Source organism: Candidatus Odyssella thessalonicensis L13, assembly GCF_000190415.1.
In the GTDB taxonomy this organism is placed as follows: domain Bacteria; phylum Pseudomonadota; class Alphaproteobacteria; order Paracaedibacterales; family Paracaedibacteraceae; genus Paracaedibacter; species Paracaedibacter thessalonicensis.
The window spans coordinates 230685-346027 of sequence record NZ_AEWF01000001.1 but is presented as its reverse complement, the minus strand read 5'-3'; the positions used below and the strand labels follow the sequence as shown (position 1 = coordinate 346027).

Sequence of the window (115343 nt, the reverse complement as noted above, 5' to 3'; positions counted from 1 at the left end):
ATTTGGAACGACATAAAACTATGAGAGATTATGTCTATGCGAAGAGCCAGATCTTCGCTTCTCCAACTGTGCCCCCGCAGTCAATAATCTGTGTTGATGATTCCTATTCTAAAGATCTTTATAATCGAATGAATGCGGCCCATCCTGGATATTTTACGCCTGTCAGTGTGGTTAATCCTTTACGCCGCGGGGTTTTTGTTTATGATGGTATGCTAATCGATGCGCTAGCCGAGGAGCGTATTAATCTTGGCGAGATTACCCAATTAAAGTACTTGAAGGGGCCTCACAACTATCAAAATATTGCTATAGCGTACGGGGTGAGCCGTAAGTTAGGATTAAATTCCGACGAAATAATGGCAGCCATTCAAACCTTTCCGGGGTTAGCGCATCGGCAAGAATATGTAGAAACGCGAAACGGTGTTATATTTATCAATGACTCTAAAGCCACCAATGCTGAAGCAGCCTCTCATGCGCTTAAGGCTTATGAAAACATTTATTGGATTCTAGGAGGAGTCGCGAAAAGTGATGGCATTGATGAGTTGTTGCCGCTGCTTGAGCGGGTAAAAAAAGCGTACCTTATTGGTGAAGCTTCAAACCGTTTTGCGCAAACTCTTGCGGGAAAGATTCCTTACCGGTTATGCTTAGAGTTAGAAAAAGCTGTAAGGGAGGCTTATACTGATGCCGCTGCTGAGGGCAATGGCGTGGTGTTGCTTTCTCCCGCTTGTGCAAGCTTTGATCAGTTCAAAGATTTTGAATGTCGTGGAAATGCTTTTAAAGAAATTGTTAACAAGCTCTTGGAATCTCCACAACCTTGATGGAGACCGCTAATCTATGACCCGCAACAGCAGTTGGCCAGTGACGCTTGAACATTTTTTCTATATCGGCTTCAATCAGTTTTCCTCTTCTAAAGACCGAGATGGACCGGAAATACATTATCTCCAACTTGATAATCAAGGAAAAGACAGATGAAAAAGCCTATTGTTCTTCAAGTCTTACCTCGACTGAATAGTGGAGGAGTAGAACGGGTAACAGTTGATACTGCAGGGTTTTTATCTCGGGTTGATCCTAAGCCTACTTATGTAGCCTCAGAAGGGGGAATTTTATTGGCCGACCTTGAGGAGCGAGGGGTACATCATATTAAGCTATCCTTGGCCACAAAAAACCCTTTAAAAATCATCTGGAATGCCTTTTGGCTCCTCCATTTTATAAAAAAGCATCACATAGAGCTGATTCATGCTCGCTCTCGAGCGCCAGCGTGGAGTTCGCTGATAGCGGCTTACTTAGCAGATATTCCTTTTATTGCCACCTATCATGGGGCTTATCGTTGCAGTAATTCCTTAAAAAGATGGTATAACTCTGTTATGGTACGAGGCAAATGCGTCATCAGTATCTCTAATTTTGTCACGGCCCATATCGAAGAAAATCATCATCACCTTAAACCAAAAATTGTTAAGATTTATCCAGGGATTGATACTAAAGAGATATTTAATCCTGAACGATATACTGCGAGCGACATCTTAGCGCAGCGCCAAAAATGGTCGATCCCAGCCGATGCATTTGTCATGGCTGCCGTCGGTCGAATTGCCAAGGCAAAGCGGTTTGATTTGGCGGTGCAAGCGTTAGGAGCATTAGCGGAAAACAAGAAATTATTTCTTATTATAGCAGGATCCGATCAGGGAAGAACAGAATTATCAGCCAATTTAAAAGAATTAGCCTATAGCTTAGGGGTTGCTGATCGCTTCCGACTTATTCATGACTTCAAAGATATCCCTTTAATTTATGCGCTATCAGATCTGATTTTATTTCCCACAGCTCTTAAAGAGACCTTTGGTCGCATTTCAGCTGAAGCAGGAGCAATGGGAAAAATTATTATTTCCACGCAGCAAGGAGCAAGTGCTGAACTAATCATAAATGGCGTTACGGGCTATTTGATTCCTGCCGACAATTTAGGCGCATTGGTTGAGTGCATTCAGACCGTTTTAAAGCTAGCGTCAGATCAAAGGGTGGCCATGGAAAAGAATGCTCACCACTATATCCTCGAGAACTTTAGTGCAGAGCGTATGTATAATGAAACATTAAACTTATATAACTCCCTCCTCAGTTTGCAAGAAAAATAATTTTTTATTAAATTGATCTGATTGCTTGGAGACGTGGTAATAGCAAAAATTTTGTAATGATAAATGATTGTTTTAACAATAATTTAAAATTAATTAACTGATAGGAAACTTTAACACAAAACTATTTTCCGCTTGCTCTCAATATAAAATTGATTTATTGATTTTACAATTTCTCAAAGTTAAAAGTGAATCGATAATAATAATGGAGGAGCCAAATGACACGTTCTGAATTAATTTCAAAGCTGTCTTACACGTATCGAGGTTTGACCCAAGCTGAAATTGAGGCTATAGTGGATCGTATTTTCGGTGATATCACCGATACATTAAAAAAAGGTGGGCGAGTTGAGTTGCGAGGTTTTGGAACGTTTTCTTTACGACATCGTAAACCAAGAACGGGTCGCAATCCACGTACAGGAGAGACCGTTCATGTTGAAGGAAAGTCGGTGCCTTTTTTCAAGTCCGGCAAGGAACTAAAACAGTTATTAAACGCAAATTAGAGTTGATTCATGAACTGGCTTACAAATTTCGTCCGCCCCAAAATTAAGGCATTAATGCGCAAAGAAGAAGTGCCCGATAATTTATGGACGAAATGTGCCTCATGTGAGCACATGCTTTTTCATCGGGATCTGGCTGACAATCTACATGTCTGCCATCACTGTGGTTATCATATCCGCATTAGCGTTAGTAAGCGGTTAGAATATCTTTTTGATGAAGGGGCTTTTACCAAAGTCGCTGTTCCGGATGTGGTTACTGATCCATTAAAATTCAAAGATACCAAGAAATATACAGATCGTTTAAAGGAATACCGCAGTAAAACTGGGAATCAAGATGCTGTTATTATTGCTTATGGTCAAATTGGTGGTAAATCTGCTGTAGTGTCTGCCTTTGATTTCTCTTTTATGGGGGGATCAATGGGAATGGCAGTCGGGGAAGCGATATTGGTCGCCTCAGAATTAGCCGTAAAATCAAGGTGCGCCTTAATCGTGATCCCTGCTTCCGGGGGAGCCCGCATGCAAGAGGGTATTTTATCACTCATGCAGATGCCGCGCACAATTATTGCGGTAGAAAAGGTTAAACGTGCTGGACTGCCTTACGTTACGTTACTGACTGACCCTACCACCGGAGGAGTTTCAGCGTCCTTTGCCATGTTAGGGGATGTAGCAATTGCTGAACCAGGTGCAATTATTGGTTTTGCGGGTGCACGAGTAATTGAGGAAACTATTCGTCAAAAGCTTCCAGAAGGTTTCCAAAAAGCGGAATACCTATTGGCCCATGGTATGATAGATATGGTGGTACCGCGCAAAGAGCTCAATTCAAAGATTGGTGTGCTGTTAAGCCATCTTAATGGTTAAGAGGTGGAAAATCCTTAAGTTAGCGTAAGCAGGCAATCCTAAAGACTTCTTTAGTTATAGGATATCTTAGGCGGATGATTATTAAGCATGTTTAATTCTTCCCAAATACCAACAGATATCCGTTTATCTCTTGATCGCATAGAAGCTGTCCTTCAGGCACTGGGAAATCCTCAGAAGCGCCTGCCACCGGTTGTCCATGTGGCGGGTACCAATGGTAAAGGTTCAACCTTAGCATTTTTAGAGGCAATACTAGTGGGAGAAGGTGCCAGCGTTCATCTATATACTTCTCCTCACCTCATCCGTATTAATGAACGCATTAAAATTCACGGTAAAGAGATTACAGACGAACAACTATCCGCCTACCTTGATAAATTACGTAAAGCAGCAGGCCCGCTCCAATTAAGCTATTTTGAAGAATTAACAGCAGCCTCATTTCTAGCATTTAGTGATTATAAAGCGGATTTTTGTCTAGTTGAAGTGGGATTAGGTGGGCGGCTTGATGCAACCAACCTAGTTAATCCGGCGGTGTGTGCCCTTACGTCCATTTCTTATGATCACCAAGAATATCTAGGCTCCACCATCCAGGAAATTGCCCATGAGAAAGCGGGGATAATAAAAAAGGGTGTATCAGTAGTATGTGCTCAACAGCGATTTTGGGAAGCTAAAGAGGTGATAGCAGCCCAAGCTATGCGACTGAATTGTGACCTCTTTACGCCTGCCCCTATCCCTCTGGAAGTGCCGCTGGGTTTAAAAGGAACTCATCAGTATGATAATGCAGCAACGGCTATCAGAATAGCAGAGTTGCTGTTAAACAAGCCAGCCCATCAACTGTACCGTCATCTGAAAAATGCGTACTGGCCGGGGCGGCTGCAAAAGCTTTTTACCAGTTTTGACATTTGGGTTGATGGAGCTCATAATGTTGATGGAATAATTGTTTTAGCTGAAGAAGTTAAGCAATGGAAGCTGCAAGGAAGACCATTAATTTTAGCAGTAAGCCAACTTTCCAATAGATCTGAAGAAATTTTGATGCCTCTTCTAAGGTTAGCAGATGAAGTCTACCATATTGAAATGGATCAAGGTAATAGGTTTAGAAGCAGGGCCCCTCATATGCAGGACTCTATCCCTGTAAAAGAGGCTCTTCCTTATTTTATGCAACCCAAGTACAATAATGCTAGAATCTTATTTACAGGATCCCTATATATGGTAGGAGAGGTTCTAAAACTGCGGGAGATGTTCAATGATAGTTTCAAATAAGTCATTCTGGATTGGGGTAGTATTATCACCAGTGTTATTAGGAGTCGTTTGGTTTGCAGCTAATAAGCCCAAAATAGACTCTACCCCTAAAGTACAATCACCGGTAGCTACCTTTGACTTTGTACCGACCACTGAGAAAAAAGAATTGTCGAAAAAAGCTTTTCAAAGGCTAAATTTAGAGGATGGCACAACCAGCCCAACAACATTTAATGAATTCTCGGGCAAGCCAATGATTGTGCACTACTGGGCAACGTGGTGTGGTGCCTGCGTTGAAGAGATGCCTGCAATAGCTAAGTTTGCAGAGCAAAACGGTGATAAGATTAACTTTATCATAATTGCCAGCGATTCAACCGGCGGCAGTGATGTATTGAATTATTGCAAAACAAATGGCATTAAAAATATCAATATTTTTATTGATCAAAAAGGGACCGTATTACGGGACCTAAAAGTGAATGCTTTGCCAACAACTATCTTTGCCAGCGAAGAAAGAGTCGAAGCTGGACGCGTTGTAGGGGCGATTGACTGGCTGGGTCAGTCGGGAACAGTTATCCAGTCCTACTTGACAAAGGGCAATGAGTAATTATTATAGAAAAGTTATTAACGCCGGTCATAAGATAGGGAGATGATAGTTTGGCAAAGTTATACTTTTATTATTCGGCAATGAATGCGGGTAAAAGCACAACCTTGCTTCAGTCAAGCTATAACTATCATGAACGCGGCATGAATACTCTACTATTTACTGCTGCTATAGATGACCGTTTTGGGCGTGGTAAGATTGCTTCTCGCATTGGCCTATCCGCAGATGCTCACCTGTTTGATAACAAATTTGATTTCTTAAGCTTTATTCGTCAACACCACCAAACTCTCCCTAATTTAAAATGTGTTCTGGTGGATGAGGCTCAGTTTCTGAATAAGGACCAAGTACGACAGCTATGCGATGTGGTTGATCTCTTGAAAGTTCCTGTATTGACATACGGCATTCGTACCGATTTTAAAGGTGAGCTGTTTCAGGGGAGCTATTATCTGCTGGCTTGGGCGGATGAATTAGTGGAACTGAAGACAATTTGTCATTGTGGCCGGAAAGCGACCATGAATGCTCGGGTCGGGCCTGATGGTGAGTTTGTTACAGAAGGGCAACAAATCGAAATTGCCGGTAATGAGCGTTATATCTCCTTGTGCCGGGAACATTTTCATAAGGCGCAGGCTCAGCCTGAAAATCATTGTGTCGTGGCGTTAAAAACTAGGAATGTTGCTTAAGCTTTCTTATTAAGCAGATAAAAAGCAGGCCTAAAAGAATAATATTATTACACTCATAGCTAGGGAGAGAAAAGCAACCCTTTTTCGACTCCCGGAGGAAATCAATTCTTTTACGGCTCCATTTAAAAAGTCTTAATCAGGAGAGTGAATTAATGTTATTATCTTACGCATCATTTATTAAGATCGCTTAAACAATATTTGGTGATCACAGCTGAGGTTTATAAAATATCCTCTTGAAGCTGCCTTTAAAAAGGTGATGCTATCTTAACAAAGATATATTGAGACCATGCTGACTTGATAGTATACCTTTTTTTTGTATAGAGAGGGGTACACTACCAGTAATTTCGATTAAGGTTGATAGTTATCCTATAATGCAGATAGTTTTACCTCTCTCTAATCATTATATTTAACTCTTAGCTTATGCACCTATTTCCTGCTTTCTATTCGTCATTCTCCTGCTTCCTTCTTAGGGTATCGCGATGATTACTGAAGGCTGAGCGACTACCTTGCAGTACCCGGTTGGGTTTAGCTTGAGCTGAGGCTGGACTTTTAGGAGGGCTGGTAGATTCTACTCTTCCAACAGCTTCTATTTCACTAACAGACTCTATTTTTCTAGGTATCTCTAATTTAAAACCAAGAAGAGGATTAGTGTGCCTTTCTTCTGCGGGGCTTATTTTTTCACCATTTTGGTACTGGGTAATCTCAGATTTAATATTGGTTAGGATATCATTAATCTTCCATAACAATCGTTTAAATGTTGATTCCGTGAAGCAAAGAGAATTTTCTTTAGAAAGAGCTTGCTTGGCCTCTAATTTGTGAATTTGATTCCTGTACAGCAATTGTAGAGTTGTTGCCCATCTGGCTAAATAGTTTTTTTGTTTTGTAAAAGTTACTTCCATCCCTTGGAGGGCTAAGATTTTAATACTGACATCATTATCATTTCTAGTTGCCTTAGCTTTGAATTTTAAAGCACAATCCTCAATATTTAGTAAGCAGTGATTCCAAATGTACTCTAGTTTTTCAATATTTTCTTGATAAATGCTTGCCTCTTTATATGCACCATTTGATTTTAAGTCCTCGATAACACCCTCAAAGAATTTGTTGTAAGCCCTATCGCCTGAAAATTTTTCGTTAGAACGATAAATAATTTGATCGAGCGTAGCTTGTTTGGTTTCTCTCAAGAATGTATTATATGCTTCTACAGTTTGTACAGCAACTGGAAGAGGGGAAAGACGAGGGGAGAGAATCTCGCCTGCCATAGCAGCATTAAAAGATAAAATAATAAGTAAATGTTTCATGTATTGCTCTATATTTTTATTTCTTTGTTAACAGTATTTATTATTTTATTGCTGCGTAATCTTGTCAAGAGAATAAAGTAATTGCTAGTATTAAATAGATTCATTTTACATTAACCAAAATCCGAAAATTGCTGATAACTCATTTCATATAAGGATAGCATTTTTGAGGCCAAAACCTTATCAAAAATATTTTTATATTAAGGGATTCATGTTAAAATAAGCACTTACTATAAATATTAAGAGGACTGCGATATGCAATTTCATGCCACCGTCGTGACATTATTTCCTGAAATGTTTCCAGGTGGACTTGGCTATTCGTTGACGGGTAAGGCCCTAGCAGAGGAGAAATGGCTTCTGGATACGGTACAGATTCGGGACTATGCTTTAGATAAACATCATACCGTTGACGATACGCCCTATGGGGGCGGTGCCGGCATGGTAATGAAGCCAGATGTGGTAAGCAGTGCCCTCGACGCTGCAGTGAAGCTTGGCACGGAAGGACGGAGAAAGATTTATTTGACGCCCCGTGGACAACCCTTTACCCAAAAAATGGCGCGTGATTATGCAGCAAATGCTGAAGGGCTCATCTTGCTATGTGGTCGTTATGAAGGTGTCGACCAACGGGTCATCGAAGATTGGCAAATGGAAGAAGTAAGTGTAGGCGACTTTATCTTGACAGGTGGTGAACTCCCTGCCCAAATAATTTTAGATGCGGTGGTCCGATTGTTGCCAAATGTCCTCGGCAATAGAGAATCTTTAGAAAATGAAAGTTTTGAGCTTGGAATTTTAGAGTATCCACAGTATACTAAACCACAAAACTGGAAAAATAAGATCGTGCCTGATGTGCTGCTCTCAGGCGATCATCAAAAAATTGCCAAATGGCGCCAGGAAGAAGCAGAAAGAATAACGCGAGAGCGTCGGCCAGATTTATGGCAAGCGTTTCTCAAAAGTCGTGATTAGGAGTTATTCATGAACTTGTTGCAAAAGCTAGAACAGGAACAATTACAGCGTTTGGCTGAAGGTAAAGTAATACCTCAATTCAAAGCTGGAGATACAGTGCGAGTTAACGTTAAGGTTGTGGAAGGTGAACGTACCCGTATTCAGCCTTATGAAGGTGTCGTAATTGGTCGCCGTAATGCAGGCGTCCGTTCAACATTTCGGGTTCGCAAACTATCCTCTGGTGAAGGTGTAGAGCGGGTATTCCATCTGTATTCCCCAAACATCACTGTTGAAGTTGTCCGTTGTGGCCGAGTTCGTCGAGCAAAGCTATATTACTTGCGTGGCCGTACCGGTAAAAGCGCTCGTATCGCTGAGCTAAAGAAATATAATGTTGCCCCAAAAACTGGTGCGGCACCAGCAGTTTCTGCTGAATAAACTTGTTTTTAGGAGCGCCATTTAGGCGTTCCACTTTCATCTATTTTCGTATAACGCATCTAATTAATTAAGAAAAAGAATAAAAAAATGAATATTTCACTAGATCTTCAATCCATAAATAATTAGCTGCTAAAATATATCTAATTTCTTGAAGGCTACTCTTTACTGGCTTATTACAAGCAGGCCAATAATCATGTCTTGTGATCTATTGCTGTCTTACCAAGGATTGCATCCTTCTCAATGAAATTAGTTAAAAGGCGAAGCTTCTCTATTAGGGGCCCCTTAATTAGCTTCCTAATTGGAGCCGTTAGGTCAGATGGCATATATCTGACCCGATGCTATATCGCCTTTTTAGGGGGCTAAATTAAAGCAAGAGCTTATGTTTGGTTGCTTACCTGCCAACCAGAGCAAAGAACATTGCATGCTCTAATTTTTTAGAATTAGCGGAAATGTTTAGCTATCCCTAAAGCCTTATCAAGAAATGAAGCAGAACAAAATAATAATAAGAATCGGAGAGAATAATGAAAAGAACAATAATCTCGTTATTAATGCTGTCAGTTTGCACTTCAGTATTCTGTCAAGATAATGCACCTAGAGCAGACACTGCCCCGGCCACGTGCCATATGGATGTTGTTCCCTTAAAAGAAGTAACGCAATCAAGATTTTTTAACCAAGAGTTGACGGAATGGACTTCTCATATGGAGGAAGCATGGCATCGTGGCCATCCTGTGGTTCGGAGTCATATGACAACAGATCAGGGTCAATTTTATTCACCTGCCAATTATAGAGAAGCACAAATACTTGACAGGAAAATTCAAGCAGATATAAAGGCTCAAATTTTAATAAGCAAGGAAATACCGCGCCGAGATACTCTTATCAGTAGACTTGATCACATCATGCAAGAGTTCGGAGAAGGTCATCACCAATTAATGAATGTTGGTCCTCAACAAGGTGAAGCTCTAGCTCAGATGCGAGTAAAATTCAATAATTTTTGTGCTCATGCAGAACAAAATGCCTTAGATGCGCAAATAGATCAATTGTGCCAGTACTTGACTGTATCTGCCCCTGGTGAGCAACCAAAAGAAGAAATTAATGCGTTGTTTTTAGCGAGCATAGAACAATTCAATCAATCCTTACAGCGACTCACAGAAATTGTAGCAGGCACTTCTGAAGGAATATTTAGCAACAAGCAAAGGATCATTCTTGACACTTTAAAAACGGAAATCATCCCGGAAATTAGTGCCCGCATCCAAGCGATGCACCGTCATTTGCCCGGCTCTGTCACTGCTCAAGATTATGACTCCTTGAGGAGGTATCTCACAGCAACATCAGAAACAGATCATGGCCTGGCTTTCAGGCCAAGAAGCCAGAATGGCCGGCCTGGCTTAACTTTTCTAGAGACCTTTATTGGCGGATTTATGGTTGGTTCAGATCATGTCATGTATTCGCAGTTTCCTAATTTATTCAATTTTATTATTCAGTTTCAGCTTACTGAAGATCTACTAAGGGAACTGATAAATATTAGGAAAGATTTCTGCAATACTTATCGATTAATAACCCCCGATCCCCAAGCAGTTCTTTCTAATGAGGCTGTTATAGCCATGATTATTGAAGGAAATAAGGGGCGTCTTCAGCTTTTACAGCAATTGCTTAACCAAATGCAAACAGTGAATAGTGGGCCAGGATATAAAGAAATTAAGGAAAATATTACCCTCTGGCAAGCGCATCAGCAATATGAGCAGCTCACCCGATATCAGTCAGCCCAAGACTTTTTAGTATTTAATCAAGCTCAAGAACAAAAAGCGAATGAAGTTGAGAACATCCGCCAGTTGCTATTACGCAAAGCGGAGAACTTCTTAAGTCGTGATCGGAAATTAATAAATGTGGTGGGTTTGATAAGAGAGATAAGCGGCATTAATAGTTCACTAGATCGTCTTATTGCCCTGGAATTTGAGCAATCCCTTGTTGCTGCCCTTAACGAGAGAACTTCTCACAGCCGCGAAGAAGACTTAATGAGAACTTTTACTCCCTATTTCCGCGATAACGCCGCAGCTGAAAGCTTTATTGAGACCATTATCCGCTATCATGCTTTGAGAGAAGAAATTGAGGCCATCCGCAACCAGTCAGAGTTAATCAAACGAATCAGCATTGCCCTTAAAAAACACTATGCCTTTGTAGATATCTTATCTGAGATAGTGTCTATAAAAGACACGCTTACCTTTAAGGATGAGAGCTCAAAAACAGGTAAACAAACCACAAGAGTATTCTTTGAGCAAATTATTAATAGTTATAAGACAGCCTCTTACTTAGTATTAGCCCCCTCCCAAAGAAGTGATCAATATCGCCATACATTAGCGGCCTTACAAGATTCTAATTTATGGGAGGAAGATCCCGAGCGAGCTTGCAACCTTTTTCAACGGGCACATGAGGCTTATATAGCAGCCAGAGATGCGATTAAAGCAATCAATTTACCCCGAAGCAATGGTCCTTCAAGGATACTGCCAGGGTTTGACATGAGGGAGCAGCATCAGGAAACTTCAGCTAGTGCTCATGAAGTTCCTTTTACGCCACCACCGCCACCGCCGAACAATCTGCATACCCGGGATCCATGGCCGAGTTTCAAAGAATCTGTAAGGCGCTATATAGCAACCAGCCCCCATCACCAAGGAGCGATTCTAGATTATCTGAGATCGGTTATAAATGATGCACAGTCATATATTGATTACAATCTCCCCACTGCTCAAGACTTGAGAAGTGAACTAAATCGTAGAAATATAAAAATTTGAGGTCAAATCATGAAAGGTAGATTAGCTTTACTCTTATTGTTAGCAGCTTCTGCGAATGCGCAGCCAGAATATTATATTGGTTTGCAAGCGGGCGGTTTGAACCATCGCGCTTACCAAAGAGATGGTATCAAATTATCTAGAGATTCTTATCTGTATAGTAAGCGGCATAACAGTTATAGCTCTATTCTTGGGCTTATTACAGGAATTGATTACAATAATTTTGGCATTGAATTAGAAGGGAATTTAGCTAATGCTAGACAAGCATTAAAGCAAACCCCAGTGGATACTAGTGGACCAGCACATCACCCCTATCAGCATGAATTTGCCCATGTTGGTAACCTTGGACTTGGCCTAAAATTTGCATATCCTTTAGGATTATCAGTAAAAGTTTATGCAAAGCCAATGCTTTCAGCAGGTTTCTTTAGATCAAAAATCCTATACACTGAAGACTTAGATAAACCAATAAACTATTATCGGAAAACAAAGAAAAGGTTAGGCGGCGGCTTAGCCATTGGTATTGAGAAGCGGATGGGGAGTTTCAAAGTTTCTACCGAAGCCCGCTATCTTAACTATCGTTCTTTCAAATATGGTCTCGATTTAAATGATATTGAATCAGCACGGACTAAGATAAAGCCGCACACAGTGTCAGCCACAATCAGGATCGCTTATTGCTTCTAGGGAACTCATGTAGAGAAGGAGAACTAATATACACGGGTTTCCCCTGGCCTTATTATTCTTTAATCTCTCTTAAAAGAGTGATGACAACGCGTCTATTCTCCGGAGCATAAGGATTGGTGGGATTGGCAAGTTCTCGATCTGCCCGACCATTGATTGACGTGATTCTTTCCTCGGCCACGCCGCCGCTCACTAAAACCCGGCGGCTGGCGTTTGCCCGCTCTGATGATAATTCCCAGTTGGTAAGCATTGAACGCTGGCTATATTGATTGGCATCGGTATGACCAGAGATTTTAATTTTGTTGGGAACACCTTGAATTGCTTTCGCTATCGACTTTAAGATATCTTCCATTTGTTTATACATACGGCTTGAGCCACTTGGGAACATAGCATTTTTAAGCTGATCAATAATTTCAATATTTAAGCCTTCATTAGTAAGTTCAATTTTAATATTATTACTTAACTCCTTAAGCTCTGGCATTTTATTCAAGTTCTGCTTAATTTCTTCAGAGATTTCATTGAGTTTAGCTTCTTCTTGCTGTTTGGATGCATATGCTTTAGTCTGCGGTGTCTTTTTTAGTCGCTCTTCAATTTCACGGCGAGCAGCTTCTTTTTGACGTTCTTCTTCAGTTTTTCCACCATTATCATCTGCTTGGGGATCGACATTTTCCGACACACCTGCAGCTTCGCCTCCAGGACCTTTTTCAGTCGGTGGGGTAGGCTTTACTGTAATCTTATTTTGTTGAGTTTCATCAAATGTGCCGACTGTTTCTTTGATGGAGGTACCGCCCATGACTCCCATATTTCCACCACCCTTAGGAGTAGAAGCGAATGGATCAAAATAATTAGCGATACCGCGCCGTTGTTCTTCAGAGGTAGCATTTAAAAGCCACATCAGCAAAAAGAAAGCCATCATTGCTGTCACAAAGTCAGCATAAGCAATCTTCCAAGCCCCCCCATGATGGCCATCACCAGAGACCTTTTTAATCTTCTTTATTATCGGCTGTGGTGGCTTTTCACTCATCTTTAACCTGCAGCAGCATTCTGAATTGCTTCTTCAAGCTCAGCAAAAGAAGGGCGAAAATCGCTTTCTATGCTTTTGCGAGCAAATTCAACAGCAATAGCGGGCGCATACCCATTCATACAAGCAATAATTCCTGCTTTCATACATAAGTAGTATTTGGTTTCATTATCGAATAAGGTTTTGACACAGTTTGCCAAGGGAGACATTACCCCGTAGGAAATCAAGACCCCAGCAAAGGTACCGACCAGAGCCGCACCAATTAAATGCCCGAGCACTTCAGGAGGCTGATTGATAGAGCCCATGGTATGAATAACACCCAAAACGGCGGCCACAATTCCTAACGCCGGGAATGATTCTCCATAGAGAGTCAAGGCATGGGAAACCGCATGGTTTTCAGAGTGATGGACGTCAAGCTGCTCATTCATCAAATCTTCAAGTTGATGAACGTTTTCAGCACCCATGGTTAACATCCGCAGGTAATCACAAAAGAATTCACAGGCATGGTGATCATTAACGAAAGTGGGGAAGCGTGTAAACAAGGCACTATCATGAGGATTGTCTAAATGAGTCTCAAGTTCGAGCATTCCTTTAGTCTTGATCAGTTTAAAGACCGTAAACTGCATTGTTAGAAGTTCAAGGTAATCAGCTTTGGAATAACGGTTACCTTTAAAGGCTAGCCCATAAGCAGCACCAGCACGCTTAAGAACATGGATCGGTACAGAGATAATAAATGCCCCCGTCGCGGCGCCAAAAATGATAACAAATTCTAACGGCTGCCATAAAACACCTAAATGCCCTCCGTGTGCGGCATAAGCGCCAAGTACACAGACAATAATAATTATGAAACCGACAATAAATAACATTTGCTACCTCTGATCCACAAAGTTAATTCATTATAGGAGATACAGAGTAAAGAAATTGTAAATCTTAGAAGTATTTATTTTACAAAAAGAAAATAAAATATTACCTAAATTATAAAAAAATCACAGATAAAATGATAACCTCAGATTTTGCTATTTTTAGAATTTGTTTACTTTTTGTTAAGGGGCTTTACAGTGACATGAAATATGTCAAACTGAATATGTTAGTATTAATATGGAGGATTCACTAATGCTAAAGTCTCTTTTTCTATCAACAGCACTAATTTCATTATCATTTGCTTCTGAAAAAGGCGCAGAGGCTCCAGCTGCCCCGGCTGCTCCAGCAGCTGCTCATGGTAAAGATCATCATGGTAAAGCTCACCACGATAAAGAAGCAAAAGGCGATCACAAGAAAGGTGAACACCACCAAGGTGAACATCACCACGGTGATAAAAAAGCTAAAGAAAGCAAATAAGCTAAGCTTAAACAGCAGCTCACTTTGCTATCAAAAAAACCTGCTTTATGGCAGGTTTTTTTATTATAGTGAGAGTTAATCTCATTTAAGTAAAGGAAGAGGAGGGAACGAATCTCTACCCTCTTTAACTCTCTTTCGCGATCTCATCAAACCGTTTTAATGTGTAAAGTAAGCTTTCGAGGTCCTGTAATTTGACCATGTTTGGCCCATCACTGGGGGCAGTATCAGGATCTTGGTGGACTTCCATAAAAACTGAGGCGACGCCCACGGAAACAGCAGCCTTTGCTAACACAGGCACAAAGCTGCGGTCTCCGCCAGAAGAAGCGCCCGCACCACCGGGTTGTTGCACAGAGTGGGTTGCATCAAAGACTACGGGATAATTATTTCGCGCCATAATTGCCAGTGAACGCATATCAGAGACGAGAGTATTGTAACCAAAAGAAACACCACGCTCACATTGCAAAATATTATGATTACCAAAAGACTCAACCTTCTTTACCACGTTAATCATGTCCCACGGTGCAAGAAATTGGCCCTTTTTAATGTTAAGGGTTTTACCGGTTTCTGCTGCTGCTTGTAAAAGATCTGTTTGACGACAGAGGAAAGCAGGAATTTGTAAGATATCGACGACAGAGGCCACCTCGGCGCACTGCTCAGGCGTGTGGACATCTGTAATCACGGGACAATTAAAACGCTGCTTAATTTCTTGAAAAATAGGAAGAGAGGCTTCCAGCCCAAGGCCGCGAATGCCATGAATACTTGTACGGTTTGCTTTATCAAAAGAAGTCTTATAAATGAAAGGAATATTTAATTTGTCTGTAATGTTTTTTAGAGCCTCTGCCATCATTAAAGCATGGTCGCGGCTTTCTAAAACGCACGGGCCTGCTATTAAAACGAAGGGTAAATCGTTGCCAAATGTTACGGGTCCGACAGAGATATGATGAGGTGTTGTCATTTATTGTTATCCTTTTCTAAAAATCTTTCTAAGGCAGCTTGAACGAAGGAGACGAATAGTGGATGAGGAGAAAAGGGGCGAGATTTAAACTCGGGATGAAACTGGACACCGATAAACCAAGGATGGTCGGCATGCTCCACTACCTCTGGTAGATCTCCTTCCGGAGACATACCCACGAATCTCAACCCTGTTGTTTCAATCTGCTTAAGATAAGCTGTGTTGACTTCATAGCGATGTCGATGTCGCTCAGAGATCAATGGGGCTCCATAAACCCTAGCTACTTTAGAATCGGGTAATAACTTGCAATCATAAGCCCCTAACCGCATTGTTCCTCCTAAGTCGCCATTTACTTGGCGTTTTTGAAGGGTATCACCATCCATCCATTCACTCATTAAACCGATAACGGGTTCTTTCGTTGTGGGATCAAGTTCGGTAGAGTTTGCCTCTTTAATCCCTAAAACGTTGCGAACTGTTTCTAAAACAGCTAGCTGCATGCCAAAGCAAATGCCAAAATAAGGGATACTGTTTTCGCGAGCAAACTTAATTGCCGCTAATTTTCCATTAACGCCGCGCCCGCCAAACCCTCCAGGAACTAAAATTCCTTGGACGCCCCTTAACTGCTCCTGTATGATGTCTGCTTGTTCAGCATCTATCCACTTTAGATTAACTTTTACATTGTTTGCAATGCCAGCGTGGCAGAATGCTTGAATGATGGACTTATAGGCATCTAACAGCTGAACATATTTTCCAACAATAGCAATGGTCACCATTCCTTCAGGCGAATGAATTCGCCGTACAATCTCTTGCCAAGTTGACAAATCAGGTGCGGGAGCATCAATTTTAAAATACTTGCAAACTTCTTTATCCAAACCATGCTCATGATACACAAGCGGCGCCTCATAAATTGAGGATAGATCGCTCGCCTCGATCACTCTTTCTGCTTTAACATTGCAGAACAATCCTAGTTTGCGTCGAGCTTCTTCAGGAATTGGGCGATCCGCACGACACAAAAGGATATCAGGCTGAATGCCAACACTTAATAATTCTTTGACCGAGTGCTGAGTTGGTTTGGTTTTAATCTCGCCAGCAGCAGCAATATAGGGCAATAAAGTGACATGAATATATAAAACATTATCACGATTTAGATCATTCCCCAGCTGACGGATCGCTTCTAGAAACGGCAGACTTTCAATATCGCCCACAGTGCCGCCAATTTCACAGATGACAAAATCTTCATCGGTGATATCATTGGTAATAAATGCTTTTATCTCATCAATAATATGAGGCACGACCTGGACTGTTGCTCCCAGATAATCACCTCGGCGTTCCTTGGTTAAAACTGAGGCATAAATTTTACCTGTGGTTACACTGTCAGTTTTCTTCGCACTGACACCTGTAAAACGTTCATAATGTCCTAAATCAAGATCAGCTTCAGCACCGTCATCCGTTACGAACACTTCACCATGCTGATAAGGGCTCATAGTTCCAGGGTCAACATTTAGATAAGGATCAAGCTTACGAAGGCGAACTTTAAAGCCGCGTGCTTGGAGAATGGCCGCAAGGGCTGATGCCGCCAATCCTTTACCCAACGAGGAAACCACCCCACCTGTTACAAAAATAAATTTGCTCATGATTAGCTCTTAATGAGTAAGATTTAGGGGGCTTCTGCCCCCTTTGTTATTAGTTCGAAGTATCTGTTGGTATCGTGGGCTGAGCAGGGGCTTCGCCTAGAATCTTGTCTACTGTTCCTGACTGACTACGGGAGATGGCAGCCATTAACAATGAATTCAAAAAGAATAATGTTGCTAAAATCGCGGTTGCACGAGACAATAAATTTGCTGCTCCACGCGCAGAAAACATATTGCTGGTCGGATTTCCCCCTAATCCCATACCACTACCATCACTTTTTTGCATTAATATTACCCCAATTAAAGCTAAGGTAATAATCACATGAATTGCTAACAAAATATTCATAACGATACCTAAAAAAAGAAACACTTACCAAACTTATAGCATAGCCTGTTCTGAGAAAGCAACGATATGATTCAGATCTTGAGATCTCAAGCTGGCACCCCCAACTAAGACGCCACTTACGGCAGGCAATGACAAAATGGTGTAAGCATTATCTTTATTAACTGAGCCGCCATACAGAATCGGTGTCGTTGGATTTGGTAAAGCTTTGTAAATGGCGTTATGCATTTCTATTATATCGTCTGAGGTTGCAGTCAAGCCAGTGCCAATAGCCCAAATTGGTTCATAGGCGACCAAGTAATTGGCGTGCTTATTGAGAGGTACTGACGCTGACAGCTGCTCGACCACATACTCTATTGCTTTATTTGAATGACGGATCTCTTGGGATTCCCCGATGCATATAATGGGAATTAGCCCAGAATTTATAGCTTGTTCAGCTTTTGCGCGCACAATTTCATTAGAGTCCTGGTAATACTGTCTTCGCTCTGAATGGCCAACGATTACATATCGGCACCCCACATCTACCAGCATGGAGGCGCTGATCTCACCGGTAAAGGCCCCGGAATTGTGAACAGAGCAGTCTTGGCCCCCAATTAAAGATACGTATTCCTTGACCGTATTAATATAAAGTGTCGGGGGGCAAAAAATAATTTGATTGGCAGTATTATTGTTAAAATTCTTAAAGAATTCCATAACAAACTCCCTAGAACCATTCATTTTCCAATTAGCCACAATAATCTTTTCCATACCCACGCCCCTTGATTGATGTTGATTTGTTAGGGCATTGCCCATAAACTAGCATTAGTTTATTTATAAGTTTAAGATCGGTCAATGTTACAAACATTTAGAAAACACTCAGGTGGAATTTTTGCGAAAATTTTATTTGGTTTACTGGTAGCAAGTTTTGCTTTCTGGGGAATAGGTGATATGCTCCACAGCTATACAGCAATGCAACCAGTTGCTAAAGTTGGTGGGATTAGCATCTCTCAAGAAGAATTTCTAGGTTCTTACCAAAAGATTGTTACACGTTTACAAACCATTGCTAAAGGGAAGCTTAAACCAGAGGATATCCATCAACTGGGGGTTGAAAAGCGTGTACTCGATGATCTGGTGGATAATGCTGTATTAGAAAACGAAATCCGCAGCTTAGGCCTGGTCGTCAGCAATACCGCTTTACAGGAATTTATTAGATCTGTACCTGCATTTAAGAATAAATATGGGGAATTTGACCGTAATCAGTTCCGTTATCTTTTGTCCCATAATGAACTTTCAGAAGCCGGTTTTATTCAGCAGAGTCGTGAGGGATTACTAAGACAGCAATTAATCGGCACACTTTCGTCAGGGCTTCGCTTACCAGCACAATATCAAGATCTAATTTTTAACTCCCAAGAACAACAAAAAGTATTTAATGTCGTCTATATACCTTTGAGTATTGCGCAAGCAAAAGAGACGCCTACAGACACTGATATTGAACAGCTTTATCAAACATCTCAGGAATTATTTGTGCAGCCAGAATACCGTGAAGTTTCTGTGCTTATCATTGATCCTAAAAAGATCCAAGATGCTATTGTCATTACTCCGGCTCAGTTACAAGAGGAGTATTTAAGTAATCAATCAGCTTTTATGACTCCTGAGCAAAGAGATGTTACCCAGTTAACATTCTCCTCCAAAGAAAATGCTATTAAAGCCCAGGAAGGGTTGGTGAAAGGAAAACCTTTAGCAACTGTAGCTAAAGACTTTAAGGGTGAAGTACGCACTTATCCTCAGGCTAGCAAAGATAAGTTTTCCGATGAGCATTCTAAGGAGATTTTTGCACAACAGCTTAATGGTGTGACAGGCGTACTCTCTTCTGCCTTTGGATGGACAATCTTCCAAGTAACCGGAATTAGCGAGCCTAAAGCTCTGACTCTTGACTCAGTAAAGGATAAACTTGAGGCAGATCTTAAGTCGCAACTTTACAATTCTAAAATAAATGAGCTTCAGAATAAGGTAGAAGATGGCTTAGCCGGCGGCACACCATTAAAAGAGATTGCGCAGCAGTATAATCTCGAAGTGATGGAAATTGGCCTCATTGATGCTACGGGTCAAAATAAAAAAGGTGAGTCTGTTATTCCAACTGGTCTGCGTGAAGTCGTCCTCGAGAATGCTTTTGAGGTTGACGAAGGCCTGACAAGTTCGCTCATTAACATGGCTGATGGCCGTAGCGCCGCTGTTGCGGTTACGAAGGTAATACCAAAGAATCTGCCTTCGTTGTCGGACATTCGGGAAGAAGTTGCTAAAGTATGGCGACAGAATAAGCAACGTGAAGCAGCCTATGATATCGCTCAAGCTATCGTAGCCAAGGTTAAATCAGCCCAAGACTTGGCTGAGCAGGCAAAACAGCACAATTTAATAGTTCGGACACTGCAACCGATCAGCAGAGTTGAATTAGAAGAAGGTAAGCTTCTTGATGAGAAAGTGACGCCTCAAGCACTCCGTTCTGGATTTGCTCTATCGATGGGCCATGCGGCAGCTACCCCTATTAAGGACGGCTTTATTATTGTTATGCCTATTAAAGCTCTACCACTAGATCACGACAAGAATAAGGATAAGCGGGCTAATTTCCAAAAAGCTTTCCAAGCTATGATTCAGCGCGATTTCCAAACCGCTTATATTACCGCCTTAAAGGAAAAGAATAAGCCCGATATCCGTCAAGACACAATCAATAATTTGCTTGCCAGATAAATATTTTAGGCGCATATATAAGCAGACATAGATCATTTTATCAATCTATGTCTGTTTTTTTATATCCATTATATCTTAAGAAATCACAATGACCGCAGCGACGCTTAACCTTGAAGACCTTTTGCTATACAGAGATGCAATGGTTCTCGTTCTCAATAAGCCTAAAGGGTATGCAGTACATAAAGGTAAAGGCCGAAAGCCAAACCTAGAAGATTATTTTTATCAGTTGCAATTTGGCCTACCTAACCTTCCAGGGTTAGGACACCGCCTAGATGCGTCGACTAGTGGCTGCTTAGTCCTAGGGCGCCATCCCAAGGCCTTGCGACGGCTAGGGATTTTATTCAGCGGCGGTCATATTAAAAAAACCTATTGGGCAGTGGTCACAGGCAAACTTCCTGAAGCCCAAGGTATTATTGATCTTCCATTAGCTAAGATGAATGATCGCAAGAGTAATTGGTGGATGAAAGTCGATGCAAATGGTCAAAAAGCAGTAACCCAATACAAAGTTTTAGGTGAAACAGCTCAATATTCATTTGTGGAGCTGACGCCGATTACGGGTAGAACGCATCAGCTGCGGGTGCATCTTGAAGCGCTGGGATGTCCTATCGTTGGTGATCCGGTTTATGGGCGAGAGGTACCTAACTTGGATGATGATAATCTTCATCTTTTGGCTCGATCGATTGAGATTCCTCTCTCCCTCAAAAAGGATCCGATAAAGGTTACCGCTCCGATCCCGGAGCATATGTATGAATTACTGCATCAATTTGATTGTGACGCATTAACAAGCTAAAGCATTAAATTAAGAGAATTAAGAAAGCTAACGCTTCTGCTTCCAATTTATCCTTCTCTAAGTCTTGGCGGGGTATATTGATAACATTAACCTGACCTTCAGTTAAAGAGATAAAAGATGCTTCATGGCTTTCGAATGCTAATTTTGTCCATGGTGATATTAATGAGCAATAATCATTCCTTAGCTGCAAGCTTAGTTATTGCCCTTAACGTTGAGGACAACAACTCACAATTAACGTCAGTCCTCCAAGGTACGATTTTAGCCAATTACAAGTATCCTTATCATCGCCATATTACGGTGATGTGGCTGGACGGATTAGATCCTCTAGGTGATCAGTATATAAAACATCAGCTCGAAGAAATTGCCCAAAACTATGTCCAAAATAAAGCGGCAGAATTTCAGAAATATGGCGGATGGAATTTTGTTTCGAATGTTGTTAAGCAATTTTCAGGCGGTGGCCTATATTTATCGCCCACGGATTTTTCAAAAGAGATGCTTGCTCACTTATATCAACAATTAAGAATAAAAGTTAAGCAGAGGGGATTAGAGGCAAATATTAATTATCACTTACAGAAATTTACTCCCCACGTCACCTTAGCTGAAGCATCTGCCGTTCTGCAAGCTTTCAAAAATCAGGAAGAGATCATGCTATTCCTTAATCAAGTAAACCAAAATATCTTCTCTCTCAAACAACCGTTAGCTAATCAAATTGTTCTTAAGATTCAGCGCGCCTCGGCTTGGTTTCAATAATCTTGGAAAATATATTTCTTTCCCTCTCCATTTAAAACTCTAAAGCCCATAATGCTGTCTCTATACTTACTAATTCGGTTGAGTGCTGGCAAAATTCTAACTTAGAGGTTAAGAAAGTAAAAGAGACAGATAGTAGGATAGCTTTTTTTTTACGCTGACCTAATCCCCTAAGAAGCATAATAATTACTAATAAAGTGTTGAATAGAGGGGGCGGAAATGAATACACAATTTCAATCAATTCTAATAGTGGGCTCAATTTTCCTTCAGCTTGGATATGCCATGGAATCGGCTGAAGAGGGAAGGAAAAGGCCTCTCTTTAATTCTCCTTCTTATCCTTGCAAAATAGTAAAGATTGCCGATGAGAGGCCAATTGAGATCGGGCAAGAATTGACTGCATGTCTGAGAACCCTGAGTTATTCGATCCACCAAGCCCATCAAGAGGCCGATGCGGCTACCATTGAAAGAGCCTATGCCGATTTTTTGAAGCTAAGCAAAGTTTATAAATCCGAAGATTGGTAGCGTGCAAAACTGACGATGACTCAATGGATTCATCCAAGCTATCTGGAGACTCGACTTTATCAATGGCCGGCCCAGAAAACAGACCAAGAGCTTATCTGGGGGCATCTGTTTTACCTGCCTCACTTGAATGATTTGTTGGACTGCCCTTATACTGAAGACCTAATCCAGCGCAAGGATTACGTCTTTGCTCTCGCTGCAGCGGCCCACCATCATCATTCCTTAGCCTACTATTATTTGATTCGTATCTTAGAAGATTTGTCTTTATTATCTCCCCCTGAGATGACTAAAGAGGACCGTACTTTCTTTCATGACCATTATAAGGGAGTACTTGAAGAATTGGAGGAGCATTGTCAAAGCCATCCGGATGCCTGTTATGTTTTAGGTAATAATTATAATTGTGCTCTCTTTGGTCGGATGAGTATCCTGAAATATGACTCGTTAAAAGCTTATGAATTCTTTACTAAGGGGGGGATAACCGGAACAAACTGGCAGCACTGGAATTAAGGCAGCATGATATTATTGACTTTCCTAATCCCCCACCCGCTCAAGAAAATATTGCGTTAGGCCGAAAAGGCCGGTATGGCCCCGCCTACATATCAGCCGTAGATTTAAGGGAAGGACTCGAAGAAGATGAGATGAAAAGGCTAAGTCTTCTCCAAGAAGCTCTTCAGCTACCTTACTATCCAGCCTTAATGGAACTGGCATATCTTTATCAAGAAAAAAGTGACAAAGAAAAGGCTCTCCATTATTTTGTTGAAGCCGGTAAACGCGGAATCTCCGAAGGGTATATTCAGGCTGGAATCCTAACAGGAGGGTACTTTCCGCCGCTTACACTGGGCTCGAAAAAAAAGTATAAAAAGCCCGCAGCCCTGCCCGACGATAAGATCACACAAGCTCAACAATATTATGAGGCAGCGGGCAAAGCTCATAACCCTCAAGGATGGGCTTATTTAGCAAAGTACTGTAAAACTCTTCTGGTATCCGATGCTTTACAGGGACATCAAGAGCGGGAACAAGAGTTTAGGGCACAAGCTCTCAGAGCTATTGAGCAAGGAATAAAACTAGGCTCCAATGAATGCTTTGGAATGGCTCGCGCTTTTCCTGAGCAGTATGACAGACTCATCACAACTTATGGTCCGGTAACCTATGGAACTTATTACCAATATATTAAATCCAAATTCTTAAAATAAAATCTTTCCCCCTTGAACTTAGAGAAGCTTTTCAAAAGGGAACGCCGCACTATTCTTGATAGCAAGGTGAAGGGGATAGGCAGTTAAGCACCAACATTTTCTTAAAGTTTTCATTACACCTGTCAAATAACAGCTAAAAGGATGGTTCTCTTTAGCTGGCTTCATACCTGTCGCCTTGTTGGGCATAGAAAAGAAAACTAACAGCCGGTCGCCCATTTCCTTGATTTTATTTCAAGATGCAGCCATACTGTGTAAGTAAATTTCAACGAGGTGCGTATCATTTCGAGTGCTATTATTATTAATTCCCTGACAAAGCAGTACCCTGGAGCGAAAGGCAAAGCTCTGGATGATATAACACTGGCTTTTAACAGCGGTAAAATTCACAGTATAATAGGGCGAAGTGGCGCAGGCAAGACAACGCTTATTCGATGTCTTAATCTGTTGGAAGAGTTTGATAGCGGGCAGATGACTGTTGCAGGGCAGCAGACTCATAATCTTACCTCTGTTCAACGCCGCACTATTCTTAAGAAAATGGGCTGTATCTTTCAGAAGTTTAATCTCTTAAGTCGCAAAACAGCGCTTGAGAATGTTATGGTCCCCCTAGAATGGCAAGGAGTTGATAAAAAGTCTGCCCAGTTGAAAGCTCGGGAGTTTCTGGCAAGAGTGGGGCTAGGAGGCTATGAAGATCGGTATCCCTCACAACTAAGTGGCGGACAATGCCAACGCGTAGCCATAGCGCGCGCCCTAGTGAATGAGTCAAAGATTCTTTTATGTGATGAATTTACCTCAGCATTGGATCCTGAAACCTCTTTAGAAATCTTAGCGTTACTACGCCAGTTAAATCAGGATCTTGCCATCACTATCATTTTAATCACCCACGATATGAATGTGGTCAGAGAAATTAGTGACTTTGTGTATGTGATGGATCAGGGAAAAATTGTTGAACAGAATAATGTTGAACAAATATTGCTTTATCCGCAACACCCTGTAACCAAAGCATTACTTACTGGACTTTTTATACGAGAATTGCCACATCACTTGCAGCATTCGTTAACACCAGTCCCCAGTGAGGGCGATGTCATTATGCGTTTGATTTTTTCAAGAGAATCTTCGCAAAGCCCAGTGATCGCTGATATAATTCGTCAGTATGATATACCTATCAATATTATTGCAGGCAGTATGGACCATTTGAGAGCAGCTGTCTTTGGCACACTCCTTATTTCGGCTCCTTATCAGGAAGCAACTCAAAAGCTTATAATGTCATATCTTACTCAGCATGGTATTTCTTGTGAAGTACTCGGCTATCTTCCAAGCGAGGTATGTCATGGTTAATCTTTTGATGACGAGTTTTTTTGAAACCCTGCAAATGGTAGGGATTTCTTCACTATTGTCGGTTCTTTTGGGGCTACCGTTGGCTGTGTGGTTAGCGATTACGACTAAGGGCGGGATAAAAGAGAATGCTTGTGCTTATGGCTTGTCGAGCCTATTAGTTAATGCAGCCCGTTCAATCCCTTATATTATCTTAATGATCCTGATGATGCCCTTAACGCGCCTCTTGGTGGGGTCAACAATTGGAGTAGGGGCTGCTACGGTCCCTTTAACCCTTGCGGGCATTCTTTTGTTCGCTCGATTAGCTGAAGACGCTTTAAAGCAAATAGATCAAGGCTTAATTGAAGTGGGGTTAGCCTCTGGCGCCACAACCTCGCAAATTATAAAATCCATTTTGCTCCCTGAAGCCCTGCCTTCCATAATGAGTAGTACCACAACAGTCATCATCAATCTTATCGGCTTCTCAGCTATGGCTGGTGCGGTCGGGGGAGGTGGCTTAGGTGATTTAGCTATACGTTATGGTTATCAACGATATGAGCTTGAGCTTTTGTTTTATATTGTTGTCATTCTTATTGCGTTAGTGCAGCTGGTGCAAATGCTTGGCAATTACCTTGTGAAAAAAGTTACGAAGTAGGATACAAATGAAGAAAGTCGCCCTTATAACCTTTTTATCCATATCCATGGCTAACGCTTTTAAATTAGGCGTGACTGCTGGCCCGCATGCCATGATTGCTGAAGAGGTTGCTAAAGTAGCCAAGAAAGAAGGGCTTGATATAGATATTATTGAGTTCAATGACTTTGTGCTGCCTAATATTGCGCTAAATCAGGGAGATTTAGATGCTAACAGCTTTCAGCACCAGCCTTTTTTAGAAAATCAGATCAAAAATCGGGGCTTTAAGTTAACTGCTGTTAATAAGACTGTATTAATGCCGTTAGGAATTTATTCGAAGAAACTCTCCAATCTAAAGGATATTAAGGAAGGTGCCATTGTTGCCATTCCAAATGATCCGACCAATGGGGCGCGGGCCTTGCTTTTATTAGAAAAAGCTGGATTTATAAAATTAAAAACCAAGGATATGCCAGGCATTTTTGATATCACAGAAAATCTTAAAAAATTAGTTATAAAAGAATTGGATGCTCCTCAGCTCCCGCGAGCTCTGGAGGATACGGATATTGCAGTCATCAACACCGATTGGGTTATTTTGGCTAAACTTGACCCGAAAACGGCATTAATGACTGAAGCTGTCGATTCCCCTTATGTTAATGTCTTAGTCATCCGTACAGGCGACCAGGATCGGGAAGATATTAGGAAACTTGTCCAAGCATATCATTCGCAAGAGGTAAAAGACTTTATTGATAAGAAGTTTGCAAAGGCAATACTAATACCTAATTAATTGAGAGTGATCTAGTATCATGAGATTCTGTTTTTTGTCATTCTTACCTTTCCTTTTAGTCGGCAACAGGAGTGTAGGGCTTGAAGAGCATGTTAATGCTTATAACGCGGATATGCTTGAAGGAAAATTGAGCACGATTATATCTTATAAGCCAGTAGATTTTGCTTCACCTTACGAGCTAATAGCTAGGTTGAAAAACGCCTACACAAGGCATAATAATTTACGCTCAACTCTTGCGAACGAAATACAGGAAGAGTTCCTAATTCAAATCAGAGAGACCGAAGTACATTCAGCTGCTGCGATAGAGCTCATTGGAATCTTAATAGAACAATCAATTTATAAACTAAACATTAGCTTAAGAAGGATAGAAAGGATATCCCATGAGCTGGATGATACTGTTCTTCCTCCGTCTATTAAAATCCCAAAGTGTGACATTTATCCTCTAGAAACTACGATTCCGCCTTCCTTCCATAAGTTCTTACTTAGCTATTATTTACAAGGTATCTATGGCCCAAATTCTTCTAAATTAATGCAGGAGATGGAACTGGTGCTGGGAACTAAATATATAAGTTGTATAAATGATTTTAAAGAAATTACTACTCAGGATGCTAATTTTATAGAATTTACTCGCTCTTACATTCACTATAATAATGCTCTTCCTCAAACTCCTGCTTTTGCCAAAGGTCCCCCGTTGCTGCAAAAATTAAGAAACAAATTTTTTAATGTTTATGGGCTAGAGTATACAGAGATGCTGACGCTCTACCGTAATCGCGATATTGAGCAGGAAATAGCGTAATAACGAGCAAGATACTCTTAAGATTAAATGGATATCCCTTGCGTACGGCAAGGGGAGAGCTCCTCTTCAGAAGCCATCTCCCATTCAGCCTCCTGAACAAAATGAGCTTTTGACTGCTCATGGTTTATGTTTTTTCAGAATAATAAAGAATTCCTTACTGATAACCCCTTTTAAGGGAAGAGTAAAATATATAAAGAATCAATATTGACAAATAGGGATAGTTTACGGAAAAGTGCAGGAATTAGGGGTTGGGTTTAGATTTGCGTACTTTTGAAATTGTGGACCGTGAACATCCAAGAAGATTCACAATATCGCTGGAGGGTATTATACCAGGATTTATGCGTAGATTTATCATAAGGATTTAAAAAAGTCTGGAAACACCTTATTTTCCGCGGCTCACAGAGGAAAAATGCACGTGATATACCGCCGCAATGAATAACTCTAATTTTTATCCACAAAGCAAAAAATCCGTATCTAAGCCTTATGCCGCCATACGTGTAAAAAACACACATAAGACCCGATTAAAACCCCTTGAGCCTTTTGAAAAGTCTAGCTTTTTGAGAACTTAATTCAGGTTAATCTGACCAGGAATTTTTGAACTTTCGTGCTGCTAGCTGGAGACCATCCGAAATGCGGGGGATTGAGGAGATATGAGACAATTTGACAATGTCCCTTAAGACCATTAATATAAAGGAAGGTCAAGAAATATCATAATAACAACCTTAGACTTGTTCCAATGATTGTCAGAACCTACATTCTGTTAGCAATTATTTTAGTAAGTCTTGCAACTTCCCATCCGCAAGACGAAGCACCTGTATCCTCATTAACTGCTCCCAAAAGTGCTGCGAAACTCATTAAAAGCATTGAAGGCGTTTATAAATTTCTACATGGGGTAGATTCGTCCGTTCGTTATCCTCCGGATGAAGATCTTGAGGATATCCTTGAGATTGTAAAAGTCTCAGAGCAGTCTATCTATTTTAGAACACATATTACGTCACTTTGGAGTAGGATAGGTGCGCAATGGGGGGTTGCTTCTTATACCTCAAATAATACTTTTATCTATACAGCGCCCGATGAAAACCAAGTTATGAATGAACCTAGGTGCCAATTCACCATCAAAGTAACAGAAGATAAGATTGAGTTGCGAGATAATGGAGGCTGTGGTCTGAATCATCTTGGAGGAGGAGCGGGATCTTACGCTTACAGCTTTGATCGCAAAAGAAAGAGAAAAATTAGATACATGAACCAGTTGCTGAACTCACAACAGTACAAACAAGCTTTAGCTGAAGTTTCCTTACATTAACCCAGTCCTGGGCTTTGTTGCTATTGACAAGGAGGGCCACCTCTCTTGTCCGCTAAGAGTTTAACGTGACTTTTTGAGTAAGTTCGAGGCGGAATAATTCTCGCTTGCTCATTATAATGTAACCCTTCATGTCCTCCCCTATAAAATAGACTGGTTCGACTCTTCCAAAAGAAGTATCTCGTTCCTCTTCTTAAAACTCACAAAAGCGTTTCTATCTCTCTCGACCCATCTTAGGTCATATTAAGGTAGGTCATTTTCTAGAACGGCGGTTTTTAAGCCACTTTTGAAACTCCTGGACTCCCTTTCACTGCCTAATTTCTCCTAGAGCTTCTCAACCGAAAATTCCCAAGATTTCTCATTTTTCCCAACATGCTTTCTTGCGGTTCTGTCGTGATACATTATACTTTATTGTATGAACTATTCACTTATTACCAATAGGCCCTTCCAAGCCCAAACCATCCATTTTTCTCAGGCAGTTAGAATTAGCTTAAATCAGGGTATTTTTCATCCAAGAGATTAGTAGATTCATAAGATTTCCTCATATCAATGTATTCTTTAAGGAAAGCATATTCTCCGTACTTAGTATTGTGCCAGGATTTGCATGTAGAATTATCATAAGGATTCTAAAGACTCTGGAAACACCTTATTCTCTGCGGCTCACAGAGGAATGGTGTACCAGACCCCTTAAGGGTTTTTAGCCCGCTACTGCGGCCATAGATATAAGTCCAGCAGGCCCTCTACTCAAGAACTTTTAAACTCTCCCAAAATCAATTTTTCCTTTCAACCTAAGGCATAGCAAGGCTTTCAGGGAGGTCTCAGGAAATTTCGCGGCGATGGGCGAAAAACACCTATAAGGAAAAAATGTTCTTTGTTAAGGGGATGCCCCCTTTCGGAAAGCAACGAACCCATCATATCCACATCGTTGAACATAAAAGTAACTATTGGCAAGGAAGAATCCTACTTAGAGATTACTTACGCACCCATCCTGAAGACGCAAACAGGTACGCTCAATTAAAACTTAAGCTTATGAAAGAGCATACTCTTGATAGAGAAGCTTATACGGATGTTAAATGTGATTTTGTCTCTTCGATACTGAAAAAGGCTGGGTTTAAAGAAAAGGTAAAACGATAGTAAGAGATTTTATGCCCCAAGCTTAAAGTGGCGGCAAATGACAGCTTCTCTAACACTCCCCCAAATAATCTGGATCTATAGATAGTTTAATCGAAATCTTTGAAGAGAAAGGTCAAGAAAATAGTCTCATCTTTCTGTAAATAAAATATTTTATTACTATTTCAAAGCAGTTTCTAAGGGGCCCATGATGCAAACTCAGCTATGTAAGTTAATGTTAGGTCTTACCCTTGTCTTTGGACAGTTTCTAGCCTTTTCAATGGAGGATAATCCTGATTATAGTACTCATCCCCCCAAAAGGGCAGCTAAAAATATAAAAGATGATTCTTCCGCTATTCCTAATTCTTCCCCTAGGAGGCCGATAACGGAGGAAAGCAACAATGGCTTGCGGTCTACCGTCCGATATTCATGTAACGGCGCTGCCTTTAATCCAGCTAACAAATCATAAACAACCCACTCACAAAAAAAACCGTCTCAAAGGAGACGGCATAGAGTTGCTTTTTGTGTTTTCTAAAATTACTTATACGGTTGGAACAACCGAAACATAGGAACGATTTTTGAGGCCTGAATGGAAAGTTACTGTTCCATCTACCAGGGCAAATAAGGTATGGTCTTTACCCATGCCCACGTTCTTGCCAGGATGGAACTTTGTCCCGCGTTGACGGACAAGAATGTTTCCAGCGACTGCAAGCTCGTTACCAAACTTTTTTACACCAAGGCGGCGACCAATCGAATCGCGCCCGTTACGAGAACTACCACCAGCTTTTTTTTGTGCCATTGAATTACTCCTTCAACTGTTGATTATTTACCAAGAGCAATCTTGGTAATCTTCAACACGGTCAGGTGTTGGCGATGACCATTCTTGCGTCGATAATTATGGCGACGCGTCTTCTTGAAAATAATCACTTTACGATCGCGCATCTGTTCAACTACAGTTGCGGTTATTGTGGCGCCAGCGACGGCTGATCCACCAATATGATCTTTCTTGCCATCATTGACAAGGATAACATCGGTTAATTCAACTGTGCTGCCGGCTTGGGCTTCGAGCTTTTCGATGCGAACGACATCTCCCTCAGCGACCCTATATTGCTTACCACCGGTCTTAATTATTGCAAACATATTTTCTAACTCTCTGGTTAAAAAGAAAACACAAAAAGGACACGGATTAATCCGTGTTAATTATCTTTCTATATCTATCGCTTTTCTCCCAGATATGTCAAGATTTTAATGTTAACTGAACAGCAGTAGGTAGACCCTATGACGCCAGAACTTGTGCTTGAAATTCTCAACCATACAATGATCGCAATTGTTAAGATCTCATTTCCCTTACTTCTTGCCAGCCTTGTGGTCGGTATTATTGTCTCTGTCTTCCAAGCCCTAACTCAAATTCAAGAAACCACATTAACATTTGTGCCCAAAATGATTGTTTTATTTATTGTTCTGGCTTTCTGTATGCCGTTTATTGGTGCCACTTTATCGACCTTATCCATGGAACTTTATGGACATATAGTTGACAGGCAATGATCCATACCTTTTATTTTGATGATATTTATGATTATTTCTTTGTCTTCCTGCGCTTAAGCGCCTTGTTCATGCTTTTTCCTGGCATTGGCGAGGCATTTGTTCCCGTACGAGTGCGCCTTATTTTATCCTTTGTGCTGACTTTAGTAATTACGCCCGTCATTGATGCGGGGTTGCCCAGCACAGAATTAATGGCTTCTGAAACTTTAATGTATATATTAAAGGAGATCCTTTTTGGGACTTTCTTAGGGCTGCTGGCAAGAATTTTGCTAAGTTCTTTACAGATTGCAGGAACAATAATTGGACTGCAAACTTCCCTTTCGGGAGCCGCGATTTTAAATCCCACTTTAGGAATGCAAGATACAGCGATAGGTACATTATTAATGTTTGCCGTTATTACGATGATGTTTGCAACTGATTGCCATTATTTATTAATTGCTGCCTTGATTAGCTCTTATGAAATTTTCCCGCCCACAGGTCCAGTCTTGATCGGAGATTTTAGCCAAGCAATCACCGAGATAATTGCTCAAAGTTTCTGGTTAGGCATAAAACTCTCCCTGCCTGTGATTATTGTGGGATTATTATTGAGCATTTGTATTGGTTTAGTTAATCGCCTCATGCCACAGATGCAGGTCTATTTCATGTTTGCCCCTGTTCAAATGTTTCTGGGCTTTATGTTGTTGGCAATCATAATCAGCTCTATTGTAAACGTGTTTATTGATTCCTTTCGAGATTTCTTAACGGGAGTAGCTAATGGCTGACAATAACGAGCAGGATCAAGAATCTAAGACCGAAGAACCTACCCAACATCGTCTTGAAGAAGCCTTTAAGAGCGGACAAATTGCCTACTCGAAAGAAGTCCTTCATTGGATAATGTTGGGGGCAGGCGGGCTCACTATAATGATGTTTTCTTGGTATGTTGGACATAATTTTAGAAAAAAATTTTCCATATATCTAAGTCAACCTGAACAGTTCTACATCGACTCTCACACAACGTCTGCCTTATTATGGCGGGTTATTCTTGACTTCTTTTTACTTACCTTGCCACTACTTTGCTTTTATATGGCAGCTGCTTTAGCAGGAGGCTTTGTTCAAACCCGTTTTGCTATTTCTTTTGAAGCGTTACAGCTTAAAATTGAACGCTTATCAATCACCCAAGGATTTAAAAGGATTTTTTCTAAAAAGTCATTGGTAGAGTTTGTGAAGGGGCTATTTAAAATCTGTGTTGTGGGCCTTGCTCTTTATATCTTTTTCCGCTCTAAGCTCAATCAGATTGAAGGAATGATGTTTGTGCCTGCTGATCGCATTTTCTCAGTGTTAAAGGGCTATGTAATTAACGCTATTGTGATTGTAATCTCAGCTATGGCCATCATTTCTATCGTCGACTATTTGTTCCAAAAATTTGAATTATTCAAGGCTTTACGGATGACCAAGGACGAAGTAAAGCGTGAACATAAGAATTTGGATGGTGATCCGCAAATTAAGCAAAAACGCCGCCAACTCGCGCAAGAGCGTATCAAAAGGAATTTAAAGGAATCCGTTAGTAAAGCAACAGCTATTATTACTAACCCCACTCACTATGCGGTAGCCATTCATTATGAGCAAGATACCATGAATGCCCCTATCGTGGTGGCAAAGGGTATCGATAATATAGCTCTAAAAATTCGCGAGCTTGCGAATGAACAAAACGTTCCCATATATGAAAATCCGCCTCTTGCGCGCGCCTTATATGCCAGTGTGGACTTGGAACAAGAAATTCCACCAGAACATTATCAAGCAGTCGCCGAGGTGATTAAATTCGTCATGAATTTGAAAAAACAATACTTCTAGAGAAAATACGCATAAGCTGAATAACGCTTTTCGGTATGCCTCTTAACAAAGCTTCTCCTGCACGGTGCACCATGCTAGCTTAGATACTATTTCTTAAAATGTTCCTTAGTGGAGAGGATATGGATGCCATCCTCTATTAAAGAGTAGGCTAAACGATCACCTTTATCAATGCGCCGCGTAATAATTTTATCTTCACCTTTAAGCATCTCAGGACGGCCCCGATGCATTTCACCTTCTCTAATTAACTGAATTAGATGGAGGACCTTTTTGGCTTCATAATAAGGCAACTTACGAAATTGTTTTACTGCATTCTTAGACCAAGCAATATTGAACTGGGTAGGAGTAGTTTGCAGCTGATTATCCACCATATCTTTCACCTCATTTGTTGAGAGCTGCTTCCTTAAGAGTTTTTTATATTGAGCTCTATGATTTTTTAGCTTTTTAGCGATCTCTTTCATTTCCTTATGGGCTTCTGGCGTCATCTCTGCTTCCATAGTTCCAACCGTAGGCTCTTCAAAGAGAGTAAGATTTTCCGCTGAAACCTCATTAACTTGCTCTGGCAAAGCTTCTAGTTCAGGTGCTACCCGGTTAAATTCTTTTTCTAAAAGGGGCCCTTCTTTATCTATCTCTTTTTTAATTTGGAGATATAGATCAATAGCACTCTCATGTCCTAGGGCTATAGCTTGAATCGCATAATTGAGAGCTCTTTGCCGATAGTCCGAAAGATGATGATATTTATGCAGTGTAATCAAAGCCAAGTTATAGTGAGCAAAGGAGTAATGAGAGCTATATCTCTCAGCGATTTGAAAGCGCTCTTCTTCGCTATTAATCTTATTTCCCTGCGCATCTAGATCGGTTAATTGATGCAGAATTAAACCTGCAAGGTTGGCCAAGGCAAGCCTAGACCCTGCTTCTCTGTAATATTGTGCCGCAATTTCAGCGCGTTGTGCATGCGACTTTAACCTTTTTCCCAGCGCATCGTAATAGAGAATCCCCCCATTAATGTAAGATCCAAAATTTGTCAAAAATAATTGGCGCTCCCTTGGTCTTGAGAAATCTTCTAGTCTAAGGCTTTCACAAATTCTTACTATTGCTTGGCGGCGTTCACGGGCAGTCGTTATTTTTCGTCCCTTCTCATCGGTATCAATTTTAGATACTGAAATTAACTCCGCTAAAGACAAGCGCGCAAAAGGCGTATTAGCTTTTCGTAAATAGTAAGCTGCAGTCTCATAATAAAAGCTTTCAGGAACTTGGCTATCAATAAATTGACCTTGGGTATCACATTTAACTTTCTTTTCTCTGATCTGTTCAGCTAGGAGTTCATAAGCAATGGGCAACGCAGCCTTTAATAGGCATCGCGCCTCGACTTTATTGCGGTCCTTCTCTATAAAGGGTTGGTTATTTTCATCTTGATGAATTTGTTTGTCATGAATTCTTATCGCTAATTTAAAAAAAGATTCACGAAGTCCAGCTCTTCGGTAGCAGTCAGCAGCAAGCATAACTCTTTGTAACCCAAGAATAGGTTCACCAGCATCAGTGTAGTGAATCTTGTGCTCATTAATTAGATTGCCTAGCTCATGCCATGCTTCAGGAGTTTTGGCATTCCAGAAACAATTGGCAGCTCTTTGATAACGCTCCTCATCCGTCAATCTATCTCCTAAGCTTTTTTCTTCATAGAACCTCCCCAATTTATCCCAAATAGGAGGCTGTCCGGCAAGGTGGGCCAACCCCTTAAGAAAGCTTTCATTTATCTCAGGAGACGGGTAAAAAATTTTCTGTGTTAAAAAGGGAGTGAGTATAAAGAATGCTCTCACAGAAATAGGAACAGAAAGAGGAGAATTAGAAAAGTTATATTTTTGGAAAGCCATCATTAAATTTAAGTAAGATATATTTGATAAGGAATCGTCATGGCTAACTGCCTCAAACCCTCCTATTGCAGCAGGACCTTCAGACCAAATTCCTCTCTTGAGGAAGGCGGTGTACTGAGCAAGATTATACCAATGGAATGCTTGACTATAATCTTCTCGGGCAACAGCCATATGACCCAGCTGAACCATAGCTATTTCAGATCCAAGAGTGCTCGCGTCAAGAAAATCACGTTGAGCTTGGAGTAAGTTACCACCAATCTTTGCAGCGATCCCCGCTTGGGTTTTAGGCTTTGCTCTGCCGTCTAGGTATTCTAATTTAGGGTCAAGTTCTGATACAGAGCACTCGCTTAAGCCTTTTAAAAAAGGAAACTGGAATAGTTCTGGAGCAGGGAAGGGAGTAACCTGCCTACAAGTTTGAACCTGAAGATGTTCTGGGCTACTATCCATGGCTAACCCTGTAAGGGACAGCAAGAAAAGAGAGCAGGGTCTGAGCAGCGAGCAAAAAAGACTCTTCATTCTAGTTTCCTTATGTAGATTAAAATCCTTTATAAATAGGTTAGGGTCTCAAAGCGTAATATAGTTAAACACATATAAGCGTGGATTATTTACAAGCGTATATTGATAAAAGTACGTATTTTTTCTCGAAAAGTAAAAGTTATATTTTTTAAATAAATGCCGGGCATTTTAAATTGTAGAAAATTGCTCTCATATTCTAGCTGCTTTTAGCAAAGAAACATGGAATATGTGAGGGGAATAACCCAAACACGCTCATATCAGTGAAAAACAATCAGAATAGCGCGTGTTCTCCTCTGGTTAACCCTATAAACCTATCTTTCAAAAAGGAAAGAATCATGCAAGAAAGATTTATTATCTCCCCTTATAAGAAAGTTTACTACTTTATAATGCTTTTAGTTATTGCAATTCCTCTTATGATTTTTTGTTTTTGCCCAGCCATTTCTCAACCCCTTGATTACCATAACTTTGCTGATCAAAGAACCTATTACAATATTCCTTATTTTTATAATGTTCTCTCGAATTTAGGATTTCTTATTGTAGGCGTTATGGGACTTATTTTTCTGAATGTGTCCTCAATGCATGGCTTTAAGGATGCTAAAGAAAAAAGGATGCATAAGCTGTTTTTCTTAGCGCTTATTCTGGGGGCATATGGTTCCGCCTATTACCATTGGAATCCTAATAATCTTACTTTATTCTGGGACAGACTGCCGGTAGCGATAGCATTAATGATATTTCAAGCCGCAATTATTGGTGATCATGTTACCACGCAGCTCGGCCACAGAATGCTGGTGCCTTTGATGCTTCTGGGGGCAGCAAGCGTTATCTATTGGCAATATACGGAGATGAATCAGCACGGCGATTTACGGTTTTATGGATTAGTACAACTGTTGCCATCTTTAATTATTCCCATAATGCTGTGGAAGTTGCCCAGTCGCTATACTCATACCTGTTACCTGTGGGGGGCTGTTGCTTATATGAGCTTAGGCCGGGCTGCAGAATTTCTGGATCACCAGATTTATGCTCTATCCGGCAATCTCATTAGTGGTCACACCGTTAAACATCTAAGTCTGGCAGCAGCATCATATGCAATACTACAGCACTTAAGGAAGAGGGAACCTATTCGCTATACCTCAAGCCTCTAAATTAAAGTTCTGAATCAGAATAGGAGCAGATTTATTAGCAAGATACCGCTGTCTAGGTTCTTTATATCACAAAGGCTGAAAGCTTTAGCTACGCCGGGGATCCTTAACAAGTAATTCTTACAAACTAACTCAGAAGTTTATCAAAAGAGGATGAATTAAAATATTAGATATTTTCCCCCTAACAATAAATATAAAATCCATTATATTTATTAATTAATATAACTAGAAATAAAGGTATATTGAGATGATAGATAATGCAATCAATATTGGCATTCCTCCAACTAAAGAGGACAGAGAACAATTATCCTCACAGTACAAAGTGATCATTGATTCTATTAGTCAGTTGAATACCATTCGGGAGTTATCTAATCCCTTCTGGCTAACCGCAAATGGTATCACAATTTCAGGTATATCTTACGTTAATACTGTTGAGGAAGTTGCGGCTGTGAACAAGGTTGCTTTACTAATTTCATTATTCTTAGTGGGGTATCTATTTTGTCTAGCATGGATAACCTTTTTAAATAATATTCGCCGCAGTTTAGCAATCCGCTATGAGCTTCTTTTAGAAGTAGAGAAATATTTACCGGTCAAGTTTATTCAGCGGGTTTATGGTGATCTGAACAAACGGGAAGGGAAGTGGACTTTAACCGTTTCCGAGTTATCGGTCCCCAGTATCTTCTTAGTAGCGTATACTCTGCTTCTATCGCAGCTTATATTTAAACATTTTATTATTGCCTAATAGGCTAAGTTTATTAGATAAGCAAGAAGAGCGTGCTAGAAATATCAGCACGCTTTTTTTATGGCAAAATCTTCTGGCTATAATCGAGAATATATTATTTGTTTTCAAACCTGTAATAAGAGCGAAGAGGGCCCAATTATCTATTTATCTATGTTTCCATTTTATAAGTTTTTAACCACCTTAACAAAACTCTATCCCCTAAAAAAGATACCCCAACTATTGTTCTGACCTCGACCTTCGTAACATACGGAGCAGAGACATAATAGGAAGAAGTTTTAATAAGTGGAGAGAGAAACGTGAAAAATAAGCTTGAAATAGTCGGACCGGGTAGTTAAATGACCTATAGCTACCAAAGAATAAGTGTTTACAATAAATGAAAAGGGCTCAAATTATGAGGATAATGAATACAATAAAATCCATATGCTTAATAGGTTGCGCACTGCAAACCACCGGGGCGATGGAATGGCCACATAAGAGTGAGGAGCTAATCCCCGGAACTTATCTATCTAGTTCCACTGCCTCTTCACAAGTGCAGCAAGAGGAAAAAAGAGGGCGAGAGAAAATTGATTTATCCTCCTCTTCCTCAACAGAAACGGAAAAAAACGGCCTCGCGATAAGACTGAAGATGCGGAAAATAATTCTGCTCCAATGAAGTTAGATGAAAGTGAACAAAAGCAGGTGATGAATCCAACTGGTTTAGTTGCCTCCACTCAAGGGGAAAAATTATCTGGGTTCGAGTTTTATGATGGCCTTCCCAAAGAAGTACAGCTAAATATTCTGGAAGTATCGAATTTTGATTCAAGCACCTTATGGAACTTCCTACGCACAGGACGTGCTCAACGCAGTCTTGTAGAAGAATATATTAAGAAGAAAATGTATCATGAAGAGCCTTTATTTGCTTCTGATATCAAGCCTTTATTTGCTGTTAATACTACGCCATGGTTTACAACTTATATTTCTCGGCATACGTGGATAAATGTTTTATCACAGCTTGCAGCTATGAGTCGTAAACCATTTAATACATATAGGTGTACATCAAAGTGTACTTATGATGATTATAGTGAATCACAAAAACAGAGCTTGCAACAATTAGAGCAATTAAGCAAATATTATTACCGCACTAACGCCACTGCCTTTGCTAACCTTTGTGCTTATTTTGAGACAGCATATCCTAGTAAAAACAGAGAAGTTAGACTATATCTTGAAAAAACTCTTGAAATATCTCTTGGCACTTTTGGCAATAATTCAAATGTTATCATCACTATGGATGAATTTTTAAGAAATTTTATGAATGAATATCAGTTGCACATTCATCATAAGAATTCTTGGGCCCGAGAGTTTGCTATCATGCTTAAAGTCTTATTTATAGACCAACTTGAAGTTAGCGAAGAAAACTGTCCGCCATCACTAAATACATTCGGTACTCGTTTCCAAAAACTGATTTACCACAGCTCTTTTTTTAATGAAGCAATATCTGATCATATTTTTACTTTATTTATAGAAGGCAAGAACTATTTATATCAACAGTTAGAAGGTGAGCTCTCATATAAGTTGTTAAAAGCATTAGCATGCACCTTTCATAATCGCGGAATATTCTACCATAAAAACAAAAGTAGCCTCGAACTTAAAAGTCAAATGATTCTAAGGATGCTTAATAAAAGCCAAGAAATTATTGAGAAGGCTATTACTGCAGGTTGGAACGAATTAGAAGCGTATGAAATGGCTGCCAATATCAGTGTAGGACAGTTAACTGAAATAGAAGAAGCTGATAAGACTATTACTGAGAAAGAAGAATTAATAAAACAGTATGCTTTAATAGCACAAGCTAAACTTGAGGAAGCTTTACAAAAATGTGAGGCTTTAAAAAGAAATTATTCGTATCCTCAATATAATTTCTTAAAAAGCCAAGAAGAAATCTGTATAAAGCTGGGTAGGTTGAATGAGAGAAATTTGAACTCCCTTAAAAAGGCGATTCTGTACTATATTAAAGCTAATACTATACAGAAAGAAATTGTTAATCTCATAAATACTAATCGTATATCAGCCCAATCTCCGGCAGAAGTAATATATGATACGGCACAAAAAATACTAACTGTTGCTAAAGAAATGGTTGAAAGAAAAGAAGATTTTTCTGCTGAAGTGATCACTTGGCTTAATAAGTATTTAAATGATGGAGAAGAGCACGGAACGGACCCTGCTGAAATTCTCGGTAAAATTTATTATTATGGCCTAGGTGTAGAGCAAGATCTTCCAAAAGCGATGAAATTTTTTGCCGATATGGACTACTACGATAATAAATGGATCACTGAGGTAGAGTCAATTATAAGACCTTATAATACTCCGGAGCAGCAGTTAACTGATACAGATGGACTTATACTCGCCCGAATCTTTAAGGAAAACTTATTATCAGTGCCACAGCCAAACTATGATAAATGTATAAAAGAGAGATATGCTCCCTATATTAAAATGGCAATCGAATGGCTACAAGCCAAAGCTGAGACAACCTCTTCTTCCGAAATAAAGTACTTACTTGGCTATTATTATATTATGGGCGTCGAAGGTGAACAAAATATTGAGGTAGGTGAACAACTTATATTCCAACAAGCAGAGCAAGAAGATAATGACAAAAAAAATTATTTTGCAATTAACTATAAAATTGCTCGCAGTAAAGGAAAATCTGTCCAGGAAGCTATAATTTTAGCAGAGTTGGCTCATGAGCGTATAATTAAAGATGTTGCTGCCGGTATTGTCTATCTAAACAATGATCCTGAGGAAAAAGAGGAAAGCCAGACTCAATAAACGGGTAATACTATCAGACACTCTAAGTTCTAAAATGATGCTTCCTAAGCATAAAAAAGCCTAGCTTTTACATATAAGCCGCTAAAGTAAATTTAGCGGCTTTATTTTTACCCATTAATGACTTCTAAATATAAGAACAATCAGAACAAGCAATTTTGACTATCGGCTAACCCTAGGATAGCTGCTTAGCGAATCTTACCACCGACTGTCTTTCCCACGTGTGCGATAATCTTATCCGAAAGCTCATGAATTTCCGCATCGGTCAAAGTAGCCTTTGTTGGCTCTAGACGCACTTCAATAGCTATGGACTTTTTACCAGCTTCTATGTTAGCCCCTGCATACACATCAAAGATATTGACAGATTTAATCAAGATCTTATCAACCTTTTGAATAGCCGTTACTAGCTTTTCCGCAGGCGTTTCTTGATCAATCACAAACGCAAAATCGCGAGTTACAGGCTGTAAATTAGAAAAGTTAGCCATTGTCTTCTTCAGTTTGATCTCTGGTAACATTTCTAAGAAGACTTCAAATCCCACTACTGGGAAGTCTGCCTCAAGGGCTTTCAAGATGCGTGGATGCACTTCTCCAAAGTACCCTAAAACACGATTGCCTTGTCGAATGGTACCGCAACGTCCGGGATGATAATAACTAGGACCACCTTGCTCCACTTGATAAGAGGTAGCGGACAACCCAGTAGCAGCTAAAACAGCCAGAGCATCGGCTTTAGCATCGAAAACATTGACTGAGCGCGGACTTGATTGCCAATCGCGTTCATGAAGATGGTGGGTTCGCAGACCCGAAGCCATTAACTGCTCACCCTTTCCAGAGTACTGAGCAGCAATTTCATAGAAACGGCAATTTTCAAGACCCCGATTATGATTACGAACCGCAGCATCAATCAGGTTTGGAAGAATGCTTGGGCGCATAACTTTCAGTTCAACACTAATCGGATTTTCTACACTTAAATGTGGTGCTTGGCCGCCAAATAGCTGAGCCTTTGCCTCCGATAAGAATGACCAAGTATAACATTCTTGCAGGCCACGACTAGCGAGCAATTGCCGGACAACTTCCGCTTTGCGCGGCAACTTTGGCTGGATCTTTATCTGCGGTAAAGAGACAGGTGGCACATTATCGTAGCCAGCTATTCGCAAAATTTCTTCTACGAGGTCTGCAGGTCCTTCAATATCAAAGCGGAACGAGGGAGGCGTAACAGTTAGCTCAGTGCTAGCAGTTACCACCTCAAAGCCCAACCGTGACAAAATATCTCCCGCTTCCTCTAAACTGATACTCAAACCGCCCAATGAAGTCAGCTTGGCATGTGTCAAAGTAATGGGTGCTTTGAGAGTATAATTAGCTGGAGCAACATTTTTATGAGTAGCCGTTACCACATGGCTCGGTTGGCCGCCACAACACTGTAAGATTAACTGCACGCCGGCATTTATTCCCAGATCAACACTATGCGGATCAACCCCGCGTTCGAAACGGGTGCGGGCCTCACTTAAGAGTTGTAACTTCTGACCGGCCAGTGCAGTTTTAATGGGATCCCAGTGGGCGCATTCAAGCAAGACATCGGTGGTCTCTAGGGTGGCGCCCGTGGTTGATCCCCCCATAATTCCCCCCAATGAGATCACTTCATCATTTGCTGTAATCTTGGCTGCTCCGGCCGGCAAGGAATAAGGTTTACCATTCAATGCTTCAAAAGCTTCACCACCTTGGGCTTCCCCAACAGTCAACAGAGCGGGTAATTTCTGAGCATCAAAGACATGCAGAGGACGACCCAAATCAATGGCAATATAATTGGTGATATCCACTAAAGCATTGATGATATTCTGGCCGACAGCTTCTAGACGATGCTTGATAAAGTCAGGGGCAGTTCCATTCTTAACATTGCGGATATAGACCCCTTTGAATTCTGGGCAGATATCAGAGGCCTCAATAGCAACAGTGATGGGCGAATCGAAAGTCCCGACAAAGGGGCGATAATCAAGCGTCTTTAAAGTTCCCAGACCAGCAGCCGCAAGATCACGGGCAATGCCACGAACGCCAAAGCAATCAGCACGGTTAGGCGTAATTGACAGCTCAATGACAGGATCATCCAGCTTTAATGCTGTGGCCAAGTCTTGACCCGGTACTAAAGCAGAATCTAACTCCATAATACCATCGTGATTTTCGCCAATCATCAGTTCGCGCGCTGAGCAGATCATTCCTTGGCTTTCAACATCGCGGATAACGCCCTTCTTCAAAGCTTGACCGGTAATAGGAATCACTGTTCCTTCACGGGCAAAGGCAATTTTTAGGCCTTGGCGAACATTGGGGGCACCGCAGACAACTTGTAGCTGTTGACCAGAGCCATCATCAATGACACACAGACTCAAACGGTCAGCATTTGGATGCTGTTCCCGTTTAACCACGTGGGCCACCACAAATCCTTTAAGCTTTTCAGCGGGATTCTCAATGTTTTCGACTTCTAACCCTAAATTGACCAGTTTATCACAGATTTCATTAAGGCTCGCTGAGGTATCAAGATGGTCTTTTAACCAGGATAATGTGAATTTCATAGGTTACTTTCCTCCGAAAGGTGAGAAGCCATAATGGCTTAGCCAACGAGCATCGGCTTCAAACATGGCGCGTAGATCGGGAATACCGTACTTTAGCATCGCAAAACGATCAACGCCAAAGCCAAAGGCAAAACCTTGGTATTCTTCGGGATCAATACCGCAATTCTTCAGAACATTTGGATGGACCATGCCACAGCCAAAGACCTCTAACCAATCGTTGCCTTGGCCGAATTTAATGCCGCCGCTGCTGCGATCACACCCGATATCCATTTCGGCTGAGGGTTCAGTAAATGGGAAAAAGCTGGGACGGAAACGGATTATTAAGTCGTCTCTTTCAAAGAAGTGTTTGCAGAAATCAATGACGGTTGCTTTTAAGTGGCCAAAGTTAATCCCTTTGTCCACCACTAACCCTTCCATTTGATGGAACATGGGGGTATGGGTGGCATCATAATCGCAGCGATAGACACGCCCCGGTGCTAAAATCCTGAGCGGTGGCTGCTGGCGCCGCATGGTGCGAATTTGAACGGTTGAGGTATGGGTCCTTAAAAGCTTACGGATGCCTGCTTCATCAGGCATCATATAAAAGGTATCATGGGATTGGCGAGCAGGGTGATGATCTGGCATATTAAGAGCAGAGAAATTATGCTCCTCATCTTCGATTTCTGGACCGGTCGCAATTTCAAAGCCAAAATTCGAGAAGTAGCTTATAATTTCATTAAACACCTGAGAAATAGGGTGAATAGAGCCTACAGCTTCAGGAGTTACGGATAATGTTACGTCTATTTTTTCTTTTATTAACCGTTCTGCCAGCTCTGACTCTTCAATCTGATAGCGGCGACTGTCAATAGTCTCAGCAACAACTGTTTTAAGATGATTGATTTCGGCACCTTTTTCTTTACGCTCTTCAGGGGGCAATGCCCCTAATGTCTTTAAAAGGGCGGTAATCTCGCCTGATTTCCCCAAAAGTCGTACCCGAATCTCATCCAGATCGCGTAAAGACTGACAAGATTGAATCTCTGCCTGCCATAAACTCAGTTGCTCTGTCATAACTATTCTCTTTTATCCTAGAATTTGCTTGATTTTAGCACACAGCAATAAAAGGTGGAAGAGAAGATAGTATTCAGGTCAACCAATTCAATGATTGACATCGCAATAGAAATCTAAAGCGCTTTAGCCCTCGCTTCTGATAGATAGCTGTACCTCTACTACATAATCGTCAACATCAGCATCAGAACCTTTTAGGTTGCTAATAGCTTCGGTAAAGTTACTAATTCGCGCTTCTCAAATTGTTAGGCATTCATTCCATTTATAAAGGTATACATAACTATCTTACCGCAGATTGTATTTCTTGTGAGTTTAAGGGAGGGTAGCTATCCTTCATCTCAATTAATAAAAATTTTTTAAATAAATATAGAAGCTATCCGAAAAAGTAATATTTGAATTTAATTTAGGAAAAATGTGTGGCAATAGTATTTTTGAATAAAACCTAACCACTACACAAGACAATAATAAAGATAACAGATGAAAATTAAAAGCACCTTGAAGTATTTTTTTGTCCTGTTCCCAAAAGGGGGCACCCCCTTAAGTGGTCAAACCGGCTGATACTGGAGGCTATCTTGTATGTATTGTCCAACGGTTTGAAATGGAAAGATATGCCGCCCCATTATCCGCCTCGTTCGACCGTCTATAGCCGCTTTCGCCACTGGGCCGATCATGGCTTATTTATAGGAATGCGAGATACGCTGTTAGAGATTTTTTATGAGCATAAACACACGCTACAAGCTTGTTTTATTGATGGAACATTTGTTCGTGCTGTGTGTGGGGGAGATCATATTGGTCTGACTAAGATTGGTAAAGGGAGCAAAGTTATGGTTATTAGGGAGCAAAGTTATGGTTATTGTCGATGATAAATCGATCCCTATTGCCACTATTGCCACCTCAGCTCAGCCTCATGAAATCTCTCTTGTAGAAGAAACCTCACAAGATTGTCCTATTGCCGATAGAATCACACATTTGGAGGAGATAGAGCTTATGATAGCGATCCTCATGATAAGGCTCTCAAAGACAAAGGCATTACCTTGATTGCTCCGCATAAGAGGAACAGAAAGAACAAAACTCAAGATGGACGAGCTTTAAGAAGATATAGCAAGCGTTGGGTTGTCGAGGGCTTCTTTGCTTGGATGAAACCAGCTCGTCGATTGTTGATCAGATTTGATAAAAAGATCAGTGTTTTTCAAGCTTTCCTTGATCTCTTTTCGGCTATCACCATTTATAGAAAAATCACTTCATGATTTTTCGGATAGATTGTAGTAAGATGTAACTGTCAACAAATCAAATTTTGTTTTATTTTTCACCTAATATAATACCGTAAGATTTGTTTTAATATATGATTGTCCCAACTAATAAATACTTTAATTAACTAAGAATTATGATGATAACGAAAATGAATTTAACTAAATTATTTAGCTTGTCGCTTTTATTAGCCACTTTTAAAATCTCTGTAGCGCAAAGCATGGAGCAGCAAGAAAGCCAACCAACAGCCACGACCCATCAACAAGAAAGCGATACGGTTTTCAGTAAATTAAATGATGACGTAATATTGGTGATTCTTAGTAAACTAGACTATGACAACCTTAAAACTGTACGACTGGTTTCAAAGAAATTAAATGAGATCAGCTGTCATAAATATTTATGGCAAAACTTATCTCAGAAAGAAGATAAATTTTGCCCTATTTCATGGCCAGAGATCGACCATCCGCAACTAAATTATGAACTAAAACAGTTTGGTGGGCGCATAGACACTGATCATTATAAAAAATTAGTCACAACTTATCCTTCTTATCTGCTTATCCCTCTTGATCTCGCTTATGGAGTTATCTTCAATGCTGAAAATTATTTAGATGCAATAAGAAAGGGGGAAGACTACGTTGAGAGGGTGTATCCCTATCCTCCATATTCTAATGAACTTAGATTAGATAAACCCAATATTGCTAATTTGCAAAGTGTAGAGATTAAGTTAGAAACCGCCAAAGGTCGAGTTTACGAATTTATAACAGAGTCAGAAATTATTGAATTTATGACTTTATTATATTCTGTTACTCCCTTGGATGAGGAAAAGGAGCTTTGCTACTTTGACACGAGAAAGCGTAAGAGGGAAGAGGAGACAAAGCAGCAATCTATTCTTCCTTCTTGTTGGCTATCAATGGAAGATCTGCCAGTAACTGTTACATGGGTAGCTAATGTTAATTGTCATGATACTCTTTCGACACCAGAAGACTGTAATTACGACGTGGTCTATTGGGTAGATGACACTCGGACGGGCTGGCGACCTATGTTTATGAAAAAAGATACCATTTATAAACCTAAGCAGACCATTACCTTTGAGAGTTTATTTCCTGAAGGACAAGAATGTATTAAAACAATAATAGCAGTTAATGAGCAATTCTCAGCACCTGAAGATAGTAACCTTAAAGCTTTACCTTATCGTTTAAGGGATATTGATTGTGTTATTGAAACTAAAGATGAGGATGTAGCTTGTGACTTCTCTAAACGCAGACGAACGATTGATGCTAAGGAGAATGAAGAAAATCCTGCGGCAATAGTTGAGGAAAATGTACTTCACTAAAACGACTTGCTAAAAGGGGAGCTGTTGCTTTTCGTATTAACACGGAAGAACTGGGCAACTGCTCTAAAGCTAAGCTTTGAGGTAAAAACTGCCAAAGCAACCTTAGGTCTAAAGAGAATAGTATTTTCGAAAAGAGAGCCAGATAGCATCAAAGCTTTCATTTCTGATTTAATCCCTAACTTGCTTGCAGGACCTTTTCCTTCTGTAGCTTTTTATCTTGAAGCATAGCACGCAAGATAATAGACCGCTGATCGATAAGTTTTGCAATTTTCAAGGTTATAGGTGACTTCAAAGCTGGAAATGTTTCAAAGATATCTTTCGCAATTTTAGGAATACTATGGGAAAGTTCCAGGATCACTGAGCATAAATATTTATCATTAACCCGAATCTTCTGCGCAAAGTCACATATATGTGATTTCTTCAAATGGGCAAAATGCTGTATGCCAAATAAGTAATCCAGGAATCTTTTGGCTGTATTAGGATAAAGATCTGTGGTGATGAATCCAGAGAAGGGAGCCAAGCGGCAACTGGTATTGGGTAATATCTCAATTAATTGATTCTCAATTGCGAAATCATCACAACCAGCAATCAAGCATAAAGATATTGCTCTTATTAAAGAGCGACAATCTACTGCCGGTACGATAGCGTATTGCCGCAACAGATCAAATTGCCCATCCATGGAAATATGATGCTTTTTACCACTCCCAAAGATCTGATTGCTCAGAGCACTTATAAAGGATTCATGGTGGATCTTTTGCCCGAGCTGCGCTGCCCCTACCGGCGCTAAACGGTCAGGTCTATCCATAACCAAAGCAGGCGTATTATTGAGATGAACTCTGGAGATCATAGGGACAGCAATATTAAGATTATAGGCGATCAGGGATACAAAAATTTCATTGCCGACTAGGTCTTCAAACTCTGGCAGGTCACTTTTCAAGATATGAGTATTATCATTTGGCTCAACAGCTTGGAAGATCTCTCCATCAATTATGCTTATTCCTAAATGCGGTTGCACATCAGCAATGGCAATTAATCGATTATTGGGGATGGGGACCAGTTGGCGATTAAGCAACTCTTCACACTCGGCAATCTCGATCTCATTATAAGGCTGTATGGACAGATTATGCTTATAAAAAGATAGAGATCCAGAACAAGGAAAATGATGTTCAGCATTACTGTCCCATAGATCAGGCGAAATTGAATCGAAGAATGGTTTAGCCATCTTCTCTGGATAGGGGGCAGGGTCTAACGGTAACGACAGACTGATAGCCACCGCATTTGGCTGGTGCAGATAGCTACTAATATAAGAGAATTCACGGCCGTCTTCAGTTGTTTCAATCTTGCCGATGGGTTGATTGTTTAAATAAATAATCATTGGTCAACCTCATCCTTGGCTTGGGGTAGTAAATATATACCTAGCATGCGTAAGACTTGTAAAGCTTTACCTATCTCAATGGTCGGTTTACCTTGTTCAAGCTCAACCATAAAACGACTTCCTACATCCGAAAGACCAGCTAATTCAACCTGAGTCATCTCCAAACTTTTCCTTTTCTGGCGGATCAATCTACCTACATCTTTAGAAGTTTTGATTATCATATTTTTCTTCCCGTATGCGATCACTTTACTCAATAGTTACAAGAATATTGTTGGCGGTCAATGCAACAAGAAAATATTAATAAATAATTTTTTAAATATTTTCCCCTATGTTTTTAGATGCTAATAGGGGAGGCGATCATGAGCATAGATCGATTGTTGGATGGGATGGAATTAACAACAGCTGAAATTCTGTACCATTTACCGGATTATTATGATGTGTTACAGCTATTTCTTTGGCAAGATTACGACCGTCCCCCTCACTTTCCTCGCATTAAGCAATTCTTACGCTTCTGGGAGAGTGAGTTAGACGGCAAGCTTCATTCAATAAAAATAGTATCCGCAGGTAATTTAATTATTCCTCAAACGCGCATCGTCTTATGGATGGAAAAGGTTTAAACAGATCCTTCCTAAAGCCAAGATTTGCCGCCAGTTTATACTGTCTGTAACCCTAATTTCTCAAACATTAAAGTGTCATCTGATAGTCTTTGATTTTCCACAGTTAATAATTGTTCACCAGAAAATGTTGAGTTTGCACCGGCAAAGAAACACAGGGCCTGTAGCTCCTTTGACATCTCACTGCGTCCCGCAGAAAGCCGAACATAGGAGGCAGGCATTAAAATCCTGGCCACCGCAATTGTGCGCACAAAATCTAAAGCATCTACAGCAGCCGTTCCATGCAAAGGTGTCCCGGGAACTTGGACAAGCATATTGATGGGGACACTTTTAGGAGGCGTGTCCATATTTGCAAGCGTCATCAGCATCTCCGCCCGATCCCGAGTAGTCTCACCCATTCCTAAAATGCCACCGCAGCAAACATTTATACCCGCCTCAGATACTGACTGAATGGTCTCAAGGCGATCAGCAAAGGTGCGGGTGGTAATAATCTTATCATAATGGCTTTCGGAGGTATCAATATTATGGTTGTAATAGTCTAAGCCCGCTTCTTTAAGCTTTACCGCTTGTTCGGGCTTTAAAAGCCCTAAAGTCACACAGGTTTCCAGACCTAAGCTTTTCACTTCCTTGACCATTTCAATGACTTTATCAAGGTCGCTCTCCCGAGGCCCCCGCCAAGCGGCTCCCATACAAAAACGGCTGGCACCATTTTGTTTGGCTGCTCGTGCTTTTTCAAGAACATCCTCTAATTCTTTTAACGGTTCCTTCTTCAGGCCAGTATTGAAATGGGCAGATTGTGAGCAGTAAGAGCAGTTTTCCGGACAGCTGCCGGTCTTAATATTATACAAGGTAGATAATTGGATCTCGTTGGGATTAAAATTTTGACGGTGAATGGTATGTGCCTTAAAAAGCAGGTCATTAAAAGGCATATTAAACAATTCTAAAACGTCATCAAGCAACCATTTTTTCATTTATAAACTTAAAATTTATTAGTGAGTCTATAGTTGTTTCTAGCATTTATCCTGACGCCGCACAATATGCCATAAAGCGGAGAAGATCATAAACCATATAACATTGAGGTAGGTTGCTGACATGCCTAAAATAAACCAGTTCGCCTGATCGCAGCGTGCCATGGGTTTAGCGCGGAGAAGGGCTCTTAATTCTTCAATATTTTTAGCTTGCTGAGTAACACCATGACAAGCGGCCGTGCCTTGCCACCAATGCAGCTCGACGCCTAGATGATAGATACTCAAAAGGCAGCCAAAGGCAAGAACACCCCCCAGTATGTTAAAGGCTAAACGATAATAACTGATTGATAGACTACCCATTCCTAAGAGTACAACCGCCCCGTATAAATAGCGTTCATATAAGCACAGAACACACGGATTAACATTTAAAAAATATTGGGCATAAAAAGCAAAAGCGAGGCATAAGAATGCCACCGCTCCTGAAAAACCTAGAAACCCTCTTTGAGTAACTAAAAATCTTATATTCATAACAAAAATTTGACCAACAGCAATCCAACCAATAAAGCAATGATAGTGCCAATAGTAAATAACTTAAAGTTCTTTTCGAACAACTGCTTGGCGTCTTCACCAAAATACCAAATCACGCCCGCTAACATCATAAATCGTCCGGTTCTACTAATAAGGGATGCCAACACAAACATTCCTAAATCTAACTGAGACGCCCCACTTGCAATCGTGACCAGTTTATAAGGGATGGGCGTTAATCCTTTTAAGGCAATAATCCAGAAACCATATTCGTGAAAATTGGCCTGGAATTTAGTAAAGGCTTGTTCCAATCCATAGGTATCAATAACCCATTGGCCCAACGTATTCATAAAATAATAGCCGATAGCATATCCCAATACCCCGCCCAGCACTGATGAAAGAGAACAAATGATTGCCAAAACAAACGCTTTAGCACGGTCCGCAATAATCATTGGAATAAGCATAAAATCCGGGGGCAAGGGAAAAAATGAGCTTTCAGCAAAGGAAACAGCTGCTAGAATATAGCGTGCTGACGGGCTGGTAGCATGGCGCATCAACCATTGGTAGAGTCTTGATTTATTTTGTGTATCCGTTACTGCTGTCATTTAAGCACCAAAAGAAAATAAAAAAATTTATAGTTTTCTATTGACTTATAACACAAAAATTCTCTATACCGTTAGATATATCTTATTGGTGCGCCCTTGTGGCGGAATTGGTAGACGCGGCAGACTCAAAATCTGTTGTATGTAGATACGTGGGAGTTCGAGTCTCCCCGAGGGCACCACATCCTCTCAGGTTTTATGAATTTTAAGCTTCTTAATCCAGACGAAATTCGTCAATATTGTGACTATTTTAGCCAATCAGGAACTTTGGCCATTGATACAGAGTTCTGTCGAACAAATAGCTATTGGCCCAAGCTCGCACTAATACAACTATCTGATGGTCAAGAAACCGTGCTCATTGACCCTTTAGAGGAAGGGGTAAATTTAGAACCTGTTCGCAATCTTTTAGCTCAAAAAGATATTGTTAAAATCTTTCATTCCTGTCGGCAAGACCTTGAAATCCTTTTAAAAGTTTTTGGCGAGATTCCTGAGAACATTTTTGACACTCAGCTCGCTTACAATTTCCTATATCCCACTGAAGAAATTAGTTTAGCAAGAATGTTAGAGGAGCAATTAAAGGTCAACCTAAATAAATCGAAACAGAACACCAATTGGATCCGGCGTCCGCTATCTGTTGCTCAATTAACTTATGCGGCCAATGATGTTATTTACCTTCCTGAAATGCATCAAAAGTTACTTACAAGCCTTGAAAGTTGCGGGCGTTACGAATGGCTTAGGGAAGAACAGCTTAACAATTTTGCAGCGCACAAACTTGCGCCGACCACAGATTATTGGCTACGGCTGGCAAAGCGCGGCAACCATCGATCACGCCAGCTTTATATTCTAAAAAAGATATGCGACTGGCGAGAAAAAGTTGCCCAAGAGCTCAATTACAATAGGAAACGTGTTTGCGCTGATGAAACAATACTGAAAATTGTTGAAACCAAATCGTTAGATCCTTCCATCATGCAAGAAATACCTCTTACCCATAGGAATAACTTTGATGGTCTGTGGGAGGAAATAATAGCTGCAACTGAGGAAGAGTGGCCGGCACGGTTAAAACGCAAGCCTCTCAATATAAAAGAGCAAGAATTATTAGAGCAGTTGCGAACATTGCTAGACAATGTCGCCTCTAACTTAAACGTTTCTCCTAAACTGATCGCGACTACTGAGGAATTGAAATCCTATGTTCGAGGGAATGGAGAGGTTCCCTTGCTCAAAGGATGGCGCTATGAAGTATTTGGCCGTCTTGCAGAAAACCTTTCTTAACTTTCCTCAAAGATCCCCACCTCTAGAAAAGTATTTTAGCAGAGCAAGGATAACCTTAACCACGCTTTGAGATCATTAAATCTTAAGGTGTCGTCACTTAAACTGACAAATTGCTTTCCGGAAGTGATATGCGCTTATTACTGAAAATTGTTGGCAAAGCAGACAAAAAACTATAACAGCACAAGATTACTGAAAGGCAAGGATTTTAACCATCCCAGAACCCCTACATGCGTTATCTTTAAAAACTTGTTCCGGCTTAAGATTACAGCCCTGCATTAGAGTGGGGGATGGATTAAATAAAGCCGCGTTAGAGGAATAATCTTCAAAATTGCTTTACTATTTCAAAAATTGTCTTGAAATAGGATCTCAAAGTGTGTAATTAATATTCTATCAAATCAGTCGGGAAGTAGCGCAGCCTGGTAGCGCGCCTGCTTTGGGAGCAGGATGTCGGAGGTTCAAATCCTCTCTTCCCGACCATTTGCTTTAAACGGCGAGGAGAGGGTCCATGCCATACGCACGTATATTTTCCCCATCAAAAACATCGATGCAACAAGGAAAATCTAAAACTGGATACTGGGTTTTAGAATACAATAATTGTGATGCTAAGTTTTATGATCCTATTATGGGGTGGACTGGCAGCAATTCAACGGAGCATCAAATCTCATTAAAATTTGAAACCCTGGAAGCAGCTCAAGAGTTTGCCCATAGTTTAAGTTTGAATGCGATTATTGAGTCGCAGCATACACGCAAAATTCAAAAACGTTCTTATGCTGATAATTTTAGGCATGATAAGCCTCGAGCATAAAGACTTTATAATAACCTATTAGCTCATTAATTTTCACAAGTGGATAGCTCTAATAAGGCTACTCGATAACCCCTTAACTAATTTATTAACGACGACCAACTGCGCCTCTACCGCGTCAGCCTGTTTTCTTTTATTGTCGATTTGAGGGTCTCCTTGCGTAATTGCTAAAAATTTAGGATGTATAGCACGGACAAGCAATAAGTAATCTTCATAGGTTCTAAGAGGAGGAAGCAGGACAACTTTTGCAACACAGGTGAGCGCGGCGAGAATTTCTGCCCTTTGAAGTTGAGTATGAATTGGAGGTGTCCCTTTATTTTGGGAAATGGCATTGTCACTTTCTAAAGCAACAATTACTTGCCCCAATTCAGCAGAGGACTTTAAAAAATCTAGATGACCGTAATGCAGAAGATCAAAGCACCCCCCAATTAAGACGCAATTTTCTAAAGGAAACGTTTTATCGAATGGGTAAGTAAGAATTTTAGGTTGCATTTTTGTACTGATCTTCGTAAGCATTAAAAAGACTATAACATTTTGAACTTAAGAGGAGAAGATTCGTTGCGCTTTGCAACTTTATGTATGTTATTAACTGTGGCGCATGCAGCCGTCGAAGGACAAGCGCCAAAATTCGAAAATATATCTATGGAAAAGGAGAAGAAAATGGTTACTCATTTAGTTATAACCGATGAAAAAGTGGGCGAGGGTGCAGAAGCAAAATCTGGCCAATTGGTAACCGTCCATTATACAGGCCGCTTAACAAATGGAGTAAAATTTGATTCTTCAGTTGATCGCGGCATTCCGTTTCAGTTCATGTTGGGTGTTGGTCAGGTCATTAAAGGATGGGATCAAGGAGTTTCTGGAATGAAAGTAGGCGGCAAGCGCAAATTAGTCATCCCTTCCGAAATGGCATATGGTAAACGGGGTGCTGGTTCTGTTATTCCGCCGGATGCAACATTAGAATTTGATGTAGAACTTCTCTCGGTAGAAGGTTAATCAATAAGAAGTGCTTTATTGCCAGTTTTAATTTGTAAGGAATAAAACTGGCAGTAATGTCGCTTGCTATCGTACAACCAGCTCACTAATTCCACTTGCAACCCTTCTTTGTATGCACCTCAAGTCAGCTTACTTTTTTCAAAGTGCCCCTTTTCAAAGTTAGGCTTAATTCAGATTAAAGCCTATTAAGCTCTCCTAAATAAAAATACGCTTAGCATGAATATGCCTCAATAGACCAGCAAGCATAAATTTTACATTTGGAAAAGCAAAACATAGAGTATTATTGTGGGGTTATTTGATTAACTCCACTCTGTTGTCCATTCTAATGTTCTGATTTCTAATTAAAGCAGCTCTCTTGCTTAGCTTTCAGTGTGATTCAGAAACTGCTAAAAATCATATGAGAACACTTACCCTTGCTCTCTTACAGCATTTACAGCTCAATAGAAAACCATTTAGTCGTAAAAAGTTCAATTTTCTTCTATATAATCTATAACAAAGGGCTCTAAATACAATTTACCGGAAATCCTCTTAAAATACTCCTACAATAAAAAATATTTATATTTACGGCTAACTTTTTTATTATAAAAATACACCAAAAATTATAATGTTATTTCTTACTAATGGAAAGAGGAGTATTAAATGAGATCCCCTTTATACTTAAGCTTATTGATATATCTCTGCAGCTTTAGTCTTGCCCAAGAGATGCTAGAATATAAATTTGAGCAAATGCTGCCGGAACAAGCAGAAGCGCTTAAGCATTATATCGACAGTAAACCCTTTGTTCCTTCGATTAATCTTGACGCGTTACGTGATAAAGCGGTAACGGCGCTATACAGTCAAGAAACCAGAAATTCTTCCCTTAATTTCTTGATTGCATTATCAATAATTACCCAGGATGGTCAAGCGATTATTGCCGCTGCTGACTTTCTTTATCATCAAGAGATGGAAGTAGAAAAATCTATATCGCTTTACAAATACGCTTTAATCTTAAAAGATAATCGGTCAATTTATCCATTAGCAAGGTTATACGGCGATCCTAGTTATTCGGGACAAGATCTAAGTTTATCCCACAAGTATTTCAAGCTGGGAGCTGAGCTAAATCTTAATAACTGTTTGTGCGCCTTAGCACAACATTATCTGGCTGGCACATATTCAAAGCCAGATCCACAAGCAGCGTTCCTATTACTGCAACAAAGTGCTCTTACTGGTTTTGCCCTCGCTGCAACTGAATTAGCAACACTATTAAATGATAAGACTCTCAATGGCCAACCTGATCCTGTGCATGCTTATGAAATTGTAGAAATGCATCGTACCAATGATAATAGAGCTGAACAAATAGCGAGAAATTTAGAGAGAAATTCTTTAGTGCAAGCATATAAAAACAAAGATTATCTTATAATTGCCAACGCTTACCGAGACGGTAAGAAACTGCCGTTAAATAAAGATAGAGCACAATACTTTTACCATAAAGCAGCCTCGCAGCAGAACCGACGTCCAAAAGGTCAACAAGCTCATGATTCTCATCTAATTAACAGCAGCAATCGAGGTCCATTTTCAGCAAAAGTAGCAACCATAAACAACATAATAAAGAACTTATTTTAATAATAATTTAACGTAATTGTTATAATCTGTAATTGTACTTTAGGCGAGGAAGCATGTCACGCTATACAATTGCAGATGTCTATGAGGTTTATCTTGATCAACCTCTCAAAGAATTCGAGACGGAGACTGTCCGCGCCTTTGCATGTAAAGATTTAAGACAGCCTGAACTTTCCTTGGTCTGTTTAAAAACCTCAGTATTCCCGCCCCCCAGAATCCAATTATTTGATAAATTTTTATCCCTTTCTAAAGCATTTCCGACAGCTTCCTTTATGACCTTGCAACATTATGGCAATGAGTATCTATCTTCGACGCGAGACTCAAAGTCAATGGTGCTGATTTATCAACGCCCTAATGGAAATCGGGTTATCTCTGACCTGCATCAACACTTTACGCCTTGGACTGAAGAAGAAATTATTGAAAGGCTGGTAAAGCCAGTTAATGATGGTTTAACGCTGCTAGGTCAGTATGGACTGGCGCATCAGTGCGTATTGCCAACTAATATGTATTTACCAGCCGGAGATAAATTACCCCGCATAAAACTTGGTGACTGTTTAGCTTCGCCGCCGGGGTTATATCAGCATCCTTTTTTCGAACCCATCGAATATGCAATGACGGAACCTATTGCTAAAGGCGAAGCGGCGCCAACAAATGATTTATTTGCGCTTGGGGCTACGGTTGCTTATCTTGCAAACGGAGGCTTTCCGACTGATATCGATTTTTCTAAGCTTGCGGCACAGCGTATTGAATTAGGCACATTAGCGGCATACGCCCCTAAAACCCAGCAAAGTGGACGCATTTATGAACTTTTAAGGGGCTTGCTGCAAGATAATAAAGAACATCGTTGGGGCCCAGCAGAAATAGGGCAATGGCTAACAGCAGGACGTCCTACAGCCGCAATATCGCCTCCTCCTCGACGAGCAAGTCGCCCTCTATCTTTCAATGGTAAAGAGGATGTTTACACTATCAATACTTTATTTGTTGAAATGGTTAATGCTCCTCTCAGTGCTTTAGAATTGATGAACAAGAATGTCTTACCGATGTGGTTAAAAAATGGCTTAAATGATAATCATCGCATGCACCAACTTGATGACCTTAATGCGTTACTTGTCCGTGACTCTACAGCAAATGAACGCTTAATGGGTGTTCTACAAATCTTATATCCAGGAAGCCCTTTATTTTGGCAAGGCAAGTTTTATGCCTTTAATGGGTTAGGTATGGTATTTTGTGATACGGTGCTGCGCAATGACAATTATGATTCTCTTACAGCATTATTATCTTCATCAATTCTTCCTTATTATATGAATACGGATAATGCTAAGGACCTTCTGAATAATGAGGAGTCTACAACTTTTAATTATGGTAAAGCTCTTTTATCCGCTAAAACATTCCTCAATTATGCAGGGGTTGGAGGCGGGGTAGAAAGAGCAATCTACCATATGTCACCATTTTTACCTTGCCTTAGTCCCATTGTAAGACAACAAAATGTATACTCTGTCCCTGAATTACTCCACGCTCTTGATGATATTGGTCACCGTACCAATAAGCCAGAATTACCAGTTGATAGGCATATTATCGCTTTCATATTTAGCAAAGAGACCGCTTTAAAGCAGTCAACATTAAATAATTTGTCATCGTCCTCACAACAAAAAAATGTGCGAGGGATTTTAAGGTTGCTAGCTGAGCTTCAGAACCGCACGCGAATAAAGCAATTAACAGGACTGTGTAAATGGTTTGGTGAGATTTCTGAACCGGTGGTAGAAAGCTTCAAAAATCAAAAATATAAATCCTTGCTACGGAGGAAATTGCAAACTGCTATTGAGAGCGGCAATCTGTCAGGGTTGATTAAATTACTAGATAACCATAAAGCCATAGAAAGTGATATTCAGGGCTTAAGAGCCGCTAATTTAGAGGTCAGTTTTATTGATAAAACTGTACAAACAATTTTAAAAACTGCAGCAACTCCTAAGCATTATTCCGAAACGATAGGACAGAACAACGCAATGATTATGGCAGCAGCTCTGTCATTTGCTGCATCGGGAATCTATATTTTTATAAAGGCAGCGCTATGAGTATTGATGCAGATAAGACCCCAGCCACCAAGAAGCCAGCTAACTTTAAAACGGGAATCTTTTTTCTTATAGTTAGCCTAATCTTTCTAATCTTCTTGCCTGGCTTATCTTTAGTGCTATTTATTGGATTATTACCGACACTAGGGGCCATCATCTCTGACCCTACAGAAACAAGAGCGCAAGCATTTTGTGTGGGCGTTTGCAATATAGCGGGATTGGCTCCTTCTGTTCATGAACTCTATAGCAGCAAATTTAGCATGAAGGCTGCTTACACTCTTATCCATAATGAAATTAATCTTTTAATTATTCTGTGTGCTGCTGCAATTGGTTGGGTAATCTTTTTTACTGTGCCGGTCATAACCACCGTCTTCTATAAATCGCGTGACCGCTCAACCTTGCAAAAGTTAGTCCGTCGATATGATGAACTAAAAGAGACATGGGGAGATGCGGTTGCGTCCTCCTCAGCAATTGAGAATCTTAGAAGTAAATCCAGTAAGTAAGAATATCTAGACCGTTTTATTGGCAGTTTAAAGTTCTTCTCTGTCAGGCTCATTTAAAGGTAAACAGATTCTTTACCTTACGCTTTAGCTTCTTCATCTTCTTAAGCATAAAGTTAGCAAATGTTATATTTTGGTTAATTCCAGCAATGTTCTATTAACCAATCGATCTAATGAGAATTTTTCTTTGCAATAAGCAACTTGCCTTATATTAGGTATATCATGAGAGGTGCCAATGATTTCTTGAATAGCCAAAGCTAATGCATCAGCATTCGCAGGAGCAACGACCACGCCAAAATCTTCAACGATTTGGCGGCAATCACCGACATCAGTTGTAATACAGGGGATTCCATGAGACATTGCTTCACATAAAGTATTACTATAACCTTCCCCGATTGAGCTTAAGCAATAAATATCAAAGGCACTATAACATGGATGGGACCTCTCAGAATGCCAGATAATATTGACTCTTTGCGACTTTGCATAATCTTTTAAGCTTTGCAAATAAGTGGGATCCCCATGGCCCCAGCATAGAAAGTAACAATTTGGATAGTGAGCCAGAACGCGGACTGCTGCTTCAATAAATGTTTTATGGTCTTTCATAGGATCATAGCGACCAACATGCCCAACAAGTATATCCTTATCATTTAAGCCTAGGGCAGATCGAAATTCTTGACGTTTGCTTGCCGAAAATTCATTCTCTTTGAGATCAAGCCCATTCGTAATAACAGCAACTTTGTTAAGTGTATAAGGGGCGTTTTTTAATAAGAGCTCCCGACCCGCATGCGAATTAGCAATAATCTTGACATTGAGGCGATATAGCTGCGTCTCAAGTTTGTGCAAAACTCTATCAAGTACACTATATTGAGTAAAATCCATAAAAGAAACCCGCAGACCACAGACGACCTTAAGAGGGGTAAACAGGGAGGTCAATGCAGCAATAATATTCTGTACAGTTAAAAAGCTGTAGAGAACATCTGCCTTAAAGGACTTAATAAAACGAACATAGGATAAAATAAAACCAATGAGGTCCCAGCGCGATTTCTTAGATAAATTTATAACAGTTAAACCACTAACATCGTACCAGGATGGAGTAGGGGGATACAGGGTCAATATAACAATTTGATGCCCCGCCTTTTGAAGTCCGCGAGCCAGATAAATAATTTGCCGTTCAGCCCCGCCGCGGCCTAAGGAGCGGCAAAATAAAATAATCTTCAATGGTTTAGCGGCCAATATGCTTTTGTCCTCTGGCCTGAGCTAATTTAACTTGAAAATGTCGTGCCTGAGCTCTTCGCTTCTTTTCTTCGGTGATGATATCATAACAATGGGGACAGCTAACACCTTCTTCATACTTTGGAGATAGCTTATCTTGTGGCGATACCGGAAATCGGCAAGAGCGACAGGAGTCGTATTCTCCAATTGCTAACCCATGTTTTACGCCAACTCTTTCATCAAAAACAAAACATTCTCCCTCCCATAAAGATTGCTCTTCCGGAATGTCCTCGAGATACTTTAAGATGCCACCTTTAAGATGATAAACTTCTGAAAATCCTTGTTCTAACATATAAGAGCTTGCTTTTTCACAGCGGATCCCTCCTGTGCAGAACATGGCGACTTTCTTGTGACGCGTGACATCACAATTTTCCTGCACAAACTTAGGAAATTGAGTAAAAGTCTGGGTATTAGGATTCATCGCCCCTTTAAATGACCCCATGGTGTATTCATAATCATTGCGGGTATCAATAACAATTACATCAGGATCTTGAATTAGATCATTCCACTCTTTAGCATCCACATAAGTTCCCACCTGTTTTGTAGGGCTAACCCCCGGCACACCCAGAGTTACAATTTCCTTCTTCAAGCGGACTTTCATACGATGGAAAGGCATTGTCTCCGCAAAGGATTCTTTATACTCAAGATTGTTAAGAAGAGGATGAGAGCGGATAAATGCCACTACTATATCAATTGCCTCACGAGAACCAGCAATGGTTCCATTAATCCCTTCGTCAGCGAGCAAGAGTGTGCCTTTAACACCATGCTGATCACAAAGCTCCTGCAGGGGCTTTTGTAAGTCCCTATAATCTGTTAACGCAGCAAATTGGTACAAAGCAGCAACAGTTAGCATCGATGTCTCTTTAATTATATAATTTTACTTATCAACAATTTAATCAATCATCCTTCGATTTGCAATCATCAATTCTTGCATTTAGCAGACGATTTGCCACAATTTCTTGAGGCTTTAGACCTGTTGCCTTCTTAAGAAGGGCAGTCTGCAGTTCCACCTCTTTACTTTGGGAAGTAAGATCCGTCTGTTGTAAGCAAATCTCAAGAGACTGAGCTAAATTTTCGGGAGTGCAGAGATCTTGAAGAAATTCAGGAATTAGCTCCTTGTTGGCCATAATATTAAGAACGGTGATATATTTAACTTTTGCAAAACACTTAGCTAAGAAATAGGTGACCGCTGAAGTTTTATATCCAATAACGCAGGGGATTTTATTAAGGGCTAACTCTAAAGCCACCGTTCCGCTGGCTGCTAACGCTACTCTGGCTTGGCTGAAACAAGCAAATCGATCTTGGCAATCTGTAATAAGAGTCACATGAGCATTAAGTCGTTGATTGATCGCCTCAATGGTAGTAACGAGATGAGGAAGCGTCGGCACCACAATTTGTAAGTCAGGGTAGGTCTGACGGGCGATTTCAGATGCTTTGATAAAAACCTCATACAGTTTATCAATTTCCTGAAGGCGGCTGCCGGGTAATATCATTAAGATTGGCGCATCATTTAAGCGATAACGGTGACGAAAACTAGGATCGGGAGCAGGCAGACGAAAAGCTGCAGGATGACCGACAAACTCTGCCCTTATATTATAAGGTTCAAAGTAGGCTGGCTCGAAAGGAAAAATGCAATAAACCTCATCATAAAAACAAGCTAATTCTTTAGCCCGACCCTTTTTCCATGCCCATACTGATGGAGAAACATAATGGCAGAGCCGTCCTTTAAAGCCGCGTTGCCGCAACTGCTCTGCTAGACGCACATGAAAACTATAAGCATCCACTGTTAGCACCACAGAAGGATTTTCTTTCAGAATTTTGTCTACGGTCTCAAAAAGACGCTTTCTAATATTCAAATAACGCGGCACAACCTCTAAGAATCCCATAACACTAAGTTCTTCCATGGGAAAAAGACTTTTAAGGCCTCTTTTTTGCATCTCCACCCCACCAATCCCTAAATAAACAGTGTTGGAGGGAAGATAGTCCATCACTTCTCCTGCGATAATATCGCCCGATGGTTCAGCCGCTGAAATGAAGATTTTCACAATGCACCCGAATTTCTTTGTTTTCTTGCCATCATAACGGTATTTTCATTTTATAAAAAGCCTTTGTCTGCATTTATATCTATTTGTTTGCATTTTTCTCTTTCATCTTTTTGATATTTGCTTGATAATCGTCAAGAAATAACAAAGTATTTGATGACGCCAAAATGTAACTTTAACAAAGGTTCTTGCATTAGCGATTATTTTAATGAGTTTACTGTATGAGTTTTTCTGAAATCGGGCTAACATCTGAGTTAGCTGAAACTGTAGCAAAGCTAGGATATGATTGTCCTACCCCAATCCAAAATACGGCTATTCCCTTAGCACTACAAGGTAAAGATATTTTAGCCTGCGCCCAGACGGGAACAGGAAAAACAGCTGCTTTTCTTTTACCGACCATCGAAATTATAAAGCATTCACGATCACGACATCGTCTGCCTTCTGCGGTGATCTTAGCTCCCACGCGTGAGCTGGCCACCCAAGTCTATGACAACTTCTTAAGCTATACTGCTGGAACAAATCTTAAAGCGATTTCAGTTGTTGGTGGTGAAATTATATCAATTCAGGAGCGGATCCTAAAAAAGGGTGTAGATATTTTAATCGCCACTCCCGGGCGTTTAATTGATTTATTTGAAAGAGGAAAGTTGATTCTCACCAATGTTAAAGTTGTGGTTATTGATGAAGCAGACCGCATGCTGGACATGGGCTTTATGCCTGAGGTAGATAAAATCTTCTCCTTTCTGCCAAGATTACGCCAAACATTAATGTTTAGTGCGACCATCTCGCCGGAAATTAAGAGGATCTCCCAGTCTTATCAAATATTGCCTTGCGAGATCAAAATATCTCGTTCTGCTAAAACTGCTGAAACCATAGAACAATCGGTTTTCTATGTGGAAGAGATGCAAAAACGGGTTGCCTTACGCAAGGTCTTAAGAAGTCATCCATCCGTAGAGCCAACAGTTATCTTCTGTAATAAAAAGAAAGATGTGGATATTCTGGCTAAGTCTTTGCAACGGCATGGCTTTTCCGCCCAAGCTCTGCATGGCGATATGGATCAGCGCTCACGCAATGAAACCTTAGAAAATTTCCGTAAAGGAAATTATCGCATCCTCGTCACCACTGATGTGGCCGCCCGCGGTATAGATGTTTCGGGTATTACCCTCGTGATAAATTTTGATGTCCCAGTGCATGAAGAAGATTACGTCCATCGTATTGGACGCACGGGCCGAGCAGGCAAAAATGGCGTAGCCATTATGTTTGTTACCAAGGGTGAAACTAAAAAGCTTAAACGTATTGAAAGTTTAATTAAGCAGGATATTAAGGAAATTCAGATCGATTTGAATGAGATTATGGAAGAAGAGGAGCCTACCGAGAAAGTTGTCGGTTTTGGTAAAATTATTCCACCATTTATGCTGATTGATCCTTTAAAATTTCTAGCACAAAGATCACTGATAAAAGCTTAATTATCGTGGCTAGTTAAGTCTTGTCTAAGCTGCACAATAGAATGCAGCTTAGGAGACGAGGGTTTATTGCAAGCTGAAACAGCATGTGGAAACGCCATGCTTTTTAACCAATCTTTCTTTACCTAACTTGCAGTCGATAAGAGGGATAAATTCTTGCTGAGAAAAATCGCGCGGAATATAATTGGCATCCAGACGGTCATTAGCGAGATATTTGAACTCCATTAAAATATGGGCCGCTTCTTCCGAACAGAAAACGGAACTAAGTTTCTCTTCTTTATTTTCTCTAAAAACAGCTAAAACCAAGTCTTCCAGATCCTTTTCATAGGGGGTCCCCAATCGTTTATACACAAACTGCTGAATGGCATGGGCATCATTGCGACTGGAATCGCTAAATCTGAATTTGCGTGTAGCAATCTGTCCGGGATACCTGCTTACCACATCTTTCCACTTATGGATCTGCACTTGGGGAGGAATCTTCTTCAATAGTTGCGAAAGTGAGCCGTTGGATTCATAGCAATACCGTTGCTTGTTTTCGTCAATCAGGACTACGGCAACATGTGACCACTTACTAGCTGTTCCTAACTTAATACCATAAGCAAAGGGATCTGTACCAGAAAAGAGGCCTATTCCCCACAATTTTAAGCCTTTTCCCTCAATCATCTCTTTCTGTTTTTGTACAAATTCAGCTTGTGCTTTGCTGGGTTCGGCGAGATTTTCTATCTGAAATCTGACATGCTTATTAATGATATCCTTTTCCCGCAGCACATCAAATGCCCATAAGTTATTTATCAGCAGAATAGTAACCAATGCTATGATTTTCATGAGTATTCTCCTCTTGTTACAAGAGAATAATAAAGGTTTTATTATTAAATTAATGTGAATCTGTAATGTATATTTTTAAATAAAAACTTTAAGGCCTATTGTTATTGAAGCTGTCTGGCTTAGCATTAAGCTTTAATTTTTTTATATACTCTTACAGATAGAACATGGCTTGATTTATTTGCCAGCCATCCCTATACTGTAAGATGCAAGTAATTGCATAAACTAAAATAGAAAGGGGTTGATTTTAGTGGAAGTTACAGTCCGTGATAATAACGTGGATCAAGCTTTGCGGGTTCTTAAAAAGAAGCTGCAACGTGAAGGTATTTATCGTGAGATGAAGATGCGCCGTCACAATGAAAAGCCATCCATCAAAAGAGCACGCGAAAAGGCTGAAGCTGTCCGTCGTTTCCGCAAATTAATGCGTAAGCGCCTGGAACGCGAAGGCTATTAATTCTTAAGCTTTCAGTAGAATTAACAAACAGGGAACCGTAAAGGTACCCTGTTTAATTTTAATCTTCATAATAATAGTAAGGGCGTGCAGGACGATTGTCGTAATAACGGTAATCCTGACGCGGTGGTGCATAATAGGCAGGCGCATAATAGTCCGCATTGCGGGGCACTGCCTGCTGCTGATCACTTTGATCCATAGACCTCCCAATCTCTGAGCCAGCAAGCGCTCCAACAACGCCTCCAACTCCTGCGCCTACAAGACGGCCAGAGCCCTTACCAAACTGAGATCCTAGTAAAGCTCCTGTCGCTCCGCCTAAAAGTGTTCCAGCTTGTTGCTTGTTGAAACCTCCGCCCTGATTAGTAGCACATCCTGAAAGCAGGACAATTGCTAGAAGCGAAGTTGTTGCAATTTTTGACATATATTCCTCCCTACAGCAGTCATAAGAGAAAATAGGCCAAAAAAGTTAAATAACAATTAGCGCTCACTTAAAAAAAGAAAAGACGTTACCTTGCAAGGAACCAGGAGGGGAAGAATCTAAAAGCAAGACAATAAAAGATCCTTGGGGTGATATACCTTCCTACCGCTTTTAAACCTTAAAGAAGTAGGCTGGGAGATAATGTGAAGGGAATCTTATTTTAGAGAAATGAACAAATGGATGAGTTAAAGGCCTAAAGGAGAGTCGGAAAGAAATGAAACACTCTAACAGCATATCCTTCCCCCCCTATGAAGCCGCTCATGATCTAACTGACATCCCTTTACTGCTGAGGACAGTTCACTGGTTTTATAGCAACTTCTTCCACTCTACCTGTACCATTAATTTGCTCTATAGCTTGCTCAGCCTGAATCAACACATCTTTAACAGTATTATTCTCTATGCTTTTAATCAGATTTAGCGCTTCTGGAACGCTATAAACACGTTTTCCATGATGGAACGCTATGTATTTAAACCGAGCTTCTATTAAATCCGTCTGTGCTTTGTTTAATTTGTTAATAAGTTCACTATAAACAACAATAGAAAATTCACTGCAACTTTTAAGGTAAGCGTTTAATTCTAGGTTAGCCCCCATAACGGCTAAGGAAGCCTGGTCGGTAGTATGAATATAGTCTAACCCTTCCTCTGTAATTGTAGCCAGTGGGCTTTCTAGATGTTTTACTGTTTGAGGTGTTTTGGAGGAATTGTCAGGATTTTTAGTATCTTCGAGGTCGGAAGCCGCCACAAAGCTTGACCCCACAGTTAATGCTGCCACCCCCAGTTTAATTTTCAATAAAAGTTCCATAAACCTATTATTCCTTTCCATTAAATATTCTAGTGTAGACGCGTCGATTTTCACTGAAGCAGAGAAGGCGGGTCAATGGAGAAAGCTTTCTAATTTTTTGCTAGAATTAACAGTTTGCGAGGGTATTAAAAGCTTAGAATAGAAACCTCACCTTACTCTAAGGGAACAGAATTCGAAGAATAGGGCCATTAATCATCTCCCAATAAGAGACATAACGAACCTTTGACTTTACGAATGAGGAAGTTTTTTTAGAAGTGGCTGCTTTCATTTGGTAAAAAGCAGCCATACTCTTTCTGATTTTATTCCTAAGATAATTCTGAGGGGCGCTAACCTTTTGATGATTCTGCTTCAACACGAATTATTACCGGAGCAACTTTAGATTCAATTATATTCCGATAAATCCTTTTAATTTCAGCTACTTCGCAAATCTTACGGTTAGTCTTATGCGCTAATAACAGTGTTCTTTTATACTCAATTCCTAAAACTTGCATTTTCGCTTGGTGCTGAACATTTACCAGTTCACAGTAAGTACCAAACGAAAAAGGATTTGTCTTGGAGTAGGCCGCTAAATCTGCAGAGGCATTGAAAAGAGCTTGTTTAGCTTCATCAGCATGTTGGGCAAGTTTTAATACTTCCTCCTGATCTGCTTTTGAAAGAGGAGGGGGGCATAGTTGTTTGCGGCAAGCCTCTGTCTGTTCCAGGCCTCCTATCATCTTGCTCATAACCTTGGCTAGGAATACTCACTACCCCATCCATGACCAGGCAGATAATACAGCGTCTTAATTTTACGTCCATAAATAATACCATAACATCACCCTCTTTTATAAGTGTTATAAATTACTCAAAATCATTCTCAGTTTAAGAAATCTTGAGTACGGGAAAACTGCGCAATTTTTAGCAATAAATAAAAGGCACACTTTTAAATTTGTACATTTCTTTAATGCCCTAAAAACTATCACGGATTAATAGTTAAGATGGTTATGATTTAAATTAGGAAATGAGTTACATAATTCATTTAAATGTTTATTGTAGCACGATGAAGAACAGAAAACTTAAGTGTTGATTTTATTAAGCCAGTCACTGGGTGACATAGCAAGAAGATCCTCAATCGTTTTCCCAATTCTTGCTAAAACATTACTGAGCCATTCTTCGTCGTCTTTATGAAAATTGCCCAAGACATAACCACTAACAGCATCTTTAAAGCCAGGATGGCCAATGCCCATGCGGATACGCCAATAATCTTGCCCCATACATTGATCAATACTCTTAAGACCGTTATGCCCACCGGCACCGCCACCGCGTTTAATTTTTAATCGGCCCGGCTGCAGATCAAGATCATCATGAAATACATAGATGTTAGCAAGGGGAATTTTGTAAAACTTAGCTGTTTCAGCAACCGATCGACCAGACAAATTCATGTAGGTTTGTGGTTTTAGAAGGATAACTTTTGATCCCGCGATCCGACCTTCACTGAGAAGCCCTGAAAACTTTGATTTGAAATTAGGAAATTGCTGCATATCAGCAATAATATCGATCGCCATAAAACCGATATTGTGTCTGTTTAGAGAATACTGAGCCCCAGGATTCCCTAAACCAACAAGTAGATAAGTTGCAGAGTCCACAGCTATATTTATTCTGCGGAACCTTCATCAGATTTTGTGCCAGCAGGGGCAACAATAGATACAAGCGTATTATCGCGCTCTGGATGAGCGGCAACAACACCAGCTGGAAGCTGAATATCGGTTAAATGAACGGCTTGACCTGCATCAATTTTAGCCAGATCAACAACTATTTCAGAGGGAATTGAGTCTGCTGGACAAATAACTTCTAATGTATGGTGAACGATATTAACCATACCGCCTTTTTTAACCCCAGGGGCTTTATCGTCATTAATGACGTGCACTGGAATGTTAACATGGATTTTTGAATCCTTTGAAACTCGCATAAAATCAATATGGAGGGGAGCATCACTAACTGGGTGAAGCTGAACATCCTTTACGAGAACGTGTTCTGTGTTACCGTTGACAGAAAGGGCGAATAAACGGCTAAAAAAACCAGGCTTATACAATTCTTTCGCAATTGAACGTGGATCAATTGAAATAAACTTATTTTCTTTATTGTGCCCATAAACAACACCCGGCACCAGGCCGTCGCGTCGAGTAGCACGTGCTCCGCCGGTTCCGAGGGCTTCGCGTGGTTGAGCTTCGATAGTTACAACAGAACTCATTGACATAGTCTCCATTATGGAATAAACAATAACCTTGCCCGATTTATACTATCTTTTAACATTAATTGCAATTGATAATATTCGGGACAAAGCGAATCTTTGATACTTTTAGATCAAGATACACTAATCCGAACCTAAGCTGCAAATATTTTTTAGGTTTAATAGAGATTTACACAAAGATTATATAAAACCTTTGGTATTGCCTAGGTGATATGTCATACTTAAAGAGATAATTTTATATGAAGGTGGCTATGGTTCTGTGGACGTCTAGAGAGATAGAGGAAATTTATAATTGTCGGCTGACACCGGGGCTTGAAATTACAGGAATTTCAATAGATTCGCGAACACTACAGCCTGGTGATCTATTTTTTGCTTTGCAAACGAATCAAGACGACGGGCATAAATATGTTCAGGATGCCGCCGCAAAAGGGGCGGCTGCAGTGGTGGTAAGCCAGCAAATTCCTGGCTGCTCGTGCCCTCAGATTATTACTGATTGCACTTTCAAAGCATTACAAGAACTGGGAAGATATGGCCGTTTACGGTCTAAAGCCAAGATTATTGCGATTACAGGAAGTGTGGGTAAGACTACTACAAAAGAAGTCCTGCGTCATACATTAGCTGCTTTCGGTGAAGTTTCTGCCTCAGTTGCCAGCTATAATAATCATTGGGGAGTTCCTTTAAGCCTGGCTCGCTTACCACGCCAAGCTAAATTTGGCATCTTTGAAATTGGCATGAATAATCCCGGTGAGATTACCCCTCTTTCTGAAATGGTTAAGCCACATCTGGCGATTGTAACAGCGATCGCCCCTGCACATATTGGTCAAATGGGATCATTGGAAAATATTGCTAAAGAAAAAGCCTGTATTTTTGATGGGTTATCTGCAGAAGGGGTGGCCATTCTCCCCGCAGATACTGAATTTATGCCTTATCTCAAAACTAAAGCGTGCCAATCTTATCCGGATCAGATCGTGACAGTGGGGGAGGCCGCAACAGCCGATATCCGTCTCATAGATTATCATACCGACGAATTTACTGCCACCATTACCTTTGCAATTGGCGGCCGAGAAAAGCAGTTTTTCCACTATCCATTGATTGGTCGCCATTTGGCTCATGCAGCCTTGATTGCAATCGCTACAGCCAAAGCGTTAAAATTGGATATTAAGAAAGTCCTAAAGCAGTTAGCGACTGTTCCTGCCATTCAAGGGCGCGGCAAGATCTACTCAGTAAACCTAAAAGGTCAGCCTATTAAACTGGTAGATGATTCATATAATGCAAATTTGCATTCCACTCTTGCAGCCATAAATACTTTAAATAGCCTTATCCCTCAAGGAGATGGCAGAAAAGTTGCAATTCTAGGAGAAATGTTAGAGTTGGGGAGCTATGCTATCGACCACCATCAACAAGTTGCCAAGGCTTGCGTTGATAAGAATATAGATAAAGTATATTTTTGTGGCGGCATGGCAATGAAGCAAGCATTTGACTCATTACCAGAGGCCCATAAAGGTAATTTTGTTGCGACTGCACACGAATTAATTGAGCCTATTATAAATGAGCTAAGAGCGAATGATATCGTTTTAGTCAAAGGTTCAAAGGGTAGTAAAGTAAGCCTAGTCGCAGAAGCATTAATAGCAGCTAACAAACATGAGGGGTAAATTATGCTTTTCCATTTACTACCTGGATTATCCACTCAGGTAGGATTTTTTAATGTTTTTAAATACTTAACCTTTCGAACAGGCGGGGCCATTTTAACTGCCCTCATCATCAGCTTTATTTTTGGATCCCCTTTCATTAGATGGCTAAAGTCCGTGCAAAAGAACGGACAGCCCATACGGGAAGATGGGCCTGAAACTCATCTGTTAACCAAGAAGGGAACGCCGACAATGGGAGGGGTACTCATCTTAATATCGATTACCCTGACAACTCTACTCTGGGGAAATCTTACCAATCTATATTTATGGGTAGTTTTATCAATTACCTTAGGATTTGGCTTAATCGGAGCCTATGATGATTATTTAAAATTAACCAAGCAAAGCTCCAAAGGATTATCAGGAAAAAATAAATTGTTGCTCCAAGGTCTGATGACATTGGCTGCCACATATTTAATTATTAACCAAAGTAAACCTGAATTTGCCACCAGCTTGGCTTTCCCTTTCTTTAAAGATTACCTTCTTGATTTAGGGCTGTTTTTCTATGTTTTCAGTTTCTTTGTAATTGTTGGCGCCTCTAATGCTGTTAATCTTACCGATGGACTGGATGGTTTAGCTATTGTCCCAGTGGTTCTAGTATGCTCATGCTTTGCTTTAATTTCCTATTTAGTAGGAAACTCTGTCTTTGCTAACTACCTGCAAATTCATCATGTTCCAGACGTGGGAGAACTTTCCATTTTCTGTGGTTCAGTAATTGGTGCAGGTTTAGGATTTCTCTGGTACAATGCTCCTCCAGCAAAAGTCTTTATGGGGGACACAGGTTCTCTTGCGGCAGGTGGAGCTTTGGGGACTATTTCGGTCATAACGAAACATGAAATTGTTCTCGCGATTATCGGTGGATTATTTGTTATAGAAGCTATATCAGTGATCCTACAGGTTGGCTATTACAAGCTTACCAAACGCCGTATATTTTTAATGGCTCCCATCCATCATCATTTTGAAAAAAAGGGATGGGCTGAGGCGACAATTGTGATCCGATTCTGGATTATTGCCACAATATTAGCTTTAATTGGGCTATCCACTTTAAAATTAAGATAATTTATTTTGGTAACTAACTCTTAACCTATTTTATCTAAGCTAAGATATGGAAAAAAATATGTTAAGAGGCTACCATGGTTGTAAAAATACTTCTACACGCCACCCTTTCAAGCATTCTTACGTTTGCAGTTGAGGAGAGCAGTTCGCTTCCGTCAGGAACCGGAGAAGGTAATGCTACCAATGTGACCGGCGAGTTTCTTTTTGGTCCGGACATAAAGCACGACGTGGTGGTGGCAAGGAGCGGAGAGAGTGTAAGCGCCCATTCAGGTGTTAACTTGGCCGAGAGTGGGTTAGGTAGCGGTGATAATGGCGCTAGTGCGGCAGAAGATAATGCCGAATTGTACGATAAGAAAAGGGTACCAAAGCTTATCAAATCAAAAGAGCAGAACGTTAATCCCTACCATTGGTGGACTCATGCGAATGCGCGTCAATCTCTTCATTTTATGTCAAGTTTTAATCCTTCTTAATTTATGCAATTAATTCGTGTACACTCTAGAAAACTAATTCAGGAAGAGTGTTCACGTGTTGCCTCAGAAAATCAATGATCCTTTTGCTCTCGATAATTTGAATCCTCCGCAACGTCGGGCCATTGAAACTACTGAAGGGCCTGTCCTTGTCCTGGCGGGCGCTGGAACGGGTAAAACCCGAGTCTTAACTACCCGATTAGCGCATATAATTGAGCAAGGGCTAGCGCATCCTAATCAAATCTTAGCTGTTACTTTTACCAACAAAGCAGCAGCAGAAATGCGAGAACGTGTGGCGGCCTTAGTTCAGCGCCCAACTGAAGGATTCTGGCTAGGAACATTCCATTCTTTAGCTGTGCGTATCCTGCGCCGTCATGCAGAAGCAGTAGGGCTAACCAGCGATTTTACAATTTTGGATACTGATGATCAGCAACGCTTGCTTAAGCAAATCTTGCAAGCTCAGGGAATTGATGACAAGAAAAACCCGCCTAAAATGGTAGCCGCTTTGATTAGTAAGTGGAAAGATAGAGGTCTTGTTCCAAATAAAGTTAGTTATTCTGAAGGTCGCAGTAGCAAGTTCTTGCTATCTGTATACCAGGAATATCAAGAGCGTCTACGCATTTTGAATGCTGTCGATTTCGGCGACCTCCTTCTTCATAATTTAACCATCTTCCATTCTCATCCCGATATCCTAGCCAATTACCAGCAGCAGTTTCGCTATATTCTGGTGGACGAGTATCAGGATACCAATATTTCACAATACTTATGGTTGCGGTTACTCGCTATGGGGCATGGAAATATTTGTTGTGTGGGAGATGACGATCAGTCAATTTACGCCTGGCGAGGAGCTGAGGTTGGCAACATTTTACGCTTTGAAGAGGATTTTCCCGGGGCGACCGTCATTCGTCTCGAACAAAATTATCGCTCTACTCCCCACATTTTAGGAGCTGCTTCAGGCTTAATTAGTAACAATTCTGGCCGTTTTGATAAAACACTGTGGACAGATATTGATCAAGGCGAAAGGGTGATAGTGCGCGGCACCTATGACAGCTTGCAAGAAGCTTATTTTATCGGTGATGAAATTGAAGATCGCCAGCGCCGAGGCCAAGCTCTTTCTCAGATGGCAATTCTGGTGCGCGCCGGTTATCAGACGCGTGAATTTGAAGACCGACTATTAGTTATGGGTATCCCTTACCGCGTTATTGGAGGCCAAAAATTCTATGAACGTATGGAAATCCGCGATGCCCTAGCTTACTTGCGGCTAATTGTCCAGCCAAATGATGGTCTTGCTTTTGAACGGATCATTAACACGCCACGCCGTGGCGTCGGGGCGAGCACCTTACAATTAATTCATCGCGAGTCCCGAGCCGCAGGGCTGCCCTTGTTGCAGACAACCAGAGGCTTGCTAGACGAAGAAATGATTAAAGGCACAGCTCGCAACGCGCTGCGTGATTTCTTAAAGCAGATTGATATCTGGCGCGATCGGCTCGCCGATCTTGATCCTGGAGAATTTACTCAAATGATTCTCGATGAATCCGGGTATACACAGATGTGGCGCTTGGATAAATCAGCAGACTCACCTGGACGTCTTGAAAACTTAAAAGAGTTGATTAATGCCATCAAAGAATTTGACACTATACAAGCATTCCTAGAACACGTAAGCTTAGTCATGGATACGACCTCTAGCCTTAATAGTGATATGGTTAATCTGATGACACTTCATGCCGCCAAAGGACTAGAATTTGAAACTGTTTTCCTGCCCGGCTGGGAGGAATCCATCTTTCCTAACACCCGTGCCATGGATGACAATGGTCTTGAAGGCTTAGAAGAAGAACGGCGCCTTGCTTATGTAGGCATAACGCGCGCCCGCCGCGAAGCAATTATTACTTATGCTCACAATAGAAAAACCTTCCAGGGATGGCAATATTCTACACCTTCGCGTTTCATCGCTGAGCTTCCTAAAGACCACGTCCGCATCATTCAAGCAAGTGGCGCTGAAGCTTTACATGGAACAAAGACGCTATCCGGCAATCGGCCACCTCATAGTTCCTATTCCAAAGCTGGCATCTTTGATGCTGAATTTTCTGTCGAACCGACCCATACCTTTAAAAAGGGAGGGCGCGTTTTCCATTTAAAGTTTGGTTATGGAATTGTCCAAGATATTGATATGGACAATATCAGAGTTAATTTTGAAACCGCTGGTGTTAAAACTGTTGTTGCTGATTATTTGGAGCATGCCTGATGACCCATCGTCTTTTTATTATAAAACTGCACTACATTGTTCCGATTGAACAAGTAGACTTATTTATTATTCCACACCGCGAACATTTAGATGCCTATTACCAATCTGGCCATTTTCTAGCTTCAGGTCCCCAGATTCCTCGAACAGGAGGTATTATTATAGCCAAAGCTAAAGACAGAGCTGAAATAGAGCAGATTATGAATCGCGATCCTTTTAGCATTGAAAAAATCGCAAAATATGAAATCATAGAATTTGAGGCTATCAAGTCCTCAAAGATTTTAGAGCAGTTTTGGGATCAATAAGAAGAGAGGAGATAACATGGCAATTTCAATCGGAGATAAGATACCAAATGTCCAGCTGAAGGCGCTAATTAATGGTGACGTCAAAGAGATTTCTACTCAAGAGCTATTGAAGGATGGTAAAACTGTAATCTTTGCTGTACCAGGCGCCTTTACCGCAACCTGTTCAAATGATCACTTACCTGGCTATGTTAAGCAACTGGATGCCATAAAATCCAAAGGAGTTAACCAGGTTATTTGTTTAGCAGTTAATGATATCGCCGTGTTAAAAGCCTGGGCTGAAAGTAACAATGCCACAGCTATCACCTTTCTAGCGGATGGCAATGCCGAACTAACTAAGTTAATGGGCCTGGATATTGATTTATCAGCCGTTGGCATGGGCGTTAGATCTAAACGCTATACCATGATGATTGAAAGGGGAAGTGTCGCTAAATTGCAAATTGAAGACTCGCCTGGGGTTTGCCAAGTCTCAAGTGCTCAAAGTTTACTGCAATTGTTATAAGGTATCTTTCTAATTCTAGGCCAGTAAAACTTATATAACTTATATTTTTTGCGCGCCTAGCAAGGAAAATTTCTCTGCATGGATACTCTTCAGGAATCTAAAAATAATTTCTTAACCAAGCGGCAATACCTTCAATCAGCTCCCCATCCATTAATGCTGGAGCACAAAGTATATAGAAAACTCATCCGAACATACATCTTCCCGCTCACACACTTCCTTAGACCTGCTGCGGCTTAGAAATCTTTCTTTAAGCGCTTATCTAACACGAACCAATCCGACAATAATTTCCCAGATAAACCATAAATCTTTTTGCTTGATCTTATAAATCTCGACACTTTTTTAAGATCATAGTTTAAGGAAAATATATCCACTGCATCTCATAATCCCTATAATTTGATCCGATAAGCCAACTGTGCTGTGATGCTCATACCGAAAGGAAATAATAGCTGGCGAAAGACATTATGAGTTTTTTTAAGGATTATAAACATATCTATACGACTTAAATATTGATTTATTCGGTTAAGCATGTGACTTCTTGTACTGGCCTTTGGGTATGCTTTGTAAAGGTGACAGATTTTTTAAATTATCGCTATTTTATTAAGACAGATGAGTTGTATGACCGTCAAAGGATACTGCCTTCATATGCTACCGATTAAGAAAGCCAAGAGGGTTACCCTCCCAAAAGATTTAATATTGCTTCTTTAGCCATTCAACAATTGTTCTAATTTGTTCTTCATCCATTAATGCTGGAGCATGGGCCACATCAGCAAACTCCACCGAACTCACATGTTCCCGTTCGCACATTTTCTCAAGTGTCTCGCGGCTTAGCACTTCAGAATCTGCGCCTCGGATAACTAAGATAGGGGCAGTAATAGTGTCCCAAATATACCATAAATCTGCTTCTTTGACCTCAAAACTATCAACAATTTTAGGATCATAACTTAAACAAAATTCACCTGTCGCATTTTCATGAAAACCATAATCGGTCAAATGATCCAACTGCTCTGCGGTGATTTTCCCGAACGGTAATAACAGTTGACGCAGGAAATTACGAGCCGTTGCCCGCGTTTTAAAGGTAGGCATAAGGCTTAAATATTGTTTTATTCGAGTAAGAGGAGGAGCAGGGATAAAGGGCCCCACATCATTGATGACAAGATTACGGATGGGTGATTTATCAAAACTAGCAAGCGCCATACCAATAATGCCACCCATGGAGGTGCCAATCCAATCCACGTGAGGAACATCCAACCGAGCAATAAGCTGAATAAGCTGCTGCATATGGTTCTGGATATTATAATCACCTGTGTTTGGCAGCCAGTCACTTATCCCACGGCCCGGTAAATCAGGACAAACCACTCGATAGCCCGCCCCCACTAAAGACTTAGCTAAGTAATCAAAGTCTCGCCCGTTACGCGAAAAACCGTGCACACACAGCGCAACTTTCTCGGATGTCTTATTTCCCCACTCAGCATAATGAATTTCATGGAAACCTGTACTTGCAAGACATTGCATTTTTTTCAGGTGGGGCAATAGACTACTCATAATAAATCCGCTTTTTTAGTAACAATTTATCAATAGAAACCATATTATAATTCTATGACATTAAACACATTTTGACTACTTAAGATGAATATTAACGAAATCCTAACAGCATCAAAAAAGATGCAGGGTATTCTCTATCGAACCCCCACGATTCCCGTACCCTGGTTAAGCGAAAAGATTAACGGCAAAGTATATTTTAAACTCGAAAACTTACAACATACCTCCTCATTTAAGCCGCGCGGTGCATTAATTAAAATGCTAAAGCTGACAGACCAGCAAAAAGCAAAAGGCGTGGTAGCCATGTCTGCTGGTAACCATGCCCAAGGGGTTGCTTTCCATGCGCAACGCATGAATATTCCAGCAATTATTGTCATGCCTGAAACCACTCCCGCTGCAAAAATTGAACGCACCAGAAAGTATGGAGCCACTGTTATTTTATCAGGACAAAATTTAGCAGAATCGGAAATAGCGGCGCGAGATCTGGTTAAACAGGGTCTAACTTTAATCCATCCTTATGATGACGAAGATATTATTACCGGGCAGGGGACAGTGGCATTGGAAATGTTAGAAGATGCTCCTGACATTGACACCCTGATTATTCCCGTGGGCGGAGGCGGACTGGCGGCAGGATGCTCGTTGACGGCAAAGGCTTTAAAGCCGCAAATTAAGATCTACGGTGTTCAATCAACGGCCTGCCCGGCGATGATTCAAGCCCTTTACCCTGAACGCTGGTTTATGCCGCCTGAGACCAATAGTTTACCTATGGCTGAAGGTATTGCCGTCAAAAACCCTGGCCGGCTGACAGCTGATATATTGAAGACCCATTTAAATGACATCCTAGCAGTGAATGACACAGAAATAGAAGATGCAATTGACGCCCTTGCCATGTCCGGAAAAATTGTGGCAGAAGGGGCCGGGGCTGCCGGCGTTGCAGCCTTAATGAAAAACGTTGAACACTTTTATGGAAAAAGCATCGGAATTATTATTTGTGGTGGCAATATTGATTCCCGGGTCTTGTCCTCTTTAATGATGCATAGTTTAGTGCGACAGGAAAAGCTCATCCGCTTAAAGATAAAAATTCCAGACACTTCAGGAACTTTAGCAAAGGTTACGGGCATCATTGGTCGTCTAGGCGGCAATATCTTTGAATTAATCCACCAGCGTCACTTTACCAGTTACTCTTCAAAGATGACAGTTTTGGAAGTTACAATTGAAACACGCGGACAAGAGCATTCACAACAAATAATGCAAGAACTTATTAATGCAGGCTATATCACGTCATTGTATCATTAATGCGAGCAAGGGATAAGAGTAGCTTTAGCCGCGGTTGCCTTGAGGCTCGTAAGTAAAAAACAGCGCTAGAGAAACTTGCTTTATTCCTAAGCAACAGTGAGGTGATCAGGGTTTTTTTTATAAAGTTCTGTTTTATGCTTGCCCTTTTAACTTAAATAAGATAAAAAATTGATAAGGTATTTTTTGTGCGAATTAATTTGAGGTCAATTTACTATGGCAGTTCCAAAGAAAAAAACATCCCAATCACGCCGCAACATGCGTCGTTCTCACCACGCTCTTACACCAGTTAATACGAATGAGTGCTCGAACTGCGGTTCCCGTAAGCTTCCTCATCATATTTGCCCATCTTGTGGTCATTATAATGGACGTCAAGTCATCAGCCAGGCAGCAACCGAAGAGAACGAATCCGCAGAATAAGTTCTTGTCTTCGGGAGTGATTTATGACCATTAAACTTTCCCTTGACGTTATGGGGGGCGACAAAGCCCCCTTAATAGTATTAGAGGGTGCTGAAAACGTCCTGTCTTTTTCTGAGGACATTAACTTTCTTCTATTTGGTGATCAAGATATCATCACAGATAAGCTAAAGCATTTTCCTCTGTTATCAAAGAAATCAGAAATTATTCATTGCTCAGAAGTCGTCACCAACGATACTAAGCCTGTGGCTGCAATCCGTGGTCTAAAAGATTCGAGCATGCGCAAAGCTATAGAGTCTGTTAGCAAGGGGCAGGCAAATGCTGTTGTATCGGCAGGTAATACTGGCGCCTATATGGCTTTAGCCAAGATAATGCTGAAAACATTAGAAGGCATTGACCGGCCTGCCATAGCAGCACCACTCCCCACTATTAATGGCATCTGTATTGGTCTAGATATGGGTGCTAATCTTGAATGTACAACCGAAAACTTAGTGCAGTTTGCAGTCATGGGCGAAGTGATGGCACGCCGAGTCTTAGGAATAAAAAACCCGAGAGTTAGCCTATTAAACGTCGGAACGGAAGAAGTTAAAGGACATGCCGTGGTGCAACAGGCCTCCTTAATTTTAAAAGAAATCCCGACAATGAATTACATCGGCTTCATTGAAGGGGATGACGTTAACCATGGGGTAGCAGATGTCATTGTAACCGATGGTTTTACAGGGAACATTGCTCTAAAAACCTTAGAAGGCGCAGCACATTTTATTTTTGATACAATTAGAGAAACTTTAAGCTCGACGATTTTAGGAAAGCTAAGTTATCTTGTAGGTCGTCCAGCTTTTAACTCTATTAAATCGAAGCTTGATCCGCGCAAATATAACGGAGCAGCATTTCTAGGACTGCGAGGCATTGCTATTAAAAGCCATGGGGGGGCGGATGCTGCTGCTTTCGCGAATGCCATAAAAGTCGCCTTTAACTTATCAAAAGATTCAGAAACTCTGGATCTTGGTCAAGAAATCGAAACAAAAATTAAAGAAATATAGGATATCTCATGCTATCCCATTCCCACATTATTAGCACTGGGGGCTATCTTCCTCAGCAGATAATTACCAATGCCCAATTAGCGGAGAAAATGGCTACGACTGATGAGTGGATTACCACTCGCGTGGGAATAAAGGAGCGCCGTTTTGCTGCCCCAGGAGAGATGGCATCCGATTTAGGCGCGGCCGCCTGTAAAGATGCTCTTCACAATGCAAATATGAAGGCATCCGAGGTTGACCTTATTGTCGTCGCCACAACAACGGCCGATCATACCTTTCCTTCAACTGCAACTATCATTCAAAGCAAGATTGGTGCTCATAAAGCTTTCGCTTTTGATGTTCAAGCTGTTTGCAGTGGATTTCTGTATGCTCTTTCTGTTGCTGATAGTATGATTAAAAGTGGTCAAGTAAAAACGGCACTTGTCGTGGGCACCGAAACGATGTCACGCATTGTTGACCCAGAGGATCGCAGTACAGCTGTTATCTTTGCAGATGGGGCAGGGGCCATACTTTTAAAAGCCTCAACAGATGCCAACGAGCGAAGCATTCTATCGACCCACTTATTCTCAGATGGTACCTTAAAGGACTTACTTTATGCAAAGGGTGGCCCTGGTCATGGAGAGTTTGGTTACATGTATATGGCAGGCAAAGAGATATTTAAGCTGGCAGTGGAGAAACTGGGAACAGCTATTAATGAGGCCTTAAAGCACAATAATTTGTCGAAAGAGGATATAGATTGGTTTATCCCTCACCAAGCTAACTATCGGATTATAAATGCTCTTGCAGAGCATTTCGCTTTACCCTCTGAAAAAGTCGTCGTAACTATTGACACCCACGGCAATACCTCAGCAGCCTCTATCCCCTTAGCCTTAGATGTTGCTGTTAAAGATGGCAGAGTTAAAAAAGGGGATCTTATCGTCTTTGAAGCTATGGGTGGGGGACTAACTTGGGGATCAGCTTTAGTCCGCTGGTAAGGTTAAGCGATACTCATTAAAATGGCCGCCAGCTTACCTCCCCAATCTTTGCCGGCTGCTCCCTGGGCACAGTAAATACTTATCACAAATAATAAGCCTCTGGGTGCTCGGAAGTTAATTATTTTAATAGGAATCAACAGCAGGGTTTTTAATTGGCATGAATGTAAGGTATAGTTCCTGTAAGTAATTATCTTATTATTTATGGAGAAATCTCCTCACCCTTATCCCATTTCAATAATGTAAACAGCAATTACTTTACCTGCAAGGTAAGACGATTACCTTCCACTGTAAACCCTTTCAATTTCTTCAAAAAGTTCATCCCTAACAGAGAATGCCCCTTAAGATTCTTGCTAACTGACGCCGAGATACCCATCAGAGTTAGGTCACCCACTTTAATGTCTGTAAGCTGGGTAGTGGCAACGAAATCCATGCCACTGGCGGTATGAATAGGCTCATTATATGAAAGATTCTCCACATCCACCCCGAGACGTTTAGCATCAGCAAGCGTTAGGGTTGTTCTCGTTGCCCCGGTATCGACCATAAATAGAACTGGCGTGTGATTTATTTCTGCCTCAATATAAAAGTGTCCATCTACAGCTTTAGTAAAGCTGATATGGGCATTTCCTGTTTGAACAGCTGCATAGGGAAAAAGATTACTTTTTATTCGATCACTTACTCCATGCAGGTCTTCTCGAAAACTGTATCCGATTAAGAAAACTATAAAAATGCTCCCCCAAATTGTTGCATATTTAGCTGCTTGAGAAGCACCCATTTGTGAAGCGAGAGAAGGAATGAGGGCACCTAAGATCACGACACACCATATAATGTCTGCAATAGAATCTGATGAGGTAAGGGCATGAGGGAATTGCCAATTAAGCCATCCGATGAAAAGGATTCCAATTATCCCCAGAACTATCATTAAGTTGCGCCTGTTTGTCATATCGATGTTAACTCCTTTTATCCTTGCTGTTCTTATCTGTCACTCTCTAGAAGGGAAGTATCCTTGATCTCTTAAGGCCTTCGAACAGGCCATCTCCCTCAACTTTTTAAAAAAGTGACGGGTAGGAGTTGCAAATTATTCGCTTCTTCAGAACAGTCCTCCCTTGAGCATCTGCTCCCTCTACCTGAAAACCATCCATCTTTTCCTAAATTAATTCTCAATACGCTAATTGTCGTCATAGATAGATTTTCCCTTAATTGAAAGGAGTTATCCTTCAATCTTAAACAATCAGATTTCTTAAGACCGGTCAATCCTCTTAAGGTATGGAGAAAGAGATTTAATTTTCTTACTAAGCCGCTGCCTTTACCCTTAGTATGCTCCAGTGTTTAGGCATCCTCATATCACCTAAACATATTTTCTTATCTGTGATGCGTTTATTTTAAAAGCACCCAAACTTCCGTCACAAGTTCGGTCTCAGCGACTTCGTGATCAAAATTATAGTAACAGAATATGCAAGGCAAATCCCCTAATTCTTCTCCTGAGCCTGGCAACCAACCTCTGTATAACCCGTAAATCGTATCACTAATATTCTTACGAGATCCTTTATGGATGGCGATAGCATATCTACCAGCTGGCAATTCTTTTTCAATTACCTGATCATCCATTTTAAAGTTCTCAGGCACAGTCAGGGCTAAATCAAAACGAAATTCTTCAGCAGGTACCACCTCAGGATCGTCATATGCAAAACCAAAAGCTTGCCCCGGTCTTGGCCGCAAATCAATTGGTTGCGATTTAGCCCAAGTGATTAATTTATTGACACTTTCTCCTACTCTCTGAGGGTCCCCTCGATGCTCGATAACTGCTAACCTTCTCATAGGGAATTCTTTAATGATTATCTTCATAATTTCCTCACGTGTTATGGGTAATGAATACGGTGGAGTTTCCCATGTACGCCAATTTGCTTTGACCCTAAACTCTGAGGGATTTTCACCGCACATTTGTCTAAAGGCTCTCGCGAACGATTCATGGGTCTCAAACCCCGCATTTAATGCGATGCTAATAATACTTTTATCCGTCTCAACAACAAGCTGATGCGCTGCTCTTTTGAGGCGTAGCCATCTAATATATTGATGTAAGGATAAGCCTGTATAAGCAGTAAATAAGCGGTGAAAGTGATATTTTGAAAAACAGGCAATCTCACTCAATTGATTTAAAGTGAAATCTGCATCTAGGTTTTTACCTATGAACTCAATAATTCGATTAATACGGTGATCATAACTCATGTTAAGTCTTTTTTCATTCCACGCCATTTATGTAGAAAATTATATTCCTGCTAAGTTACTATTTCTTGACCATTCTTGCTATGTTTAGAAATAGTTATATTTAAGGTAGTTTTATACCTCTCACTCTTTAAAAGGGGCTATTATGAAGCATTTCACGATAACCTTAGCAATAGGAGCTTTAAGCATAATAATGGCGAAAACTCATATCATCTCAGCTTTTGCAGAGAATAATGACAACGAAGTCAAGATTATTACTGTAGAAAGCTTTAGCGATCTAGAGGCCTACCTTAAGTGTGGCGATACAGACACTCTTTTTATTATGGATGTAGATTACCCCCTTCTGCAACCTCTTATCCCAGCCTTCCAATATGGCAATTTCCGAAACAATAAAGAATTTATTAAAAAGACGCCCAAGCAAGTAACAAAAGAACAGAGAGGTACGCTTTCCACAGCAATTGCCACCTCTGGTGAGACTCAATTAATTGATGAGCATGCTCCGCAAATCATTAAAAAACTTAAAGAGAAAGGGACGCATGTATTAGCCCTTTCAGCAATCTTATCGGGTACATGAAAGCAGATTCCCGATCTTATGGAGTGGCAGATCCATAACTTAGAGAAAGCTAACATAGCTTTAAGTGATTTTGACTGTAACCACGATTTTAATGAGCTCCCTTCTTATAACGGAAATTACCCTCAGGCAGAAGGAGGTGTTCTTCTTATCCATGGTGAAAGTATCTCAAAAGCTGAAGTATTAGATATTTTCTTGAGTAAGATAAATTGGCATCCAAAAAGAATTATTTTTATCGAGGATATGCGGAGAGTGGTAGAAAATATGGCCGATTATGCTCGTAGGAAAAATATATCCTTTATCGGATTGGAATATAAAGGGGCAAAAAAGGCTCCTTGGATATCTATTTCGAGAGAAGAATTTGAGGCCACATGGAAACAGTTTTTAAAAGAGAGCCAATCTGTTTCATAGGCGTCTAAACTTACGGATTATTTTATAAAGAATAGGTAAAGAGGACTTTTCTCCAGACTTGAGTATCTATGGAATAAGGCAAGCTTAAAGCATTTTATATAAGGGCAACAGCAAGCAGCATCAGTAAAGTTGCAAGCGGATGAATATTAATCAGCCTGCCGTTATCAGAACAGTAAGCCTCGGGGACTATTAGCTTTTTTATTTGCCTCTCTTAAGGAGTGCGTCTAGCTCGTTAAGGTGAAAGAGTATCTAAAGAAGGTGAAGTAATGACCATTGGTATTGAAAATATTCGTACAATTTGTGAAGAAGGTCAGCTTGAAGTCAAAGGAGAACTAAAAAGGGCATGTGCCCATTTTATTCCGCTCAGCTCTAAGGGTGCATTTTAGCCGCCACAAAAGTTGACAAGATCCATGTATAGTTGAATTATCATAAAAAAACAGCCACCCTTTGAGTTAATTTATACTACCATTAAGCTTAACAATTTAAGTATTAACGGCCCCCGATGATGAAAGTATCTATTTTAAAACACTATGTTAACTAAGGAGGTTATCCATCATCAGGTCGGCTTGCAAAAGGAAGGTGTTGAAATTCTTGAGAGCTAGATCGCTTAACCTAGCTCCCATAACAGATTATCACTTATCCATAAAGCAAATGGTTGTTCATTAAAGGGCTAATGTCTTAAAGCTTCCCACTTACCTTCGGCGGAAACATCAATAATGACATTTGCAAACATATCAATAAAGTGGCGATTGTGAGAAACAACGCAGCAGGTGCCTTTATACTCATCAAGCATCTTTGCTAGTATTTCACAAGACAACATATCAAGGTGGTTTGTGGGCTCATCAAATATAAGAAGGTTAGGCTTTTGCGCTATTAAACCAGCCATTACCAACCGTGATTTTTCTCCACCCGATAAAACCTTCACTTTCTTAAGAGGATCTTGTCCTTTGAACATAAAGCAGCCTAGGATACCTCGGTGATCTTGTTCGCTTAAGGCAGGGGCATATTTACGAATGGTTTCTAAAACAGACAAATTAGGATCAAGTAACTCCGCACTTTCTTGAGCATAATAACCAATTTTTATGCCCTCCCCAAGCTTATAGGTTCCCGATAAAGGAGAAATTTCATCACATATAGTTTTTAAAAATGTGCTCTTGCCAATACCATTGCGGCCAATAATGGCAATCTTTTCCCCTTTATTAAACTTAAGTTTAATCTTCTTTGATAAGGGTGACTGATATCCAATAATCATTTCCTCACAGACTAGGACATCTTTAGGAGAATTAGGAATCTCAATACGGGGAAAGTGAATCCGCTGTATACCTTGATCAATTGTTATTCCTGATAGCACCTCATCCAAACGTTCAATCATTTTCATACGAGATTGAGCTTGTTTTGCTTTTGAGGCTTTAGCTTTAAAACGATCCACAAAGCTTTGCATATGTGCCTTTTGCAATTCAATCTTCTTAGCGGCAGCCATTGCTGTCTGTTCCTGGGATTCTTTTTGCTTCAAGAAATCATTAAAATTCCCAGCAAAGGCTTTCAATATCCCTTTATTCAAGTAAAGTGTTATGGTGGCCACATTATTAAGGAACTCTTGATCATGGGATACAAAGACTATTGTTCCTTTATAGGATTGCAAGAACTCTTCTAGCCATTCAATACTTGGCAAATCTAAATGGTTTGTCGGCTCGTCCAGAATCATAAAGTCAGGCGCGCTTAAAAGAATCTTAGCTAATTCAACGCGCATCCGCCATCCGCCTGACAGCGTCAAAGGACTTACCTCAAGTTGTTCACGTTTAAACCCAAGGCCCAACAATATTTGTTCGGCTCGGCCTTCCAATTCATAACCGCCTAAGTTCTCAAACTGAGTTAATGCTGCCGTGTATTGTTCAAGATCAGATTCTTGGTAATTCTGCTCCATATTTTGAAGCAAGCGATCCATCTCTTGTTTTAGTTTATAAGCAGTCTCATGACCAGAAAGACATTCAACCAGCAAAGAGGAAGCAGGGGTAGGGTTCGGAGATTGAGGAAGATAAGCAACAATAGCTTCTTTGGGCTTTGAAATTTCTCCGCTATCTGCGTAGTCTCTGCCGGTCATGATATTGAGAAGTGTTGTTTTGCCTTGACCATTAGCACCCACAAGGGCTACTTTTTCCCCTTCTGGGAAATGATAACTAATTTCTTTAAATAAAACTTTGTCTCCATATGCCTTGGAAATATTTTGAATGCGTAACATTTTAGTTCCTTGAATGCGATTAGGGTGTATTGAAACGAGCTTGCGCCCTATAACCACACAATAGGGTAGGGAAAGGAATCCGATACCGAACGGCGGCGAGCTTTATGTGACCATGAGTCAAAGTCCGCCACAGCTATCTGCACATATGAAGTAATAGTGTAAGTTTTATAATCATCATAATTTATGAATAAGCCTTTTTAAGCTAAAAAGCAACAGTAACAATAAAACAGAAGCTGCTTTTGATTCTTAGCTATATATTCAAACAAATAAAATCAAATACACTCCCTACATAAAAATTGCTTTTAAATATCTAAGAAATCAATACCTAACTGTGAAAAATATATATTATTTTTTTACTATCCTGGAAGTCTTCTAATCTTATGAAATTCGAGCTTACGCCTGACTATAGAATATCTTAAAAATCTATGCCGTGCCTTATCTTCATTTGTATGCGAAAGAACGTTGATCTAGAGTCCTTGTGATATTTATCTGGATAAGTTTGATAATTATCACGATAAATTAGATCGCATTTACATATAAAAGATAGTTGCAGACTTTTAACGTTAAACGTATGGTGTAAAAAAGAAATTGAAAGGATAATATGGATGTATTTTATCCCTATTAATGGGATCATTTCTTTTAAAAGAGATCAAATTTAAATTATGCAGGACTGTTATGACAAACAAGCAAGATGACCTAATTTCTGATAAAGAGCAAGCTTATCAAGCTCAAGAAAAATTATCACAATTAAAAGCATTTTTTGAAGCGGGTGAAGTTCCAAAGCAGCAAAGCAAGACTTCTTGGGACGGGAAGCTCCAATCAGCTCCAAAGCAGAGATTTGCATCACAAGCACCAAAACCTCCTGCATTAACACCTCAGCAACAAGCCGCACAAGAAGCCCAGCAAGCCCAGTTCGTTAAAATTCAGTTAGCTTATGACTGGTTATGCAGCACCTATCCAGCCTGCTTTAGCAAAGAAGATCCCAAACCTTTAAAGCTACGCATTGAAAAAGACATACTGTCAGACTTCCCCGCTGATCTGCCCTTTGCACGCAATCATATTCGCAAAGCAATAGCCCGTTATGCAAGCTGGTATAAGTATTTGAACTCTTTTAGCAAGCATACGCATCGATATGACCTTGAAGGGAACCCTGCCGAAGCTATTCTCCCAGAGCACCAAGAGCGCGCTCAGCAAGAATACCAGAATCAATTGAAACGCCATCAAGCCCGCTTAAAGCAACCGAAGCGATCTTCCTTTAAAAAGCCGCGAAGAACGCCACAAGAAGTATCTTCTTAAGAATATCTTTGATTTTATGAATCAAAGGGCGGCACTCTAAGCAGTGCCGTCTTTACTCTATCTAATTACTTTTTTCAGTATATAAGTTTGAATTGGCAGTCCCCCTAAAGCTTAAGCAATAAAGAGCTATCCGTAAAATAACTAACCATAATACGGCAATAAAATTTAGTAATCTATATTCTTTAAAAGATAAGCATATAAAAGTTTTCAGAAACTAGTAGAAGTATATTTACGGTACCTCTGGTAGGTAGCAATATTATGATAGAGAAGGGCACCACCTGCCAGATTTAAGAATAGTGACTGTTTAATCGAAGTCTGTTTATTGTGTACCCTTTGAAAGGAAACCAACCACCATTTCAACTTTTACTAGGAAGAGGGAAGCGGCTTCTACTTACCCACCTATTGAGCCACCTGTTCTCCCTTCATGGCAGCCTCATAACTCGACCATGCTAGTAAGGTCGATAGAATCATTATCATGGCAAAGATAAATTGATTATCATTGGGCAGATAAGCAAGAATGCCCGCAATTAACGCTGCTCCCAATATCTTCATAAATCCGTAAAGTGCCGCGGCATAACCCACAATATGTCCAAAGGGAGTAAACGCGGGTGGCAAAGGCATTTGGCCAGATGAAAGTGGAAACGAAATAAAATAAAATGACGGGTATCATAATTGTTATGCAGGTCATCTCAGTAAAATAATCGCATAGGAGCAGCAGAGTTCCAGCTCCCAACATGACGCTCCAGCCAAACCTCATCATTTTAGGCATGCCCAGCCTAGATACAAGTTTGCCATTTAGATAGGCCGCTAAAGCGTAGGAAAAACCTCCGCCACCACAACTAAGCCAGCCGAACTGGATTGGACTCATTCCCAGGCTACCAATCAACAAGACCGGCCCGACAACGAACCAAGAGAAAAGGGCGCCATAGCTTAAAAACGTCGCACAGCTTACACCCATAAATATACGGCTCCTGGCAAGGATCACATAGTTAAGCATAATACTGAGCACATTGAACTCTGAACTATTATAGAGGGCCTTAGTCTCGCGAAACCCAAAAATTATCCCTAAAAGGGCAATGAGTGTATATATAAAAATAAAAATAAAGTTAGCGCGCCACCCATAGTACTCTTGTAGATATCCTCCGATTAGAGGAGCACTTGGCACAATAAACATAATAAAAATGACCAGGTAAGAACTATACTTGGCCAGGTCCTGGCCAGTAAATGAATCGCGGAAAACAGCACGCCATAGACTGGCACAAGCGCCCGCGCCCAGTCCTTGAACCAAGCGCCCTGCAATAAGCATATCCATATCCGTTGAGATCATACAGGCAATGCTTCCCGCAATCATCAAAGATAATCCCATGATTAAAGGCAGTTTTCTTCCAATACTCTCCGATAAGGGGCCATAAACCAACTGAGAAAGAGCTACTCCAACCATATAGATTGACATGCTCCATTGGGCTCTATCTATATTTACAGCTAAGCCTTGAGCAATCGCCGTAAGACTGGGGGCATAAATATCAGCAGCGAATTGGGTAACACATACAGCTAAAATTAAGACTGTGAAGATAGAAGCCTTTGCTTGCATAATTAATGCCGCCTCAAAGTAAAAGCAAATCAACTGAAGACATTATTAGCAAGTTAGCATATAAGCGGATTTGTAGTCCAATATCAATTTTTATAGCAAAAACAGAAGCTTCTTATATTTGTTATCATTAAATTCTGAAAAACTTTTCAACACTTAAATAAGCAACGAATTTCAACTTTCTATACTTATATCATGACTATTCAGAAGGGTTCGGCCAACACTTTTTTAAGAAAACAAGAGTCTATCTTTTGAGGGGCTCCTTTAGACGTATCTAAGTTATACAAGCCATCTGCTAAGGTCTGTTTATACTGATCTGGAAAAGCTTTCAACAATAGCTCCCAGAGAGATTCATAGCTTGCCTTTTTCTTATAATTTTTATACTGCGCAAAATTAGAAAGTTGAGTTAATTCGGAGGGAGTAAGATCTGTGAATTCCGAATTTATCGCCCTGAGTCCCGCATTAATTTTCTTGAGACTAGAGCGTTTAAAGCCTTTGGCTATATAGGCTAATAATATTGATAAATTTTCGCGACTATATTCTACCTTTATTTCACTTTTTACCGTAATAGTAGCAGAGCCAAAACTGAGCCGTCGAGCAACAGTTCCTTTTTGAGCGTCATAGGATATCTGTTTAACTGAGATGCTTGGCCCTGGAGAATCCACAAGCTTTGGTTCTTCTTGAGTGCATATCTCACTCTGTGTTTCTTGCTTATTTTCAGGTGCACAATTCAAAGCTCTGTAAACGACAGCAAGTTTTTCTGCATCGTTGTCAATTTTGTAATACTCAAACATAACTCTTAACATTTCTTCAGGAGAGGTAAACTTGGAAGCAATGGTGGCAATAAATGCTTTCTTATCTTTCTCTGGTGAAGCGACTCCTAATCTTTGCACTCTAAAATCTTTGATATTAAAGCTCTCTACACGCCATTGGGACGTTCCGGTAATTAAAATACGATGAGCCGCCTTAAAGACTTTATTAGGAGAGGAGTCGATAAAATTTAGAATACGCTCTTTATTTATATGATCTAGCCGCTCGATATTTTCATAAAGAACTTTTTCTTCGAGTTGAGTATCGAGGATCTTTTTTGGCGAAGCAGAAGCGTTTTTACATTTAGATTCGGTTAAAAATAAAGCCTGCCTCTCATCTTCTTTACCGTTTGATTGGAAGTAAACACCATCAATCCCTTGACCACTATTATCTTGGGAAGGGATTTTTTCAAAAAATCCGTAGCAAAAAAGTGTCATTCGTGTTGCAAGCTCGCCAATAATGCCTCTCTCAGCGTTATTTTCGCGTCTATCTGCCGCAATAGTGTCGAGATCAACACTGCTCAAGGTGCGGCTTGGTAAAGTGCAAACAGTAATGCTAAATGAGGTTTGCTTATAGGGGGCTTTACTAAAGTTTTTATTTAAGTGTTTCGCTAGATCAGGAGCGGGCAAAGGGTGTAAGGCATGGTAAGCAATAGTCCGTTCCTCATCATCAACAAAGCTTGTAAGATCTTTATGGTCAGCTTGAATTCTACCTTTTGTGCGGAGAACCTTGCCCTCTAAAGGAGCAGAAATCGTAATATCGCCACTATAAGTAACACTTAAACCATAAAAGTCATCTAACATTACCCCATCCAACTGACGACCTTTGGTCGCGGGTAGGTTATAATAGGTTATGGATTCATACTGTTGCTCTTTAAGATTAAAAACACAGATCCGCAAACCACTCCTTTGCGAAGTTGTGAACTTAAATTGGTCAATATCAACAAATTTTATCTCTTCGAACGCTTCAGTGGATAAAAGAAGGACACAGAGATAAAAACTAATATAGGACAAGAGTTTTTCTAGCGGTAGCTTAACCATACGTGTTGCTCCTTTTTTTTACAGGTAATTTTAAAGAGAAAAGATTAATTAAAAAAGGAGAAAGGATAAGCAGTTTTGGGGCTGTTGCTTCTCTTCATAACAGTTTAAACTAGAAAAATGAGAATAGGTGCGGCGCTAAACCATAATAAATAATGCTTGCCCTAATTAAGCAGTGACTAATAATATAAACGCTGACTCAGATAAGGTAGAGAATAGCTTTTATTCCTAAGGAATAATACGGCCTGGTTTTAAGATTCAGTATATCTTCTCAATCTGCAAAAGCCTGTATGAACATCTGTATGAACAATAGAATGCTAAATGTTAAAAATTGCTAGTATTTTTCCTATTCAGCTGCCCTTATCCATAAAATAATTAAGTGAATTTATAGAAGGAGAGTTAAGGATGCAGTTAAAAGATTTGGTACCTTTTGGACGTAAGAATAAAGATCTAGCTTCGTATCATGATATCTTTTCTAATTTCAGACGTGAATTGGATAATATTTTTAATAAAGCTTTTAGCAGTAACACTGACGCAACAGAGATCCGCTTAGATGTCAAGAATGAAGGCGATAAGATTATTATCCTCGCGGATGTCCCAGGCTTTAGTAAGAAAGACCTTTCATTAAGCCTAGATGGCAATCTCTTGACTATAAAAGCAGAAAAGCATGAAGAAAAGGAAGAAAAGAGCGAAGCCTTCTATTTAAAAGAAAGGTCATCTGGCACCTTAATAAGGTCACTACAATTACCTTTCCACGCTCAGCAAGACTCTGTTCAAGCGCAATTGGATCAAGGAACTCTGAAAATTACAGTTCCCAAATCCAATAAAACTGAGGACCAAGCTAAACAGATTCCTATTAAATAAATTATCGGCAGGAGGGGGATCCTGTATGAATTGACGGCCCTCTGGGTTTATTGTGCAGTTCATTATTTTATGGATGTCGGCAGGGTGAAGGTCAATTAACTATAAATCTTATTCCTTTTAGGAGTGTCAGCTGCTTTTTCAGAAAAAAGCTTATTTAACTTTTATGGTTATATTAGGATTAATTACTGCCTCCTTTGGGCAGGCAGTAAAGTGTTACCATTTAAGGTAGACACTTTGGCTGGCTCCCATATTTGCACTAATTCCCTTACGGTATTTTTTGGCTTGCCCATTGAGTCAAAACTAAATTTTTCTGATCCAATCACTTCTCCTGACGATGATGGGCCAATAGGCTCTGCAAGAGTTGGTTTAAAAGATACCGGTGTAAAATTATTAAATTTTTGGCTGTTATAAAGATTATCTGCCTCGTCAAATTCCTCCTCACTTAAGCGTCCTTTAGAGAGATCTGTATCCATTTCCGTCGAGTTTTCCTTCTTAATAGATTGATACCCAAGAGCGGCATGACGTGGAGGTAAGGAGATGCCTTCTTGACTATTGTAAAGGTTGTCGACTTCCTCAAATTCTTCCTCGCTCAGCCGCCCGTCAGAAAAGTCTACATCCATTTCCGCGGAATTCTTTTTCTGAACAGATGGATGACCCATAGCCGCACGGCGAGAAGGTAAGGGGATGCTTTCTTGGCTGTTATAAAGATTGTTTACATCTTCTAGCTCTTGATCACTCAGCCTTCCAGATATATCATCCCGATCGGTAAGCACCTCCATGTTGTTCTGATTTAAAGGGATATCCCGGTCTGAAGAGGGGTTTATCTCCTTTTGAAATACTTGACCTTTCTGCTTAACCAGAAAATTTCGCTTTTTCTCTGTTTCAGGATGGTTCGGCTTAATATCTACATTATCTATTGCAGAACAATTGAATGAGGAGACAACCAGGGCACCTAGAATATATTTCAGCATCTTTCATTTCCCTCCGTGGATTAAATACATCAAAGATAATGAAGAAATGAAGTTAATATTTAATTGATAACTGTATTTTTATTTTTTCATTTTTATAAGTAATGTCTCTTTAAAGGAAATAAAAAATCTCTCAATTTTAACATTTAATACCTCTTAAAAGCTTGCTAGTTTTTGACTACTAAAGAGGAAGGAATCCTTTCAAGGGCTAGTATTAATCGTTGTAGACCTTCAAAGAAGCATTAGAGTTTGAGGCGGTCTCTAGACTCCTACAGCGATAATTGCTTTAACATTTTAGTCTCAGAGTACCGGAGGAAATGAATGCTTACCAAAGGGGAAAGTTCCCAAAAACCATCCTACCGGCCATCTTCTAAACAAAAAAAAGATGCGCTGTGGGAGAAAAGCAAGCCCACTTATGCATGGAAACCCTCAATCGATTACCGAATTCATCCCGAATGGTATCAAGTGGGCAAGGGGGAACAAGGGGTTTTAATTTGTCAGCCTTATAAATCAGAGATCTTACCGCATTGGCGATTCAGAACGCCTAAAATTGCTAAGATCAGTGCAGAGAGCATATTCGCTCTGTTTAAGACTTATCTTGAAAAAGATGACTTTGTAGGCGCTGACATGGCGAGAAAATATTTACAGATGGGATATACCCGAGCTCGGCGCTATGCTAATCATAAAGGCGGCCGAAAATATGATCCTGCATCCGGAGAAGAGTTACCTCTTAACGGTGAAGATCAAAATAAGGTTGAAAGCGCTCAAATTTTTTATCAAGTGTGGCGTAAAGCCGAGGCAGATCCGCGCTATGCGGAGAGAAAAAAAGCTTGGAAAGCTAAATATGGCTGAAACTAGGAGTCTTCATTCATACAGATTGTTACAATTGAGAATATAGGCAAAAGATATGGTAAGTTCTTATTAGTGAATTAACCAAGCTACAAGCTGCTCTGCAAAAGAGGCGTGTGGTCTGGATTATCTTTATGGCATCTCTCAAGAGCAGAGGCTAATTCTTGAAAAATAAAACTAAAATCCTGCTCGTCCATACCAATCCAGAACGGTAGCCCCACTGTATGATTAGCCAAGTAATCAGTATTCGAAAGATTACTCTTTGGATAATTAAGGTAGGCCGGTTGCTTATGGCATCCTTCATCCCACCATGCCAGAGTTTGAATCCTTTTAGACTTTAAATGCTCAGCGATGATAGAAGTCTGAGCATAGGTCGGCAGTTCAATAATTCCATAAGATGAGACCCATTTATCATCAAAGAACGGTGGCAATTTAATATCGTTAATTTCTGTAACCTTACGCACAAATATATCCGTTATAAACTGCCAACTATTTCGCTTTTCTTGCCATTCCTCGAAAGCAGCCAGCCCCATAGCTGCAGCATATTCACTTAATTTTGAATTGATTCCCGGAATTAGGGATTGGCGATTAGTATCAAAGCCAAACGTCCCCCAAAGTCGGTTATTCTTAGCTTCTTCAGAGGTTCCTGCAATAATTACAGCACCTTCACCAATGCCAAAGACTTTGGTGGCATGCAGACTGACCATAAATGGTAATGAGGTTTGTACTTGAGTGAAGGCATCAAAGCTTGCCGCCGCGTCAATAATGACAGGAATCCCAGTTTCTTGGCAAAAACCTTCCCACTGACTAAGATCTAAAGGAGCACCAAAGGGGGCAACTACTATTATGGCCGCAATTTCATCCTTATTTAGCTGAGAGGGCAATCCCTCTGGTAAAAGCGACCAAGTGTTTATATCTACATCTACAAAATAGGGTATCAGCCCTGCCGTTACAGCCGCCGCAGGAGTAGCGACAAACGTCCAAGATGGCATGACACAATACTTTTTTTTATTGGTAACTACAGTTTTTAACATCTGTGTTAAAGCCAGAGTGCCATTGGCCGCGGTAACAACGCGGTTGGGGTCCACATTAAAATGTTGTGCTAGCAGGGATTCAAACTGACGTATTAAGGGGCCATAATTAGTGTAATAGCGGTTGTCATCGATTTCCTGAAGATAAGTATAAAGGCGAAAAGCTTTGGGCAATAAAGGTTTATAAACAGGAAACAATATATTAACCAACATTTAATTAAAATTGTATCACAATTAAAATATATCATATGCTCCAAGCTTAGAAAACATGTTGACGAATAAAGTTAAAAGATATCTTGTAACAGGCGGCGACGGATTCATTGGTTCAGCTTTAGTACGGTATTTATTAGATCATACCAATCATCAGGTTCTCAATATTAGTAAAGCTAGCTATTCAGTTTCTCCTCAAACTCTGAAATCCTATCAACATCATCCTCGCTACCATTATCAAAAGCTTGATATCTGTGAAGCGGTACCGCTTAAGAAAGTGATTTATGGTTATCAGCCGGATGTGATTGTCCATTTAGCGGCAGAATCGCACGTGGACAATTCTATCTTTAGTCCCGACCCGTTTATTGAGAGCAATATTATTGGAACCTACACCTTAATCAAAATTGCGCTTGATTATTGGCAAACCTGTAAACGTGACTTCCGTTTACACCATGTCTCAACAGATGAGGTGTATGGCAGCTTATCGGAGGAGGGAACTTTTACTGAGACCACCGCCTATGCGCCTAATTCGCCTTATGCAGCCAGTAAAGCAGCCTCGGATTTATTGGTCCGCGCTTGGCATAAAACTTATGGATTTCCAATGACTATGAGTCATTGCAGCAATAATTATGGGCCTTACCAGTTTCCTGAAAAGTTAATCCCGACCATGATCATAAAGGCATTACGAGGAGAAAGATTACCAATCTACGGGAACGGACAAAATATCCGCGATTGGCTATATGTTGATGATCATATCGATGCTTTAATGCAGATTATTGATAAGGGACGCATTGGTGAATCCTACTGCATTAGCGGACAAACTGAAATCCGCAATATTGATCTAGTACTTGATATTTGTCGGATCCTCGATACAATGGCTCCTAACAGTTCACATGAAAGTTATCGTCAATTGATTAGCTATGTTCCCGATCGCTTAGGTCATGATTACCGCTACGCCTCTGATATTGGTAAAATCTCAACAGCCCTGGGATGGGTGGCCAGAACTCCTTTTAAGCAAGGGCTAGTGAGTACGGTTCGATGGTATTTAGATAATCAAGGGTGGTGGCAAGGCTTACTGGCGCAAAAGCCATCTTTACCTCAAGATAGCGAGGTGAGACTATGAAGGGGATTATACTTGCCGGGGGCACCGGCACACGTCTTTATCCGCTTACTCATGCTATTAATAAACATCTGTTACCTATATATGATAAGCCTTTAATTTATTATCCGATTGCGACATTGATGTTAGCCAACATTCGCGAAATTCTTATCATAACCCGCAGCGAGGATGTTGAGCTATATAAATCAGTTCTGGGACATGGCCAACAATGGGGGCTTAAAATTGACTATGCTATCCAAGATCAGCCCCGGGGTATTGCTGAAGCAGTGATTATTGGTGAAAAGTTTATAAACGCTGAGCCCTTTGCTTTAATTCTCGGCGATAATCTCTTTTTCGGTCATGGCTTTAAATCGATGCTTCATGAAGCTTCTCAAAACCGTCAAGGCGCCACCATTTTTTGCTACTGGGTGGTCGATCCTCAACGGTTCGGCGTGGCAGAACTTGATAAATATAATCAAGTTATTAGCCTTGAAGAAAAACCGCAAAGTCCCAAATCCAATTATGCAGTAACAGGGCTGTATTTCTATGATGCTCAAGCGGTTGAATTTGCTAAGCAATTAAAACCGTCCTTACGGGGCGAGCTTGAAATTACTGATCTAAATCGTATCTATTTAGAAAAAGGATTATTAAAGTCAGTTAACCTTCATCGCGGTTTTGCTTGGCTGGATACTGGAACCCATGAATCTTTAATGGATGCAGGGAATTATATAGCTACTATAGAAAAGCGCCAAGGCTTAAAGGTCGCCTGCTTAGAAGAAATCGCATGGCGCAATAATTGGATCACTGATATGGAGTTTCTCTCGTGCTACGAAAACAATAAGGGTAGCAGCTATGGCAGTTATTTAAAGCAAATCTTTCACATTGGTAAAGGCTCTGATGACAGCTCTATTATTGAGAAGATTGCATAAGAGTGAAGATCGCTTCCTTATAACTCTTACGCCTCGTTATCTTTGATGAACTCTTAGCTGAGCATCCATTACCGAGTCCGCTTATGGAGCTCCCTCACTATTAGGGAGTCATTGATAACTTCGTGCCCTGCTTATGTAACTTATTAAAAGACGCATAAAATATCTTAATGTATTCATCTGCAATTCTTTGATTAAAGTTATTAGGGTTAAAGTTGTTATCAATAAAGAAGATGATCAGATGAAACACACAACCTTAAAAACACTACTATTGACCGCTAGCTGCTTAAGGCTACTCTCTGCCACAGCGCTGGAAACGCCTCAGGAGAAATTTTGCCATACAGTCAAGGCTTTAACAGGCACTGAAATTAAGCCTGAATTTATTGCAGCAAATGTTGATGGCTATATGGTTCCTGCCTTTGAGGCCCCTTACCAAAATAGAAATCATTTTAGTGACCGAAGCCAAGGAAGCTTGACCTCTATTAAAAGTTTAGTGCTCCATTATACAGTTATCAATTTTATAGATACCCTTAAAACCTTTACCGCAGATATTCCTGAGAGAAGAGTCAGTGCCACATATGTCGTTAGTGAAGCTGAGTCAATTGGTCATGAAACAGATATTTATGAGATTCCAGCGGGCCAGGTTATTCAAATAGTCCCGGAGTCAAAGAAAGCTTGGCATGCTGGAGTAAGTCAATGGCGAGAACTTACCGGCCTAAATGATTCTTCCTTAGGGATTGAAGTTGCCAACAAAGGCTTTACTGAGGACCCAAATGGTCTACACTGGTATCCTTTTGATAAGGAGCAAATGAAAGTGGTTGGAAAGTTAAGTCGAGCCATTGTACAGAAATATCATATTCCGCCCACTTATGTTGTGGGACATGCAGATATTGCTCCCCAGCGTAAACAAGACCCTGGCATCTTATTTCCTTGGGGAGAGTTATATACCAATTATGGAGTAGGAGCCTGGTTAGACCCTGAAGAGCAACACAATAAAGATTTGATCGAACGATACACTCCAAGGGAACCATTACCTCAAGGTATCAGCGTGGCTTTTATGTCAAAATATTTGAAAGAGTATGGTTATCCCATCCAAGAGACAGATGCAGTAACTGATGAGTTCAGAAATGTCCTGCGCGCCTTTAAAGCACATTTTTCGCAAAACCAGCACCCTGAACAATTTAATGCTCCGCTTAATCATCAAGATATGTACTGGATTTGGGCTCTGACCGCAAAATATAAGTCCTAATAAAATTTCTGTGGTTAACAATTGGTTCTGTGTAAAGGTAGAAGTGGCTATTAAGTAGTTGATATATACCCACTTTTATGCTTACTACAGATGAATCTTTTCTCTAAAGCATAATTAAGCTTTCCATATTATTAAATCTTAGCTTAAATTTTTGATAGTAACCTTGAATGTGTACAGGTTACTATTTTAAAACTTATCATTATTTCACTCAAGATTTCAGGAAGAGAAACTTGGCTACTAAGTTGCCTATAAGGGTCCTTATTCTTACATTTATAGGGATCTCAAATATTAATGCATGGGCCTCAGAGCTCGATCAAGAAGCTCTACCACCACCTTTACCCCCATTAAAATTGCAGCTACAAGAACTGGTAAAAGATCTATTAGACAGCGAAGAATCGAACTCTCCCCGGCCAGAAAGCTTAAGAGGATCCAAAGGCATAAGAAAGAAGGTAAGCCCGCGGACAACTACCATGTTTCTGGAATGTTTTGCTTCAGAAAATATCGTGAAGGATTTTCAAGAGAATATTATATTCTGGAATGATTACCTTCGTAATCCGTGGAACCTGCGCATAGATTATGATTTATGTTTAAAGATGAAGAACTTAGAACATAATGACGCTATTATGCTCACCCAAGCCCTAGAATTAACCAATTTAAGATTAACTTTTTTGCCTTTATATATTTTTGCTTATAAGCATTTAAAGACACTGGATGTAAGTTCAAACTCAATTCAGCATTTTCCACGCATAACATCTCTGCCAGCACTTACGATGTTGAATCTAAGCCATAATGATATTGCCTACCTACCCGAAGAGATCGGAATTCTAAGCAACTTAGAAGAATTAATCTTAGATAATAACCATTTAACAGCCCTGCCTAAATCCCTACTTCAATTAAAGAAAATTACCCGACTATGTATCAGTAACAATCAATTGGATGAGGTACCATCAAGAATTTACGAGTTAAAATCTTTACAGTTTTTAGGGTTAACCAATAATAATTTACGCACCTTGCCTAAGGAAATGGGTCAACTGCCCAGATTATTAACCCTAGCCTTGAATGGCAATCCCTTATGCGAACTGCCGTATTCTTTATGCCAACTTGGAAAACTTTCCTGTCTTAATCTTGCAGCAGTACCAGCATTAAGGCATATGAGCCAGCTATTCTTTGGCAAAAAGAGAATTAGAGAAGCTTTTGCTCAGATCTTTGAAAATCAATCGGACTGGGAAGCTTTTAGGTGGGGAATAACGCCAGAAGGAAGGATTAGGGAAGACCATAAAGGATTTGATCCTAATGATATACCCCTTGCCGTGCTTATGCTCAGTCACAATGAAATCAAAACCTATTCTCAAGCATAAAGAATAACCCATCATAAGTTCTTCTTATTCTTGGATTATCTTAGCAAATTCTTCACGATAATCGGGATCGATTGTACAAAGAAAATTAATGACAAAAGGATTGGCTTTGTGAGAAAGGTATCTTAGCAGATAAAGAGTCTCTCTACGCCAAGACTCCTCAAACAGACCATCATAATTCTCGCCAGCAAGGTCAAGAATGATCATATTAATCAAGCGTGGCGATAAGGTAGGTAGTATTTGATGGAAAAAGTGTGTATGGTTCTGGAGAATAAGGCTGAGTGAAACTTGCTTGATGTTATCCATGCGCGCCACTTCACTGGGGGGAAAAGCAACCAATTGATTTATGACTGCAGGAAAAACTTCTAAAGATAATGCTAATTCTAAAGCAGCCTGCTTTTGTGCTCGTGTTTGTATGGATAGCTGCATTTTAAATTGTCGATAATTATTAAGGATATCCTTTTTATTCTGTGCTGTAGCAGCATGATGTAACACTTGAAAAAGCTTAGCATGAGGTAAATCTTGCTCTTCACAAAACTGTCTAAATTTTGAAAATTGGGCCACTACACTATTCACATTTTCAACACCTTGAACCTGCTGCTCATAGGTCTTAAAGAAATTTAAAAGCGTCCCGTGGAATGCATAAGTAGCTAGCCAAGGCGTTTTAAGCTTTGAAAACAGAGGATTTATGTCAGCACTGCAAATTCTGAGATATTCTTCTACAATATTCAAAACATCTTTATTAGTACACGCAAAGGCTAAAAGATCTGTATGAGCAGGCAGATAAGAGAGCAACTTAAATTGAATTTCTACCGAGAAAAGCTCAAGATTATTATAAGCTGCAGAATTAGCAATATTTTCTTCTCGGCTAACCGCAACTGCTTCTGTAAAACGCTGAGTCCCACTAGCATTTAAAGGAGCGTATACCTCGTGGTCTTTTGGTAAAGCTAAGCTTACAACAGCTAAAAATGGAATACAAAACATAGGTAGGTATTTCAACTATTTACTCCTTCTTGTATGTATTATTTCTAACTGAGATAGGTATTCTTAAGAATGATTACAATCTATATTCTAATACATTAATAAGGATCATATTTATTGATGTTATGGATAAGATCACTTCAGGGCACCATTGATTCAGACCCTGAAGGACTAACACTCTCTTCTTTAGCGCAGCAGGAGAAGGGATATAGAAGAACTTTACAACTATACTTTAAAATTATCTATCAGATAAAAGAATCATCAGACTTATCTTCTTCAGTGCTTGACGATCCTTATTCTGTTTCTTCCTCATAAGCCGCTAGCTTAGCATAGTAAGCTGCTTTTTCTGGATCCGCTTTTACACCTAGCCCTTTTTCATAAAACTTAGCTAAAGCTAATTGTGCATCTAGCCAGCCCCGGCTAGCAGCCTGCAGATAATACTTAAGCGCTTTGGTTAGATCTACTTTTTCAACCCCATAGCCATTTTCATAGCACCATCCTACATAATATTGACCAACATCACTTCCCATTTTAGCGGCGATCTTATAATGATGAACAGCTAACGCAGGATCCATAGCAACCCCCAATCCATTTTCATAGCAACGCCCGACATCAACATGGGCAAGCGTTTGGCCTTGCTTGGCAGCTCTAAGAAATAGGGTAAAAGCTTTAGACAGATCACTTTTCTCCATTCCATAGCTTTCCTCATAACAACGGCCTAAATTGTGCAGGGCTCGAGCATAGCCTTTATCAGCAGCTTTCTTTAAATAGGCTATGGCTTGCTGTGGATTTTCTTCTGTACCGTATCCATACCGATAACATAATCCAATCTTATGTTGAGCTTTGATCTCCCCCTTGTCAGCAGCGTCTTTATAATAGATAAATGCTTGAGCCATATTTGATCTTTTAACACCAACACCTTTCTCATAACAGGAGGCCAACTTGTATAAGGCAGGAGCATATCCGTGGCTGGCGGAGGCCGCTAAGTTAGTTATGGCTTTGTTTGAATGCCTTTTAACCTTTAGATAAAGCACTCCGAGCACATATTGCGCCTTGGCGTAGCCTCTAATGGCAGCCTGCTTGTAGAGAGTAAACGCTTGCCCAAAATCGGGGTGCTCAAACCCGAACCCAGTTTCATAACACTGGGCCAATTTAAATATTGCGCCCACATGCCCCTTACTTGCTGCTTGTTTATAATATTTAATAGCTGCTTCAGGGTCTTCCTCAAAAACATCACCATTATCAAAAATCTTACCTAGTTTGTAAGCCGCTTCAGCATTTCCCAGAGAGGCAGAAAATTCTAAATACTCCACCCCCTTATCTTCATCCTTCTCAACAGCAATACCTTTATAATAGGCTTCTCCTAGTAAAAGCCAAGTGCGCTCATGATAGACATAAGTGGGAAGTTGCAATAAATAGATCGCTTCTTTTTGCAATTTATGTTGATAAGGTAGATCTGAAGGCGCGTGCAAGAATCTGTCAGCGATATCAAATGCAAAGTTTGGTAAAAAGCGACTAAAGAGGGTCCTTAAAAGTCCAACTTGCCCTTGCGTCACCAATAGTGACGCAGAAGCAATAACGTGTTCTTTTACATTTTGATTGTGCCACCATTGAAGTTGATCCTGCAGCACTATTGAGGGGTAGCTCCATAGGATTAAGTTCATTTCTAATGCCTGAGTATTACTTTCCAAGACTAAGGCCGAATGATTGTTCCAAAATTGAGCAATATGATTGGTATATTTTTTGTCTCCCTCGAGAAAGCAATGCAGCGCCGCAAACAAGGGACTATGGTAAAGATTATATTTCTCACAGTGCTTTTTAAAGGAAGTAATATTTTTAATTAAACTGTCTGGCTTTTGATATAAATGGGGAGAAATAATAGAATTAAGGTAAAGGGTATGAAAGGACTCACTTAAACCAAGAAGAGCTGAATAAAAGGTATAGGTTGTTAACCATGGCATTTTTACCTCAGTTAAAAGATGCTTGTTATCAGCCAACAGTTTTTTAAGCTGAATTTCTCCCAAGGGAACAGAAGCTTTATGTGTATACATCATGGCCTTTAAATCGGGCGCTCGTAAGTAGGAGAAGATGTGCAGCTTCATTTCTGAAGGTAAATCATTATAACTCAGAACACTTAAATCATCTGCTTCACTTTCACTATTTAACCGAGATCTCTTTAAACGGGTAGGGTTATATTCTTGCTCCTCAAGAGAGTGTGAAGATATTTCTTCTCCCGAAGACATATCTTCATGAGGTCTTTTTTGTGAAGCTTGAACAGGGGTAAGCGTGGTCGACATAAGTACCACAGCAAAAAGCTTATGTAATAAATGCATGGGGTAGGCTCCTTGATACAATTAAATGGGTATTTTCTTAATTAAGTTTTTTATTATTAAGTATTGAGAAGAATAAGAGATTTTCCAGCTTTCCAGAGGCGCTATTCAGTTTTATGAATGTCTTTCACACCAAAAAGTTAATCTATCTTGAAGTTGATGTAGATTAACAAATGGCTCCTGTTTTTCAGGCACTATTTCACTAAAAAACTGGCTACTTATATTCCTTTTTATGGACAGCTTATAGGCCCCTACAAAGGTCTCGTATAATTTATGAGCACGTATATGCACAGGGATTCTATCCCAGTTTCCATTAATATAAATTGTTGGGCCACTGCCATATAAAACAGAGGTATTATTATCGAGAAAATGGGTAAACAATGCCATGCATATATAAGAATTATGCATTATTGCCAACTTGACTGCTTCAATAACTTGACTAGCAGCGTGCCAAGTGTAACAAGTAATACCATTGCTTTTCCAATCCAGATCTAGATGAACTTGAAGAGTATCTAAAGAGAACACTTGTTTTTTAGAAGCGTCTTGAGCCAAGCTCGGATCTCCATAAAAAACTGCTCCCCATTTATTTTTAAAGTAAGCCTCACCGTTTTGTGCTTTATATTTGAAGCACCACTGGAACCCTTTAGTTGTTCCCACACGGACAAACTCTTCCGGCAGATCAGAATCAGCCTCTATTTGTGGCCCTGGAGATACTGCGGAGGGAAAAATGTAAAAGTTATCGTTAGGAGAAGCATTAATAGCATCATTAGGATATGCTGTTAGAGCATAGCCACCAAATAGCACTATAGATACATAAGTAAATACATTTAACATGAGAATTAACAACACTACATAGCAATGAGAAACAATAAGCTTTTTAAAAATCTTGGATTAAGTGGAAAAACGTTTTAATGATAAGCAACCATGATATGAACCTAAAACTGGAAAAATGCCTAAATAAAATGAGAATTAAATTTAATCTTTATTATTGTAAAATATGAGCAGTATAGGCTCTATTTAAAAATTAAATCAAGACTTAAATGGCAATTTAATCATGAAAGTGTATCTATATTCAGTTAAGAAGACGAGAATACAACTGCTTTAAACTAAAAATTATTGCTAATAAATACCCGTGTGATCTACTGAAAATCGTAGAAATGTCAGAACAGCAATAAGGGGAGAGAGATAAACACTCCCCCCTAAACAGCAATTTTATTCTTTCTTATTTTCATCCATTTCTAACCACATCGCATTTAAGATGGCGAATGTACAAGCCAGACCTAACCCCAAAATCCAAGAAAAATACCACATCTTAAGCCCCCTAATAACTATTCATATCTTCAGATAAACTCTTGCTCGTAACTTTTCCAGCCAGGACTCTATAGGCCCAGCTTGTATAGGCAACAATGAGAGGCAGGAAGATAAGGACTGCACACAGCATAATAAATAAAGTTGTTCGGCTGGAAGAGGCGTCCCATAAAGTTAAGCTGCTGTGGGGGTCATATGACGAAGGGATAATAAAGGGATACATACTTAAACCTGCGGTAGAAATAATTCCTAGGATTGCCGTACTACTGGCAACAAAAGCTAACTTTAAACGATCTTGCATTTTAAGATGCCAAGAAAGAATAGTCCCTATAAACCCTAAAGCAGGGGCCGCCACCATCCATGGATACTGATAATAATTAGCCACCCATGCGCCAATTTTAGCAACCACTGATTTTGCCAAAGGATTAGAAGTAGCATTCTTAATAAAGCTTGATGAAATCATATAACCTTCGAGGCTCCCTGAAACATATAAGCCGGCAATAGAAAAGACAATGACAGTGGTGAGGGTGGTCCAATTAACAACTCTGAGGGCGCGCTGAGAGATGGTCTGCTCCGTCTTAATAGCAAGATACAAGGCGCCATGATGCACAAGCATAGAAGCACTTACAATACCACAGAGCAAGGTAAAAGGCGTGAACAGCTCCCAAAAGCTGCCAACGTAATGGGGCACCATTTGCTGATCAACATAAAAAGGGACTCCCTGTAATACATTACCAACGGCAACACCAAATACAAGGGCAGGGACGAAGCCACCAATAAATATGCCCCAATCCCATATAGAGCGCCATAAAGGATGGGCTAATTTACTGCGGAATTTAAAGCCTACCGGCCTAATAATTAACGCCGCCAGTACCAAAAACATGGCCATATAAAACCCTGAAAAAGCCACAGCGTAGACCATAGGCCAAGCCGCAAAAATTGCGCCGGCACCGACCACTAGCCATACCTGATTACCTTCCCACACGGGGCCCACAGTATTGATAATAATGCGTCGCTCTTCATCTTTTTTCCCGACAAAGGGCAAGAGAGAAGCAACGCCCAGATCAAAGCCATCCATAATGGCAAACCCAATAAGCAAGATGCCAAGCAAGAGCCACCAGATAATTCTTAAAGTATCTAAATCAAACGGTATTGGCATAATTTCACCTCTGGTTAACGATATCTGGACCAATTTTGATATATTTACGCATCAAATAAAGGTCAACAATTAAAAGAATGCTATAGAAAACGACAAAACCTATTAAAGAAGTCAGCACTTGCCCTTGAGAGACACTCGACACCCCTAAAAAGGTAGGCAAGACGCCCTCTATAGCCCAAGGCTGGCGGCCATATTCGGCCACAATCCATCCTAACTCAATAGCTATCCATGGTAAGGGAAGACTGATAAAAGCCAAGCGTAGGAAGTTCTTATGGGTATGCACATCACGGCGCGCTGCACGATAGAACGCATAGCCAAACAGCAAGATAAAATATAATCCGAGGCCAACCATCAAACGAAATGACCAGAATAAAACGGGAACGTTAGGAATTGTGGCTTCTGCGGCTTTGTCAATAATGTCGGACGTAGCCTGCGAGGGATCATCAATAAACTTCTTTAAAAGAAGACCATAACCTAGGTTGTCTTTGTTTCCGGTAAATATCTTTTGTGCCGTTTCATCATTTTTATCTTGCCGGAGTAACTGCAGGGCTTTATAGGCTTCGATACCACTAGCAATTCTTATCTTAGCATGCTCTACCAGCTCTTTAATTCCGGGCACTTCTTGATCAAATGAACGGGTGGCAATTAATCCTAATACCCAAGGAACTTTAACTTCAGCATAAGTTTTGCGGTCCTTTAAACTGGGAATACCGAACAGCGTAAAACTGGCCGGAGCGGGTTCTGTCTCCCACATTGCTTCCATGGCAGCCAATTTCATCTTTTGGTTCTCAGAGGCGGTATAGCCGCTTTCATCCCCGAGCACCACAACAGATAATGCTGAGGCCAAGCCAAAACTGGCGGCGACAGCTATAGAACGTTTGGCAATATCAGTATGCTTTCCTTTTAAGAGATAATAAGCACTAATTGATAAGACAAACATCGCTCCTGTTACATAGCCCGCACTCACGGTGTGTACAAATTTACATTGCGCAACCGGATTGAAAAATACTTGGTAAAAAGAGCTTAGCTCCATACGCATGGATTCTGGATTAAAGTCTGATCCTATAGGATTCTGCATCCAAGCATTGGCAATAAGAATCCATAAAGCCGAAAAATTTGTACCTAGTGCTAACAGCCATGTACAAACTAAATGTTGTACCTTTGTCAGTTTGTTCCAGCCAAAGAAAAATAGTCCAATAAAGGTCGCTTCTAAGAAAAAGGCCATTAATCCTTCAATAGCTAATAAGGATCCAAAAATGTCGCCAACATAATGGGAGTAATAGGCCCAATTGGTTCCAAATTGAAATTCCATGGTAATTCCGGTCGCAACCCCCATGGCAAAGTTAATTCCAAAGAGGACGCCCCAAAATTTAGTCATTGTTCGCCATATTTCCTTGCCCGTCATCACATAGACGCTCTCCATAATGGCAAGGATGAACGACAATCCTAATGTTAGGGGAACAAAGAGAAAGTGGTACAAGGCGGTAACGGCAAATTGTAGCCGTGATAAATCAACAATAGTTTCCATAGCTAATCCATAAGTTTATGTTGAATTAAAGAGGTATTCACTTTAATGCGGTTTTCTTTTGGAAATAAACACTGAGCCATCCAAGTAACGATCATGACCTTGATCACAATTATAACGCCCAGATGCACAAAATATCGCCGCATTTAAAAAACCCAACATATTGATATTACTTAACTATAACTTTATTTTGATGAGGACGTACAGGGATGGGTTGTCGCAGTTAAAAATCTCTTAACCTGAAAAATGTACAAATTGAGCACAAATCAGTTGACGCACTAGACAGTTTTAAGCAATAAATAAATTATGTTTAGCAGATGCTAATACGGAAGGGTGGCTGAGTGGTTGAAAGCACCGGTCTTGAAAACCGGCAAGGGGGCAACTCCTTCGTGGGTTCGAATCCCACCCCTTCCGCCACGTTTGATTTGGAATTTTTCAAGGTGGAAAACGAAGTGTACCTTGAAAAGTTTCGAAAGCAGACGTAGGATAGGAGTAAAAAAGATTACCTATTCCTGTTCCTGATGTAAGTTGTTAAAAATAAAATGCAGAGCAATAAGCCCTGCAAGAAATGATACCTCACGGTTATCAAATCGGAACGTAGCGCAGCCTGGTAGCGCACTACTCTGGGGGGGTAGGGGTCGTGGGTTCAAATCCCGCCGTTCCGACCATTTACTCTCTAATTATCTTCTCAAGCATACCTAATTTGATAATTACTCTTAGCGATTTCTGTTACTGGCTGCCTATTGAGCTTTAAGAGCTCAATTAGATTGTCATCCATTTTATAGGCATCAGGACTAAAATGGGGTTTGCCATCGTCCGACAGCCATACAGTCTGATAAGTAAAATAAACTGGCAGCTGCTTTTTAAGAGGGACCGTGATGGTACGCCCGGAATTGATCTGTTCCTGAACTTTGTTTTCATTCCAGCCATTCTCCTTTTGAAGCACCCAAGCAGCCAATTGATTAGGATATTGCAAGCGAATACAACCAGATGAGAGATTACGGCGCGGTTTGTCAAACAGCTTGCCTGTAGGGGTACCATGGAGATAAATAGCATAGGGATTATCAATATTTAGCTTGATGCGCCCCAAAGCGTTTTGAAAGCCCGGCCTTTGCCTTAAGTTTATATTAGAACCGTGACTTTCCCAATCTACATGGTAAGGATCCAATTGATTACCGGCATTATCATAGACGGTAAAACCGGCTCGCTCAATATAACTTGGATCATTAATAATCTTAGGAAGCTTATCACGCACTAGAATACTCTTAGGAACCCCCCAGGAAGGATTGATCACAATATTTTTTAATGGTGCATAAAATAGCGGAGTTTTACGCCCAACTTGACCGACAATGGAGCGCATACGGATATCTATTTTCTTATTGGTAACCGCCAAGACTTCATAACCGGCTACATTAACAATAATATGGCGTTCCCCTAAATCATCGGGCAGCCAACGTAGGCGCTCCATATTAATAATAATCTGCTGGATGCGACGTTTAATTGGCACATTGAGAGCGCGGGCCGTATCCTCACCGATAACACCATCAGCTTCTAAATTATTGTGGCGCTGAAAGTCGACTACGGCATTAAATAACTCCTGAGTATAGACGTCATCAAAATTAGCATCTGTATAATAGCCATAGGCGACCAGGATTTTCTTGAGAGCTACAATATTAGGGTCCGATTGTCCCACTTTCACCTTTGTCTTTTTTAAGCTGGGAAGATCTCCCCATTTAGCAGACAAGGCTTTAAAGGTCTGAAGCAGAGTCTTTAAATCCTGATAACCCGTAACATCGGGGGCCATCTGGGTCAACTTATTAAACTTATTGGCCCCATCTTGTAAAGCCTCAGTCAGCAACTTGACAGGATCTGTTTTAGGAGACACAAGCTTAATCGTGCGAGCAGCATCTTTTGCAGGCACACGCCCCACACGCACATGGTCAATAAACCTTAAGAAAGTATTTGTGAGAGCAATCTCTGCTGTAGCCCAGTCAGCGTCTTTCTTTTCTGCCCAACCTTCTTGATAATCTAGAGGATCCAATCCTTCTTGATCCGCTTCCTTCAGTACTTTTTTAGCTATTTGAGCGGCAACACTTTCTTTCCCGTTCGGATACCAAACAGCCGTATAGTTATGCTGCTTGTAAAACTCGCGGGTGTCGCTACTCAGGCTCTTATTACTACTAACAAGCGCTTCAAGGTGTTTATTGGCATCAGAGAAATTAGCAGACGCTGCCATTGCTGCAGACCCGCACACTATTATCACTGCAAGTAATCGATTAATTATGGTCTTCATGACGATAATGTCCTGTTCAGGGTTATCCTCACGATAAAATAGTGTCGTAGGGTTAATTAATCTTTAAAGCAGGACAAAAATATTAGTCTTCAAAGTTCTGAATTGTCTTTATCACATAGGTATAAGCAGTGATAATGGTTAATATCCCCGCAGCCCATAAAAATAATTCGCCCACCCAGGCGATGGGGCGCTTGGAGACATCACCTATCAGCAGAACAGTAATTGCTAACATTTGAGTCGCTGTTTTCCATTTTGCCAGGTTACTCACAGGTAATGAGACATTAATGTCACTCAAATGTTCACGCAGGCCGGAAACCATAATTTCACGGCACAGGATAATGGCAGCAGGGATTAAGGAAAGGCGGGAAATTTTATCATAGCCTGCCATGTAGAGGAGGGTGGTAGCAACTAACAGTTTATCGGCGATAGGGTCTAAAAATGTTCCCAGCTTGCTGCTTTGCTTGAGAACTCGCGCTAAATAGCCATCCAAATAATCGGTAAAGCAGGCGCTAGCAAAGGCAAAAACCGCCAGCCATCGCCAGAATACAGTGTCGACGTAAAACGCAACTACCACCACCGGTATCAATAAAATTCGAATGAATGTCAAGATATTGGGTATTGTTAGCACGGATTATGTCTCCTTGTTTGAGACTATAGTGGCATTATTATTTTTGGAGTTCAAGGCAGCTTTTTCAAGTTGCCAAAAAATATCTGATTTTTCATAAATTTTACTGGACTGAGTTTCCGTATCAAAGGCAATAAAGTCGTCCTTTCTATCCATAACCAAGAGCGCTTTGTGAGTCTCAGGCTGCTTTTGATGAGATATCACAATTGGCAAGCCACCGCCGGTATATGTAAAAGACATTAATGATTCAAAAGCTTGAGGGGCTACTATACTAAGAATAACACACATTACTACACTTTGGCGCGATCGCTGCTCAATGGGAGAACTATATTCAAGGGGCCTCACAAAAAACACCATATATGCTAGAAAAGGTGCAAATGCAAAGGCATTTAAAGGAGAAAAATTTTCATCAACATTGTTGAGCATTAGCAGAAGATTTAAGGACCAGTACAAAAAACAAAGTAATTTACACTCAAGCAAACAAATATATAGCTTCTTGTTTCATCAGAAGAAAATATAGAAAATATCCCTATTATCGCCCATAGCTGCAATAATAAGAGAGCATTCTCTGGCTGCCCATGCAGAATTAGCCAGAAGAATAAAGTATAAAGGAAGGGGACCGCAAAGACATAAATTTTAGGAAGCTTAATAATAAATGTTATAATGCCTAAAATGGTTTTTATAAATCTGTTTACCCTACTTTTAGAATGGAGCGACATTGTAGTGCATAACAGAATTATTTTTACATAGAACACTAAAGATTTTTTAATGCGTAAAGAGAGGACAAACTCTTTAGATTTTAAATATTGGATAAGATTTAATGATCTTAAGTAATCTCCTGCGTTAATCATTAAAATAATAATAGATGTAAAAGAAAATATATATACAATACATATTAATGCTAAATTAAAATAATTCTTATCCCATAAAATTTCTGGCGCTATTTTGTATCTATTAGAATAAATAATAACTGATATAAGCATCGCAATAATTGAGACGACTAGCGAAATCCCGAGCGGCGCCTTAAACTTATTGAATCCTCTATTAAGCTCAAGGTGATATTTCCGAGTATGTTCTTGTAAATATTCTCCTGCCTTTTTAATATCTTCGTATTTAGAAATCATTTCACCACTCAATAACTCTAAAAATTAATTTAGAATTTTATTTACTATAACCTTTTCTAAAAAACAATAAAATTATCCCAGGGTGTCATGGAAATGGCTATAAATAACATTCGCAACCGCTTCACTGATGCCTTCCACCACCATCAGATCGTGCACACTGGCGGCGGAGATGCCGCGGACAGAGCCAAAATGCTGCAGCAGCGCCTTCTTGCGTTTAGGACCAATGCCAGAAATCTCATCCAATTGGGACTTAATCATAGATTTTTGTCGCCCGGCCCGGTGGGTGCCAATGGCAAAACGGTGAGCTTCATCCCTTAGGCGTTGGAGAAAGTGTAGGGTAGGGGAATTATGCTCAAGGGAGAAGGGTTCTTGGCCGACCATAAAAAATCGTTCTCGTCCAGCATTGCGCTGTTCCCCTTTAGCAATGCCAACAATGGTAACGCCTTTGATATCCATTTCTTCCATTACTTTAAGGACAGCATTTAACTGCCCTAGGCCGCCATCAATCAACATGAGATCAGGCAGCTGCCAGTCTTCCTGATCGGCCCGGGCGAAACGACGTGACAAGACTTCACGCATCATGGCGTAGTCATCGCCTCCAAACCCCGGTTGCGCCCCCTTAATAGCAAACTTGCGGTAAGCGCGGCGATTAAAGCCATTTTCATCGGCGACCACCATAACGCCATAAGGGTTGGTCCCCTGGACATGGCTATTGTCGTAAACTTCTATACGGGAAGGACGTGCCGATAATTGGAAAGTTGACGCCACATCTTCAAAAAGTTTAGCCATGGAGCTCGACTCATTTAGCTTACGAGAGATGGCATCTTTTGCGTTCGAGAGCGCATGATCGATCAGTTCTTTCTTTGTTCCCATTTTGGGGATTTCCCAACTGGTTACTTTACCAAAATGTTCACGGCAGCTCGATTTAATTAGATCCAACTCTTCCGGCTGATAGCTTAATAAGACTTTCTTAGGCGGTTCTCGCTCTGCATAAAACTGTGTTAGAAAAGCTGCCAGTTTTTCTTCTAACGAAGCTTCTTGAGCGTGGGCTAAAAAGAAAGACTCTGTCCCAAAATTCCGTCCATGCCTAAAGAAGAAAACCTGTACACAGGTTTGGCCAGAGTTTTCTAAAATAGCGACAACATCAGCATCGCTGATCCCTTCAACATTTATGCGTTGACGTGCAACCAACCGCGTAATCATGGCAATCCGATCCCGGTAAGTCGCCGCCGCCTCATAATCCAGCGCTTCACTGGCTGCATGCATCTTTGTAGCCAGAAATTCTTGAACCTTAGAAGATCTACCTAAGATGAAGTCAATCGCTTGTTTGACCAATTCATTATAATCTTCTGGGTTAATCTTGTTAACACACGGGGCAGAGCACCGCTTAATATGATATTGCAAACAAGGCCGGGTCCGTCCTGAAAAATAATTATCGGTGCAATTACGCAGCAGAAAAATCTTTTGCAGCAGAATTAATGATTCATCGACGGCCGCATTGCTGGCAAAGGGGCCAAAATATCGCCCTTTAATTTGCTGGGGTCCACGATGCTTAACAATTCTTGGGTATTTATGATCCTGAGTAATTAACACATAAGGAAAAGATTTATCGTCTTTTAAAAGGATATTATAGCGAGGCTGAAGCTTCTTGATGAGATTACTTTCCAACAACAGGGCTTCTATTTCACTATGGGTGGTGACAATCTCCATGCGAATGGTCTCAGCCACCATGCGTTGCAACCGCACTGGTAATTGGTCAGTTTTAGTATAGGCAACAACGCGCTTTTTTAAGCTTTTAGCTTTACCAACGTATAACGGCTCATCGTCCCTATTATACATTCGATAAACGCCGGGTTTCTCTGGCAGAGTTTTAACTACGGATTTAATAACGTTTATTCCGTGGTCTAAGGCAGATGGTTGGCAATCAGATGTCATTTAATAGTGTTAGGATAACAGGATCCTTAAAATTAGAGGGTTACTAATTATGCTCCCTTTACGGGTATCTTTTATCTTGTAAAAAAACGATCTCTAGCCGGGGAGTACAATTCTATAGATAACTATATAAACGATTATGTCCTCAAGAACAACACTATGCCGCTATCTATTTTATAGCTACTGTTAATAATTTTTAAAATTACTAAACACAATTTTAATCAGATAAATATTCATTTCATCTTTCCTGATTAACCAAAGCGAGTTATTGTAGCATTATTCATAACCCTTAATCGGATACTATATTTTTATGATATTTGAGCCGACATTATCATCACATATTTACTCCCTGCCTTTTATCGGGATCTTATTATCCATCTCTCTAGGCCCCATTTTGTTCAGTGAAATATGGCATAAAAATTACTTCCGATTTGTGATCTTTTGGTCCTTAATTAGCCTGACCTTCTTAATAGGTAAATTTGGCGGCGCTGAAGTAGGTCATGAATGGATGCATATGTTTTTGCATGAATATGTCCCCTTCATCTTTATGATTGCTGCTTTATATACCATTACGGGCGGTATTCATATTGTCATCAAGACTCGAGCTAAAGCCTCCCTGAATAGCTTATTTTTAGTCTTTGGTTCTTTTCTTGCTAGCTTTATTGGTACCACAGGCGCATCAATGCTCCTCATCCGTCCTTTCTTGGAGATGAATCGTCATCGTAAATATAAAGTGCACCTAGTGATCTTTTACATCTTTCTCGTCGCTAATATAGGGGGCAGTTTGACACCTCTCGGTGATCCTCCTTTGTTTTTGGGGTATTTGCAGGGGGTTCCTTTTTGGTGGCCAATGCAGCATCTGTTTCTCCCCATGGTGAAACTTTTATTGATACTCATTACTGTATTCTGGCTTCTCGATTACTATTTGTTATCTAAAGAAACTCCCCAACCAAAAGCACGCCAAGAAGGAGAACGGCGTTTTAATATGACGGGCCTGCGTAATCTTCCCATTCTTGCCGGCGTAGTGATCGCAGTTTGGCTCCTCGGTTCTTGGAAAGATGCACCTCAGGTAGGATTTTTTGACTTAACGTGGGCCGAGGTTATCAGAGACCTGCTGTTACTGACCTTGGCTGTCCTATCGTGGAAAATCACTCCCAAGAATGTCCGCCACTATAATCAATATTCATGGGAACCTTTTAAAGAGGTGGCAAAAGTATTTATTGGCATATTTACCACAATTATCCCGGTAATTCAGATGCTCCATCAAGGAAGGGCGGGGCCTTTTGCTCCACTGTTAGAGTTAGCCAATCCAGGCGGGCAGCCAGATAATACTCTTTACTTCTGGTTGACAGGATGGCTTTCTGCTTTCCTTGATAATGCCCCTACCTACTTGGTGTTCTTTCATATGGCCGGAGGAGATGCGCAAGTTTTAGCAACGACTTTAGCGCCCACCTTAATGGCTATTTCCGCCGGAGCAGTCTTTATGGGAGCAATGACCTACATTGGAAATGCCCCCAATTTTATGGTTAAAGCCATTGCTGAGAAGCAGTACGTAAAAAAAATGCCGAGTTTCTTTGGGTATTTGCTTTGGTCCTGTGCTATATTGTTACCTGCTTTTGTAATTTTTTGTAGGTTTTTTCTATATGAATAGGTAGCTAGTATCGTGAAAAGAGGTAAATCATACTTAAGGGAGTTTATCTGGATAGTGCCTCCATTATTTTTGGCAGGATGCAGCTACCTTTTTCCCTCAAAAGAAGATAAAAGGTTTACCCCAAAAGACTTAAATCTACCTGAAATCAAATATCATGCTGAAATGGAAGTCTTAGGTGACAAAAGCGAAGAAAGTTACTTTAAATCAGTACCAGAGCTTATGCATTCTGATGCCTCAGCTCCCACCAGTACCAATGCTTTGCGGTATCGAGCCGAGGCTGATTTGAAGCTTTTACGCAAAGCTTTAAAAAATCGCGGCTATTTTAACGGAAAGGTTGATTATATCCTCGATTACTCTCAGGAAGAAAAGCATATTAAATTCATTGTTACCCCTGGTGAGCTTTATCATATTGAAGGTGTCGATATTGAGATGACTGGCGCTGATGATATTCCCATCATGCCTGCAAAAGCACGTAAAGTTATCAATATCACCAATGGCGAACAGGTCCGGCTAGATAAAGTTATAAATTCTGTTATTCTGCTCAATCGCTACTTTGTTACCCACGGTTATCCGGATGCAAAAGTAGAAGAACCCCTTGGAAGAATAAATGATGCTAAAAGGACTGTACTCTTAATCTACAAAATTGATCTCAATGGAAAAAAGCGTTACGGCAAGCTGACGATTGCTGGCAATCAGTCGGTATCGACGTGCTATATTAAAAACCGATTACCGATTAAAGAAGGTGAATTTTACGACCAGCAAGAGTTAGATAATGCGCGGCGATCTTTATTAGATTCTGAGATTTTTTCCACCGTAATAATAACTCATGAAAGTCAAGGGGACCGAGCTAACCTTAAAGTTGATGTTAAAGAAGCCCCACCGCGACGGGTGGCTGCTGGTCTACGTTATGGGACTCAAGAAGGTATCGGCGGCAAATTACTCTGGCAGCATAAAAATGTTTTCGGTAATGGTGAAGATTTTTATATCCGCGGCGAAGGAGGACAGCGCCAAATGAAAGCATCGATTGGATTGCGTATCCCAGATGTTATATGGCGTGACTTTACTTTATCGACAACAGCCTCTCTGACAAAGGCAAATACTAAAGCTTATGATGGATATGTATATAACTATTATGTAGGTCTGGAACATAAAGTTGATGCATATTCAACCTATTCGGTCGGAGCCGAAGCCGAGTTATCTGATCTGAAGAAATTTAGAAGGGTTAAAAGATATTTTGGTGGCTTGCCAATGTCTTATATTTATGATGCCAGTAATGACCGCATTAATCCTTACAAAGGATGGCGTTTACGCCTTGATTTTGCCCCTTATTTAGGCGACTTTGTTCAAAACCGCCCGATGTTTCGTTTGCATCTTATGTCAAGCCAATATTGGCGATTGGTTAAAAAGGATAAATTTGTTATCGCCACCTGGGAAAGGATAGGACAGATTGAGGGCATTCCTTTTACTGATATTCCGCTTAACCGCTTATGGTATGGTGGCGGAAGTGGCTCTGTTCGGGGTTACGCTTTTCAGAAGCTGAGTAAACCTGATCCCAATGGTAGCCCAATGGGTGGGAAGTCGATTATTGAATTTGGTATCGAGCCGCGCTGGCGCGTTACGGAGACCATTGGCTTATCCCTATTTTGGGAAGCGGGAGCGGTATCAGAGAAGCGGATAGCAGGTTTAAAATCTCAAGAATACCGATCGGGCTATGGAATCGGTGCCAAGTATTATACGGACATTGGCCCCTTGAGGATCGATTTAGCTTTTCCTTCAAAAAGACGCAAAATTAATGGAAAGTCTTATGATTCTGCAGTTCAGTTTTATATAAGCTTAGGGCAGGCCTTCTGATGAGAAGCATTTTATCTTATATCTTTAAATTCTTAGGCATGACGTTTTTAGCAGTAGCCATGTTGCTTCTTATTTTGCAAATCCCAACGATTAATACGAGGGTAGTTCAAGGCATTGTTAATCTTATCGTCCCCCCTGAGATGTATATAAGGATCAGAGGCATCCGCGGTGCCTTTCCCTTTGATATAACAGTAGATAAGGTTAAAATTAAGGATAAACATTGCCGTTGGCTGGAAATCCATGGTCTTAAAATTGATTGGCAAGGCGTCGATATTCTGTATGGTAATCTCCATTTTCCTCAGCTCACAGCAAAGCGCCTGACATTTTGGCGTTTGCCCGATCTTCCACCAGACCCTGATCCTGTAAAGTTACCGTGGTTGAATGTTGATGACCTTCATATAAACTCTGTTGAATGTCCTTTTATCTTTACAGGCAACTTTGAATTTTACGGCAGAGTGGACTCTACCGCTAATGATCACCATCATATGCAGTTCGATTTACGTTTTTCTGATAATCCTGAGCATGTGGACAGGTTCACCTATGATCAAACGGGCATCACCTACCTTTTAAAAGGCAAGATTAATCGGCCCTTAAAGCATTTTGCTCGGTTATCGCCAGAGACGTTTTCTAAAATCCAAACTGGTCAAGCAATTTTAGATGTGGACATCAAAGGAGACACGTATTTTAAGATGGCCTTGGGGCATGTAAAAGGTGAACTTATTAATTTTCGCACTCTTGATAATAACTTACAAACTCTGCTGGGGACTCATCCTAAACTTAATCTGGAAGCTAAAGCTGATGACCAGGGCAATATTAAAAAGGCAGCAGGCAGCGTACAGCTTGGCTTGAAAAAAGAACTATCCTTTCACCTTACGCCAAAGCAAAACAACTCAAAAGAGAACTATAACTTACACGTTCACCTTAAATCTCGGCCGCATGAAGGAGATTTATATGGAGAACTGAAGTTCAAGGATAACACCATCTTCTTAGACCAGCTTCACTTAACAGGAATGGGATGTGATGTTCAGGGTAAACTTCAATACGGTAAGACGATTACCTTTCAGGCACAAGGATCCGTCTACGATCTCTACCCCATCAGTAGTTTAGTTAATTATCCGACCAGAGGCGAAGCAAATTTAGATATATCTTATAACCACCAAGATCTTATGGTTAAAGCTTGGGGCAAGAATATTATAATGAGCGCCCCTAAAAAAACAATTGAGCAATTTGAGGTAAGAAGTGAGATTGTGCAAGGGCAGGGGCCTTTATCCTTAGCTGTACACTCGGGCGAGACCACGCTTAATATTGACTTAACATCGAAGCAATGGTGGCAAGAGATTGTGATCGATAATTTTATATTAAACCAAGGTAAGACTAAGCTTGCCTTTGTTGAAAGTCCCTTTGCCATTAAATGGGAAGAAAAAAGGATATCGGTACCTCATGCCCAGATTAGATTTTTAGATGGTCAGCTTAATTTAAATAATGTTGAATACTCAGCTTCGCCGCGAGGTGAGATTATTCTCGATAAAGTTACTGCCAAA

The 115343-nt window shown here is 40.4% G+C and carries 110 protein-coding genes, 4 tRNA genes and 4 pseudogenes (2 of these 118 cut by a window edge); 70 read left to right on the top strand and 48 right to left on the bottom strand.

The annotated features are described in order from the left end of the window. From murD to HMO_RS0101705, 7 genes are all read left to right on the top strand, one after another. Positions 1–815: the 3' portion of a UDP-N-acetylmuramoyl-L-alanine--D-glutamate ligase gene (gene murD / locus HMO_RS0101740; protein WP_010297925.1), read on the top strand. The gene continues 532 nt to the left of window position 1, outside the view; only the last 815 of its 1347 coding nucleotides appear in the window; its start codon lies off the left edge, out of view; its stop codon occupies positions 813–815. Between the two features lie 150 nt (positions 816–965). Further along, a complete protein-coding gene (locus tag HMO_RS0101730; RefSeq protein WP_010297918.1) occupies positions 966–2117 on the top strand; it encodes a glycosyltransferase family 4 protein in 1152 nt (383 codons plus the stop codon). Between the two features lie 215 nt (positions 2118–2332). Further along, the gene (locus HMO_RS0101725) at positions 2333–2614 is read left to right on the top strand and encodes an integration host factor subunit beta (protein WP_010297916.1); all 282 of its coding nucleotides are present in this window, start codon (positions 2333–2335) and stop codon (positions 2612–2614) included. A gap of 9 nt (positions 2615–2623) precedes the next feature. After that, on the top strand, positions 2624–3469 hold the full coding sequence (gene accD, locus HMO_RS0101720) for an acetyl-CoA carboxylase, carboxyltransferase subunit beta (protein WP_010297913.1): 846 nt from the start codon (positions 2624–2626) through the stop codon (positions 3467–3469). 87 nt (positions 3470–3556) lie between these two features. Next, complete coding sequence (locus HMO_RS13430; RefSeq protein ID WP_010297911.1) at positions 3557–4723, top strand: bifunctional folylpolyglutamate synthase/dihydrofolate synthase; 1167 nt, start codon at positions 3557–3559, stop codon at positions 4721–4723. Then, positions 4707–5303, top strand: coding sequence for a TlpA family protein disulfide reductase (locus HMO_RS0101710; RefSeq protein WP_010297908.1), 597 nt, complete (start codon positions 4707–4709; stop codon positions 5301–5303). Before HMO_RS13430 ends, HMO_RS0101710 begins: the two co-directional genes overlap by 17 nt. Before the next feature lie 50 nt (positions 5304–5353). Then, positions 5354–5980, top strand: coding sequence for a thymidine kinase (locus HMO_RS0101705; protein WP_010297905.1), 627 nt, complete (start codon positions 5354–5356; stop codon positions 5978–5980). A 440-nt stretch (positions 5981–6420) separates the two neighbouring features. On the opposite strand, the gene HMO_RS0101700 is transcribed toward HMO_RS0101705, so the two are convergent. Continuing rightward, on the bottom strand, positions 6421–7278 hold the full coding sequence (locus HMO_RS0101700; RefSeq protein ID WP_010297902.1) for a hypothetical protein: 858 nt from the start codon (positions 7276–7278) through the stop codon (positions 6421–6423). Between the two features lie 252 nt (positions 7279–7530). On the opposite strand from HMO_RS0101700, the gene trmD reads away from it, so the two are divergent. From trmD to HMO_RS0101675, 4 genes are all read left to right on the top strand, one after another. Beyond that, positions 7531–8238, top strand: coding sequence for a tRNA (guanosine(37)-N1)-methyltransferase TrmD (gene trmD, locus HMO_RS0101695; protein WP_010297899.1), 708 nt, complete (start codon positions 7531–7533; stop codon positions 8236–8238). Positions 8239–8247: 9 nt separating this feature from the next. Further along, positions 8248–8652, top strand: a complete 405-nt coding sequence (rplS, locus tag HMO_RS0101690; RefSeq protein ID WP_010297896.1) for a 50S ribosomal protein L19 — start codon at positions 8248–8250, stop codon at positions 8650–8652. Positions 8653–9173: 521 nt separating this feature from the next. Then, complete coding sequence (locus tag HMO_RS0101680) at positions 9174–11438, top strand: hypothetical protein (RefSeq protein ID WP_010297889.1); 2265 nt, start codon at positions 9174–9176, stop codon at positions 11436–11438. Between the two features lie 9 nt (positions 11439–11447). Beyond that, on the top strand, positions 11448–12116 hold the full coding sequence (locus HMO_RS0101675; RefSeq protein WP_010297886.1) for an outer membrane beta-barrel protein: 669 nt from the start codon (positions 11448–11450) through the stop codon (positions 12114–12116). Positions 12117–12168: 52 nt separating this feature from the next. Here HMO_RS0101675 and HMO_RS13425 read toward each other — a convergent pair whose 3' ends face one another. Further along, positions 12169–13137, bottom strand: a complete 969-nt coding sequence (locus HMO_RS13425; protein WP_010297883.1) for a flagellar motor protein MotB — start codon at positions 13135–13137, stop codon at positions 12169–12171. Between the two features lie 2 nt (positions 13138–13139). Continuing rightward, entirely contained in the window at positions 13140–14000 is an 861-nt protein-coding gene (motA, locus tag HMO_RS0101665; protein ID WP_010297880.1) for a flagellar motor stator protein MotA, read from the bottom strand. Between the two features lie 247 nt (positions 14001–14247). On the opposite strand from motA, the gene HMO_RS0101660 reads away from it, so the two are divergent. After that, positions 14248–14472 (top strand): hypothetical protein, encoded by a 225-nt coding sequence (locus HMO_RS0101660; protein ID WP_010297876.1) that lies wholly within the window; start codon positions 14248–14250, stop codon positions 14470–14472. Between the two features lie 124 nt (positions 14473–14596). Here the strand turns inward: HMO_RS0101660 and kdsA are convergent, their stop codons facing one another. From kdsA to tpiA, 4 genes are read right to left on the bottom strand one after another with little or no spacing between them, the layout of a single operon-like run. Beyond that, positions 14597–15427, bottom strand: coding sequence for a 3-deoxy-8-phosphooctulonate synthase (gene kdsA / locus HMO_RS0101655; protein ID WP_010297874.1), 831 nt, complete (start codon positions 15425–15427; stop codon positions 14597–14599). After that, entirely contained in the window at positions 15424–17058 is a 1635-nt protein-coding gene (locus HMO_RS0101650) for a CTP synthase (protein WP_010297871.1), read from the bottom strand. The genes kdsA and HMO_RS0101650 overlap by 4 nt, the downstream gene beginning before the upstream one ends. A gap of 49 nt (positions 17059–17107) precedes the next feature. Beyond that, positions 17108–17401 carry a preprotein translocase subunit SecG gene (gene secG, locus HMO_RS13420; protein ID WP_010297868.1) on the bottom strand — a complete coding sequence of 98 codons (294 nt, stop codon included), beginning with the start codon at positions 17399–17401 and terminating at the stop codon, positions 17108–17110. Positions 17402–17434: 33 nt separating this feature from the next. Next, on the bottom strand, positions 17435–18145 hold the full coding sequence (gene tpiA, locus HMO_RS0101640; protein WP_010297865.1) for a triose-phosphate isomerase: 711 nt from the start codon (positions 18143–18145) through the stop codon (positions 17435–17437). 84 nt (positions 18146–18229) lie between these two features. Here tpiA and HMO_RS0101635 point away from each other — a divergent pair, with 84 nt between their 5' ends. The 6 genes from HMO_RS0101635 (at position 18230) to HMO_RS0101605 (ending at position 23371) form a co-directional block, all read left to right on the top strand. Further along, positions 18230–20122, top strand: coding sequence for a peptidylprolyl isomerase (locus HMO_RS0101635; RefSeq protein ID WP_010297862.1), 1893 nt, complete (start codon positions 18230–18232; stop codon positions 20120–20122). An 88-nt stretch (positions 20123–20210) separates the two neighbouring features. Next, a complete protein-coding gene (locus tag HMO_RS0101630) occupies positions 20211–20912 on the top strand; it encodes an RluA family pseudouridine synthase (RefSeq protein WP_010297860.1) in 702 nt (233 codons plus the stop codon). 162 nt (positions 20913–21074) lie between these two features. Beyond that, positions 21075–21662, top strand: coding sequence for a 2'-5' RNA ligase family protein (locus HMO_RS0101625; RefSeq protein ID WP_139016797.1), 588 nt, complete (start codon positions 21075–21077; stop codon positions 21660–21662). Between the two features lie 216 nt (positions 21663–21878). Beyond that, on the top strand, positions 21879–22181 hold the full coding sequence (locus HMO_RS0101615; RefSeq protein WP_010297850.1) for a hypothetical protein: 303 nt from the start codon (positions 21879–21881) through the stop codon (positions 22179–22181). A gap of 15 nt (positions 22182–22196) precedes the next feature. Continuing rightward, complete coding sequence (locus HMO_RS0101610) at positions 22197–22685, top strand: hypothetical protein (RefSeq protein ID WP_010297848.1); 489 nt, start codon at positions 22197–22199, stop codon at positions 22683–22685. A 131-nt stretch (positions 22686–22816) separates the two neighbouring features. Then, positions 22817–23371, top strand: a complete 555-nt coding sequence (locus tag HMO_RS0101605; protein ID WP_010297846.1) for a hypothetical protein — start codon at positions 22817–22819, stop codon at positions 23369–23371. A gap of 18 nt (positions 23372–23389) precedes the next feature. On the opposite strand, the gene HMO_RS16950 is transcribed toward HMO_RS0101605, so the two are convergent. Further along, positions 23390–23536 carry a hypothetical protein gene (locus HMO_RS16950; protein WP_010297842.1) on the bottom strand — a complete coding sequence of 49 codons (147 nt, stop codon included), beginning with the start codon at positions 23534–23536 and terminating at the stop codon, positions 23390–23392. A gap of 105 nt (positions 23537–23641) precedes the next feature. Here HMO_RS16950 and HMO_RS0101595 point away from each other — a divergent pair, with 105 nt between their 5' ends. The 7 genes from HMO_RS0101595 (at position 23642) to HMO_RS0101565 (ending at position 29769) form a co-directional block, all read left to right on the top strand. Next, positions 23642–24703, top strand: a complete 1062-nt coding sequence (locus HMO_RS0101595; RefSeq protein ID WP_010297839.1) for a methionine ABC transporter ATP-binding protein — start codon at positions 23642–23644, stop codon at positions 24701–24703. Next, positions 24696–25334: a methionine ABC transporter permease gene (locus tag HMO_RS0101590; protein ID WP_010297835.1), complete on the top strand. Its 639-nt coding sequence runs from the start codon at positions 24696–24698 to the stop codon at positions 25332–25334. The genes HMO_RS0101595 and HMO_RS0101590 overlap by 8 nt, the downstream gene beginning before the upstream one ends. Before the next feature lie 7 nt (positions 25335–25341). After that, positions 25342–26094 (top strand): MetQ/NlpA family ABC transporter substrate-binding protein, encoded by a 753-nt coding sequence (locus tag HMO_RS0101585; protein WP_010297832.1) that lies wholly within the window; start codon positions 25342–25344, stop codon positions 26092–26094. Positions 26095–26113: 19 nt separating this feature from the next. Continuing rightward, entirely contained in the window at positions 26114–26890 is a 777-nt protein-coding gene (locus tag HMO_RS0101580) for a hypothetical protein (RefSeq protein ID WP_010297829.1), read from the top strand. Between the two features lie 736 nt (positions 26891–27626). Next, positions 27627–28193 carry a hypothetical protein gene (locus HMO_RS0101575; RefSeq protein WP_010297826.1) on the top strand — a complete coding sequence of 189 codons (567 nt, stop codon included), beginning with the start codon at positions 27627–27629 and terminating at the stop codon, positions 28191–28193. Between the two features lie 792 nt (positions 28194–28985). Next, the gene (locus HMO_RS13410; RefSeq protein ID WP_342610646.1) at positions 28986–29324 is read left to right on the top strand and encodes a GrpB family protein; all 339 of its coding nucleotides are present in this window, start codon (positions 28986–28988) and stop codon (positions 29322–29324) included. 187 nt (positions 29325–29511) lie between these two features. Then, a complete protein-coding gene (locus tag HMO_RS0101565) occupies positions 29512–29769 on the top strand; it encodes a hypothetical protein (RefSeq protein ID WP_010297818.1) in 258 nt (85 codons plus the stop codon). 72 nt (positions 29770–29841) lie between these two features. On the opposite strand, the gene rpmA is transcribed toward HMO_RS0101565, so the two are convergent. Continuing rightward, positions 29842–30099 carry a 50S ribosomal protein L27 gene (rpmA, locus tag HMO_RS0101560; RefSeq protein WP_010297815.1) on the bottom strand — a complete coding sequence of 86 codons (258 nt, stop codon included), beginning with the start codon at positions 30097–30099 and terminating at the stop codon, positions 29842–29844. 23 nt (positions 30100–30122) lie between these two features. Next, complete coding sequence (rplU, locus tag HMO_RS0101555; RefSeq protein ID WP_010297810.1) at positions 30123–30440, bottom strand: 50S ribosomal protein L21; 318 nt, start codon at positions 30438–30440, stop codon at positions 30123–30125. A gap of 138 nt (positions 30441–30578) precedes the next feature. Here rplU and HMO_RS0101550 point away from each other — a divergent pair, with 138 nt between their 5' ends. From HMO_RS0101550 to flhB, 3 genes are read left to right on the top strand one after another with little or no spacing between them, the layout of a single operon-like run. After that, positions 30579–30845, top strand: a complete 267-nt coding sequence (locus HMO_RS0101550; protein WP_010297808.1) for a flagellar biosynthetic protein FliQ — start codon at positions 30579–30581, stop codon at positions 30843–30845. Then, complete coding sequence (fliR, locus tag HMO_RS0101545; RefSeq protein WP_010297805.1) at positions 30842–31603, top strand: flagellar biosynthetic protein FliR; 762 nt, start codon at positions 30842–30844, stop codon at positions 31601–31603. The genes HMO_RS0101550 and fliR overlap by 4 nt, the downstream gene beginning before the upstream one ends. Further along, positions 31596–32672, top strand: a complete 1077-nt coding sequence (flhB, locus tag HMO_RS0101540; RefSeq protein ID WP_010297803.1) for a flagellar biosynthesis protein FlhB — start codon at positions 31596–31598, stop codon at positions 32670–32672. The genes fliR and flhB overlap by 8 nt, the downstream gene beginning before the upstream one ends. Before the next feature lie 86 nt (positions 32673–32758). Here the strand turns inward: flhB and HMO_RS0101535 are convergent, their stop codons facing one another. After that, positions 32759–35056, bottom strand: coding sequence for a type II toxin-antitoxin system YoeB family toxin (locus HMO_RS0101535; RefSeq protein WP_010297802.1), 2298 nt, complete (start codon positions 35054–35056; stop codon positions 32759–32761). Positions 35057–35391: 335 nt separating this feature from the next. Between HMO_RS0101535 and HMO_RS0101530 the strand changes: the two genes are divergently transcribed. The 4 genes from HMO_RS0101530 to HMO_RS0101510 all read left to right on the top strand — a co-directional run bounded on the left by HMO_RS0101530 (position 35392) and on the right by HMO_RS0101510 (position 39736). Continuing rightward, entirely contained in the window at positions 35392–36198 is an 807-nt protein-coding gene (locus HMO_RS0101530) for a hypothetical protein (protein WP_010297799.1), read from the top strand. A gap of 244 nt (positions 36199–36442) precedes the next feature. Further along, positions 36443–36937 carry a RipA family octameric membrane protein gene (locus HMO_RS0101525; RefSeq protein ID WP_010297795.1) on the top strand — a complete coding sequence of 165 codons (495 nt, stop codon included), beginning with the start codon at positions 36443–36445 and terminating at the stop codon, positions 36935–36937. A gap of 400 nt (positions 36938–37337) precedes the next feature. Next, positions 37338–37589, top strand: coding sequence for a hypothetical protein (locus tag HMO_RS0101515; RefSeq protein ID WP_139016796.1), 252 nt, complete (start codon positions 37338–37340; stop codon positions 37587–37589). Then, positions 37586–39736, top strand: coding sequence for an SEL1-like repeat protein (locus HMO_RS0101510; RefSeq protein ID WP_010297789.1), 2151 nt, complete (start codon positions 37586–37588; stop codon positions 39734–39736). Before HMO_RS0101515 ends, HMO_RS0101510 begins: the two co-directional genes overlap by 4 nt. Positions 39737–39921: 185 nt before the next feature. On the opposite strand, the gene pheT is transcribed toward HMO_RS0101510, so the two are convergent. Continuing rightward, positions 39922–42294: a phenylalanine--tRNA ligase subunit beta gene (gene pheT, locus HMO_RS0101505; RefSeq protein WP_010297786.1), complete on the bottom strand. Its 2373-nt coding sequence runs from the start codon at positions 42292–42294 to the stop codon at positions 39922–39924. 3 nt (positions 42295–42297) lie between these two features. Beyond that, positions 42298–43341 (bottom strand): phenylalanine--tRNA ligase subunit alpha, encoded by a 1044-nt coding sequence (pheS, locus tag HMO_RS0101500; RefSeq protein ID WP_010297779.1) that lies wholly within the window; start codon positions 43339–43341, stop codon positions 42298–42300. 518 nt (positions 43342–43859) lie between these two features. Between pheS and HMO_RS13405 the strand changes: the two are divergent. The 4 genes and pseudogenes from HMO_RS13405 to HMO_RS0101480 form a co-directional block, all read left to right on the top strand. After that, a pseudogene (locus HMO_RS13405) lies at positions 43860–44201 on the top strand (transposase); the annotation flags it as partial. Continuing rightward, positions 44185–44376: a hypothetical protein gene (locus HMO_RS16360; RefSeq protein WP_010297772.1), complete on the top strand. Its 192-nt coding sequence runs from the start codon at positions 44185–44187 to the stop codon at positions 44374–44376. The pseudogene HMO_RS13405 and the gene HMO_RS16360, both read left to right, overlap by 17 nt. After that, positions 44373–44585, top strand: coding sequence for a transposase (locus HMO_RS17610; protein ID WP_010297769.1), 213 nt, complete (start codon positions 44373–44375; stop codon positions 44583–44585). Before HMO_RS16360 ends, HMO_RS17610 begins: the two co-directional genes overlap by 4 nt. A 152-nt stretch (positions 44586–44737) precedes the next feature. Then, positions 44738–45919 (top strand): F-box protein, encoded by a 1182-nt coding sequence (locus HMO_RS0101480; RefSeq protein ID WP_010297767.1) that lies wholly within the window; start codon positions 44738–44740, stop codon positions 45917–45919. 175 nt (positions 45920–46094) lie between these two features. Here HMO_RS0101480 and HMO_RS0101470 read toward each other — a convergent pair whose 3' ends face one another. Both HMO_RS0101470 and HMO_RS0101465 read right to left on the bottom strand, forming a co-directional pair. Beyond that, positions 46095–47294 carry a HipA domain-containing protein gene (locus tag HMO_RS0101470; protein WP_010297762.1) on the bottom strand — a complete coding sequence of 400 codons (1200 nt, stop codon included), beginning with the start codon at positions 47292–47294 and terminating at the stop codon, positions 46095–46097. Then, a complete protein-coding gene (locus tag HMO_RS0101465) occupies positions 47291–47515 on the bottom strand; it encodes a helix-turn-helix domain-containing protein (protein ID WP_010297760.1) in 225 nt (74 codons plus the stop codon). The genes HMO_RS0101470 and HMO_RS0101465 overlap by 4 nt, the downstream gene beginning before the upstream one ends. A 138-nt stretch (positions 47516–47653) precedes the next feature. Between HMO_RS0101465 and HMO_RS0101460 the strand changes: the two genes are divergently transcribed. Continuing rightward, positions 47654–47911: a Usg family protein gene (locus tag HMO_RS0101460; protein ID WP_010297757.1), complete on the top strand. Its 258-nt coding sequence runs from the start codon at positions 47654–47656 to the stop codon at positions 47909–47911. 35 nt (positions 47912–47946) lie between these two features. Here HMO_RS0101460 and bioB read toward each other — a convergent pair whose 3' ends face one another. The 3 genes from bioB to HMO_RS0101445 are packed head-to-tail and all read right to left on the bottom strand — an operon-like array spanning position 47947 to position 50006. Then, positions 47947–48879 (bottom strand): biotin synthase BioB, encoded by a 933-nt coding sequence (gene bioB, locus HMO_RS0101455; RefSeq protein ID WP_010297754.1) that lies wholly within the window; start codon positions 48877–48879, stop codon positions 47947–47949. A gap of 39 nt (positions 48880–48918) precedes the next feature. Next, positions 48919–49404: a disulfide bond formation protein B gene (locus HMO_RS0101450; RefSeq protein WP_010297751.1), complete on the bottom strand. Its 486-nt coding sequence runs from the start codon at positions 49402–49404 to the stop codon at positions 48919–48921. Further along, positions 49401–50006, bottom strand: coding sequence for a YqaA family protein (locus HMO_RS0101445; protein ID WP_033444403.1), 606 nt, complete (start codon positions 50004–50006; stop codon positions 49401–49403). The genes HMO_RS0101450 and HMO_RS0101445 overlap by 4 nt, the downstream gene beginning before the upstream one ends. Before the next feature lie 92 nt (positions 50007–50098). On the opposite strand from HMO_RS0101445, the gene HMO_RS0101440 reads away from it, so the two are divergent. The 4 genes from HMO_RS0101440 to HMO_RS0101425 all read left to right on the top strand — a co-directional run bounded on the left by HMO_RS0101440 (position 50099) and on the right by HMO_RS0101425 (position 52077). Continuing rightward, a tRNA-Leu gene (locus HMO_RS0101440) sits at positions 50099–50185 on the top strand. A 16-nt stretch (positions 50186–50201) separates the two neighbouring features. Beyond that, complete coding sequence (locus HMO_RS0101435; RefSeq protein ID WP_010297745.1) at positions 50202–51272, top strand: ribonuclease D; 1071 nt, start codon at positions 50202–50204, stop codon at positions 51270–51272. 400 nt (positions 51273–51672) lie between these two features. Next, a tRNA-Pro gene (locus HMO_RS0101430) sits at positions 51673–51749 on the top strand. A gap of 28 nt (positions 51750–51777) precedes the next feature. Then, positions 51778–52077, top strand: coding sequence for an NADH dehydrogenase ubiquinone Fe-S protein 4 (locus tag HMO_RS0101425; protein ID WP_010297742.1), 300 nt, complete (start codon positions 51778–51780; stop codon positions 52075–52077). A 33-nt stretch (positions 52078–52110) separates the two neighbouring features. On the opposite strand, the gene HMO_RS13395 is transcribed toward HMO_RS0101425, so the two are convergent. After that, positions 52111–52566, bottom strand: coding sequence for an adenylyltransferase/cytidyltransferase family protein (locus tag HMO_RS13395; RefSeq protein ID WP_010297739.1), 456 nt, complete (start codon positions 52564–52566; stop codon positions 52111–52113). A 186-nt stretch (positions 52567–52752) separates the two neighbouring features. Between HMO_RS13395 and HMO_RS0101415 the strand changes: the two are divergent. The 4 genes and pseudogenes from HMO_RS0101415 to HMO_RS0101400 all read left to right on the top strand — a co-directional run. Continuing rightward, positions 52753–53067, top strand: a pseudogene (locus tag HMO_RS0101415) (FKBP-type peptidyl-prolyl cis-trans isomerase); the annotation flags it as partial. Between the two features lie 639 nt (positions 53068–53706). Then, entirely contained in the window at positions 53707–54669 is a 963-nt protein-coding gene (locus HMO_RS0101410) for a tetratricopeptide repeat protein (protein ID WP_010297733.1), read from the top strand. A 53-nt stretch (positions 54670–54722) separates the two neighbouring features. Beyond that, a complete protein-coding gene (locus HMO_RS0101405) occupies positions 54723–56738 on the top strand; it encodes a hypothetical protein (protein ID WP_010297728.1) in 2016 nt (671 codons plus the stop codon). Then, positions 56735–57238 carry a hypothetical protein gene (locus tag HMO_RS0101400; protein WP_010297724.1) on the top strand — a complete coding sequence of 168 codons (504 nt, stop codon included), beginning with the start codon at positions 56735–56737 and terminating at the stop codon, positions 57236–57238. The genes HMO_RS0101405 and HMO_RS0101400 overlap by 4 nt, the downstream gene beginning before the upstream one ends. A 123-nt stretch (positions 57239–57361) precedes the next feature. On the opposite strand, the gene HMO_RS0101395 is transcribed toward HMO_RS0101400, so the two are convergent. Genes HMO_RS0101395 through lpxB form a run of 3 tightly spaced genes read right to left on the bottom strand, consistent with a single transcriptional unit; the run spans position 57362 to position 60552 of the window. Further along, positions 57362–58468, bottom strand: coding sequence for a glycosyltransferase (locus tag HMO_RS0101395; RefSeq protein WP_010297723.1), 1107 nt, complete (start codon positions 58466–58468; stop codon positions 57362–57364). After that, positions 58458–59360, bottom strand: coding sequence for an oxygen-dependent tRNA uridine(34) hydroxylase TrhO (trhO, locus tag HMO_RS0101390; RefSeq protein WP_010297720.1), 903 nt, complete (start codon positions 59358–59360; stop codon positions 58458–58460). Before trhO ends, HMO_RS0101395 begins: the two co-directional genes overlap by 11 nt. 43 nt (positions 59361–59403) lie before the next feature. Continuing rightward, positions 59404–60552 carry a lipid-A-disaccharide synthase gene (gene lpxB, locus HMO_RS13390; RefSeq protein ID WP_010297718.1) on the bottom strand — a complete coding sequence of 383 codons (1149 nt, stop codon included), beginning with the start codon at positions 60550–60552 and terminating at the stop codon, positions 59404–59406. A 218-nt stretch (positions 60553–60770) separates the two neighbouring features. Here lpxB and HMO_RS0101380 point away from each other — a divergent pair, with 218 nt between their 5' ends. Next, on the top strand, positions 60771–62012 hold the full coding sequence (locus tag HMO_RS0101380; RefSeq protein ID WP_010297713.1) for a DEAD/DEAH box helicase: 1242 nt from the start codon (positions 60771–60773) through the stop codon (positions 62010–62012). Between the two features lie 63 nt (positions 62013–62075). Here HMO_RS0101380 and HMO_RS0101375 read toward each other — a convergent pair whose 3' ends face one another. Then, positions 62076–62834 carry a hypothetical protein gene (locus HMO_RS0101375; protein ID WP_010297709.1) on the bottom strand — a complete coding sequence of 253 codons (759 nt, stop codon included), beginning with the start codon at positions 62832–62834 and terminating at the stop codon, positions 62076–62078. A 247-nt stretch (positions 62835–63081) separates the two neighbouring features. Between HMO_RS0101375 and rpsU the strand changes: the two genes are divergently transcribed. Beyond that, positions 63082–63285, top strand: coding sequence for a 30S ribosomal protein S21 (gene rpsU, locus HMO_RS0101370; protein WP_010297706.1), 204 nt, complete (start codon positions 63082–63084; stop codon positions 63283–63285). A gap of 175 nt (positions 63286–63460) precedes the next feature. Here rpsU and HMO_RS13385 read toward each other — a convergent pair. From HMO_RS13385 to HMO_RS0101340, 5 genes and pseudogenes are all read right to left on the bottom strand, one after another. Further along, a pseudogene (locus tag HMO_RS13385) lies at positions 63461–63703 on the bottom strand (glycine zipper 2TM domain-containing protein); the annotation flags it as partial. 337 nt (positions 63704–64040) lie between these two features. Then, positions 64041–64562 carry a hypothetical protein gene (locus HMO_RS0101360; protein ID WP_010297700.1) on the bottom strand — a complete coding sequence of 174 codons (522 nt, stop codon included), beginning with the start codon at positions 64560–64562 and terminating at the stop codon, positions 64041–64043. 326 nt (positions 64563–64888) lie between these two features. Then, on the bottom strand, positions 64889–65284 hold the full coding sequence (locus HMO_RS0101350; protein WP_139016795.1) for a hypothetical protein: 396 nt from the start codon (positions 65282–65284) through the stop codon (positions 64889–64891). A 330-nt stretch (positions 65285–65614) separates the two neighbouring features. Continuing rightward, entirely contained in the window at positions 65615–66184 is a 570-nt protein-coding gene (pth, locus tag HMO_RS0101345; RefSeq protein WP_010297693.1) for an aminoacyl-tRNA hydrolase, read from the bottom strand. An 8-nt stretch (positions 66185–66192) separates the two neighbouring features. After that, on the bottom strand, positions 66193–66789 hold the full coding sequence (locus HMO_RS0101340; RefSeq protein WP_010297691.1) for a 50S ribosomal protein L25/general stress protein Ctc: 597 nt from the start codon (positions 66787–66789) through the stop codon (positions 66193–66195). A gap of 239 nt (positions 66790–67028) precedes the next feature. On the opposite strand from HMO_RS0101340, the gene HMO_RS0101335 reads away from it, so the two are divergent. The 6 genes from HMO_RS0101335 to HMO_RS0101310 all read left to right on the top strand — a co-directional run bounded on the left by HMO_RS0101335 (position 67029) and on the right by HMO_RS0101310 (position 73040). Continuing rightward, positions 67029–68441 carry a UDP-N-acetylmuramoyl-tripeptide--D-alanyl-D-alanine ligase gene (locus HMO_RS0101335; protein ID WP_010297688.1) on the top strand — a complete coding sequence of 471 codons (1413 nt, stop codon included), beginning with the start codon at positions 67029–67031 and terminating at the stop codon, positions 68439–68441. 3 nt (positions 68442–68444) lie between these two features. Then, positions 68445–69533 carry a phospho-N-acetylmuramoyl-pentapeptide-transferase gene (mraY, locus tag HMO_RS0101330; protein ID WP_010297686.1) on the top strand — a complete coding sequence of 363 codons (1089 nt, stop codon included), beginning with the start codon at positions 68445–68447 and terminating at the stop codon, positions 69531–69533. A gap of 74 nt (positions 69534–69607) precedes the next feature. Next, positions 69608–70000: a hypothetical protein gene (locus HMO_RS0101325; protein ID WP_010297684.1), complete on the top strand. Its 393-nt coding sequence runs from the start codon at positions 69608–69610 to the stop codon at positions 69998–70000. A gap of 55 nt (positions 70001–70055) precedes the next feature. Beyond that, complete coding sequence (locus HMO_RS0101320) at positions 70056–72239, top strand: ATP-dependent helicase (protein ID WP_010297682.1); 2184 nt, start codon at positions 70056–70058, stop codon at positions 72237–72239. Then, positions 72239–72541 (top strand): YciI family protein, encoded by a 303-nt coding sequence (locus HMO_RS0101315; protein WP_010297680.1) that lies wholly within the window; start codon positions 72239–72241, stop codon positions 72539–72541. Before HMO_RS0101320 ends, HMO_RS0101315 begins: the two co-directional genes overlap by 1 nt. Before the next feature lie 16 nt (positions 72542–72557). Continuing rightward, positions 72558–73040 carry a peroxiredoxin gene (locus HMO_RS0101310; RefSeq protein ID WP_010297675.1) on the top strand — a complete coding sequence of 161 codons (483 nt, stop codon included), beginning with the start codon at positions 72558–72560 and terminating at the stop codon, positions 73038–73040. A 687-nt stretch (positions 73041–73727) separates the two neighbouring features. On the opposite strand, the gene HMO_RS0101300 is transcribed toward HMO_RS0101310, so the two are convergent. Then, positions 73728–74582 carry an alpha/beta fold hydrolase gene (locus HMO_RS0101300; protein ID WP_010297672.1) on the bottom strand — a complete coding sequence of 285 codons (855 nt, stop codon included), beginning with the start codon at positions 74580–74582 and terminating at the stop codon, positions 73728–73730. Positions 74583–74666: 84 nt separating this feature from the next. Between HMO_RS0101300 and HMO_RS0101295 the strand changes: the two genes are divergently transcribed. From HMO_RS0101295 to HMO_RS0101285, 4 genes are all read left to right on the top strand, one after another. Then, the gene (locus tag HMO_RS0101295; protein ID WP_010297670.1) at positions 74667–75875 is read left to right on the top strand and encodes a threonine ammonia-lyase; all 1209 of its coding nucleotides are present in this window, start codon (positions 74667–74669) and stop codon (positions 75873–75875) included. Positions 75876–76088: 213 nt separating this feature from the next. Next, the gene (gene rpmF / locus HMO_RS16010; RefSeq protein ID WP_010297665.1) at positions 76089–76292 is read left to right on the top strand and encodes a 50S ribosomal protein L32; all 204 of its coding nucleotides are present in this window, start codon (positions 76089–76091) and stop codon (positions 76290–76292) included. Positions 76293–76315: 23 nt separating this feature from the next. Continuing rightward, the gene (gene plsX, locus HMO_RS0101290; protein WP_010297662.1) at positions 76316–77329 is read left to right on the top strand and encodes a phosphate acyltransferase PlsX; all 1014 of its coding nucleotides are present in this window, start codon (positions 76316–76318) and stop codon (positions 77327–77329) included. Between the two features lie 8 nt (positions 77330–77337). Beyond that, entirely contained in the window at positions 77338–78300 is a 963-nt protein-coding gene (locus tag HMO_RS0101285; RefSeq protein WP_010297659.1) for a beta-ketoacyl-ACP synthase III, read from the top strand. A gap of 250 nt (positions 78301–78550) precedes the next feature. On the opposite strand, the gene HMO_RS0101280 is transcribed toward HMO_RS0101285, so the two are convergent. Beyond that, positions 78551–79240: a retropepsin-like aspartic protease family protein gene (locus tag HMO_RS0101280; protein ID WP_010297656.1), complete on the bottom strand. Its 690-nt coding sequence runs from the start codon at positions 79238–79240 to the stop codon at positions 78551–78553. Between the two features lie 434 nt (positions 79241–79674). After that, positions 79675–80523 carry an AraC family transcriptional regulator gene (locus HMO_RS0101275; RefSeq protein WP_010297653.1) on the bottom strand — a complete coding sequence of 283 codons (849 nt, stop codon included), beginning with the start codon at positions 80521–80523 and terminating at the stop codon, positions 79675–79677. A gap of 142 nt (positions 80524–80665) precedes the next feature. Between HMO_RS0101275 and HMO_RS17275 the strand changes: the two are divergent. Next, a pseudogene (locus tag HMO_RS17275) lies at positions 80666–81502 on the top strand (DUF2608 domain-containing protein). Between the two features lie 670 nt (positions 81503–82172). Here HMO_RS17275 and HMO_RS13380 read toward each other — a convergent pair. Next, positions 82173–83741: an ABC-F family ATP-binding cassette domain-containing protein gene (locus HMO_RS13380; RefSeq protein WP_010297640.1), complete on the bottom strand. Its 1569-nt coding sequence runs from the start codon at positions 83739–83741 to the stop codon at positions 82173–82175. A gap of 675 nt (positions 83742–84416) precedes the next feature. Here HMO_RS13380 and HMO_RS0101250 point away from each other — a divergent pair. Then, on the top strand, positions 84417–85037 hold the full coding sequence (locus HMO_RS0101250) for a ProQ/FINO family protein (protein WP_175282078.1): 621 nt from the start codon (positions 84417–84419) through the stop codon (positions 85035–85037). 496 nt (positions 85038–85533) lie between these two features. Here HMO_RS0101250 and HMO_RS15165 read toward each other — a convergent pair whose 3' ends face one another. Both HMO_RS15165 and HMO_RS0101240 read right to left on the bottom strand, forming a co-directional pair. Then, positions 85534–86628, bottom strand: coding sequence for a multidrug effflux MFS transporter (locus HMO_RS15165; protein ID WP_010297631.1), 1095 nt, complete (start codon positions 86626–86628; stop codon positions 85534–85536). Between the two features lie 200 nt (positions 86629–86828). Further along, the gene (locus HMO_RS0101240; RefSeq protein ID WP_010297628.1) at positions 86829–88475 is read right to left on the bottom strand and encodes a hypothetical protein; all 1647 of its coding nucleotides are present in this window, start codon (positions 88473–88475) and stop codon (positions 86829–86831) included. A 402-nt stretch (positions 88476–88877) separates the two neighbouring features. Here HMO_RS0101240 and HMO_RS0101235 point away from each other — a divergent pair, with 402 nt between their 5' ends. Beyond that, positions 88878–89336, top strand: coding sequence for an Hsp20/alpha crystallin family protein (locus tag HMO_RS0101235; RefSeq protein WP_010297624.1), 459 nt, complete (start codon positions 88878–88880; stop codon positions 89334–89336). Positions 89337–89518: 182 nt separating this feature from the next. Here HMO_RS0101235 and HMO_RS0101230 read toward each other — a convergent pair whose 3' ends face one another. Beyond that, a complete protein-coding gene (locus tag HMO_RS0101230; RefSeq protein ID WP_010297622.1) occupies positions 89519–90307 on the bottom strand; it encodes a hypothetical protein in 789 nt (262 codons plus the stop codon). Between the two features lie 318 nt (positions 90308–90625). Here HMO_RS0101230 and HMO_RS0101225 point away from each other — a divergent pair, with 318 nt between their 5' ends. Further along, positions 90626–91156 (top strand): DUF4385 domain-containing protein, encoded by a 531-nt coding sequence (locus HMO_RS0101225; protein WP_010297620.1) that lies wholly within the window; start codon positions 90626–90628, stop codon positions 91154–91156. A gap of 86 nt (positions 91157–91242) precedes the next feature. Here HMO_RS0101225 and HMO_RS13370 read toward each other — a convergent pair whose 3' ends face one another. Further along, entirely contained in the window at positions 91243–92397 is a 1155-nt protein-coding gene (locus HMO_RS13370) for an aminotransferase class I/II-fold pyridoxal phosphate-dependent enzyme (RefSeq protein WP_010297618.1), read from the bottom strand. Positions 92398–92452: 55 nt separating this feature from the next. Between HMO_RS13370 and rfbB the strand changes: the two genes are divergently transcribed. The 4 genes from rfbB (at position 92453) to HMO_RS15350 (ending at position 97026) form a co-directional block, all read left to right on the top strand. After that, the gene (gene rfbB / locus HMO_RS0101215) at positions 92453–93517 is read left to right on the top strand and encodes a dTDP-glucose 4,6-dehydratase (protein WP_010297614.1); all 1065 of its coding nucleotides are present in this window, start codon (positions 92453–92455) and stop codon (positions 93515–93517) included. Continuing rightward, positions 93514–94422, top strand: coding sequence for a glucose-1-phosphate thymidylyltransferase RfbA (rfbA, locus tag HMO_RS0101210; RefSeq protein ID WP_010297611.1), 909 nt, complete (start codon positions 93514–93516; stop codon positions 94420–94422). The genes rfbB and rfbA overlap by 4 nt, the downstream gene beginning before the upstream one ends. A gap of 238 nt (positions 94423–94660) precedes the next feature. Next, on the top strand, positions 94661–95668 hold the full coding sequence (locus tag HMO_RS0101205; RefSeq protein ID WP_010297608.1) for an N-acetylmuramoyl-L-alanine amidase: 1008 nt from the start codon (positions 94661–94663) through the stop codon (positions 95666–95668). A gap of 230 nt (positions 95669–95898) precedes the next feature. Then, positions 95899–97026 (top strand): leucine-rich repeat domain-containing protein, encoded by a 1128-nt coding sequence (locus HMO_RS15350; RefSeq protein WP_010297605.1) that lies wholly within the window; start codon positions 95899–95901, stop codon positions 97024–97026. Positions 97027–97050: 24 nt separating this feature from the next. On the opposite strand, the gene HMO_RS0101195 is transcribed toward HMO_RS15350, so the two are convergent. From HMO_RS0101195 to HMO_RS16945, 7 genes are all read right to left on the bottom strand, one after another. Continuing rightward, the gene (locus HMO_RS0101195) at positions 97051–98022 is read right to left on the bottom strand and encodes a hypothetical protein (RefSeq protein WP_010297602.1); all 972 of its coding nucleotides are present in this window, start codon (positions 98020–98022) and stop codon (positions 97051–97053) included. 275 nt (positions 98023–98297) lie between these two features. Then, complete coding sequence (locus tag HMO_RS0101185; RefSeq protein WP_010297595.1) at positions 98298–100337, bottom strand: SEL1-like repeat protein; 2040 nt, start codon at positions 100335–100337, stop codon at positions 98298–98300. Positions 100338–100448: 111 nt separating this feature from the next. Further along, entirely contained in the window at positions 100449–101168 is a 720-nt protein-coding gene (locus HMO_RS0101180; protein ID WP_010297592.1) for a hypothetical protein, read from the bottom strand. Positions 101169–101546: 378 nt separating this feature from the next. Beyond that, on the bottom strand, positions 101547–101645 hold the full coding sequence (cydX, locus tag HMO_RS16005; RefSeq protein ID WP_010297587.1) for a cytochrome bd-I oxidase subunit CydX: 99 nt from the start codon (positions 101643–101645) through the stop codon (positions 101547–101549). A 10-nt stretch (positions 101646–101655) separates the two neighbouring features. Next, the gene (gene cydB, locus HMO_RS0101170; protein WP_010297583.1) at positions 101656–102801 is read right to left on the bottom strand and encodes a cytochrome d ubiquinol oxidase subunit II; all 1146 of its coding nucleotides are present in this window, start codon (positions 102799–102801) and stop codon (positions 101656–101658) included. A gap of 4 nt (positions 102802–102805) precedes the next feature. After that, the gene (locus HMO_RS0101165) at positions 102806–104329 is read right to left on the bottom strand and encodes a cytochrome ubiquinol oxidase subunit I (protein WP_010297580.1); all 1524 of its coding nucleotides are present in this window, start codon (positions 104327–104329) and stop codon (positions 102806–102808) included. A 2-nt stretch (positions 104330–104331) separates the two neighbouring features. After that, positions 104332–104472 carry a hypothetical protein gene (locus HMO_RS16945; protein WP_010297578.1) on the bottom strand — a complete coding sequence of 47 codons (141 nt, stop codon included), beginning with the start codon at positions 104470–104472 and terminating at the stop codon, positions 104332–104334. Between the two features lie 181 nt (positions 104473–104653). Here HMO_RS16945 and HMO_RS0101155 point away from each other — a divergent pair. Beyond that, positions 104654–104743 (top strand) — tRNA-Ser (locus HMO_RS0101155). A gap of 174 nt (positions 104744–104917) precedes the next feature. After that, a tRNA-Pro gene (locus HMO_RS0101150) sits at positions 104918–104994 on the top strand. 20 nt (positions 104995–105014) lie between these two features. Here the strand turns inward: HMO_RS0101150 and HMO_RS0101145 are convergent. The 5 genes from HMO_RS0101145 to uvrC all read right to left on the bottom strand — a co-directional run bounded on the left by HMO_RS0101145 (position 105015) and on the right by uvrC (position 110303). Further along, entirely contained in the window at positions 105015–106619 is a 1605-nt protein-coding gene (locus HMO_RS0101145; RefSeq protein ID WP_010297576.1) for a L,D-transpeptidase family protein, read from the bottom strand. A gap of 82 nt (positions 106620–106701) precedes the next feature. Beyond that, a complete protein-coding gene (gene pgsA, locus HMO_RS0101140; protein WP_010297574.1) occupies positions 106702–107247 on the bottom strand; it encodes a CDP-diacylglycerol--glycerol-3-phosphate 3-phosphatidyltransferase in 546 nt (181 codons plus the stop codon). A gap of 3 nt (positions 107248–107250) precedes the next feature. Beyond that, the gene (locus tag HMO_RS0101135) at positions 107251–107589 is read right to left on the bottom strand and encodes a hypothetical protein (protein WP_139016794.1); all 339 of its coding nucleotides are present in this window, start codon (positions 107587–107589) and stop codon (positions 107251–107253) included. A gap of 92 nt (positions 107590–107681) precedes the next feature. Next, entirely contained in the window at positions 107682–108368 is a 687-nt protein-coding gene (locus HMO_RS0101130) for a hypothetical protein (RefSeq protein ID WP_010297570.1), read from the bottom strand. 72 nt (positions 108369–108440) lie between these two features. Further along, entirely contained in the window at positions 108441–110303 is a 1863-nt protein-coding gene (uvrC, locus tag HMO_RS0101125; RefSeq protein ID WP_029448105.1) for an excinuclease ABC subunit UvrC, read from the bottom strand. Positions 110304–110610: 307 nt separating this feature from the next. Here uvrC and HMO_RS0101120 point away from each other — a divergent pair, with 307 nt between their 5' ends. The 3 genes in view from HMO_RS0101120 to HMO_RS0101110 are tightly spaced (at most 54 nt apart) and all read left to right on the top strand, a layout consistent with a single transcriptional unit that may run on beyond the window. Continuing rightward, a complete protein-coding gene (locus HMO_RS0101120) occupies positions 110611–111951 on the top strand; it encodes a sodium:proton antiporter (RefSeq protein ID WP_010297567.1) in 1341 nt (446 codons plus the stop codon). A gap of 54 nt (positions 111952–112005) precedes the next feature. After that, positions 112006–113802 carry an autotransporter assembly complex protein TamA gene (locus HMO_RS0101115; protein WP_010297564.1) on the top strand — a complete coding sequence of 599 codons (1797 nt, stop codon included), beginning with the start codon at positions 112006–112008 and terminating at the stop codon, positions 113800–113802. Further along, positions 113802–115343: the 5' portion of a translocation/assembly module TamB domain-containing protein gene (locus HMO_RS0101110; protein ID WP_010297562.1), read on the top strand. It continues 1590 nt past the right edge of the window; only the first 1542 of its 3132 coding nucleotides appear in the window; it begins with the start codon at positions 113802–113804; its stop codon lies beyond the right edge, outside the window. The genes HMO_RS0101115 and HMO_RS0101110 overlap by 1 nt, the downstream gene beginning before the upstream one ends.

Coding starts and splice junctions, on each gene's coding strand:
- uvrC (WP_029448105.1), bottom strand. CDS start 110,303: ATGACATCTGATTGCCAACCATCTGCCTTAGACCACGGAATAAACGTT.
- HMO_RS0101675 (WP_010297886.1), top strand. CDS start 11,448: ATGAAAGGTAGATTAGCTTTACTCTTATTGTTAGCAGCTTCTGCGAAT.
- HMO_RS0101350 (WP_139016795.1), bottom strand. CDS start 65,284: ATGAGCAAGATGATAGGAGGCCTGGAACAGACAGAGGCTTGCCGCAAA.
- mraY (WP_010297686.1), top strand. CDS start 68,445: ATGCTTTTCCATTTACTACCTGGATTATCCACTCAGGTAGGATTTTTT.
- tpiA (WP_010297865.1), bottom strand. CDS start 18,145: ATGGAAAAGATTATTGTGGCTAATTGGAAAATGAATGGTTCTAGGGAG.
- HMO_RS0101250 (WP_175282078.1), top strand. CDS start 84,417: ATGACAAACAAGCAAGATGACCTAATTTCTGATAAAGAGCAAGCTTAT.
- HMO_RS0101605 (WP_010297846.1), top strand. CDS start 22,817: ATGAAAAGGCTAAGTCTTCTCCAAGAAGCTCTTCAGCTACCTTACTAT.
- HMO_RS0101380 (WP_010297713.1), top strand. CDS start 60,771: ATGAGTTTTTCTGAAATCGGGCTAACATCTGAGTTAGCTGAAACTGTA.
- HMO_RS0101325 (WP_010297684.1), top strand. CDS start 69,608: ATGGTTGTAAAAATACTTCTACACGCCACCCTTTCAAGCATTCTTACG.
- cydX (WP_010297587.1), bottom strand. CDS start 101,645: ATGTGGTATTTTTCTTGGATTTTGGGGTTAGGTCTGGCTTGTACATTC.
- HMO_RS0101145 (WP_010297576.1), bottom strand. CDS start 106,619: ATGAAGACCATAATTAATCGATTACTTGCAGTGATAATAGTGTGCGGG.
- HMO_RS0101400 (WP_010297724.1), top strand. CDS start 56,735: ATGAGTATTGATGCAGATAAGACCCCAGCCACCAAGAAGCCAGCTAAC.
- HMO_RS0101480 (WP_010297767.1), top strand. CDS start 44,738: ATGAATTTAACTAAATTATTTAGCTTGTCGCTTTTATTAGCCACTTTT.
- HMO_RS0101275 (WP_010297653.1), bottom strand. CDS start 80,523: ATGAGTTATGATCACCGTATTAATCGAATTATTGAGTTCATAGGTAAA.
- rplS (WP_010297896.1), top strand. CDS start 8,248: ATGAACTTGTTGCAAAAGCTAGAACAGGAACAATTACAGCGTTTGGCT.
- HMO_RS0101650 (WP_010297871.1), bottom strand. CDS start 17,058: ATGAGCAAATTTATTTTTGTAACAGGTGGGGTGGTTTCCTCGTTGGGT.
- HMO_RS0101530 (WP_010297799.1), top strand. CDS start 35,392: ATGCAAGAAAGATTTATTATCTCCCCTTATAAGAAAGTTTACTACTTT.
- HMO_RS0101335 (WP_010297688.1), top strand. CDS start 67,029: ATGAAGGTGGCTATGGTTCTGTGGACGTCTAGAGAGATAGAGGAAATT.
- HMO_RS0101280 (WP_010297656.1), bottom strand. CDS start 79,240: ATGACAAACAGGCGCAACTTAATGATAGTTCTGGGGATAATTGGAATC.
- HMO_RS0101120 (WP_010297567.1), top strand. CDS start 110,611: ATGATATTTGAGCCGACATTATCATCACATATTTACTCCCTGCCTTTT.
- rfbB (WP_010297614.1), top strand. CDS start 92,453: ATGTTGACGAATAAAGTTAAAAGATATCTTGTAACAGGCGGCGACGGA.
- bioB (WP_010297754.1), bottom strand. CDS start 48,879: ATGAAAAAATGGTTGCTTGATGACGTTTTAGAATTGTTTAATATGCCT.
- HMO_RS13430 (WP_010297911.1), top strand. CDS start 3,557: ATGTTTAATTCTTCCCAAATACCAACAGATATCCGTTTATCTCTTGAT.
- HMO_RS13380 (WP_010297640.1), bottom strand. CDS start 83,741: ATGTTACGCATTCAAAATATTTCCAAGGCATATGGAGACAAAGTTTTA.
- HMO_RS0101165 (WP_010297580.1), bottom strand. CDS start 104,329: ATGGAAACTATTGTTGATTTATCACGGCTACAATTTGCCGTTACCGCC.
- HMO_RS13395 (WP_010297739.1), bottom strand. CDS start 52,566: ATGCAACCTAAAATTCTTACTTACCCATTCGATAAAACGTTTCCTTTA.
- pheT (WP_010297786.1), bottom strand. CDS start 42,294: ATGAAATTCACATTATCCTGGTTAAAAGACCATCTTGATACCTCAGCG.
- HMO_RS0101565 (WP_010297818.1), top strand. CDS start 29,512: ATGCAAACTCAGCTATGTAAGTTAATGTTAGGTCTTACCCTTGTCTTT.
- HMO_RS0101625 (WP_139016797.1), top strand. CDS start 21,075: ATGAGCAATAATCATTCCTTAGCTGCAAGCTTAGTTATTGCCCTTAAC.
- pheS (WP_010297779.1), bottom strand. CDS start 43,341: ATGACAGAGCAACTGAGTTTATGGCAGGCAGAGATTCAATCTTGTCAG.
- HMO_RS0101725 (WP_010297916.1), top strand. CDS start 2,333: ATGACACGTTCTGAATTAATTTCAAAGCTGTCTTACACGTATCGAGGT.
- HMO_RS0101295 (WP_010297670.1), top strand. CDS start 74,667: ATGAATATTAACGAAATCCTAACAGCATCAAAAAAGATGCAGGGTATT.
- HMO_RS0101615 (WP_010297850.1), top strand. CDS start 21,879: ATGAATACACAATTTCAATCAATTCTAATAGTGGGCTCAATTTTCCTT.
- HMO_RS0101510 (WP_010297789.1), top strand. CDS start 37,586: ATGAAGTTAGATGAAAGTGAACAAAAGCAGGTGATGAATCCAACTGGT.
- HMO_RS0101235 (WP_010297624.1), top strand. CDS start 88,878: ATGCAGTTAAAAGATTTGGTACCTTTTGGACGTAAGAATAAAGATCTA.
- HMO_RS0101405 (WP_010297728.1), top strand. CDS start 54,723: ATGTCACGCTATACAATTGCAGATGTCTATGAGGTTTATCTTGATCAA.
- fliR (WP_010297805.1), top strand. CDS start 30,842: ATGATCCATACCTTTTATTTTGATGATATTTATGATTATTTCTTTGTC.
- trhO (WP_010297720.1), bottom strand. CDS start 59,360: ATGCTAACTGTTGCTGCTTTGTACCAATTTGCTGCGTTAACAGATTAT.
- HMO_RS13370 (WP_010297618.1), bottom strand. CDS start 92,397: ATGTTGGTTAATATATTGTTTCCTGTTTATAAACCTTTATTGCCCAAA.
- HMO_RS0101240 (WP_010297628.1), bottom strand. CDS start 88,475: ATGGTTAAGCTACCGCTAGAAAAACTCTTGTCCTATATTAGTTTTTAT.
- HMO_RS15165 (WP_010297631.1), bottom strand. CDS start 86,628: ATGCAAGCAAAGGCTTCTATCTTCACAGTCTTAATTTTAGCTGTATGT.
- HMO_RS0101410 (WP_010297733.1), top strand. CDS start 53,707: ATGAGATCCCCTTTATACTTAAGCTTATTGATATATCTCTGCAGCTTT.
- HMO_RS0101340 (WP_010297691.1), bottom strand. CDS start 66,789: ATGAGTTCTGTTGTAACTATCGAAGCTCAACCACGCGAAGCCCTCGGA.
- HMO_RS16950 (WP_010297842.1), bottom strand. CDS start 23,536: ATGAAGCCAGCTAAAGAGAACCATCCTTTTAGCTGTTATTTGACAGGT.
- trmD (WP_010297899.1), top strand. CDS start 7,531: ATGCAATTTCATGCCACCGTCGTGACATTATTTCCTGAAATGTTTCCA.
- HMO_RS0101465 (WP_010297760.1), bottom strand. CDS start 47,515: ATGATAATCAAAACTTCTAAAGATGTAGGTAGATTGATCCGCCAGAAA.
- HMO_RS0101375 (WP_010297709.1), bottom strand. CDS start 62,834: ATGAAAATCATAGCATTGGTTACTATTCTGCTGATAAATAACTTATGG.
- HMO_RS0101660 (WP_010297876.1), top strand. CDS start 14,248: ATGCTAAAGTCTCTTTTTCTATCAACAGCACTAATTTCATTATCATTT.
- HMO_RS0101230 (WP_010297622.1), bottom strand. CDS start 90,307: ATGCTGAAATATATTCTAGGTGCCCTGGTTGTCTCCTCATTCAATTGT.
- HMO_RS0101710 (WP_010297908.1), top strand. CDS start 4,707: ATGATAGTTTCAAATAAGTCATTCTGGATTGGGGTAGTATTATCACCA.
- HMO_RS0101180 (WP_010297592.1), bottom strand. CDS start 101,168: ATGTTAAATGTATTTACTTATGTATCTATAGTGCTATTTGGTGGCTAT.
- HMO_RS13425 (WP_010297883.1), bottom strand. CDS start 13,137: ATGAGTGAAAAGCCACCACAGCCGATAATAAAGAAGATTAAAAAGGTC.
- HMO_RS0101315 (WP_010297680.1), top strand. CDS start 72,239: ATGACCCATCGTCTTTTTATTATAAAACTGCACTACATTGTTCCGATT.
- flhB (WP_010297803.1), top strand. CDS start 31,596: ATGGCTGACAATAACGAGCAGGATCAAGAATCTAAGACCGAAGAACCT.
- HMO_RS0101310 (WP_010297675.1), top strand. CDS start 72,558: ATGGCAATTTCAATCGGAGATAAGATACCAAATGTCCAGCTGAAGGCG.
- HMO_RS0101425 (WP_010297742.1), top strand. CDS start 51,778: ATGCCATACGCACGTATATTTTCCCCATCAAAAACATCGATGCAACAA.
- secG (WP_010297868.1), bottom strand. CDS start 17,401: ATGAATATTTTGTTAGCAATTCATGTGATTATTACCTTAGCTTTAATT.
- HMO_RS0101590 (WP_010297835.1), top strand. CDS start 24,696: ATGGTTAATCTTTTGATGACGAGTTTTTTTGAAACCCTGCAAATGGTA.
- HMO_RS0101460 (WP_010297757.1), top strand. CDS start 47,654: ATGAGCATAGATCGATTGTTGGATGGGATGGAATTAACAACAGCTGAA.
- HMO_RS0101130 (WP_010297570.1), bottom strand. CDS start 108,368: ATGATTTCTAAATACGAAGATATTAAAAAGGCAGGAGAATATTTACAA.
- rpmF (WP_010297665.1), top strand. CDS start 76,089: ATGGCAGTTCCAAAGAAAAAAACATCCCAATCACGCCGCAACATGCGT.
- HMO_RS0101450 (WP_010297751.1), bottom strand. CDS start 49,404: ATGAATATAAGATTTTTAGTTACTCAAAGAGGGTTTCTAGGTTTTTCA.
- HMO_RS0101585 (WP_010297832.1), top strand. CDS start 25,342: ATGAAGAAAGTCGCCCTTATAACCTTTTTATCCATATCCATGGCTAAC.
- rpmA (WP_010297815.1), bottom strand. CDS start 30,099: ATGGCACAAAAAAAAGCTGGTGGTAGTTCTCGTAACGGGCGCGATTCG.
- accD (WP_010297913.1), top strand. CDS start 2,624: ATGAACTGGCTTACAAATTTCGTCCGCCCCAAAATTAAGGCATTAATG.
- HMO_RS0101285 (WP_010297659.1), top strand. CDS start 77,338: ATGCTATCCCATTCCCACATTATTAGCACTGGGGGCTATCTTCCTCAG.
- HMO_RS0101550 (WP_010297808.1), top strand. CDS start 30,579: ATGACGCCAGAACTTGTGCTTGAAATTCTCAACCATACAATGATCGCA.
- HMO_RS0101730 (WP_010297918.1), top strand. CDS start 966: ATGAAAAAGCCTATTGTTCTTCAAGTCTTACCTCGACTGAATAGTGGA.
- HMO_RS0101300 (WP_010297672.1), bottom strand. CDS start 74,582: ATGAGTAGTCTATTGCCCCACCTGAAAAAAATGCAATGTCTTGCAAGT.
- rplU (WP_010297810.1), bottom strand. CDS start 30,440: ATGTTTGCAATAATTAAGACCGGTGGTAAGCAATATAGGGTCGCTGAG.
- HMO_RS0101610 (WP_010297848.1), top strand. CDS start 22,197: ATGACTCAATGGATTCATCCAAGCTATCTGGAGACTCGACTTTATCAA.
- HMO_RS0101205 (WP_010297608.1), top strand. CDS start 94,661: ATGAAACACACAACCTTAAAAACACTACTATTGACCGCTAGCTGCTTA.
- HMO_RS0101535 (WP_010297802.1), bottom strand. CDS start 35,056: ATGAAGAGTCTTTTTTGCTCGCTGCTCAGACCCTGCTCTCTTTTCTTG.
- HMO_RS0101470 (WP_010297762.1), bottom strand. CDS start 47,294: ATGATTATTTATTTAAACAATCAACCCATCGGCAAGATTGAAACAACT.
- HMO_RS0101700 (WP_010297902.1), bottom strand. CDS start 7,278: ATGAAACATTTACTTATTATTTTATCTTTTAATGCTGCTATGGCAGGC.
- HMO_RS16360 (WP_010297772.1), top strand. CDS start 44,185: ATGGTTATTGTCGATGATAAATCGATCCCTATTGCCACTATTGCCACC.
- HMO_RS0101575 (WP_010297826.1), top strand. CDS start 27,627: ATGATTGTCAGAACCTACATTCTGTTAGCAATTATTTTAGTAAGTCTT.
- HMO_RS0101515 (WP_139016796.1), top strand. CDS start 37,338: ATGAATACAATAAAATCCATATGCTTAATAGGTTGCGCACTGCAAACC.
- HMO_RS0101445 (WP_033444403.1), bottom strand. CDS start 50,006: ATGACAGCAGTAACGGATACACAAAATAAATCAAGACTCTACCAATGG.
- HMO_RS0101635 (WP_010297862.1), top strand. CDS start 18,230: ATGTTACAAACATTTAGAAAACACTCAGGTGGAATTTTTGCGAAAATT.
- kdsA (WP_010297874.1), bottom strand. CDS start 15,427: ATGACAACACCTCATCATATCTCTGTCGGACCCGTAACATTTGGCAAC.
- HMO_RS16945 (WP_010297578.1), bottom strand. CDS start 104,472: ATGCGGCGATATTTTGTGCATCTGGGCGTTATAATTGTGATCAAGGTC.
- HMO_RS0101185 (WP_010297595.1), bottom strand. CDS start 100,337: ATGCATTTATTACATAAGCTTTTTGCTGTGGTACTTATGTCGACCACG.
- cydB (WP_010297583.1), bottom strand. CDS start 102,801: ATGCCAATACCGTTTGATTTAGATACTTTAAGAATTATCTGGTGGCTC.
- HMO_RS0101435 (WP_010297745.1), top strand. CDS start 50,202: ATGAATTTTAAGCTTCTTAATCCAGACGAAATTCGTCAATATTGTGAC.
- rfbA (WP_010297611.1), top strand. CDS start 93,514: ATGAAGGGGATTATACTTGCCGGGGGCACCGGCACACGTCTTTATCCG.
- HMO_RS0101580 (WP_010297829.1), top strand. CDS start 26,114: ATGAGATTCTGTTTTTTGTCATTCTTACCTTTCCTTTTAGTCGGCAAC.
- HMO_RS0101525 (WP_010297795.1), top strand. CDS start 36,443: ATGATAGATAATGCAATCAATATTGGCATTCCTCCAACTAAAGAGGAC.
- plsX (WP_010297662.1), top strand. CDS start 76,316: ATGACCATTAAACTTTCCCTTGACGTTATGGGGGGCGACAAAGCCCCC.
- motA (WP_010297880.1), bottom strand. CDS start 14,000: ATGTTATTTATTGTCGGTTTCATAATTATTATTGTCTGTGTACTTGGC.
- HMO_RS0101225 (WP_010297620.1), top strand. CDS start 90,626: ATGCTTACCAAAGGGGAAAGTTCCCAAAAACCATCCTACCGGCCATCT.
- HMO_RS0101680 (WP_010297889.1), top strand. CDS start 9,174: ATGAAAAGAACAATAATCTCGTTATTAATGCTGTCAGTTTGCACTTCA.
- HMO_RS0101360 (WP_010297700.1), bottom strand. CDS start 64,562: ATGGAACTTTTATTGAAAATTAAACTGGGGGTGGCAGCATTAACTGTG.
- HMO_RS0101630 (WP_010297860.1), top strand. CDS start 20,211: ATGACCGCAGCGACGCTTAACCTTGAAGACCTTTTGCTATACAGAGAT.